The following is a 112,909-nucleotide window of genomic DNA, read 5'->3' as shown; positions in this document are numbered from 1 at the left end:
TGATCCGCGCGCCCTTCAAGGGCTGCGCCGCGCCGAACTCCTCGCGCAGGCTCATCAGCCCAGGCATCTCGGTCTCGGCGATTTCGATTTCCTTGCGGCCGAAAGCGGCGAGTTCGATGTCGGCTACTACATAGTCGGTCTTGTCCAGCACAGTGGCCATGGATCTATTCCTTGAAAAAATGGGGGTTCAGGCGGCCAGGGCGGCCTTGAGATCGTCGACCAGGTCGATCCGCTCCCAAGGGAAGAAATCGCCCTCGGGGTCGCGGCCGAAATGGCCATAAGCCGCAGTGCGCGCATAGATCGGCTTGTTGAGACCAAGATGCGTGCGGATGCCGCGCGGAGTCATCCTGCCCAGCTTCTCGATGCGCTGGATCGCCGCCTCGATCTTGTCGTCGCCGACCACGCCGGTGCCGTGGGTATCGACATAGAGGGACAGCGGTTCGGCGACGCCGATCGCATAAGACAGCTGGATCGTGCACTTGGTGGCGAGCTTCGCCGCGACGATGTTCTTGGCGAGATAGCGCGTGATGTACGCCGCCGAGCGGTCGACCTTGGTCGGGTCCTTGCCGCTGAATGCCCCGCCGCCATGCGGCGCGGCGCCGCCATAGGTGTCGACGATGATCTTGCGGCCGGTCAGGCCGGCATCGCCGTCAGGGCCGCCGATCTCGAAGCTGCCGGTCGGGTTGATATGGTAGACCGTCTCGTCCGAAAGCAGTTCGGCGGGCAGCAGATCGGCAACCACCTTCTTCACATAGGCATGGAGTTCGTCCTGCTTGGCACCCGCGTCATAGCCCGTGGCGTGCTGGGTCGAGACGACGATGGCAGTCGCCGCGACCGGCTTGCCGTTTTCGAAGCGTAAGGTGACTTGGCTCTTGGCATCGGGCTCGAGGAAAGGCGCCGCGCCAGAGTGACGATCCGCGGCCATGCGATGAAGGATGCGGTGCGAGTAATGGAGCGTCGCCGGCATCAGGTCGGGCGTTTCGTCGCACGCGAAGCCGAACATCATGCCCTGATCGCCGGCGCCTTCGTCCTTGTCGTCGGATGCGTCGACGCCCTGGGCGATATGCGCCGATTGCGGATGCAGATTGTTCTCGAAACGCAGGGTCTCCCAATGGAAGCCGTCCTGCTCGTAGCCGATGCGCTTGACGGTATCGCGGACGGTCTTCTCGACTTCTTCCCGCACCCCCGGCGCCCAATTGCCCGATTCGTCCATGATGCCCTTGCCGCGGATTTCGCCGGCGAGGACGACGAGCTGGGTCGTGGTGAGCGTCTCGCAGCCGATCCGCGCCTCGGGGTCCTTGGCGAGAAACAGATCGACGATCGCGTCGGAAATCTGGTCGGAAACCTTGTCGGGATGGCCTTCTGAGACCGATTCAGACGTGAATAGATGATTGTCGCGGGCCATGGGGCTCCCTCTCTGTCGATGGATTTGGCGGGTCAGGCCGCGCTGGAATTGCGGCTGATCACGTAGCTTTCGTCGTTGAACCAAAGCTCGCCATTCTTGCGGAGCACCTTGCGGGTCGCCTCGAGATAAGCGGGATTGGTCATCGCTCCGCCGAGCCGTTCGTCGTCGATCTGCGCGACATAGGTCGCGGCATTCCAGGCGGCGAGCAGGGTCGAGGTGCCGATCGTCGCGCGCTCGCTGTCGAGCTCGTCCGGCAGGGTGTGCATCTCGTAGCGGAACAACGCCTCCGAACTGGGCAGCGCATCGAAGTGGAAATCGGCGGCTTCGTCGCCCATCGCCTGCCTGGTCGCTTCGAGCAGGGCATGGCGCGACGTGGTGAACGGATCTTCGCCCGGCCACACGATCTGGACGATCTCGAGCCCCGGATCATTGCCGGCCGAATGGATGCCGAGCAGCCGGCCGTCCGGGCGCAGCGACCGCGCCAGCGGCGCCAGTACGCGTTTTGCCTTGAACTCGGTCGCCGCGCTCAGCCGAAACGGCTGGCTGGCGATGACCAGGTCGTAATCCGCTACCGGCGCGCCTTTTTGCGGGATGACATCGGCCAGCATGAACGCGCAATCCTCGCGATAGAGGATCAAGGTCGTCGGCGTTTCGGGAACAAGGCTGCCGGTCTTCTCGGAAACCCTCGTCCGCCAGTTCTGCGCGAGGAACGGCTGCAGCTCGAGGATCTGGCGCTCGAACTCGGCGGTGGTCGTGCCCTTCAGCGGCACCGCCTTCCACGTCATCCTCGCCCGCGCTTCGGGCTTCGCCGGCATCAGACTGGGCGCTTCGGCATAGGAGATGTTGGTCAGCGCCAGTACTGTCTCCGGGTGCTCGAAGAAGCGGTCGGGCATCTTGTCGAGCGTCAGGCGGACGTCTTCGAGGCTGATCTCCTTGCCCGCGATCAGGAATGGGAAGCGCGGATAGGCCTCATGCATCGAGCGCATAACGCGGGCCAGCACCGTGCCATCGCCCATGCCGGCGTCGAAGAAGCGCACTGCGGGCGGCACCGGCTTGAGCTTCTTGAGCTCACGGGCCACCCGCTCCGCGACCACCCATTTTTCGGAACAGGTGTTGACGAACATCAGATATTTTTGGCGATTGTCGTAGAATCTGAAATTCTGTTCGGAGCTCTGACCTTCGGGCTCCGGCGACACGATTGTATCCGCGTCGCGTTTCGCGCTGACTGTCGCCATTGAGGATCCTCTTCATTTTCCTGGGCGTCTCCGGCGATATGCCGGTGCGCTCCTTGGGGCGGTGTTGTTCCGAGCGAGAGCGTCGATAAACCACAATCGCTCCCACGCTTGGGGGTGGGCAGCTTCCCACTTTTGCGGCCGCGCATGGGGTCTCCGCCGCCTTGTCGCGCCGCATCGCGCTTCCCGCGCCGCCTCGCACACGAAAGGAGGGCGGCAATGACACAATCCAACACACCGCCTTTTTTGGCACAGCTCTCGCTTGCAAATTTCTCCATAAGAAAATAGTTTCCAATATAGCAATTGCTGCTAGACATGGCTCGGCATCAAATGCTCGAGGGGACATCGAATGGCGGCACCGCATCTCGCGCTCTGGACCGATAGCGGATCGCTGGTCTTCCTGTCCGGCCAGCTCCCCTTCGACGAGAACCGGGTGATATCGGCACCCGATATCGAGGGGCAGACGGCCCAGACGATGCGCAACATCGCGCAGGTGCTGGCACAGGCCGGACTCACCCTCGACCAGGTCGTCAAGGCGACGGTGTGGCTGAAGGATGCGGCGGACTTTGCCGGCTTCAACCAGGCCTATGCCGATGCGTTCGGCAACCATGCGCCGGCGCGGTCAACGGTGGTGAGCGATCTCATCCTGCCGCAGGCTTTGGTCGAGATCGAGGTCGTCGCGCAGCGCCCGGCGCAGTGAGGCGGATGATGCACGCGCTGCTCCGCACTTCGCGCACATTGCTGGCCAGCCTGGCTTTGTGTCTGGCGACGTCGACGCCCGTGATCGCCCAGCAGGCCTCGCCGCTCGCCCGAAACGGCCAGATTGGCGACTATGTCGGCGAAACCGTCAGCATCCCGATGCGCGATGGGGCGAAGATGCACGCCCAGGTGTGGCGGCCCAGGGCGCGGACCGGCCTTCTGCCGATCCTGCTCCAGGTTTCGCCCTACGGCTTCGATCCCGAACATGTCCTCAAGCTGTTTGGCGGCGCATTCAGCGATCTCGCCAAGGATGGCTTCATCTTCGTGCTCGAGGATGTCCGCGGCCGTTTCGGCTCCGAGGGCAATTTCGTCATGCTCCAGCCCAAGGCCAGTTCGCCGAAAGAGATCGATCAATCGACCGACATTTACGACAGCATCGACTGGCTGACCAAGAAGCTACCGCGCAACAACGGCGCGGTCGGGATGTTCGGCGTCTCCTATCCGGGGTGGACGACGGCAATGTCGACCGTCGACCCCCACCCCGCGCTCAAGGCGATTTCGGTGCAGGCGTCGCCCGAGGACATGTTCGTCAATGACGATTTCCATCACAATGGTGCGTTCCGGCTGCAATATGGCTGGGAATTCGCGACTTTCCTGGAAGCCGAGAAGGGTGGTCTGACCACTTTCGACTTCAAGGAAGACCCGTACAGCTGGTTCCTCAAACAGGGACAATTGTCGTCGCTGGATACCAAGGTGTTCGGGAAGCCGCTGCCCACCTGGCAGAATTTTGCCGAGCACCCCGACTACGACGCCTTCTGGAAGAGCAACGTCACCTCGCGCCGGATGCCCGCCAAGGTCGCGGTGCCGAACCTGATCGTCGCCGGATGGTGGGACCAGGAAGATTTTTACGGCGCGATGACGATCTACAGGAACCAGGAAAAGGGCGACGCCAAGGGTCGCAATTTCCTCGTCGTCGGCCCGTGGAACCATGGCGGCTGGACGCGGCCGAGCTGGGATCGCTTCGGTCCCTTCGACCTCGGCAGCGACACCGCGACGCACTATCGCCAGAAGATCGAGACGCCGTGGTTCCGGCACTGGCTGAAGGGCGACGCACCGCTCGGCCAGCCGGAGGCGATGATCTTCGAGACCGGCAGCAACCAGTGGCGCAGCTACAAGTCCTGGCCATCCAGGGAAGGCGTCTCGAAACGGGCGCTCTATTTCCACGCCAACGGCCGGCTGTCGTTTGATCCGCCCGCCGCCAGCGAAGCGCCGTCCGCGCAGTTCGTGTCAGATCCCGCCAATCCAATTCCCTATCGGCAGCGGCCGATCGCCGGAGTGATCTCGGGCAATGCCGAGTGGGCGACCTGGCTTTCCGACGATCAGGCGCCGTTCGCCAAGCGCGACGACGTCCTCGTCTGGCAGACCGATATCCTGAGCGAGGACATTACCGTGCGCGGCGATATCCTCGCCAAGCTTTTCGCGAGCACAACCGGCAGCGATGCCGATTGGGTAGTCAAGCTGATCGACGTCTTCCCGAGCGACGCGGCCACCCCGGCCGAGGTGCGCGGGCGCCAGTGGATGATCGCCAACGACGTATTCCGCGGCCGTTATCGCCAGGGCTTCGAAAGGCCGCAGGCGATCGTGCCCAACCAGGTGCTCGATTATGCGATCGACCTGCATTCCGCTTCGCACCTCTTCAAGAAGGGCCATCGCATCGCCGTGCAGGTCCAAAGCAGCTGGTTCCCGCTGATCGACCGCAACCCGCAGGCCTTCCAACCCAATATCTACAGGGCCGCGCCCGAGACCTTCAAGGCGCAGACCCACAAGGTCTTCCACACGCCCAGGCAGCCTTCGGCGATCTGGCTGGACCTGGCCGCCGCCGATTTGCCGAGGCGCTGATGTCCACCGATGCAATCTGCCTCGAGAACCGCTACCGACTCGATGCCGGCCGCGTCCTGATCAGCGGCGCGCAGGCGCTGGTGCGCCTGCCGATCGTGCAGCGCGCGCTCGACCGCCGCCAGGGCCTCAACACCGCCGGCTATATCAGCGGCTATCGCGGGTCGCCGCTCGGCGGCTATGACGACGCGTTGTGGAAAGCCGCAGACGCACTGGCGGAAAGCGGGATCGTCTTCCATCCCGGCGTCAACGAGGATCTGGCGCTCACGGCGGTCGCCGGCACGCAGCAGATCGATTTCATCCCCGGCAAGAGGGTCGATGGCGTCTTCGCGCTCTGGTATGGCAAGGGGCCGGGGGTCGATCGCTCGGGCGACGCGATCAAGCACGCGAATCTCCACGGCGTCTCGCCCCAGGGCGGCGTCGTCCTGATCTATGGCGACGACCATACCGGCAAGTCCTCGACCACCGCGCATCAGAGCGACCTGACGCTGGCCAGTTGGGGCGTTCCGACGCTCTATCCCAGCAATGTCACCGAGATTCTGCAGATGGGGCTCGCCGCGATCGCCATGTCTCGCCATTCGGGGCTTTTAGTGGGGCTCAAGCTCGTGAACGAGACCGCGGAGGCCACCGAGGCGGTCGATCTCCTGCCGCCGCCGGACTTCGTCCTGCCCGAGGCGTCCGAAGTCGAGGGCGGCGTCCACATCCGCCCGGAAGTGATGGCGACGCAGCGACAAGATGCACGGCTGGTGCGGCACAAGCTGCCGATGGCGGCCGCCTTTGCCCGAGCCAATCGGCTCGATCGCATCGCTCTCGGCGCCGAACAGCCCGAATTCCTGATCGGGACCGCGGGCAAGGCCTATCCCGACGTGATCGCGGCACTGGACCTGCTCGGCATCGACGACGCCGCGGCTCGGCGGCTCGGCATCGGCGTCTACAAGATTGCGTTGCTCTACCCGCTCGATCCCGCCGGATTGCAGGACGCCGCGGCCCAGGCGCGCGAAATCTGTTTCGTCGAGGAGAAGCGCCCGCACGCCGAGACCCAGGCCATGGCCCAGCTCTATGCGCTCGAGCGCCGGCCGCGGATCACCGGCAAGCGCAAGCCCGATGGCAGCGCGCTGCTGCCGGAGGACATGCCGCTCGACGCGACGATCGTCGCGCTGGCTTTGGCCGAACGACTCGATGCGAACTTTCCGGGCATCGCCAAGCAGGTTCCCGCATTTGCCGAGGCCGCCGGCACGCTGCGCGCACGTTTTGCCGACGTTCGACCGCAACTGCCCGTCGCCGCGCGACGGCCGGCCTTCTGCCCCGGCTGCCCCCACAATCTCTCGACCAAGGTGCCGCACGGCTCGTTCGGCGCGACCGGGATCGGCTGTCATTCGATGGCGCTGTTCCACCCCGAGCGCAATCCGATCCCGATGGGCCATATGGGCGCCGAGGGCGCAAACTGGATCGGCCTGTCCGCCTTTACCGATACGCAGCACATCTTCCAGAATTTGGGCGACGGCACCTATAATCATTCGGGATCGCTGGCGATCCGCGCCGCAGTGCGTGCCGGCACCACGATCACCTACAAGATCCTGTTCAACGACGCCGTGGCGATGACCGGCGGGCAGCCGGTCGAAGGCGATCTCACCGTCGCGCGCATCGTCGAGCAGGTGCGGGCCGAGGGTGTCGAGCGCATCGTCGTGCTGTCGGAAGACCCGGATCGATTTGCCGAAGAACCGCTGCCGCGCGGCACCGAGCTCCGCCACCGCGACGAGCTTGCGCTCGCCCAGAAAGCGCTGCGCGAAGTGCCCGGCGTCACCGTCCTGATCTACGATCAGGTCTGCGCCGCGGAGAAGCGCCGCCGGCGCAAGATCGGCGCCTTTCCCGATCCCGACCGGCGCACCTTCATCAACGCGCTCGTCTGCGAAGGATGCGGCGACTGCTCGACCGTGTCGAACTGCCTGGCGATCCAGCCGCTCGAGACCGAACTAGGCCGCAAGCGCAGGATCGACCAGTCGGCGTGCAACAAGGATTTTTCGTGCGTAGCCGGCTTCTGCCCATCCTTCGTGACGGTCGAAGGCGGAAAACCCCGCAAGGCACCGCGCGAAACCGCGGGCGCGGACGCCGCTTTGCCCGATCCGATCTTCCGCGTCGCCGCCGACCATTTCGACATGATGATCGCCGGCATCGGCGGCACCGGCGTGGTGACGATCGGCGCGGTGCTGGGGATGGCCGCGCAGATCGACGGCCTCCACGCCAATCTGTTCGACATGACCGGCCTCAGCCAGAAGGGCGGGGCGGTGTTCAGCCATGTCCGCCTGCGCCGCGATCCCGCGGCAGTGGTCTCGGCCAAGATCGGCACACGCGAGGCCGATCTGGTGCTCGGCTGCGACCTCATCGCCGCAGTGCACCCCGAAGTGCTGTCGACGATCGCCGAGGGCAGTCTGGTGATCGGCAATAGCGATACCAGCGCCACCGCCACCTTCCAGACGAACCGCGACGCGGCGATCGATCCGGCGGCGTTGCTCGCCCCGCTGACTGCCGCTGCCGGCGAACCGCCCGCGACGCTGCATGCCAGCCAGCTAGCGACGAGGCTGTTCGGCGATTCGATCGGCGCCAACATGATCCTGCTCGGCTTCGCCTGGCAGCGCGGTGGCGTCCCGCTGTCGCGCGCGGCGATCGTCAAGGCGATCGAGCTCAACAAGCGCGCGGTGGCAAGCAACCTCGCGGCGTTCGAAGCCGGCCGCCGCGCCGCGCTCGAAGTGCCCGAACCCGAAGTGGCAGCGGAAACGCTGGATGCCTTCCTCCAGCGCCGCAGCGAAGACCTGACGCAATATTGGAACGCGCGCTACGCCCGCCGCTTCGACGATCTCATGGCCAGGATCCGCACCGCGAGCGACACGGTCCCCGGCGGCGAGGATTTCGCCTGGGCTACCGCCCGCTCCGCCTTCAAGCTGATGGCGTACAAGGACGAATATGAAGTCGGCCGCCTCTACACCGACGGCCGCTTCCGCGCCGCGCTCGAGGGCGAGTTCGAAGGAACGCGCGCGCTCAAGGTCCACCTCGCGCCGCCGATCCTTTCCCGCATCGATCCGCGCACCGGCCATCCGCGCAAGCGCAGTTTCGGCGCGTGGATCTTCCCGTTGCTGTCGCTGCTCGCCGCGCTCAAGCCGCTGCGCGAGACCCTATTCGATCCGTTCGGCCGCACCGCCGAACGCCGGCTCGAACGCGATCTCCGCGATGCCTATCTGGCCCGGGTCGAGGCGCTGTGCGCGGCGCTGGCGCCTGACACCCTCGCCGATGCCGTTCGTATCGCCCGGGCGCCGCTCGCGGTGCGCGGCTTCGGTCACGTCAAGGCGCCGGCGGCCGAGGCGCTGCTTGCCGAACTTAGGGGCTAAGCGCCCTGTCCGGCGTTGGCGAGCCGCTTGGTGCGCGCGGCGACGTTGCTGACATGCTCTGCCTCGGCGACGTTCGCGTGCGCCTCGACCATATGCGCCTCCGACGTCGCGCAGATCGACAATATCCGGCACGGCGCGTCGCCCACCGCGATATAGGCGTGGCCCATCTGGCTGTCGAAATAGACCGAATCGCCCTTTTCCAGCCGCGCGGGGGTGTAGAGTTCGGTATGCAGTTCGAGCGTGCCTTCGAGGACATAGACATATTCCTCGCCGGCGTGGCGCATCAGCTCGCCATATTCGGCGATGTCGCGGGCGAAGACATCGCCGATGATCGGGGTGATCCGCTTGTTGAGCAGCTCCGAAGCCACATAGAGATAATTGCCGCGCGGCATTTCGATCGCACGGCCCTCGCCGGCGCGGGTGATGCTGCGGCGGGTCGCGCCCTCCAATTTGGGCGCATCCTTCGGTCCCGGCCCGAACAATTCGGTCATGTCGACGCCGAGCCCGTCGCTGATGCGCAGCAGCTTGTCGAGCGTCAGCGCGACCTTGCCGTTCTCGATCTTCGACAGCGTCGAGACGTTCATGCCGGTCAGGCCGCTCACATCGGCAAGCGTCAGCCCGCGCTCCGAACGCAATGCCTTCAACGCCGCACCGGGCCTCGCCTGGATCCTGCCCTTGGAAAAATCGCCAGCCATCAAATCTCCTGTCCGGAGAAACTAGCGCGCCCGGCACTGCCGACCAAGGTGATTTTCGATTTCGACCGAAAAGAGACGCCCAACCCGAATGAGTGCTGTTATATTTCTATCTAAGAAATATATTTCCATAATGTAATTATAGTTGCGTAATTCGTCATTCTTGCGCATTCAATCGTCGGCCCTGTCGACGCCAGATAAGGGCGGACGGTGCCCTGCGGCCGGCCGGGCTGCGGCGGCGTGGCCGGGAGCACGACAAAAGGGGGAAGCGACATGCGGAACGCAAAACTGACTTTCGTAGCCAGCGTAATCGCCCTGGCGAGCGCCATGCCGGCGGCAGCCCAATCCACTGATGCGGCGGTCGACCAGTCGGCAGCCGACGACCATGAAGGCGATATCGTCGTCACCGCGCGCCACCGCGAGGAAACCGCGCAGAGCATCCCCTCGACGCTCAACGTCTTCTCTGCTCAGGCATTGCAACGCTCGGGCATCACCAGCGCGTTCGACATCCAGAGCAAGACACCCAATCTCTCGATCGCGATCACCGATCGCGAAGTGAACGTCGCGATCCGTGGCATCGGCAACAACATCCGCAGTATCGGCGCCGACCCGTCGAACGCCGCCAGTCTCAACGGCGTCTATCTGCCGCGTGCCGGCAGCGTGCTCGGCCAGCTTTATGACATCGCCCGCGTCGAAGTGCTGAAAGGGCCGCAAGGCACGCTGTATGGGCGCAACGCCACGGGCGGTGCGATCAACGTCATCAGCGCCGAGCCGATCAGCGGCTTTGTGGCCGAAGGCTATGTCGGCGGCGGTTCGTTCGGGATGCGCCGCGCCCAGGCCGCGGTATCGGCCGGCAACGATCTCATCGCCGTTCGTATCGCCGGCGTGTACGCCCGGGACGACGGCTACACGCATAATCTGATCGACGGAAAGCGCCTCGACGATACCAATTATCGCGGTTTCCGCGCCACCGCCGTGCTGACCCCGTCTGCTGATATCAAGGCGATGCTGTTCTGGCAGCATTCCTACGACAAGAGCGGCCTCGGCTATGGCGGTTCGCTCGATCCGAGCATCGGATCGGACCCGGACGACAGTTATGCCGTGCTGGTCCCGCCGGAATATCAGCGCGTCGATCCCCGCCATATCCGAGTCGATTATCCGACGCACTCGCTGCGCAAGGGCGATGTCGTCGGGCTCAATCTCGACTGGGCTCTTGGCGCGGTCGGCCTGCGCTCGATCACCGGCTACACCTTCTATGGAGACCGCGACAGCCAGGACACCGACGGCACCGGGCTGCCGATCGAACGGCAGATCACCAGCCAAGTCTATCGTTCCTATTCGCAGGAATTGCAGCTGTTCAGCAAAGGTGCGTCGCAGCTCGAATGGCTCGCCGGCCTGTTCCTTTATGGTGACGAGGGCCGCGAGTTCCTCGATTACGGCTTCAACCTCGCAGCGATCCCCGCGGTCGATTATCAGTCCGCGGCATTGCTCCGTACCACCGCCAAATCGCGCTCGGTGGCCGGTTTTGGCCAGCTGACCTATCATCTGGGCGACCAGGTCTCGCTGATCGCCGGCGCGCGCTATTCGCACGACTGGAAGCGCGGAACCCGGGCGCCCGCCCAGACCTTCGCGCTGACCATCACCCCGCTCGACATCGCCACCTCGGGCGACAAGTTCACCCCGAGCCTCCAGCTGCAATGGAAGCCGGACGCGAATGTCATGGTCTATGTCGGCGCTACGCAAGGCTATAAGAATGGCGGCATCAACAGCCAGGACACGATCGGCCGCCCGGTGTTCGGCCCCGAGGACATCTGGTCCTACGAGGCCGGCGTGAAGAGCCAGTTCCTCGACCGCCGCATCACGCTCAACCTGTCTGCCTTCTACATGGATTATCGCGGCATCCAGTTGCGCACTGCGATCGTGCAGTTGAACAGCGTCGTCGTCGGCGTGACCAACGACGCCCGCGCCAAGATCAAGGGTGCCGAATTGTTCGTCGATGCCCAATTGGGGAGCGGCCTGTCGCTCGACTTCAACGGCGCCTATCTCGATACCGACGTCAGCAATCATGTGTCACCGACCACCGGCTTGCCGGTGTCGAACCGTCCCTTGCCGCTCGCGCCGAAATGGAGCGGGACCGCAGGGGTGAACTACACCGGTTCGGTCCCCGGCATCGGCGCGATCAGCGGCCGGGCGGAGTATAATTTCCGCAGCACCACGATCTTCCCCTATACCTATGACACGACTTACAATTTCGATCCCCCGGACGGCATCGTCAATGCAACGCTACGCTGGACCGCGCCGAACGGCGCTTTCTATGTCGAGGGAGTCGGTCGCAATCTGACCGACCTGCTCTACCGCATCAATCGCGGCGACAATCTGCCGGCCGGCGTTGCCGAAGCCTTCGCGTCGCCGCGCACGATCGAAGCGCGGGTGGGTTTCAAGTTCTGATGGGAATGGGGACGGGGGGTAACGCCCGTCCCCATGCCGCCGCGGGCGGACGACTGCGAGAAAGCCTCCCCCGAAGGGGAGGGCTGAAGTGCTACAGCTTCACGTCCAGCGTGATCCCGATCGTCCGCGGGCGCACGATATACTGCTGGATCGGCGGCACGACCGCGCTCGTCGCGATGCCGCGCTTGTCGCCGATATTCTCGATGAACACCGTCGCGCCGAACGGGCCGAAATTCACCCCCGCGCGTGCGTCGAACAGACTATAGCCGCCCTGGCTGGTCGTTCCCTCGAGCTGGCTCGGCGAACGCGACACATAGCGGTGTGCGAGCACGAAAGACGGCGCCAGCGCGGCGTCGGCCAGATCGTAGCTGAGGGTGTTGGACACCTGCCACTTGGCCGCGCCCGGCAAACGCGTCCCCTTGGGGAAGATCGTATCGCTCGGATCGCTCGGATCGGGATCGAAGGTCTTGCTGAGCTTGGCGTCGAGATAGGTGAGATTGGTCGACAGGTTGAGCCAGCGGGTCGGGCGCAGCGTCACGCTTGCTTCCACCCCGAAGATCCGCGCATCGCCGGCATTGTCTGCATAATCGATTCCCGCGGCCTTGCGCTTGAGCTGGATGTTGCTCCAGTCGATATAGAAGCCGGTCAGGTCGAGCAGCAGCTTGCGATCGAGGAAATCGGCGCGCGTGCCGATCTCGTAATTCCACAGCGAATCGCTGTCATAGGAAGCGGGGACCCCTGGAAAAGTGATCAGGTTCGAGCCGCCGAAGCGATAACCCTTCGAGGCCAGCGCATAGACCATCAGGTCTTCGCCGGGCGTCCAGGTGAGCGACGCCTTGGGGCTGAATCCACTGAACCTGCGCGTATCCGAAGTCGTCTGAGTGTAGCTGCCCTGAGTGAGCAACACGAAGGTGCCATAGGCATCCGATGCGTTGGTCAGCCGCTGCTCGAACAGCCGGCCGCCCAGCGTTACCTTCCATTGGTCGCCGAGGCGGTAGCTGCCCTCGCCGAACAGCGCCAGTTCGCGTGCGGTCGCCGGGAATTGGGCGTTGACGAGTAGATCGCCCGGGGCGAGCTGCTGGCCCGCGCCGGCGGGCAGGCCGAGGCCGGGACCGGCGACATCGAGCAGGTCGGCAAGGCCGGCAGCATAGATATTCTGTCCCTGCTTCATCGCCGTGCGATCGTACATCGCGCCGAACAGATATTCGAAGCTGCCGCCGGGCGCCGAGGCAAGGCGGATCTCGAAGGTCTCGCCCTTGCTGGTGCCGGCACCGAAATTCGAAACCGGGGCGAGACCGAACAAGGCCGGGCTAAGCGCCTCGGTCATGTCGCTCGTGTAGCTGAAGCTTTTCTTGTGGCGCGTCGCAGTCGCGGTGAGCGTCGCGAAGGATAAATCCTGGTCGAGGCGCAACTGGTGGATCAGCGTGCTGTAGCTGGCCGGTTCGGGCAGGCTCGAGCTCTTGCGCAGTTCGCCCAGGCCCGGCAGCTGATAGCCGACATCGTCGGTATCCTGGCGCTGCTCGAGATAGAGATAGTTGAAGGTGGTGGACTCGCCGGCCCGCCATGTCGCGAGGATGCGGCCGCTATATGTGCGGGTCCGGCCCACGTCGCTCCGGCCGGTGCCGAGATTGTCGAAATAGCCGGCATCCCGGCGATAGACGAAAACGCCCCGAACGCCCAATTTTCCCTCGACGATCGGCGCGTTGAGCATGACCTTGCCGGCCCCGCCGGTGGCGCCCTGCCGGGTGTCGCGCAACGTGGCCTGGCCGCGTGCGCCGATGCGATCGAGATCGGGTTTGGCAGCCTGGTAATTGACCGCGCCGCCTAGGGAAGACGATCCGAACAAGGTGCCCTGGGGACCGCGCAGCACCGCGACATTGTCGACGTCGAAGGTGTCGATATCGGGCGTGCCGATCGAGAAGGCCGGATCGGTCAGCGGCACGTCGTTGATGAAGATGCCGGTGGTGGCCTGGCCGCTCTCCTGTCCGGTGGTGGTGGAAACGCCTCGAATGGTGACATTGCCGCCGCCGGGCGTCGAGGGGTTGAACACCACGCCGGGGGTGCGGGTGAGATAGTCTGCCATGCTGTCGGCACCGAGCTTCTCGAGCTGCTCGCCGGTGTGCGCAGTGACCGAACCCGAAATGTCGCGAACCGCCTCCGGCCGCTTGGTGGCGGTCACGACGATTTCCTTGTCGTCGCGATCCTGCGCATTCGCAGGCGCGGCCGCGCTCTGCGCACAGGCCTGACCCGACACGAGGGCGATGGCGGCGGCGCTCAGCAGGAGGGCACCCCTCGGTGAAACTCGCGTCATCCTTCTTCCCCCGATATTAAGTGTATTTTCTTAAAACGAATGTAATTTCTCATATGGAAATAATCTCTTGTCAAGCATTCGCATAAAGCCCGCAAGCATGAGCTGTGCTGCCCTCCGCGATGCTCCTACGGAGAAGCGGAGTGCGAGTGTTTCCCAAAGAGCGTAATTTTCGAAATTAGAAATTCGTTGCGCGGTAGAGGCCGCGATGGCATCCTCGCGCGATGCTTTTCCATCCTGTGGGGGACGATATGACCATGGCCACCGCTTCCCCGCAGACCCGATCGAGCTGGTTCCAGCGGTTTCTGCTTCCCGGCTTTGCCTTCAAGGCCGTGGTGATCGGCGGCGGCTATGCCACCGGCCGCGAGCTGGTCGAGTTCTTCATGCCCAGCGGCCCGTGGGGCGGCATCGCCGCGATGGTGCTGGCGATGGCGATCTGGAGCGTGGTGTGCGCGATCACCTTCGCTTTCGCGCGCGCCAGCGGCGCCTATGATTATCGCAGCTTCTTCGAGCGGCTGCTCGGGCCGGCCTGGATTGTCTTCGAGATCGCCTATGTGCTGTTCGTGATCCTGATCCTCGCCGTGTTCGGCGCGGCAGCGGGGGCTATCGGCACCGCGGTGCTGGGAATGCCGGCGATCGTCGGCACGCTGGCGCTGGCCATGGCGATCGCGCTGGTCGCGACTTTCGGCAACAGCTCGGTCGAGCGGCTGTTCAAATATGTCTCGTTCCTGCTGTACGGCGTCTATGCGCTGTTCGTCGTGCTGGCGCTGAGCAGGTTCGGCGGCCCGATCTCGGAGAAATTGGCGCTGAGCGTTCCGGCCGATGGATGGGCGATCGGTGGCCTAACCTATGCGAGCTACAATGTCGTTGGCGCAGTGGTCATCCTGCCGATGCTCCGCCACCTGACCAGCCGGCGCGACGCCGTGGTTTCCGGGCTCATCGCCGGCCCCTTGGCGATGCTGCCGGCTTTGCTGTTCTTCGTCTGCATGAGCGCCTTCTACCCGGAGATCGCCCACGAGACGCTGCCTTCGGACTATATGCTGCAGCAGCTAGATATCCCGATCTTTCACTTGCTGTTCCAGTTGATGATCTTCGCGGCCTTGCTCGAAAGCGGGACCGGATCGGTGCATGCGATCAACGAGCGCATCGCGACGGTGTGGCGCACGCGGCGCGGCGCGGATCTGTCGCGCCGCGCCCGGGCGATCATTGCCTCGGTCCTGCTGGTCGGCTGCATCTTTGCCGCGGACCGGTTCGGCCTGATCGCGCTGATCGCCAGCGGATACCGGGTGCTCGCTTACACCATCCTCGCCGTCTACATCCTGCCGCTGCTTACGATCGGGCTGTACCGCCTTCTTAGCGGCGGGCCCGAAACACCCGCCGCCTGATCAGGGGCAGGTGCCGGCCGGCGGCGTCTTGCGCAGGGCCCGGCCGGACAGCAGTCCGGTGGGCTTGCCGCCCTCGACCTCGACGCCGCCATTGACGATGACATCGATCACCCCCGCCGACAGCAGTTGCGGCTCCGTATAAGTGGCGCTGGCACGGTAAGCGGCCGGATCGATGACTGCGATGTCGGCGAAATAGCCAAGACGGATATAGCCGCGCGCGGTCAGGCCGAACGTATCGGCTTCGAATCCCGTCGAGCGATGGACGAACTGGACCGGCGTCAGCACCCTCTGCGCGACCACATAATTCTGCCACAGCCGCGGGTAGCTCGCATAGCCGCGCGGATGGCCGCCATCGGCACCGTCGCTCGAGCTCATCACCCAGGGCCTGGTCATCGCCCGGACGATATCGGCCTCGTTCATGACGAACACCACGATCTCGGCATCGTCCCCCTTGAGCACGCGGATTGCGGCATCGATCGGCTCGACGCCCCAATTGGCGGCTAGTTCCGAAAGGCGCTTGCCGACGATCGCCGGCTGATGGGGGGCGCCACTGATCATGATCGCCCGGGCGAGCACCGGCGTCAGCCCGCTATCGGCGCGAATCTTCGCCAGGGCGGCGGGATCCTCGAAGCGCTCGAGCATCGCCGCCCGACCACCGTCCTGCGCCCAGCGCGGCATGATCGCGGCATCGAGCGCGGTGTTGGCGGCGGTCCAGGGATATTGGTCGGCGGTTACCTTCTGGCCCTTGGCCCGCGCCGCCTCGATCCGATCGACCAAGTCGCCCATCGGATGCGGCCCGCCCGAGACCTTGATGTGCGCGAGGTGTAGCGGCGCCCCGCTCTCGCGGCTGATGCGCAGCGCCTCTTCGAGCGAGGGCATCACGCCGACCGAGCTGTCACCCTCGTCGCGCTGGTGGGTGTCGTAAAGGCCGCCGCGCTTGCCGGCTTCGCGGGCGACGGCGATCACCTCCTCGGTCGAGGCGAAGCTCTGCGGCGCGTAGAACAGGCCGGCCGACAGGCCGATCGCGCCTTCGCACATGCCCTTGGCAGCCAGCGCCTGCATCGCCTGGAGTTCGGCGGGGGTCGGCGCGCGCGCGTCGTTGCGGAGTACGCGTTCGCGGATCGCGCCGAAGCCGACATAAGCGGCGACGTTCTGGCCGATGCCGGCCTGCTCCATCCTGTCGAACGCGGCCTTGATATCGGGTGTGCCGTCGCCGTCGACGCCGACGATGCTGGTAGTGACGCCCTGCATGACCTGCCGCGCGACCAGGCGCTTCGCGGAATCGGGCGAGGCCAACTCTTCATCGGCATGCGTATGGGCATCGATCAGGCCAGGCATGACCATCAGCCCCTTCGCGTCGAGCGTCTTCCTGGCTTGAATGCCGGCTTTTGCGGAGTCGCCGACGAAGACGATCCTGTCGCCGACGATGCCGATATCGGTGACCGTCGGCCGATTGCCGTCCCCGGCATAGACCGTGCCGTGGGCGATCAGCAGGTCCACATCGCGCTTCGGCTGGCTGCGTCCGTTTCCGGCGCCAACGAGGCAGGTGATCGCCGCGGCAGCGACGCTGGTCTTGAGCAGAGTGCGAAGCACGTGCGCGATCCTTTCAGCTAAAATGGATTGGGTGGAACATCAGAAGCGGGAACTTAGCCCGAGGAGATGGAAGCTCGCGGCCACCCACAGGATGATCAGCGCCGCGGCGACGAGCAGGATGCTGAATGCCTTGTCAGGCCATGGCGAACCGCGCTGCCACGTCCGCACCGCGTTCCATGCCGCGGCGATCGGCAGCCCGACAAAGGCAATGTCGCCGAGGATCCGGCTCGCCCAGATCGGCCAGTCGGCGGTGCCCAGCGCCTCTACCACCAGGCTGAGCACCAATGCCCAGGCGAGGAACGAGGCGAGGGCAAGCCAGGACAGCAACAGCGCCAGGCGGCGCGCGGTGCGGTCGCGCCGGGGCAGCGCCAAGGGCGCACCGTAGCGGCGCCGCGTGATCGCGCCGGCGGGCCAGGACAATGCGGCAATGGCAGTGATCGCGAGCGATACGAGGAGCAACGGCATCAGCCAGGCCGCGTCGCGATGCCAGGGCACGCGATCGAACACCATGAACGGCGAGATCTGGTTGACGCTCCAGCGCACGATCCTGCCGTTCTCGGCCACCGCGCCGAGCCGGGCATGACCATGCGCGTCCTGCCACACGAACGGCGCGACTTCGATCCATTTGCGCGGCGGCCCACCCGATATATCGGGAACCAGCGGGCGCCCATCCTGGTCGAGCCCGATCCGATACTGGCCGAGGAAGTTGCCGATATCGAGGAAGGTGGTGAATTCGGCGCGGCTGTTGAAATAGCTGCCGGCCAGCATCGCGGCGTGCACCTTGGCGGTGGGGAGTTCCACCGGCGCCGCATCGTTCGCCTTGGGGAAATAGCGGTCGGCGAACTGCTCGAACAAGGCTGCGCGGATCGATGCCGTGGCGCCGTCCTTGCCGGCGCTGTTCATCTCGATCATCAGCCCGACATTGTGCTCCGGAAATAGCCACAGATCGCCGTGGAAGTTGATCAGGTCGCCGCCATGGCCGATCGAATACGTGTCGTTGACGCGCTGTTCGTAGAAGCCCAGCGCCATACGGTTGAGGCCGGGGATCGCGCCATTGGCCGGCGTGTGCATCAACGCCGCCGTCGCCGGCCGGAGCAGGCCCGCTGCCCGATTGAGATGGGAGATCATGAACCTGGCGCCGTCCGCGCCCGTCATCGACAGTGAGCCGGCCGGGGGGACCGAGATCAGCTCGAACGGCTTGGGCTCGCCCGATGCCAAGGGATAACCCGTCGCCATCAGCGGCCTGAGCGCGGGGGGCAGCGGCTGGCGGAAGCTCGAATGACTCATGCCGAGCGGCCGAAAGATGTTGCGCTCGATATAGGTCTCGAACGGAACCCCCGATACGCGCTCGACGATATAGCCGGCCAGCGCCGTGCCATAGTTGGAATAAGCGGGCGTGGTGCCGGGTGCGAAGACGCGTTCGGGCAGCAATTGCTTGACCACGCTGCCAAGCGGCGTGACCGTGCCGCTATAGCTGAACCCGCCTTTGTACACTTCCTCGAAGCCCGGCGTGTGGGTGAGCAGATGGCGCATCGTGATCGGCTGGCCGCGGAATTCGGGAATGCGGAAATCGATATAGCGATTGACGTCGGCATCGAGGTCGATCTTGCCGCGCTCGACCAACTGCATCACCGCGGTCCAGGTGAACAGTTTCGAGGTCGAGCCGACCCGGAACAGGGTGGTCTCGGGATCGACCTTCCGGCGCGAGGCGATATCGGCATAGCCATAGCCGCGCCGGGTCAGCACCTGGCCATCCTTGACGATCACCACGACCGCGCCGGCAATGTCGTCGCGCCCGAGCATATAGGGCACGAAGCCGTCGAGCCAGGCATCCGCATCCGTCTTAGTCAGCGCGCCGGTTCCGGCGGGGACGGCCGCCGGCGCGACCCCGCGCGGCAACACCGCCGGCGAGGTCAGGCTCTGCGGCGGTGCGGGGGCATTGGCATGCGCGCCGACCGCGGCCAGGGCTCCCAGAAGCATCATGGTCATCCAGTTGCGCACGCCTGTCCCCTTTATGCGGCCAAGGCCTTGGCCAGCTTATACCGAAATCTAGCTTGAATATCTATATGTGCAATCTTTTTCTAAAACGGAAATTTATTATTGATATTTGCCCGATAGCGAGGAACAAGCGCAGGCGAGGCTATGACGACGTGTGGCCTGGGGGAGTGTGATGACTTTTCAACCGGATATTGCCGTGATCGGTGCGGGCATCGCCGGCTCGTCGATCGCCTCGCATCTCGCGGCACACCGCAAGGTCCAATTGTTCGAGATGGAGGCCCAGCCGGGCTATCATTCGACTGGTCGCTCGGCGGCGATCTTTTCGGAAGCCTATGGCAATGAGACGATCCGCGCGTTCACCCGCGCCAGCCGCGATTTCTTCTACGCGCCGCCGGCGGGATTCGCTTCCGCGCCTCTGGTGACGCCCCGCCACGTGCTGGTCACCGCGCGGGATGGCCAGGAGGATGCGCTCGATCACTTCACCGAACTTGCGCGCGCCGCCGGTCATGTCGAGCCTGTCTCGATCGACGCGGCACTGGCGCTGTGCCCTATCCTGCGACGTGAGGTCCTGTCCGCCGCGGTGCTGAGCACCAGTCCGGCCGATATCGATGTCAACGAGCTCCAGCAGGGTTACCTGCGCCTGTTTCGCCAGCACGGCGGGGTCGCCACCATGGCATCGGAGATCGTCGGGCTGGAGCGCGACGCACAGGGCTGGCGGATTCTAACGGCGAACGGCGAATTCCGCGCGCCGATCATCGTCAACGCCGCTGGCGCCTGGGCCGGGGAGATCGGCATGCTCGCCGGCGCGACCGATATCGGGCTGCAGCCGCTCAAGCGCACGGCATGCCTGATCGACCCTCCTGTCGGGCACGACATCTCCGCCTGGCCGATGCTGCTCGACGTCGAGGAGGAATTCTACCTCAAACCCGATGCAGGCATGCTGCTATTGTCGCCCGCGGACGAGTCCGTCGCCGAACCTTGTGACGCGCAGCCAGACGAACTCGACATCGCAATCGCGGTCGATCGCCTCGAGCGGGCCACCACCCTCAAGGTGCGCCGCATTGCCAGTAAATGGGCCGGCCTGCGCTCGTTCGTTGCCGACAGGTCGCCAGTCATTGGTTTCGATCGCCAGGCGCAGGACTTCTTCTGGTTCGCGGCGCTGGGTGGCTACGGAATCCAGACCGCGCCCGCCTCGAGCCGGATCGCGGCGGGACTGATCCTCGGGAATGCAGGCGAGCGTGATCTCGATGACTTCGGCATCGAGCGCTCGGTGATGAGCCCAGACCGGCTCGTATCGGAAGCTGCGATCCGCACGTGATTGGTTTTGCGCTGATTGACGATCTCGACGCCTGTGCTTGCGGACGCGCGGATCATTCAGATCGGAACGCACCATCGGGTTGTCTTCCGCGTGCGGGTGCGATAGTTGCGACTCGTTCGCATTAACCTATGTTCGGTCATGCGCACGCGAAGCGGGGAGGAGCCATCCCGCAGAACGGAATGGCAGCGAGGCGTGACCAAGAAGGCGAACTCCCTCGAACAATTCCTCTCCTACCGGACCGAGTTGCTGCGATACGCGACGCGCCTCGTCGGCGACCGTGGTGAGGCCGAAGACGTGGTGCAGGAAGCGTGGCTGCGTTTCTCCGAGACTGCATCGAGCCAACCGATCGATGAACCACGCGGCTATCTGCACAGGATCGTGAGGAACCTCGCATATGACGGACGGCGCAGCCAGGCGCTCAGGGCGCGCTACTTCATCGAGAACGCCGATGCCGAGGCCGCGGCGGTCTCACTCGATCAGCCAAGCGCCGAATCGCGCCTCATCTCGAGCGAAGAACTCCGTATTGTGCTGGAAGCGCTGGAGGCCATGCCCGAGAGGATGCGCATCGCCGTGGAGATGCACCGTTTCGCAGGCGCCAAACTCAAGCACATCGCAGCGCGCCTCGACGTATCGGTCACGACTGCACATCATTTGGTGGCCGATGGGATCGAGCGATGCCGGGCGCGGCTGAGACGGCGACCTCCCGAATGACTACTGCGGGCATTGTCCGAAAATATCCTACTCCCATTCGTCTAAAAGATAAGGGTCCGTGACCAGTAGGGTGATCGACGGGGGGAAAGAAAAGCGATGACCGGATCGGCCGACGCGGCTGGCAAGGGAGGCTTCGGCGCCGATCGCGAACGGGCCGACAGGGAGGCGACCGATTGGCTGATCCTGCTGCAGGACGATCCGCGCAACCGCGAACTGCGCGCGCGTTTCGAAGCCTGGTTGCACGCCGCGCCGGACAATGCCGCCGCATGGGCCGAGACGCGTCATGTCTCCAGTGCGATCGTAGCGACGCCGCCGGTGCATCGCGCCGAATGGGCCGATCTGGCGCGCGCGCAATCGGAGAATCTCGTCGATAGCCAAACCGCTAGACTGCGGCGCGGTACACGACAGGCGGCACGGCGCTGGGGCCTCGGCGTCTCGGCAGCTGCCGCAGCATGTGTCGCTATCGTAGCCGGCCCCGAATTGCTACTGGTGCTGAGTGCCGACGCGACCGCGCGGGCCGGCGAGATCAGAACCGTCCATTTGGACGACGGCAGTACGGTCCGGCTTGCCGCTGGCGGAGCCCTCAAGGTCGATTTTGCGGGGGGGCGCCGGCATGTCCAGCTCCTGCGCGGCAATGCCTTTTTCGATGTGGCGCATGATGCCGCTCATCCGTTCCGTGTGAGCACCGGGGATGCAGCGGTCACGGTCCTTGGCACTGCCTTCGAAGTCCGAGCCGAGGGAGACGGCGCTGCCGTTGCCGTGCGGCGCGGGCAAGTGAAGGTCGATTGCAGTCCCGGGCAGCGCACTGCCGAGTTTCTCACCGCCGGACAGGCAGTGAAGCTCGACTGTAAGAGCACCCCCAGGCGAAGCAGCATCCGGCCGGTCCGCATTGCCGCCTGGACCCAGGGGCAGTTCATCGCGGACGATCGCTCGATGCGCGAGACCATCGACGCCATCCGGCCGTGGTATCGCGGCCTCATCATTGCGCGGGGGGCGGAGCTCGATCGGCGGCGGGTTACCGGCATCTACGATCTTCGGCATCCCGACCAGGCGCTCGGCGCCCTTGCACAGGCGCACCAGGCAAGCGTTACCCGCGTCATGCCCTGGATCACGATATTCTCGACCAACTGAGCCAGCTCGGCTCTCCCGCTTTTCGCATCCCTCCGCAAAAACTTCCGAAAAACTCGCGGCACCATCCGTCGAATAGATAGGGATACATGCGAATGATTCGCATTTGCATGTTGAGCAACCTTGAAATTGAGACGGATGGGGGAAAGTGTGCGTTTGGGGGTAAGGTATTCTGCGGTTCCGGCCAGGCGCGGATCGACGCTGGCATTCATGTTTCTCGCAACCACGGCAATGAGCGGATTTGTCGGAGCGCGTGCGGTCCATGCGCAAGTCGCCCCTCAGGCCGGCTTTAGCATCCCGCCGCAGGCATTGGGCGATGCGCTCGCCGACTTCGGCCAGCAATCGGGCTTGCAGATCAGCGCCGATGCCGAACTGGTCCGAGGCATCGATTCTCCCGGCGCCTCAGGACAAATGTCGCCCGCCCAGGCCTTGGCTCGGCTCCTCGCCGGCTCGGGCCTGACCTACCGGATCAACGAGAGGGTCGTGACCCTCGTACGCGCGTCCCAAGTCCTAGGCGCTGACGACCAGCAGACGATCGTGACCGAGGCGTTGCGCGTCGAGGGTGCGGCCGGCGCGCGAGAAACCGGCGACGAGCGCGACGGCAATCGGCGCGACGACGTCTATGCGCTCGATTCCTCGACGAGCTTCGCCGGCAGGGCGGAAGTCGAGCGCTATCGCGGCGTCAGCCCCTCAGACATGTTGAAGGGCCTCGTCAACGTCTTCAGCGGCGATGCGCGCAACAGCGGCGCGCTCGATCCCAGTATCCGCGGCATCCAGGGGCCTGGGCGCGTGCCCGTCATCATCGACGGCAGCGAGCAGGCGCTCACCGTCTGGCGCGGCTATAACGGCGCCAGCAATCGCAGCTATATCGACCCCAGCCTGATCGCGGGCGTCCAGGTGCTTGCCGGGCCAGTCTCGGATCGTGGCGTTCGTGCCTCGATCGGCGGCGCAGTGGTGGTGAACACCCTCGACGCCGACGACATCCTGAAGTCCGGCCAGACATTCGGCGTCGAACTCCATCTGGAAGGCGGCAACAACTCGACCGATCCGCGGCTGCCGACGTTGCTCACCGGCCAGGACTATCGGACGGTGCCCGGTTTTCCGGGTTCGCCCGGCACGCCCGGTCTGCCGACTACGCCGCTCACCGATCCCTCGCTGCGCATCACGCCGGGTCCGAAGAGCGACAATGATTTCCTCTCGCTGGGCGATCGCGCGGCGCGGATCGCGGTTGCCGGGCGGGTAGGGGATTTCGATCTCTTCGGCGCCTATGCCTATCGCGAGCGCGGCAATTATTTCGCGGGGACAGGCGCCGCCGGCTATTACTCGCAAGAGGGCCTCGGCACTCGGCCGGACACGTTGCTTCGGCAGCTTGCGCTGGAGTTCGAGCCTGGCACCGAGGTGCCGAACACCTCCAGCAAGCTCGAATCCGTGTTGCTCAAGGGCACGTGGCGGATCGCCGACGACCAGTATCTGCAGCTCGGCTTCCGCGACAGCAGCTCGACCTATGGCGAGATCATGCCCTCGCGGATCAGTCTCGCGACCGGGGTGGGCAACGTCCAATGGCCGCTCAGCCATGTCGATACGCGAGCCTATACCGCCGAGTATAAATGGCAGCCGGAGAGCCGATGGATCGACCTCAAGGCCAATCTCTGGGCGACGGATACCGCGAGCCATACCTATACCGCCGGCGGCTTCCCCAATTTCGCCTCGTTCGACGATCCGATCCTGCGCAATACCGCGATCAACAATTCGCAGAACGACCGGTACGGCTTCACCGCCAGCAACAAGTTCGGGTTGTCGTCGCGTCTCGATCTCACGCTTGCCGGCGACTGGCAGCATGAGAAGCTGACCTCGAGCGATCCCTATACCGGCAAGTTCGACGGCTGGCGCCAGTTTCCGCGGGCCGGCCGGCGCGAGGAGTACAGCATCCGGCTCGACACCGAGTGGCGGCCGACGAGCTTCCTCAAATTCAATGCGAGCGTGGTGCACTCGGGATATTGGGCGGTCGACGATTTCCTGAGCAGGCAGATCGCCGCCGGGAATTCCAGCCAGTTCACTGCCTTCGGCGTGACCCGCTACGAATCGACCTATCGCACCGAGCAATTCGGCGCGGATGCCTATGAGGCCATTCTCCGGGAGCAGTTCGCCGAACTGGCCGAGTTCGAGCCGGAGCTCGTCGAGTTCCTCATTGCCGACGGGCTCGCGCAATATAATGCGAACCCCTTTCCGATCATCACCGATCACAAGGGGCCGGACTGGACCCCGGACGCCAACGGCAAATTCCACCGGGCCGACAATGTCTGCCTGAACGGGACCATCGCCGCGATTCCCGGATATAGCGGTTTCTGCGCACTCGGCGGTGTCACCGAGCCCTTCACTGCCGAGGCCAGGCGCAACAGGGGGTCGGCATGGGCCCCGTCCTTCTCCGCGACTGCCTATTTCAGCGGGAGCAGCCGGGCCTATCTTCGCTATGCCGAAGCCTATCGCTTCCCGAGCCTGTTCGAGAGCACGATCGGCTTCTCGGCATCCTGGAATCCGCTGGCGGACCTGAAGCCCGAGCACAGCCATTATTATGAAGCCGCGTTCATCCAGGATCTGCGCGACCTTTTCGGGCTGCGACAAAACGACCAGCGGGCCGATCTCAAGCTGACCTATTACAACAACCGCACGACCGACGTGATCGAGCGATCGACCCAGCTCCAGTTCACCAATATCGACAAACAGGTCATCGCCGGGTTCGAGTTGCAGGCCCGATACGACAGCGGCCGCTTCTTCACCGAGCTCAGCGCCGCGCACATGACGACCAACAAGGTGTGCGACGAGAGCGTGGCGATCACGCGCGATGCCCTGCAGGGCCGCGTGCCCGACTGCGTCAAATACGGGTTCGGCGGCGGTTACCTGCTCACCCAGGCGACGCCCGAAGACTCGGTAAACTGGACGGTCGGCGGGCGCTTCCTGGAGAAGCGGCTCGAGATAGGCGGGCGGCTGATCTGGTACAGCGGCTACGACAACCCCCAGCTCGACACCTTCCTCAACGGCGGCGAGGACGTCGCGATCCCGGGCTATGCGCTCAACATCCCCTATACCTGGGGCGAGATCCTGACCTTCGACGCCTATGCGCGCTTCCGGCTCAACGACCGCTTCAGCGCCGAGCTGGTCGGGACCAACCTCAACAACCGCTTCTATGTAGACCCGCTGACCCGGACGCTCAATCCAGCGCCCGGCCGCACGGTCAGGCTCAGCCTGACGGGTCGGTTCTAGTGAAGGAGATTCAGGGTCGCCGCCGATCCACATCGTCCCGGAAAAGACACGGGAGCGGCGACGGACCCTGGATGATCGCGCCCGAATGGTCGGGCGCGCCAACAGCAGGAGCATTATCATGAACATGTCACGTCTCAAGCTGATTTCCATGGCCGGGCTTGCCGCACTCGCCTGGAGCGGGGCCGCCCATGCGCAGATCGCGGGTGGAACGAGCGACGGCACCAAGGTCAACGTCGGTCCGAGCACCGTGATGGGGGGGCCGCATGTCCCCAATCGCCCGGGGATCGGCGTGCCGAACACCAACCTCACCACCCGGGTCGACTTCCAGGGCCTGCAGGCTTCGGTGGGCTCGGATCCCGTCACCGGCGTCAGCACCGTTTCGGCCGTCACCGGCACCATCACCGATCATAGCCAGTTCGGCCGGTTCGATTTCGCCAAGGTCGGCACTGCCAACCTTTATTTCGGCGAATGGACACAGACGGGCAGCGCCACGGCCGGCGACCACACGGTCTATTATGTCGGTGACGATGGCGGCACCACCACCCGCCCGAGCCCGGGCACGGCCACTTATTCGGTCAAGGGCATCAGCGATTATGCCACGAAGGGCATTCTGAGCGGCACCTTCACCGCCAATTTCATCGGCACCAATTCCGGGACGTTGACCGGCAGCGTCACCAACGGAAGCCATACGGTGAACATCGGAACGGCCGTCATTTCCGGGATCAACTTCTCCGGAAGCGGCGCGTCGGTGACGCCGTCGAGCGGTCCGTCGGTGTCCGGTGGTTCGGTCAGCGGTCGCTTCTATGGAGCAGGCGCACCGGCCCTCGCCGGCATCGCGACCTTTGCTGGCAATCGTCAGTACGACACTGCCTTCGGCGGCACGAAGAACTGATCCTCTGCGCAATGCCAAAACGGAACAGAGGGTCCTCGGACCCTCTGTTTTCGGCCCGTCCCGCTGTACAATATTGCGGAGCATTTCTTTTCCGTGACCACCGGCTTCCTTGCCATTCGGCGCCGCCTACTGGGCATGCTGTTCCTAGCCGGGGCTGCGGCCGTCTGCGCGCCCGCGGACGCGCAGACCGTTGGCGGCCAGGACACTCGCCTGCGCCTCGACCAGGGCATCGACCGGCGCTCCGCCGATCGCGAGGCCCGGCTGCTCGACGATGCCGACGACCTGAGTGCCCCGCCAACATCGATCGAGATCAACGGCACGACCTATACCGTGAGCAATGACGTGAACGAGATGGGGCAGGCACTTTATGTCTCGGTGATGCGGCGGGTATGGCCTGACGTGCGCCGCTTCCTGAAGGCATATCTGGCACTCGAGGCGCACGATCCGATGCTGGTGCTCTATGCCAAGGGGGCGCTCGCAAGACAGGCAGGGGATCTGCGCGCGGCGGAGGGACATTATCGTGCGATCGTCGATATCCGGGCCGACTTCGTGCCCGGGCAGCTCGAACTGGCGCGCATTCTCTTCGAGAACCGCAAGGACCGCGACGCGCTGCGCGCGTTCCGGCAAACCCGCGCGGTTCTCGCGGCGCAGGGCGATCAGGCGGCGGGGGTGGTGCGGACGGTCGACGACTTCCTTCGCGCGCTGGAGCAGCGCCGCGGGTGGCAGGGCTATTTCGCCATCGGGCCGGGCTATAGCAGCAATCTCAACCAGTCGTCGGCGGGCTATGCGTGCCTTCTCGCTGCCGATGACGGGACCTGCCTGATCGATCGCACCATGCCCGCGCCGATCAAGTCTGCGGGCATCAATTTCGAGGGCACGATCAACCGCCGGGTGCCGCTGGGCGGCAACTCGGGGATATCGGGCCGCGCGCTGGTCTTCGGCGACATCTATCCCGGGAATGGCGATTTCAGCCAGGCAACGCTCACGACGCAGCTCGGCTATGACTATCGCACCGCCAAAGCGAGCCTGACGCTGTCGCCGACCTTCGATCTCGGCACATTCGGACCCGAGGTGCTTTATGGCGCAACAGGGTTCCGGGCCGAAGCCATGTACACCCTGTCGCGGGCGCTGGCCGTTCGTATCGAAGCCAGTCGCAAGACGCTCCGGTATCGGCAGGCTGCCTATGCGGTGCACGATGGCGGATTGACCGAGGCCTATCTCACCGGCTGGTACGCGCTTCCGAAGGGATGGACCCTGTTCGGCGGGCCGGACTTTCTCGACAAGAACGCCGATGATCCGGCCGATGGCTACCGGCAGTACGGCGCTCGCGTCGGCCTCAACAAGCAGTTCGGCGCGGCCATCAATGTTCTGCTCATCGCCTCGTATCGCGTCCGCGACCAAGATGCCTATAGCGCGCTTCTCGAGGCGAAGCGCCGGGATCGGGAGCAGAACTATACTGCGATCCTCAAAATCCCCGCGCTCAAGTTCGCGAAGCTGATGCCGAGCCTGCTGGTCCAGCACAATCGCGTGAACAGCAATGTCGGCTGGCTCTATTCGTACCGGCGGACGACCGCGAGCATGAGGCTGGAATATGCCTTCTAGCGCTGTCCTTAACCGGCGCATGACGCTGTCCCCGGCGCGGCCCGGCGACACGCCGTCGCGAGCTATTCCGCGCCCATGCGACGCAGTTCGGGCTCCGAATTCGGGTGGCTATCGGCCCCCGCGATCCTCCAGGGCTTTCGGCTTGGGCGGAACCCTGCTGCTGTTCAGCGTGGCGCTGTATGGATTTTTGCTGGTCTTGCAATCTCCCCTGGTGCGCGTCTCGCCCGCTTCACGTCAGGCGGTCGCGTTCGAGCTTGCTTCCATACCGGTCGCGCCACCCGCGCCCCCCGTCGAACAACCGCCCGGGGCAGTGCAGCACCAACAGGAAGCTTCCAGCGCCCAGCCGAAATCCCGGCTGCAGCCGCTTGAAGCCGTGTTGCCGGCCCCAATGTCGCAACCTGCGGATATTGCCGCCGACGGACAGGCATCCGATCCTTCGTCCAGCGATGCCCGGGCCGTGGAGCAGAGCACCGCGCCACCGGCAGTCGCCAAGGTCGGCACGACCGTTGCCGCGCGGAGCAACGCGGCCGCTGCCGAACAGGCGGCGGCGGCAAATTGGCAGAGCGCGTTGCTGGGGCACCTGAAAGGTTTCCTGCGCTATCCGCGCCAGGCGCAGAGCGCCAGGCAGGAAGGGGTCACTCTCGTGTCGGTCACCGTCGATCGGCAGGGCAAGCTTCTGTCCGCCCGCGTCGTGCGCGGCAGCGGCTACCCGATTCTCGACGGCGAAGCGCTCGCGACCGTGCGGCGCGGCTCGCCGGTCCCGCCGCCCACATCGGAGATTCGTGGCGATCCCGTCACGGTCTCCATCCCCATCCAGTTTTCGCTTCGGCGATGACATTTGCCATTTTCGACCAGACCGGGAAGGAAAACTCCATGACCACGACCACCACGCTCGATGCGCCGAACGCGGCAGAGGCGAGCCGGGCAAAGCGGCTGAAGGCGAACACCCAGGCCGTACACCAACGGCTCGACAACCGGATCATGGCGGGCGAGCCCTTCCGCGATCGGGATCGCTACGGCCTGTTTCTCGAGGTCCAGTACCTGTTCCACCGCGATATCGAAGCACTCTATCGGCATCCTGCGCTTCGGGCGGTGTTACCCGACCTGGAGGGACGCCGCCGTCTCGCTCCGATTCGTCAGGATCTCGCCGATCTGGGGCGGGGAGTACCCGATGCGGATCGCGCGCCGGCGTTCGGCGGCGGGGACGTGGATCTGCCGACGGCCTTCGGCTGGCTCTACGTGGCGGAGGGCTCGAACCTGGGCGCGGCTTTCCTCTACAAAGCGGCCGCAGCGATTGGCCTCGACGCGGGCTTCGGAGCGCGTCATCTTGCCGGGCATCCCGATGGACGCGCGCAGCATTGGCGGGAATTCACTGCGGCGCTCGATGCGCTCGGCCTTACGCCCGAAGAGGATGCACGTGTGATTGCCGGTGCCGAAGCTGCCTTTGTCCGCGTGCATGGCCTGGTCGATGCCGCATTCGCCTGATCCGTCGCCGATGGGCCCGCTAGGGCATCTGTCCCGGGCTGCCTGGCTGGTGCTGGGGTTCGTGTTCGTTGCGCTCGGGTTGATCGGCGCTTTGCTGCCGCTCATGCCGACGACGATCTTCCTCATCCTCGCCGCGGGCTGCTTTGCGCGCTCCTCGCCTCGGCTTGAAGCATGGTTGCTCGATCATCCGCGCTTCGGACCGACGCTCCGCGCCTGGCGCGAGGACGGTGCGATCGGTCCGCGGGCGAAAATCATGGCCTGTTCGGGCATCGCGCTGGGGTATGCGCTATTCTGGTGGGGCGCGCGACCGAGCGTCGCGATCGATCTGATCGTCGGCGTGGTGATGGCTGGCTGCGCCGCTTTCATTGTCAGCCGGCCTTCGCCCCGTCTCGCAGACAGTAATAGGTCTGAGGAAGGAAGTATCTAAAGCATCCCGGAGGGCAGTGGCTTAACGGGCAAAAACCTTGTTCATGAAGGTCGCCCCGCGATCGATGCGGTGACGCAAGACATGGGAGCGTTCTCGACGACAACTCACGATTCTTGTTCGGCTCAACCGAGGCCGGCGTGGCGCTCCAAGCCCGCATCAGCACCGCGTTGGCGTGGCTGAAGGCGCCGAGTTGCCCCTGCAGGTCATATGCCCACTTCTCGCCATGGAAGGTTGTTCCGGAACCGCCAGATTAAAGCTGACGGCTCGGACGCGGACGGTAACGGCATTCTCTTGCGCGCAGACCTTCACAAACTTTTCGATGCCGACCTGCTCGCGATCGATCCGGCGGATGGTGCGGTGTGGCTGCACTCATCCTGCCGAGAGGAGTACGAAGAGCTTCGGGGATGCCCGCTACGATGCGGCGAGCGGGGTGGCACTCGAGGCCTTCGCGGAGCGATGGTCAACGCGCTTCCAAGGCTAAATTCGCGGCCTACCAACCTCGCCAGTTTAAACGAATGGTGGTCACGTGAATGAAAGGCTGTTTCGGGAAGTCGCGCTAGGACGTTGAATGTCTGACTCTGAGCCTTCGGACCTCGCAAACTTCCTGAACGAATGTCCGCTTCGCTGCGCAGCACTCCCAGTACATGCCAGGCGACTCCTCCGCTTGCAGCGCAAGCGGAGGAGGGTGTATTCAAGATCAGTAGTGCCGATCTCAACCTCAGCGCGTCAGAAGCCGTGAGCGAGGTCGGTCGACGTCACATGGTCTAGCGTGCCGGAGAGCACGCCGCTGGCGTCGAGTAGTCCGGCCAGCGGCGACAAGTGGCCCGTATAGGAATTGCCGGCGACGATATTGACCTGACTGGCGTTGCTTACCCCGAGCAGTGCGACCGATCCTCCGAAGCTGAGCTTGAGGACGAGGTCGTTGACGCCATCATTGTTGACGTCCTGGATCTTGCTGCTGCTCAGGGTCACACCATGGTCGAGCACGATCTGGTCCTCAGTGGTGTTGAAATCGTACACAGTGTTCTGGCCGTCGAGCCAGCTGAAGTGGAAGCTGTCGGCGCCTGCGCCGCCCCACAATTTATCTTTGCCCAGCCCGCCGAACAACGCGTCGTTGCCGTTGCCGCCGCGCAACTCGTCATTGCCCAGGCCGCCGTACAGTTTGTCATTGCCGTCACCGCCGTCGAGCTTGTCGTCGCCAAGGCTGCCGTCGAGCAGATCGTGCCCTCCAAGGCCGACGAGCTTGTCGTTGCCGAGTCCGCCCCACAACGTGTCCTCGCCTCCGGTGCCGTTGAGCGTGTCGTTATGGGAGGTGCCGATGCGCGTCACGCCATCGGCGATCCCGGTCACGGTGACGTTCACCGTCGCGGTGCTGGTGAGCCCGCCCGCGTCGGTCACCGTATAGGTGAAGCTGTCGGTCGCGGTCGCGCCGGGTGCAAGTGCATCGAACGCATCGGCTTCGGCGACATATCGCAGCGTCTGATGCGCCGCGTCGAACACGACATGGCCGAGCGTGCCTGAAGCGTTCACCGCGCTGATCGACAGCGGTTGCCCCTCGGGATCGCTGTCGTTTCCGAGCAGCGTCGTCCAGAGGTTCGCCGTGGTCGCATCCTCGTTGACCGCAATTGCATCACCGTGCGCTGCCGGCGCCTGGTTGGGGTGATCGTCGTTGAGGATGGTGCCGGTAGCGGTGTCGTCGTCGACGACGAGGTCGCCGCTGAGCGGATAGAGCCGGACCGAGAGCACCTCATTGGCCTCGATCACGGTATCGCCCTTGACCGCGACGGTGATCGTCTTGCTGGTCTCGCCGTCGGCGAAGTCGATCGTCCCGGCGAGCACTGCGTCGTCGGCGAGGTCGCCGAGCGAGGCGGTGCCGTCGAGGTCGACGCCATATTCGACGCTGGCCGCACCGGTGGTGCCGCCGGTGCGGGTCACGGTGAAGACGAGATTGCGGATGCCGCCATCGCCCTCGACGACGCTGGCGTCGCCGATGCTGAGATGGCCGGGCAGCACGTCGTCGTTGAGGATGGTGCCGGTAGCGGTGTCGTCATCGACGACGAGGTCGCCACTGAGCGGATAGAGCCGGACCGAGAGCACCTCATTGGCCTCGACCACGGTGTCGCCCTTGACGGCGACGGTGATCGTCTTGCTGGTCTCGCCGTCGGCGAAGTCGATCGTTCCGGCGAGCACCGCGTCGTCGGCGAGGTCGCCAAGCGAGGCGGTGCCGTCGAGGTCGACGCCATATTCGACGCTGGCCGCGCCGGGGGTGCCGCCGGTACGGGTCACGGTGAAGACTAGATTGCGGGTCCCGCCGTCGCCCTCGACGACGCTGGCGTCGCCGATGCTGAGATGGCCCGGCAGCACGTCGTCGTTGAGGATGGTGCCGGTGGCGGTGTCGTCATCGACGACGAGATCGCCGCTGAGCGGATAGAGCCGGACCGAGAGCACCTCATTGGCCTCGATCACGGTATCGCCCTTGACGGCGACGGTGATCGTCTTGCTGGTCTCGCCATCGGCGAAGTCGATCGTTCCGGCGAGCACCGCGTCGTCGGCGAGGTCGCCAAGCGAGGCGGTGCCGTCGAGGTCGACGCCATATTCGACGCTGGCCGCGCCGGTGGTGCCGCCGGTACGGGTCACGGTGAAGACTAGATTGCGGGTCCCGCCGTCGCCCTCGACGACGCTGGCGTCGCCGATGCTGAGATGGCCGACGGTGTCGGCAAGATAGACGTCATCGGAGATCAAAATCTCTTTCATGGCTGCAATTCCTTTAAGTAATCGCGCAAGCGCGAAATGGAATGGATACGCGAATCACAAGCTAGATCGTGGATTCGGCTACAGCCGGAGTATGACATCCTTGTTTCTGGTATTGTTGGTTGCTGTTGTTCGCTTTTGTATATTAATGGCGTATTTTGTACATTATTGATATATTTTGTCTTTTATTGGGTTTTTCTTGTACATTGTTGAGGGGTTTTGTGCGATCTTGGCGCCGGCTCCGATCAATCCCAAAAGTCAGCGTCCTGGCGCGCCGCGCCGCAGTCGATACACGGAGGAGGCGCTTCCGCGAGTGTCGTCCGCTCTTCAGAATCCGGATGGCCGCTTTTTACCCGCGGTGCTTGGGTATTCCCGGCAGTCCTTGCCGACGCGCGGCGCACAATGTTTCCGGTGGAGCGCTCCACGATACGGGGGCGTGCGCGACGCATGGAGCGGCCTCGTGATTCCCCTAGGTGAGCGAATCACAAGACCATTCATGTCACACTAACGTCCCAGACGAGTGGTCTAAGCGAGCAGTGCTTCGACTCAATGCGAGTGTTCATGCCTGGTCCCAACCGGATCAATTTCCTGAGCCTCATCTGCTCGTGTGTCGGCCATGCCGTCATAGTGGGCGGCATCATCTATGGTCTGTCCGACCAGCCCCCGGAGAAGCCTGGATTGAAGGACATGCGCTCCCCGCTGGTCGTGGAACTCATCCCGCTCGGCCCAGCGGAAGGCGCGCTGCATAATCCGATCAGGAGCGAGCGTCCCAGAACGCCTGCTGCAGCGCCGTTGGAGGGCAGACGCCGAGCCGCGCAGCCGGTGCGTCTCATCGCTTTCGTGGCGCCCCCGTCCAAATCTGCCGGCGAGGGGATCGCAGTGGCGACGTCTAGCGAAACAGCGGGCTATCGCGGGGGACCGAGTCCGTCCGACTTCAGCGACTATCAGCGGCGGCTCTATCAAGCCCTCGCGGCGGTCAGTCGCTATCCGGCGGAAGCGCGCCGCCTCAGCCTCTCCGGCGTCACGCGGCTCGCCTTCAAGATTGACCGCCCGGGCAAAGTCCTCGACAGCTGGATCCAGGACAGTTCGGGTTCGGAACTGCTCGACAATGCGGCGCTCGAGGCGCTCGAGCGAGCACAGCCGCTGCCTCCCATTCCCGCCAGCCTCCCATCCCGGATGGATTTCGTGATCGAGATCGACCTCTCGGTCATGCAGCGCAATGCAAGCTGGTCGGCCGGGCCGAAGTGACTCATTCCGAAGCGGGCGCGCTCAGTCCATCCGATCGGAGCGCCGTGGCGAATTCCGGTCCGCGTGATACCCTGATCGGGTTGCTCGTCTCGACCTATCCGGATCTCAAGCGGCAGCTCACCAGCCGGCTCGGATCCGCGGATGCGGCCAACGAAGCACTGCAGGACACGTATGTGCGACTGCTGCGCACCGAAATCCAGGGAGAATTGCGCAATCCGCGCTCGTACCTGATCAGCATGGCCCTCAATATCGCCAGCAATCGCAGGCGATCGGAGGCGCGGCATTTGTCCGCGGCGGACATAGCGGAACTCCTCGAGATCGCGGACGACGATCCCGGGCCGCTCCGCATCGCCGAAGCGCGGTCCGACCTGGCTGCGGTGGAGCGTGCGTTGCAGGCCCTGCCGCCTCGCCGCCGCGCGATGTTCCGCTGTTTCTGGGTCGAGAACGCCGACTATCAGAGAATCGCATTGAATTTCAACGTGTCGGAGAGGACTGTTCGTCACGAGCTGCTGCTCGCGACGCGCTATCTCCATGGAGCGACGGAAGAAACTTTCGTTGCAGACTTGCAAAAACGCTTGCTTCAAGTGTCCCCTCAATAGGGACTTCACGATGAGCACGCGCGGCGCGCTCCCCCAGGAGCTATTGGACGGCTATTGAGAATGACGCAACGGAGCGGCTGGACGGATTCTGAGCTCGCGCGCTTACGCCTCGAGGGCCTGGATCACCTCAATCGCCTCCATTCCGGCGAGGCGACCGACCACGACGCCGCCGCATTCGTAGCGTGGCGCAGTCAGAGCCGTGCTCATGAGGAAGCCTTTCGCGCGGCGCTGCGCCTGCGCGGACTCGTGCGCGTCGTCGAGACACAGGCGGTCGCGATGCCGGACGATGCGAAAATCGTCGCCTTCGCCGCGCCGGCGCGACCGCATCTCAATCTCGGGCGCCGGCATTTCTTCGGCGGTGCGATCGCGGCTTCGGTGGCGGGGGGCGCGTTGCTGTTCGGGCGGACGCTCGATCTGCTGCCGAGTGCGGGCGAGGCGATGGCCGACTATCGCACCGGCCCCGGCCAACGTCGTGTCGTCGCACTGGCGGGCGGTGCGAGCGTCGATCTCAACACGCGCACCGCCATCGACATGTATGCAGGCCTAGGCATGCCGGCGATCGAGCTGATCTCGGGCGAAGCGGTGCTGTCGAGCGGCAGGGCGGGGCCCGCCGCACTCGTCGCAGGCGATGGGGTCAGCGTCGTCCGCGGCGGTCGTTTCAACGCGCGACGCGACGGCGGCGACGTCTGCATCACCTGCCTCGAAGGCCAGGTCGAAGTCGCATGGGCTGGGGAGAAGCGCATGCTTCGCGCCGCCGCCGAGGTTCGTTACGACGGGTCAGGGATCGGCCCGGTCAAGCCGGGAGCAGACGCCGCGGTGCTCACCGCATGGCAATCCGGCACGCTCATCTTCCGCAACATGCCGATGCGTCAGGTCGTCGCCGAGATCAATCGCTATCGCCCGGGCAGGGTGTTTCTCGCCAATGCCGATCTGGCCGCGCGATCGCTGAGCGGAACCTATTATGTCGATCGGCTCGACGATTTCTTCAGTCAGGCCGAACTAGCGCTGGGTATCAACGTCGCACGCCTGCCGGGAAACGTCGTCGTACTGAGTTGAAGCCATTCGACGCAATAGCTGGAGACTGCAAACTGTCTCTGAAATGTAACAAAAATTTCCTGCCAGAATGCTTTGGTCGAGGTGTCCTTCAGTTGGGATCACTGCGGGGGAAGCACCAATGCTTGCGAGCCGGGCCACATCTGAAGAGCGTGTGCAGGATGGTGGAAATACCGGCGCCGTGGCCGCGCAACCGGCGCCCGCCGTGGTGGCCGAAATTCAGAACGGATTGCCGCGCCTCGATCTCTGTATGTCCGCGCTCGATCTCCGCGGCTGGCTTCTCAAATATGCGCGAAGCCTTGGCTTTTACGGCGCGCGCTACATCCAGCTCGGCCGACCGTGCTGGGGTCTCGAGGAAAGCGAGCCAGGGTGCGCGATCCGCTATCTGTCGACCTCCAGCCAGGCGGACCGGGAGGACGAGCACTGGATAGCGAGCGACCCCGCGATCGGGCGGATTCGCGGCGCGTACGAGCCTTTTTCTTGGTCGACGCGGACCGGAGCATCGCTCACGCCCCACCAGCGCGGCTGGCTGGATGGCGAGCGTGCGCGGGGCGTCGATGCCGGGCTCGTCCTCCCGGTCCAGGACAGCGCCGGTTGCCCAGCCTATCTGAGCCTGTTCGGCTTCGACGAATCGTCCATCCAGAGCCTCATAGAAAAGCGCGCGCCCGAAATGGCTTTCCTCGCCGGCCAGTTCCACGCGCTGGCCAAGAGGCTCGTGCCGATCGCCGAATGGGTCGGGCGCGCGCCGCGGCTGTCCAATCGCGAGCTCGAATGCCTTCGCCTGGCGGCGCTGGGACAGACGGTGGACGAGAGCGGCCAGACCCTTGGCATCTCGGGTCGTACGGTCGAGTTCCATCTGCGCAATTCGCTGGAGAAGCTCGGCGCGTCCAGCAAGCTGCGCGCTGTCGTGCTGGCATTCGGAGCGGGGGCCGCGGTCGCCGTTTAGCGTCCTGCTAGAGAAAGAACGGATCGCCGTCGTGCGCCTGCTTGACGAGGTGGTCGAGCGCCAGCAGACGGGCGAGCAGCGGCTCCAGCCGCGCGAGCGGCCAGGCGTTGGGCCCGTCGGACAGAGCCCGATCGGGATCGGGATGCGTCTCGAGAAACAGTCCCGCGACGCCGGCGGCGACTGCTGCCCGGCTGAGCAGCGGCACGAACCGCCTGTCGCCGCCCGAACGATCGCCGTTCCCGCCGGGAAGCTGGACCGAATGCGTCGCATCGAACACGATCGGTGCGCCCGTGGCCGCCATGACGGCGAGGCCGCGCATGTCGTTGACCAGATTGTTGTAGCCGAAGCTGGTGCCGCGTTCGCAAAGCAGGAAGCGATCGGCGTCCAGGCCCGCGGCGCCGGCCGCCCGCACGGCTTTGTCCAGAACCTGCGCCATATCGTGCGGCGCCATGAACTGCGCCTTCTTGATGTTCACTGGTCGACCCGATCGCCCGACCGCCTCGATGAGATCGCTCTGGCGGGCGAGGAAGGCGGGCGTCTGCAGCATGTCGACCATTTGTGCCACGGGGGGCACTTGCCACGCCTCGTGGACGTCGGTGAGGACGGGGAGCCCGGTCTCGGCGCGAACCTTGGCGAGGATCGCCAGTCCGGCGTCGAGCCCGGGGCCGCGGAAAGAAGCCCGTGAGGTGCGATTGGCCTTGTCGAACGACGCCTTGAAGATGACGAGGATGCCGAGCCGTTCGGCGATCGCCGCCAGCGCGGTCGCGACGTCGAGCGCCAGCCGCTCGGATTCGAGGACGCACGGGCCGGCGATGACGAACAGACGCCGGTTGTTGCCGATGTTATGACCGAGAAGCTGCATTTGCTAGACGAGGCGACGCTCGGCGAGCGCTGCCTCGACGACGACGACGTCGGAGGGATTGTTGACTTCCCAGAGGCCGCCCGGCGGATCGGAGATCTCCACCATCCGCACCGGGACGCCGCAATGGAGGAAGCGAAGCTGCTCCAGCCCCTCGACCAGTTCGAGCGGGGAAGGCGCGGCTTTGGCATATTCGGCGAGCGCGGCGCGCGTATAGGCGTATACGCCGAGATGGAAATAGATCGGTGCGTCGCTGCAGCGCTCGGGTGTGTGCGGAATCACGCGCTTCGAGAAGTAGAGCGCGTCGCCGACGCCGTCGAACACCACAGTCGTGCCGCCCGTTCGACCAAGCCGCGCTTCAGCGGTCAGACGATCGATCTGGAGGGGCGAACAGCGGATCATAGGCGTCACGACTGCGACGCGCGGCTCCGCCGCCAAGGTCTCGATGAGCAATTCGACTGCGAGCGGAGGCGTCAGAGGGGAGTCTCCCTGAAAATTGACGATGACGTCGGCGTCGATCCCCGCTTCGCAAATCGCCGACCAGCAGCGCTCGGTGCCGTTGGCACAATCGGCGGAGGTCCGGACCACCTGCGCGCCGAAGCGCCGCGCTGTATCGGCGATGCGGTCGTCGTCGGTCGCTATCCAGATCTCGGCGACGCCGCCCACGGCGCGGGCGGCTTCCCAGCTACGCTGGAGGAGGCTCTTGGCCGCGCCTTCGGCGCCATGCAGCGGCACGAGCGGCTTGCCGGGGAAACGCGACGAGGCGAAGCGCGCCGGGATGATGATCGCCGCCCGCGCAGCCCGCACGATACCGGTTCCGCCGACGAGCTTGAGCATCAGCCGATCCCGAGCCGCAGTAGATCGTGGATATGGACCAGTCCGCGAATTCGTCCGGCGAGCGTGTCGTTGACGACGAAGACCGACGTGATACGCGCTTCCGACATGATGGTCAGCGCATCGCGTGCCATCGCGCCGCCGACGAGCGTCCGCGGGCGTCTGGTCATCACCTGCCCGGCCGAACGCGATCCGAGATCCACGCCGCAGCGGCGAATGTCGCCATCGGTGATCACCCCGAGCAGCCGCTGGTGCGCGTCGACCACGCCGGCGATGCCGAAATTCCGCGCGCTGATCAGATCGAGCACCTCGCCCATCGGCGTTTCGGGACTAGCGAGCGGCAACGCGTCGCCGTGGTGCATGAAACTTTCAACCGCGACGAGATCGAGCCCGAGCCGACCGCCCGGGTGCAGCGCCAGAAGATCGGCCGCCTTGGCGCCGCGCAGCTGCATCATCGTAACCGCGAGCGCGTCGCCGAGCGCCAGCATCATCGCGGTCGAAGTTGTCGGTGATCGGCCGTAGGGACAGGCCTCGGGGCTCGGCGGAAGCAGCAGACTGATCGTCGCGCCGCTCGCCACAGGTGCATCGGGGCTGGAGGTGATCGCGACGATAGGGACGGCGAGCGCCTCCGCCCGGCGTATGATGACGCCGAATTCGCGGGTGTCGCCCGAATTGGACAGGATGACGAGCGTGTCCCCCGTGACCAGCGTCCCCAGTTCGCCATGAACGGCGTCGCCTGCGTGCAGGAAAATGCCCGGGGTTCCAGTCGAGGCGAAGGTTGCCGCGATCTTGCGGCCGATCTGGCCGGACTTGCCGAGCCCGCATAGGACCACGCGGCCCGGCGTGGTCATGAGCAGCGTCACTGCGTCGGCAAAGCCGGAGCCGAGCTCATGTGCGAGTGTCCACAGGGCCTCGGCCTCGATCGCGATGGCCCGTCGCCCCATCGCGATGATCGCGCCGGTATCCACGGCTCCGTCGGCGACCGCGTCCATTCCGCGACTTGGGCTCCCTGTGCGCAGCGAAGACGGCGCTGTCGCGGTGCTAGTTGAGGCGACCGGATGCATCGCTGGGGAAAACCACAGGTCGCGGCTCAATCGCCGGCGCGTCGTCTACCCTTCAGCGCGACGAGCAAGGGTTGCGCAATCCCCTCGGGCGGGGTGGAGACCTTCCTCCCGGCGAGAACCTCGGCGACGAGGCGATCCGCGAGCGGGTCGCCGCTGCTCCGATCGATGCGGATTCGCTCGAGCGCGCCGCCGGTGCCGATGCGGATCGAGGCGCGCATGTCGAACGTCAGGCGATGCGTGCGCCGGTCGTCGCGAAGATAAGCGTGGAGTTCGTGGGCGAGACGGCCGTAAAATTCGATGCGCTGGATCGTCGTAGGCCGGGATATCGTGATCTGCTCCCGCACGACCACGCGTCCCAGGGGGATCAGGGGGGTCGCGTCTCTCGCTTCGGGCGCGGTGATGATCGCTGCGTTCGTGCGGCTGTAGCGGGCGACCAGTCCGGTTCCGCGGAGCAGCAGACGCATCGCCTCGCGCGGGGTGTAATTGCCCCGCACCGTGCTCGACCGACGTCCCGTGGCGAGCGCGCTGTCGTAGAGCAGCTGCACGCCGGTCACCCGGAAATACTGCGCCAGCGCCGCGTCGAGCGGCTGGGCGGGAATGTCGAAGGCGGCCCGCTGGTCGGCACCGATCGTCTGCGCATGCGCAAACGTGGTCGCGAATGGCGGCATGCTGATCGCAGCAACGGCCAGACATACCGGATATTTGCCGAAAAGGGTCAGCGCGGCCATCGCCGATCAGGATAGGGCCACGAACGCCGGTTTGCGAGTTGCGGCGTGCATTGCGGGCTTGGACGGTGTTCGGTGAAACCTGAATTCCTTCAGAGCGCGGGCAAGTCAGTCGACCGGCGAGGCTGGGAGCCATGACACTGGTTGCGGGCGACGTGCAAATATAAACGCCCGTTCCTTTGGTTCAATGAAACTAATATAAAATAACTATTAGAAAAACAATTTCAATTCAAAAGTTCGTTGTCGACGATGTGAAAACTGTTCTTGAAATGGTCCAAATATCGCGTCGGTATTGTTCAGGAAAATATCAAATATTTATTTGAAATTTGGCTTCCCGGCGAAATTGTAATTAATTTGCAACAAAAAACTTTTGCCAAAATGGTTCTTCCCCGGTGTCCATCTGGTGAGGCTGGTGGTTCGGCGGGGATTGAGAGATGTTTGCGAGCAGCGCCTTTGCGCGCCACGTGAGTCGTGTTGCAGAGGATTCGGTCATGCCTGCCGATCGGGTCGGGCTGACCGCCGCGGCATCGCTGTCTTCGCTGGTCGGCGATCTGTCGCAATGCATGACAGCGACGCAGCTCCGGCAATGGCTCGCCGAATATGCGAGGCAGCGCGGCTTTCGCGGCGCGCGCTACATGCATCTCGGACACCTCCATCTGGGGCAGCGTGGGCAGCATTGGAAGCTGCTGCGATTCTTGTCGACCCACGAAGATCGTGCCGATCTCTGGATGACCGACAAAGCTGGCCTTGAGGCGATGTTGATCACTTTCCTGCCCTTCGCCTGGTCGAACCGCGAGGGTGACGCGTTCACTCCGGCGCAGCGCGAATGGTATGCGTCGCAGCAGCTTCACGACTGGCCGGCGGGCGTCACCGCTCCGGTTCAGGATCACCCCGCCGGGCCTGCCTGCCTCATCCTGTTCGGCGGCGCCGAGCAGGAGGCGGTGCATCTCATCGACACGCAGATGCCGTCGCTGGCGATGCAGGCGCTTGCTTTCCATCTTCTCGCCAAGGCGATCCTTTCGGCGAGCAATGCACTGGGACCGGCGCTCTCCGACCGCGAAATCGCCTGCCTGCGGCTCGCTGCGCTCGGCGACACGCTCGCCGATGCCTCGGCCAAGCTCGGGGTTTCCGTCCGCACCGTCGAGCTCCACGTCGCGCGTGCGAGCAAGAAGCTCAGCGCAGCCAACAAGATTCACGCCGTCGCAATCGCGGTCGGTGCCGGTCTGATCCAGGTCTGAGATGCGAGCGCCTCCCGCCATGCTGGTATTCGCCGCGCCGCGCTTCGGCGCTGCCCTGGCGCTGGCCGCAGGCAGCGCCGGCGCGGCGCTCGCGCAGGACGCTCCGGCGCAGCAGGAACCGGCTCCGGCGGCGGACGACGCAACCCCGCGCGAGGCACCCGCCAAATTCATGATCGTGGCGATCGACGTCTCGGGCGCGACGAAGCTGAGCGGTGCGGAGATCGAACGCCTCGTCTATCCCCATCTCGGCCCGGATCGCACCACCGACGACGTCACTGCCGCGCAAAAGGCGCTGCAGCAGGCCTATGCCGCAAAAGGTTATGAGGCGGTAGAGGTCGAGATCCCGATCCAGCCCGACGAGTTGTTCAGACAGGGCATCGTCCAGATCGCGGTGCGCGAAGCCCCGCTGGGACGCGTCCAAGTCGTCGAGGCGCGGCATCATTCGGCCGAGGTCGCGCGGGCGCAGGTGCCGTCGCTCGTCGAAGGGCAGCCGATCAACATCGCCGCGCTCCAGCGCGACATCGCCGCGGCCAATCGCTTTCCCGATCGTGCGATCAGTCCGCGGTTTAAGGCGGGCGCCACGCCGGGAACGGTCGACGTGGACCTCGAGGTCGAGGACAGCGCGCCGATCCATGCCAGCATCGAGCTCAACAACGACAGCAGCCCCAATACGCGGCCGCTGCGCCTCAGCGGCACGCTGCGGCACACCAATTTGTGGGGGCAGGGGCATACGCTGTCGATCACCAGCTCGCTCACACCGCAGGACATCGATCAGAGCGCGGTGCTCTCGGCCTCGTACAATGCGCCGCTGATCGGCACGCCCTGGTCGTTTCTGTTCTACGGCTACAAATCGAACAGCAACGTCGCCGCTTTGGGCGGAACCAACGTGCTCGGCAACGGCTATCAGATCGGCGCGCGGGTCACCTATCGGCTGCCGGGCGATAAATTGTTCCAGCAGATCAGCTTCGGGCCCGACGTCAAGGTGTTCGAGGAGAACATCTCGCTGAACGGATTGGCGCTGCAGCCGACGCAGATCCGCTATCTTCCGCTCGTCGGCGAATATTCGATGGGCGGATCGGACGAGACGACGAGTTTCGGCCTCACGTTCGCGGCCACCGCCGGGCTCCGCGTCGTCAAGCGCGACGCCTGTTTCGACAGCCCCTTCGACACCCCGCAACCGCCCCCCGGCATCATCACCTGCGCGCGCGGCAATGGCGAGATCGGGGTGGTCGCGGACCAGTTCACTGGACGTGCGATCGACGCGAGCGAGAACTTCGTCCATTTCAATCTCGACCTCAACTACACGCGTAGCCTGATCGAGGACTTCCAGCTCGCGCTGCGCTTCTCCGGGCAGCTCGCCGATTCGAGCCTCGTCACCAACGAGCAATTCTCGATCGGCGGCATGTCGAGCGTGCGCGGCTATTACGTCTCCGAAGCGGTCGGTGACGACGGTTTCGTCTCGTCGATCGAGATGCGCACGCCGAGCCTCGCGCCGTCGCTGGGATCCTTCGTCGACGAGTTTCGCCTCTTCACCTTCCTCGACGCCGGTCTCGCACGCCTGCGTGCACCTGCTACCGGACAGGCCGACGATTTCCGCATCGCGGGGATCGGCGGCGGCTTCCGACTGCAGGTCTTCAAGCTGCTCACCGGCGAGTTGGTGGTCGGAGTGCCGCTGCGCGCCGGCCCGGCCACCGAGCGGGGGGAGCCGCGATACAGTTTCTCGCTGAAGGGCGAATTCTAACCTGGGCAGAATGGGGATCGAACGTGGGCCGCAACTTTCTAGCATGGCTGATCGCGTTGCTCGCGATCGCCACTCCTGCCTTCGCGCAGACGGACGCTGGCTGGTGGAACAAGGATTGGCCGTACCGGCGGATGGTCACGGTCGACACGTCGCCGACCGGCGGCAATCTGAGTGGGACGATCGGTCGTGCGGTGCTGCTGGTACGGCTCCACGATGGCAATTTCACCTTTGGCGACGCGCTTGAGAACGGCGCGGACCTTCGCATCGTCGACAGCGACGGCAAGACGCCGGTGCCTTTCCACATCGAGCGATATGACGCGGCCAACAGCATCGCGACCTTGTGGGTGTCGGTGCCGAGCCTCAACGGCGGCGAGAAGCGCCAGCTGTGGATCTATTTCGGCAACAAGAACGCGCCGGCAGGAAGCGATGTCGCGCGAACGTACGATCCGGATACGATCGCTGCCTATCACTTCAGCGAGGCTGGCGGAAAGCCCGCGGCCGATCTGACGGCCAATGGCAATAATGCACAGAATGCGGTGCCGGCAACCGACGACAACGGCGTCATCGCGCGCGCCGCGCGATTCCAGGGGCAGGGCGAGCTCGTCGTTCCCGCAACGCCGTCGCTGACGATGCCGGCAGGCGCACCGTTCACATTGACTGCCTGGGTGCGGGCCGATCAGCCGGCAGGCGAGCAGGCTGTCTTCGCGCGCGGACCGCTGATCGTCGGCCTCGCAAACGGGGCGCCCTTCGCGCTGGTTGGCGCACAGCGCATCCAGGCGGGCGCGGCGCTCAAGGCTGGCGAATGGACACATCTCGGCTTCGTCGCTGATGGCCAGAATATGCGCCTCTACGTCAACGGCATCGAGGCTGGAACGGGGCCGGGCGCGCTCCCGGCGCTCGAGGGGCCGATCGCGCTCGGCGGTGCTGCGGGGCGGCCATTCGTGGGCGAGCTCGACGAGGTTCGCCTGGCGAAGACCGCGCGGCCCGCGGCGATGCTCCTCGCGAGCGCGCAAGCCGAAGGTCCGAACAACAAGCTGATCGCAGTTGCCGGCACCGCCGAACGGCAGAGCGCGGGCGGCGGCTCCTTCGTCTATGTACTGGGCAAGGTGGAGATGATCGACGCGTTCATCATCGGGCTGTGCCTGGTGATCCTCGCGCTGGCGCTCGTCGTGATCGTCTTCAAGGTCAGCTACATCAACCGGTCAGTCCGCGCCAACGGCGTGTTCCTGAAGCGCTTCCGGGCGCTGCACGAGCATCTCGTCAGCATGAAGCAGGTCGACGGCATCGGCCCGCGCGAGCTCGCGGTGATCGGGCAGTCGCCGCTGGGGCGGCTCTACGAGACGGGGGTGGACGAGCTCGATGTGCGGCGCGCGGTGCGCGGGCATCGCCCGCTCTCGGGAGAGAGCGTCGAGGCGATGCGCGCCGCGGTCGACGCAGTCGTGGTCGAGGAGAATCAGAAGCTCGACCGCTGGCTGGTGTTGCTCACCATCGCGATCTCGGGCGGCCCGTTCATCGGGCTGCTAGGCACCGTGCTCGGCGTCATGAACACCTTCGCCGGCGTCGCGCTGGCCGGGGACGTCAACGTCAACGCGATCGCCCCCGGCATCGCCGCGGCGCTGATGGCGACGATCGCGGGACTCGCCTGCGCGATCCCGTCGCTGTTCGGATACAATTATCTGAACAGCCGGATCTCGGCGCTCTCGGATGAGATGCGCGTCTTCGTCGATCGACTGATCACCCGCCTCGCCGAGATGCAGACCGAAGGAACGCCGGCGCCCGCCGCCGCGCTCCAGGCGGCCGAGTGAGCGCGGAAAGGGGAGAGCCGCCATGCAGATCAACAAGGGCCGCAAGGCTTATGACGACATCAACATCACCCCGATGCTCGACCTCGCTTACGTGCTGCTCGTCATCTTCATCCTAATGGCGACCGCGTCGGTGCAGGGGATCAAGGTCGACCTGCCCAAGGCGAGCGCGGCGCAGAGCCTGGTCCAGCCCAAGACGATTGCGATCACGGTCACCAATGACGGGCAAATCTTCATGGACGCCTTCCCGGTGACGCTCGCCGATCTCGAGACCCGGCTGCGCAGCGCCAAGGCGAGCAATCCCGACGTGCCGATCGTGCTCAAGGGCGATCAGACCGCGCAGTACGGCAAGGTGACGCAGGTTCTGGACCTGTGCCGCCAGCTCGATCTGAACAAGGTGGGCCTGGTCACCGGCAAGCCCGCCGGCGCGTCCTGAATTCGCATGACCACGATGCAGCCCGAGCGCTACGAAGCATTCGAGGATCGGTCGCCGGTCCGCGAGGTGCTGCCCTACGGCGTCGGCCTGCTGCTGCTCGGACTGCTCGCCTGGTTCGTCTACACCCAGCTCACCGCAGTGAGCGGTGTGCGGGTCACCGAGGATTCGAAGTCGGTCATCGACGTCGTCCCGCTGCCCCCCCCACCACCGCCGCCGCCGCCACCACCGGAGCTCAAGGAAAAGCGCCCCGAGCCGACCGAGCAGCCGCAGCCTTCCCCGGTGGAGGCGCCCAAGGCACCGCAGCCGCAGCCGCAGGCGGCGCCGGTTTCGATCAACGCTCCCGCCGAGGCGGGGAACGACGCTTTCGGCCTGAGCGCCGGCTCCGGCGGCGGGATCGGCGCGCCTTCGAGCGGGGGGACCTGCCTCGGGACCCATTGCGGTGCGAAGGTCGGTGGCGGCGGCATGGGGCTGGGCGTCTATCGCAGCTATCTGAGCAGCGCGCTGCAACGGCGTGTCTCCGGGGACGACCGGCTCAATCGGCTCGTCTTCTCCGCCGATTTGCTGCTGACGGTCAATGCGCAAGGGCAGGTGAGCGGGGCGCGGCTGATAGAGTCGCGTGGACGCGACGACGAGGCGACGTTGCAGCGGCTGGTGGAAGTCCTGCGCGCGGCGCGGCTCGACCCGCCGCCGCCGGCAATGTCCTTTCCATACAAGATCACGGTTCGGGGTCGGCGTGCGCTCTGAGCGACGCCGCGAGCAAAAGGGATTGGGAATGTCAGGGCATCGAAACTTTGACCGATTGGTTCGCAGCTGGCGATGCGGCGCGGCGGCTTTCGCCATGCTGGCGGCGACGCCCGCGCTGGCACAGGAGGCGCAGCCGTCTGACAGCGCGATGGTGAACCTCGTTCGGCTGCTGATCGAGCAAGGCGTGCTGACGCCGGAAAAGGGTAGGGCGTTGCTGGATCAGGCACAGGCCGAAGCCGCGCAGGCCCGTGCAGAGCTGGCGCGGACTGCACCGGCGTCTAACCAGCAGGCGGCTGCGGATTTGCCCCCGCCGCCGCCTGGCACCGTGCGCGTCCCCTATGTTCCCGAGACGGTTCGCGCGCAGATCAAGGACGAATTGCGCACCGAAGTGATGGCGCAGGCCAAAGCCGAAGGCTGGGCTGCGCCCGACAAGGCTGCGCCCGACTGGGTCGACAATATCCGGATCCACGGCGACTTCCGCTTCCGCTCGGCATCCGCTTTCTATGCGGCGGACAATTCGCCGGACTATATCGACGTACCCGAATTCAATGAGATCGGGCCGATCGACCTCACGCGGCAGCTCGCACCACGGATCAACACCACGCGCGACAAGCGCAACAACATGCAGATCCGCGCGCGGATCGGAGTCGAGGCGACGATCGCCGAGCGCTTCCAGCTCGGCTTCCAGCTCGCGACCGGCGACGATCCCGGGCCGATCTCGACCAATGCAACGCTCACCGGTGGTTTTCGCAAGCGCGATCTCTGGCTCCAGAATGCCTATGTGAAGGGCGAGCTCGTGCCGGGGCTGACGGCAATGCTCGGCCGGTTCGACAATCCCTTCCGCACTACCGATCTGATGTTCGATCCCGACCTTGCGCTCGACGGGCTCTACGGTGAGGCCAACCTCGCCAAATTGTTGGGCGAGGATGACTTCACCGTAGCAGTGCGCGGCGGTGCATTCCCGATCATGTTCGAGGATGCCGACTATCCCTCGACTTCTTCGGACAAGCGCAATTTCCGCGATCGCTATATGTTCAGCGGCCAGTTCGAGCTCCGCAAGAAGTTCGGGAGCGGCATCGAGGGACATCTCGCGGCGGCGTATCACAATTTCACTTATTTGCGCGGCCATGTCTCGGCACCGTGCGACATCTATTCGGTCGAAAATGTCGAATGCTCGACCGACGCGCTACGCCCGCTCTACGCGACCAAGGGGAATACGCTGATGTTCCTGAGGCGGTTCGACACCACCGCCAACCCCGATCCCAACGATCCGCGTCAGCCGCAATATCTGGGGCTCAAATTCGCCTATCGCGTGCTCGATGTGAACGGTTCGGTGAGCGTGCCGATATCCGAAAACGTCGTCGCCAGGCTGAGCGGCAACTATCTCTACAATTTCGGATTCGACCCGAAGAACATCTGTGCCGAGGGTCCCGATGGCGCGCCGCTCAACAACGTCCTGCTCTCGGATCCGGCCAATGATCCGCTTCAGGGCGCCTGCGACGCAACCGATGCGGCGCGTTTCGTCGGCGGGAACCAGGGCTATGGCGCCTATCTCTCGATCGGCGATCCCAATCTGTTCAGCGTCAATCCGCGCCGCGCGCACAAAGGCGCCTGGGCGGTCAATATGGCCTACAAATATCTCGAGAGCGACGCCGTTCCCGACAGCTTCACTGATTCCGACTTCCATCTCGGCGGCACCAACGCGCAGGGCTTCGTTATCGGAGGCGCATGGGCGCCGTTCGACGGAATCGCGCTCGGCGCGCGCTGGCTGAGCGCCAACGAGATCGTCGATGCACCGCTCGCGATCGACGTGCTGCACGTCGACCTCGGCGTGGCCTTCTGATGGCCTGCCGTCGCGTCGCGCCGCGTCCACGCGATCCGGCCGATGGCGGCCGGCGCGGCGACGGCGGGCCGTCGATTCTGTCCCTGTTGCTCATCGATTCCCGGCCTGGAGTTTTGCAATGATCCCTCGTCGCGTCCCGTCGTCCGGCCGTGCTCGCCGCCGCCTGCTGCTGCTCGGCGCGAGCGTGGCGACTTTGGCCTGCAGCCTCGGCAGCACCCCGGCCGGGGCCCAGACCATGGGCGCGATGCTGCGGCAACAGGCGGGCGCGCCGCGGCCCCAGGCACAACAGCCCGGTGCGGTGCCGCTGCGCTCGCCGACGATGCAGGCCGCGCTGGCGCGCCAGCGCTCGACCCAGTCCCGGATCGCGCAGATCCGTACTTATGCGAGTTCCTTGCGCCAGGCGGTCACGCGCACCGGCGTGACCGACGGCCTATCTTCCGACGGCCTCGATCCGACCGAGGCGATCCGCCAGGCGATCGCGGCGACCAAGGCCGGCGACGCCGCGCGCGCGAACCAGTTGCTGGTCAGCGCCGGCGCTGCCGCCGACATGACGGGGCTCAAGACGTGGGAAGGGGCGGGACTGCCGAGCCAGACCGTGGTCGACGGCCGTACCGTGGTGACGATCGATCAAACCAAAGAGCGGGCTTTGCTTTCGTGGAACAAGTTCAACGTCGGCGCGAACACGACGCTCCAGTTCAATCAGAAGGAGAACGGCGTCGCGCGCCCGGGCTGGGTTGCGGTCAACCGCGTTACCAACGCCACCGATCCGAGCCTGATCCTCGGCAATCTCAAGGCGGACGGTACCATCGTCGTGCTCAACCGCGCCGGCATCATCTTCGGCAAGAACAGCCAGGTGAACACCCATTCGCTGCTCGCGAGCACGCTCGAGCTCGGCAATGCGGCGGTCCAGGTGCAAGGAATCAACCACCGCGTCGCGACGGTGAAGGATCGTAACGACTATTATCTCGACAATGGTCTTTTCGCCCTCGGCAATCGCACGGCGGACGTCACGCTGGAGAACGCGAATGGCGCGGCTTTGCTGGTGTCGGGCCTCGGCGAGCAGAACGGCACCGTCGTCCGGTTCGGGAACGACGTCGAAGGTGCCGTCCTCGTCGACGCAGGGGCGCAGTTGAGCACCGGCACCGGCGGATTCCTCATCCTCGCCGCCCCCGAAATCGAAAGCGCGGGCACGCTGCGCGCAGTCGAGGGACAAGTCAGCCTGCAGGCCGGTCGCGCGGTGAGCTTCATCGAGTCCACCGGCACGGCGACCAGCGCCGACCCCAATGTCCGCGGATACAAGCTCAACAGCTTCGTCTATGGTGGAAGCGGGGACCAGCTGCCGCGCGATCCGATCCCGGGCGACGGCCGGATCCTGATAACCGGCATCATCGAGTCGCGGCGCGGCTATCTGTCGCTCGGCACCTGGGAGTTCGGCTCGATCGAGTCGCGCGGGCTGCTCTCGACCACCACCAGCGTCTCGCGCAACGGCAAGATCTCGATCACCGCGGCCGAGATCCTCCTCGGCGGCAGCGCCGATCCCGCGAAAGCGAGCGGGATCGAAATGATCGCGGACGACAATAACGAGACCATTCCGCAAGGCTCGGCGAACCAACCTGCCACTTTCAAGACGTCGCAGCTCGAGATCGGCATGCAGGTCCAGCTGCGCGACGCGCCTGTCGGCGCCTTGCGCTCGACCAATTTCACCATGGGTCAGAACGCGCTGATTTATGCGCCCGGAGCGAATGTGTCGGTGGGCGCGACGACGCCCGGCGTGAATTTTGGCGCCGTGGTGAACCTGCCGCGCGGGCGGATCGAGATCGGCAGCGGCGCGACGATCGACGTCAGCGGCTACAAGGACGTGCAGCTCGCCGCCTCGCGCAATTCGATCGAGATCACTCCCGTCAAGCGCAACGAACTGCGCGACACCCCCAATTATCGCGAAGTGGCGCTCGATGGCAATTTCACGCTCAACGGCGCGACGCTCTACGTCGATCCACGGCTCTCGGGCGTGCGCGCGGACGGCGTCGCATGGGTCGGCTCGCCGTTGATCGAGGCGGGCAGCCTCGCCAGCCAGATCGGCGTCACTGCCCAGGAATTCATGACCAGGAGCGGCAGCGTCAGCTTGCTGACCTCGGAGCCGCTCATCCGCGACAATCTCTCCGCCGCGACTGCACCCAGCGTCCATATCGCGCGCGACGCGACGATCGATTTCTCCGGCGGCTGGACCAGCTATGCCCCGGGAACGGTGCGGACGAGCCGGCTGATCGCCAGTGACGGGCGGATCGTCGACATCGGCAAGGCCGATCCGAACGATGTCTATGTCGGCGTGGTCGACGGCTTCACCGAGGTCCAGCCCCGCTTCGGCGTGCTGCGCACCTATCTCAGCGCGTCGGGCCAGGGACAACGGCTCGATGCCGCCTATGACGAGGGACGCGATGCGGGCACGCTGACGATCGACGCGGCGGCAGTGGCGGTGGACGGCACCTTTTATGGCAATGCCTTTGCCGGCTCGCACCAGACCGCCATGGGAGATCGCCCGAGCCTGGCGAGCAAGCTTGCCGGCGACGTCAGGCGCCTCCAGCGCTCGCCGTACGAACTGCCTTCGGGCGGCGGCGTGTCGATCAAAAGCTTCGGCGACATGCTGGTCTATCATGGCGAGCGCGGAGCGGCGGAATCCGATTGGGCCGAACTGTTGCTGAGCGATTCGATGCTGAGCGGCTCCGGATTGTCTTCGCTGTCGCTCGACGCGAAGGGATCGGTCACTTTCGCGGGCGCTGTGCCGTTCACCCTGCAGACGCCCGATCAGCTGCGGATCACGGGCGTGTCGAACCTCGCGCTGGCGCCGGGGGGGGCGCTCACCGTCACCGCGGGACGCACGATCCGGTTCGATGGGCTCGTCACGGCCAACTCGGGATCAATCGACGCCCGTACGCTGACCTATGCCTCGCTCGATCAACGGTCGAACCCCAATGGATCGGCATTCCGCACCGGGCTCTACGGCATTGGCGCGGGCGACGATCTTGAGCGGCTGTACGACGCGGATCCCGGAGCGCTCAATCCGTTCGACGTGATCGTCACCGGAGCGCTGTCGACCGCCGGACTCTGGGTCAACGACTATCTCGAGCAGGGCGCGCCGCGCGGCGGCGCCTTCCGCGACGGCGGCAGCATCAGCCTGACCGCGGCACCGAACTTCTTTTCGGCAATCGGCACCAGCCTCGATACCGCCACCCGGGCGATCGACCTGAGCGGAAGCGTGCGCGTCAGCGGAACGCTCAACGTGATGTCCGGCGGCTATGCGACGACGACGGGAAGTCTCCTCCTCGACGGCAAGGGCGGCGATGTTTCGCTCGCCGCCGCCACCGTCTATGCGGCAACGTCGTTGACCGACAGCGGCCGCCTGACGGGAGAGACCACGCATTCGGACAAGCCGCTCGGCGGCGGCGACAGCCAGTCGGTCGACTTCACGCCGCTTCCGGTCAGCCTCCCGTTCGGCGGGGCGGTCCTGCCCAGCCTGGTGCCCGACCCGCGCGCCACGGTCGACATAGCCAATGCTTCGATTCTCGGTTTCGGTTTCGCCGGCGGCGGAACCTTCTCCCTGGTCGCGCCCGACATCAGCTTCGGCTCCGACAATCGCGCAGGCGCGACGCATATCGGCCTGGACTTCTTCCGGAAGACCGGGTTCGGGACGCTCGACGTCAGCAGCTATCGCTCGCGAATCGTCGACGACATCTTCACGAACGCCCGCGCCGGCAAGTCTGCGTTCCTCGAGACGACGCGGTTCGAAGTGCGTGCGGGCGAGACGTTCGACCTTACCCAGTGGCTGCTGCCCTCGGTGCTGACCGCCGACCAGGCGCTCGGGCTCCGCGGGCTCGCCACCGACGCGGACTTGCGGGCACAGTCGCTTCTCACGCCGACCAGAATGGATGCAGCGTGGGACCGGAAAGCGGCGCACCTCGTTCTCGGCGGACTTACCGAGCTCGACATTCTCGCCGGCGGCACGATCACCGGCGCCCCCGAGGCGAGCCTGACCGTCGGCAAACTCTACAATGGCGGCACCATCACGCTCCGTGGCGGCAAGATCATGCAACGCAACGATCTTCCCAACGATCTCGTGATCGGCGGCCTTGGGGTACGTACCGCCGATCTGGGCGGCAACGGACTGGCGGACGCATTCGGCGGCGGGACCGACGCGCTCGGTCGTTTCGACGAGAATGCGCTCAACGCCGCCGGCGTCACCGATCCCGCAGCCGCAGGGCGCGTGATCACCAACCGCGAACTCGTCTCGCGCGATGGCGCCGATCGGTTGATCCATTTCCTCGGGCGGCTCGATGCCTCCCAGGGCATCGTCCTCGACGACGGCAGCGTCACCGATTTGTCCGGCGTCGCGGTCTTCAATCCGCGCGCGCCGTTCCAGCCGGGCGGTGTCCAGATCCGGGCGGGGCGTGTGCTCGACGGCGGGAGCGTCCAGCTGCGTGCCGGACTTGCAGTCAGCCGCACGACATTGTTCGGCGCAAGCACGACCGCGCTGGACTCGAAGAGCTTCACGCGACGGGACGGCGCGGCGCTCGACATCAGCGGCACCAGCGCCTTTCTCGATCAGACCACCGGACTCGGCAACTTCGCTCCCTATCTCGAATGGAGCAAGGCGGGCACGATCTCGGCGCTGGGCGGGGGATCGCTCGGCACCACGGCGCTCGACGCGCGTGGCGGCGTGGCGCAGGCGCAGGGCGGCACGCTCGAATGGCTGCGGCCGACATTGGGCTCGGATGCGAGCGGCGGCACCGACTATCTCTCTGCCGGCACGATCGCCGCGAGCGGCTTTGACAGTCTGATCGCGCGCAACGCGCTGACGCTCGATGGCGACTTCTCGCTGTCGCTGCGCAAATCCTTGATGGTTCTCTCGCAGGATCCCGCGACGGACAATCTGTTCGGTCCCGACGCCGAGGTCCATGTCTCGGCGACGGCAGGCACGCATGCGTCGGTCGGCGCGTCCTATGTACGCCTGGCGAGCCGGTTGGGCTCGGTCCAGATCCCGCAGGTCGCAGTCGGCGATGCTTCGGTCGAGTTCATCGCGGGCGGGCAGGGGATCGATCTGGCCGGCGGCGTCGGCTTCGACCGCTCGATCGCCTCGGTTGCGCTCCGCACCTCCGGGGATATGCGTCTCATCGGCGTTAACGATGGCGACGCCGGAGAGGTCGCCTATGACGGCCGGCTCATCGCCAATGGCGACCTGCTGATCGACGCCCGCCGGACCTATGCCACCACCGGCACGGGCAATCTGCAGGCCCTGCTGGAAGGTCGCCCCGCGAACGTGTCGCAGCCCTTCGACATCGTGGCGGCGGGCAATCACAGCATCACCTTCGGCAACACCTGGCTCGATGCGGGCGCGCCGGTGCCGCTTTCGGCCGGAACGCACATTCGCGTCCTTGCCTCGCGCATCGCGCAGAACGGCTATCTGGCAGCGCCGCTCGGACTGATCGAGCTCGGATCGAACGGCGTGGTGACGGGTCCCGACAACATCGTGATCTCCAACGATCCCACGCAGTCCCTGACCTTCGGGGCGGGCAGCGTCACGACCGTCTCGGGTGCGGGCCTCAACATCCCCTACGGCAGCACCACCGACCTCATCGAATATTATTTCCCCACCATACCGACGCCGATCACTCGGCTGCCGACCGGCCAGCTCAATCTCTCGGCCGCCTCGATCGTCGAAGAGACCGGCGCCCGGGTCGACGGGCGCGGCGGCGGCGACGTCTTCGCCTATGAGTTCCAGTCCGGCGTGGGCGGCTCGCGCGACGTGCTCGACCGGATCAACCGCGATCCGTTCAGCGGCAACGATTTCGATTCGATCACCGGCAACGGCTATCAATATGCCGACCACCGCCAGGTCTTCGCGCTGGTGCCGGTGAGCCAGGCGAACAAGATCGCGTTCTACGACCCGCTTTATTCGGCGGACTATGGCAGCGCGGGTCCAGTCGATCTTTATGGCGCGAATGCCGGCATGACGGTCAAGCTCGACGGCGCGCCGGGCGTGCCCGCGGGCGAATATCTGCTCATCCCGGCCAAATATGCGGTGGCGATCCCAGGCGCACTGCGCCTCGTCGAGAATAGCGGCACGGGCGCGCCGCTGCCGGGGCAGAGCGCCACGATGCTCGACGGCAGCATCGTCGTCGGCGGCAGCTATGGTTATGCAGGCACCGGCATCGCCGAATCGTCGCGTCGCGGATTTACCGTGCAGAGCCGCGACAGCTTCCTCAAATATTCGAACATCGTCACCACGAGCGGATCCGAAACGCTGGTGAAGACAGCTGCGGGCAAGGGCATCGCGCGACCGCGGCTGCCGCTCGATGCGGCGCGGGTGATCCTGAGTCCGCTCACCGAGCTTCGCATCGCGGGCCTCTTCGACACGCGTGCCGCCGAAGGCGGACAGGGCGGGCAGTTCGACCTGCTCGGCGCGAACGTCGTCATCGCTGCGGATGACAGCCGGCAGACGCCCGGTGCGCTGACGGTCAGCGCACCGACCCTGGCAGCGTTGGGCGCGACCAGCCTGTTGATCGGCGGCCAGCGCCGCGACGCCGCCGACGGCACCACTGCGATCAATGCGAGCGCGCACTCGATCCTGTTCAAGGACGGCGTGACGCTCGACACGCCCGAGCTGCTGCTCGCGGTGGGCGGCGCCGGCTCGACGCTGACCATCGAGGACGGCGTGACGCTCAGGGCCAGCGGCGCGCTCGGCGCACAACCGGCAACCGACTATACAGCGTTGACCGCGGGCTCGCTGCTACGGCTTGCCAATGGCGCCGAACGCCTCGTTTCGCGGTCCGCGACGGGCGCGTCGACGATCCAGATCGGCGCGGCGAGCATCAGCGGCACTTCGCTGGCGCTGGACACCAGCGGGATCTTCGCCGTCGCCGACGAGGCCGCGATCGCCGCCGACCGGATTGCGATCAGCGGCGGCGCGATCCAGTTCGACTCGAGCGGGCAGGCAGCGGGGCAGGCCGGCGTCATCGGCGCGGGTCTCGAGGCGAAGCTCGCCGCCGCCCGCCAGCTTACCGTGCGTTCGCCGGGCGCGATCCGTTTCTCGGCGGGCACGCATCGCTTCAAGGGTCTGGTCCTCGATACCGCGACGCTCGCCGGCGTCGCCGGCATCGCCGCCGATGGCGCAGTGGCGATCGATGCGGGCGATGTTCGCCTGCGCAACGCGGCGGGCAGCGCCGATGGCTGCGGCACGGCCGGCTTCTGCGGCGAGGCGAGCAGCCTCACGCTCAATGCCGCGACGCTCAGCTTCGGCGCCAACGCAGTGCGGGCCTCCGGCTTCGCGGACTCTGTGACGCTCGCCGCGAGCGGCGGCATGTATGTCGAGGGCAAGGGATCCTTCTCGGCCGGAAACGCCGCGCTCGCGCTGCGTGCGCCATTCCTCGCCGATCGCGCATTGCTCGCCGATCCGCGCGCGCAGAAAGTGCGGCCCGAATATAGTTTCCTCACCAACGCGGCTTTCACGCTGACCGCGCCGGGAGGGGCCTCCGTCCCGGTGCCGACGGGCGACGCCGCGCCCGGCGCCAGCATCAATATCGGCACGAAGGATGCGCCCGTGCTCTCCGCGGCGATCGTCGGGAGCCTGATCCGCGCCTCCGCGGGCATCATCGACGTCGAAGCGAAGGGCGACATCACACTATCGGGCGCGACGCTGTCGACGCCGGGTTATGAGAAGACCTTCGGCGACAGCGTGGATGCCGTGACCGTGTCCGCGGGCGGCGGAACGATCAACCTTCTGTCGAAGAGCGGCAACCTGACCGCCGACGCGGCGAGCACGTTGATCGTCGACAGCGGCACCGGATCGGCGGGAGCGCTCAATCTCCTCGCCGGCAACGGCGCGATCAGGCTCGACGCGACGCTCAACCCCGGGGTGCAGGGCAATCGCCAGAGCTCGTTCGCCTATGATTCGGGCCGTGCGAGTTTCGATCTGAGCGGCTTCGTGACGCGGTACGGCCGGTTGTTCGGCGGCGATCTGGCGGTGCGGAGCGGCGTGGGCGATCTCGCGCTCGCGGCGGGCCAGACGCTCGATGCGAAGCGCGTCAGCCTGACTGCGGACGGCGGGCGGATCGTGATCGCCGGGACGATCGACACCTCGGGCGTGAACGTGGCGGGGATGACCGCGGACCAGGCGCGCAACGCCGCGGTCGACGGCGGCGACATCGCGCTTTGGGGACGCAATGGCGTGGCGCTCGCCGCGACCGCGAAGCTCGACACGCATACCAGCGGCTATGCCGACACGGACAGCCGGGTCGCCTCCGCCGGCGACGTGACGATCGGGATCGAATCCGCCGATGCGGCGATCGACATCGCGAACGGCGCGATCATCGATGTCGGCGCGCGTCGCACCCAGACGGCTCGGGGCGCGGGCGAAACCGGCGCGCGGCTGGTCCCGCAGGTGATCACCGATCCGGCGACCGGCAATTCGGTCACGGTATATCGCTATGCGGCGGCCGATGCCGGCGGGATTGTCCGTCTGCGCGCGCCGGTTCTCGGGGCGGGCGAGGACAAGGTCGCGGTCAGCCCGCGCGGTTCGATCCAGGGCGCGAGCACGGTCCAGCTCGAAGCCTTCAAGCGCTACGACCTCGACGCGCTGGCGAGCAGCGGACTCTATTCCGGGATCAGCCGCGACGCGAACGGCACACTGCTGCTCGACATGGCGGCGAGCAGTGCGGCCGGCGGCAAGTTCAATCCGTTCACCGAGAATTTCGCGCTTGCCGATGGCGGTTCGTCGGTGGTGCGCTTCATCCAGGATTTCGGCGTCACCACGCTCGACGGCAGCAGCCTCGACGGCGTGCGCCTGCGCCCAGGCATCGAGCTGGCGTCCGACGGCAGCATCAAGACGACGACGCAGTGGAATCTCGCTGCGGCAAGCTTCTCGCCCGCACAGCTCGATGCGGCGCTGAGTGCCGGCGTGATCGAGGTCATTCCCGAGCTGAGCACCGGCGGCCAGACCCAGTATCGCGTGGTTCCGGGGCAAGAAGGCGCGCTGCTCGATCGCTTCGCGACCTTCCTCTACCGCACCGGTGGCACGGCGCGGGGCGAGGCGCCAGTGGTGACGCTGCGGGCAGGCGGCGACCTGATCGTCAACCGCAGCATCAGCGACGGCTTCTTCAGCTTCCGCGACAAATCGAACGCCGGCTATATCAACTGGCAGCTCGGCGGCGGCGACCGCAGCTATTCGCCCGCGCTCCAATTCTCGTGCGGCGGTGCCACCGGCTCCTGCGGTGACATCCCCGGCTATTCAACGGGCAACCCCGGGGGAACCCGCACGCTGACGATCTCGCTCAGCGCGCAGGCCGGGCAAGGGACGCTCCTCGGCGCCGATCGCTTCGTCAATTCGCCGCTCGCGCTGGCGAGCAACGGTGCGGCGGGCGGCGGCGAGACGGGCGACTCGCTGGGCTTTGCCGAGCTTTTCCCGCTGCTCGACGGCGACGTCGCGATGCATTCGTCCGATCTGCGGCTCGTCGCCGGCGCGGGCAACGCCTTGTCCGCGAACCCGCTATATGTCGATCGGGCGCTGGACGCCGACATGATCGTGGCGGGCGAATATGGCTATCGGCTTACCGCGACGGGGACGGTCCGCTTCGACGATCCGCTCCAGTTCCGGCTCCAGCGCCCGGCGGGCACCACCCCGATCGACTTCAACATCGGCGACACGCTCGACCTCAGCGACCCGACCGCGCAACTCGATCAGCTGCGCAGCGATGCCTATACCCAGCTCAACTGGGGCAACTCGACGGGGTTGGGCGCCGATGCGCGTGCAGCTGCGTTGCTTTACTTCGCGGGCAAGGGCTACGGCTTTAGCGGGTCGCCTGCCCAGCCGACCGGGATCACCGCGCCGCTTTCGGAGATCATCGGCTTCCTGCAATCGTTCGAGCCGACCTATGTCGCCGGCCTCGCGAGCGGGCGGACGGGCTATGCGGCGAACCGGACGCCGCCAATCACCAGCTACGGTAGCGCCGATCAGGCCTATGTCCGTTCCTATGTGCGAACCGGTGACGGCGCAATCGACGTTGCGGCGGCGCGCGACATCGACCTGCGCGGCGCCGCGGACCTCACCAATCGCGACGCGACGGTCTATCGCCGGCCGGACGGAACCGCCACCGCGGCGCCGAACTATAGTTTCGGCTCCCCCGCCATCCCTTCGTCCAATGCGTCGGCGGATTTCTCCGCGGCGGCGATCTACACCGCGGGCGCGCGGGTGGCGAAGGCCGATGTCAGCGCGCGGATTGCCGGAGGCGGACTGGTCTCGATCCGCCCAGACAGCCCCTATTTGGATCCCGCGACCGAGAAGCGCGACTTCATCCCCACGCCGAGAGGATTGTCGGACACCCAGCCGGTACTGGCCTGGGGCGGCGGCGACATCGCCCTGGCTGCCGGAAGAGACGTGCTCGGCACCCGTGACGTCTGGAGCGAACGCTTTCTGGCTGCCGGCGCGACGAACGGCCAGATCAGCCAGCGGTGGCGTACCGGCGGCGTCGGCCTCGATACCGAGATCGGCATCGCTCCACGCTATTTCACTTCGGGAGTCGGCGCGCTCGCCGGCGGCGACGTGACGATCGAGGCAGGGCGCGACGTGGTCGAGCTCACCGTCGCGCTCGACAACGGCGTCACCACCGCGCCGACCGCCGCGGGCGCGGCCATGCTGTCGTTTGGCAACGGCAATCTCGCACTGACCGCGGGGCGCGACATCCTGGCGGGCCGGTTCGACGTTGCCTCGGGCACCGGCAGCATTCATGCCGAGCGCAGCATCGGCGCCTTCGGCCTCGAGCCGATCGGAGTCGGTGTCGGCGACGTGATCCCGCGTCAATATGCGCGGATCCGTCTTGCCGATGCAGTGGTCGGCGTTTCGGCGAAGGGTGCGGTGACGCTGGCCAGCGCGTCTGCGCTGGGTGTGGATAGCGCGGCGCAGCAGGACTATAATTCTGCCGGATTCTTTAGCCCGGCCGCGGCGATCGGCATCTCGGCCAACGAGAAGCTTGAAATGGCGCCACCCTTGCTTCTCGGCAATTGGGACTATGGCGTACAGCCTCGATTAGCCGGCGGAGTCGGCGGGCCACCTCCCGCCTTTATCCAGGTTCTCCCGCCGACCGTGTCGCTCACCTCGCTGTCGAGCAATGTCGTGCTGCCCGCGGAGCCGCAGCAGCTGCTTTATCCTTCTTCGATCGGCCAGCTTCGTCTGTTCAGCGACGGCGACCTCCAGGATCTGGCGATTGCGATGAGCGACGTGGATCCGGGGCTGCTCGCCGGGGCGTTCACCAGCACCGTCTCCGGCACGCCTTATCAATTCCCCTATGTCGTCGCGACCACGACCGACGCGCAGCTTCGCGCCCAGCACAACCGGCGCATTACGCATTCGGGCGACGCCGAGCCGGTGCGGATCTACAGCAACGGCGACATCGTCAATTCGGCGATCTTCCTGCCCAAGCAGGCGCGGATCACCGCCGGCGGCGACATAGTCGACATGTTCTTCAACGGACAGAATCTGACTGCGGACGATGTAACCCGCATCCGGGCAGGCGGCGACATCTTCGGCACCATCGGCTCAACTTCGGATCTGCGGCCCTTTGTGCGGTCGAACAACTTCATCCTCGGTGGGCCGGGGAGCTTCATCCTCGAGGCGGGTGGCGACGTCGGGCCGTTCGCCAGCTCCGTCGATATCGAAGCCGGCCCGCAGATCTACAGCTTCGCCGGTGGCGTTCGCACGATCGGCAACGAGTATAATCCGTGGCTGACTGACCAGGGGGCAGACCTTCAGGTCCGGTTCGGTATGGCGGCGGGCGCCGATTACGCGGCGCTGCGCGAAACTTATCTCGATCCCGAAAACTTCGCGAAGCTCGACGGCGACCTCTTCGCGCAGATCACCGACGCCTTCGGCAATCAGCGGCCCGACCGCAGCAAGCCGATCTATGCGCCGTTGCTCGCCGAATGGCTCCGCGACCATGCCCCCGAGGCCTTCGCCGCCATTTTTGGCGACGCGGGCTTCGCAAGCGGCGCTGCGCTCGCCGAGGCCGCCTATGGCCGCGCCGAGGCGCTCTATCGGGCGTTCGTCGGGATCGACTTGCTGCGTCAGCAGGATTTCCTGATCAACCGCCTGTATTTCAACGAGATCGCCGAGGTCGGCAATCGAAGCGGAGCGTCGTTCCAGCAATATATCCGCGGTTATCGCGCCATCCAGACGCTGTTCCCCGCAAGCCTGGGCTATACCGACAATCTCGCGCCCTACACGCTCGATCCCTCGACGGTCTCCGCCGATCATCCGCTTGGCGAGCCGGTACGCAACGTCGTCGACGGCCAGCCGCAAAAGGCCGACCGGATCGCGACCGGCAGCGTCGACCTCCGTCTCGCAACGATCCAGACGGCGCGCGGCGGAAACATCACCATACTCGGTCCGGGCGGCGACATGATCGCCGGTTCGATTGTCCGCACTGCAGAACAGGCTGCACGGCGAGCGTCTGCGTTCGGGCCGGTGCTGGCCGGGTTGCCGCCAGCGCTCGAGTCGGGACGAGTCCAGTCGATTAGCGGAACCCAGTTCCTCTCCATACCTCTGGGCTATGAGGGGTTGTTGACCTTGCGCGGCGGCGAACTGCGCGCGTTCACCGACGGCAATTTCATCCTTAACCAAAGCCGCGCCTTCACCCAGCAGGGCGGCGACATCGTCATGTGGTCGTCCAACGGCGATCTCAACGCTGGTCAGGGACCCAAGAGCGCGTCGAACTTCCCGCCGATCGCCTTGCGGTTCGACGAGAACGGTCTGTCGGAGATCAACAGCGCGGGCAGCGTTTCCGGCGCGGGCATCGGCACGTTCAAGCGCACGCCTGAAGACCTGGCCTCGGACGTGATCCTGATCGCGCCGGTGGGCGAGGTCGATGCCGGCGACGCCGGCGTCCGCGCCTCCGGCAATGTGGTCGTGGCGGCGGCGCGCGTTGCCAACGCCGATAATTTCAAGGCGGCGGGCGACCTCTCCGGCGTGCCGAGTCAGGGCATCACCAACGTCGCCGTGACGCCCAACGGCGCCAACGAAGTGCAGGCGCAGCTTCGCGATGTGACCCGCGCGGCGCAGCCGCCCGCTGATGGTCGCTCGATCATCACGGTCGACGTGCTCGGACCGGTGACCGACGGCCGTTGCGAGGATCGCAATCGAAGCGACGATCCGGACTGCGTGCCGGGGCAGAGCATTCAGCAGTGATCGTATAAGTTCGCGAGTTACAATTCTTTGATTGGAGACCTGAAATGGCCGGCGATCCTAATAACCCATTTAATGGCAAGCTATCACAACTGAACGGTGTGATTTTTGACTCAGGGGATCTTGGAGCGGCGAGCTTCTCCGATATTTCTCGGGTCGGAGATAAAATCCAGGCATACGGAATAAATCAAGTATACGATCCCGGGCAGCTGACCGTAGACAGCTATACCTACACAGCTGGATACAGCAACGGCGCTGATTATATTCCGCCAATATTCGGAACCATATCGTTCGCCAACCAGATTAATCCTATCTATGGCGGTCCGCAACAATATGCGATCATCGGATTTTCCCCGGACGGTATTTTGCTTTACCGTATGCTATTTCCGGACATGCGTTACTTTACGGTCGACCAGATGGACAGCGGCTATGGCGCCGCCGTCTTGAGCGAAGATGGTTTCTCCGCGGGTGCTTTCACTTTCCCCGTGACGTTCGGCTATGATCCGAGCGTCTATCCGATCTGCTTCGCGGAGGGGACGCAAATCCTCACCCCCTCAGGTGGACGCGCGGTGGAGCAGCTCGCCGTCGGCGACGCGGTGCTGACCGCGGCGGGGCAGGAGCGCGCGATCAGATGGGTCGGCTGGATGACCGCGTTTCCCGCGCGCTATCCGCGCCCGGGCGAAGTGAATCCGGTTCGCGTCAAGGCGCATGCTTTCGCGCCGAGCGTTCCCGAGCGCGACGTGCGGCTGTCACCCGGGCATGCGGTCCATGTCGAAGGGGTGCTCGTGCCCGTCGGCCATCTCGTCAACGGCGCGACGATCATTCAGGAAAGCGTGGAATCGATCCGCTACTTCCATATCGAGCTCGACACGCACGATGTGCTGCTCGCCGAGGGGCTTCCTTGCGAAAGCTATCTCGACGATGGCAACCGCGCGAGCTTCGCCAATTCGGGCGAAGCCGTTGCGCTGCACGGCCGGCTCGACCCCAAGAGCTGGGACGATGCCTGCGCACCGATGGTCGCGGCGGGGCCGCAGCTGGTCGAGATCCAGCAGCGGCTCCATGCGCGCGCGGAGGGGCTCGGCTGGGTGCGGACCGAGGAGGCGAGCCTTTCGATCGTCGTCGACGGGATCGAAATCGCATCGCTCCACGCGGCGGCGAACCGGCATTGGTTCGCGATCCCCACGGCGTCGGAGGTGACGCTGCGCTCGACCTGGGGCGTGCTGGCGCAACTGGTTCCCGGCCTCACTGACCACCGCCGGCTCGGCGTGGCGGTGTCGCAGTTGCGGGTGGACGGCGAGACGATCGCGCTCGATGCCGAAGCCTTCGGCAACGGCTTCCATCCTCTCGAGCAGCACGAGCAGCTTGGTTGGCGCTGGACCGACGGCGCGGCGACGCTCAAGCTCGACCGGGCCGGACCGGCCATGCTCGAGGTGGAGCTCGCGATGGTCGCCCCGTCGTGGACCAGGACATTGCCGACGCTCCGTATCGTGGCGTGACATCCTGGCGAAGGCCTAGTCGCTGCCCGGGCCTTCGCCGGCGAGGAGTTCTCCTTTGCTCGATGTGATCGAAAAGCAGATTATCGCCGGTTCGGCATGTCCGTGCGCATCGGGGCTCGGCCGGCACCATTGTTGCGAGCTCGATCTCGCACAAGTCCAGATAGTTCCCCCCGAGCGGCACGCGGAGGCGCTGGCGGCCTTGACGCGCGCTTATCATGGCGGCGCTCGCGAAACGGCGCGGCGCCTCGCGCTCGAAATACTGGAAATGTCACCCGGCCAGCGCGAGGCGCTCGGCGCGTTGTTCAATCTGCTGCGCGACGCCGGGCAGGCGCAAGCGGCCACATCTGCGATCGTGCGTCTCGCGCGGCTGTTTCCCAACGATGCCGCCATACGATCAGTCGCCGCAGGATTCTTCCTCCAACGCCACGATCTGCCGCAAGCCTATGCCCATGGCCGGATGCTGGTGCGGTTGGCACCGGAGGAGTCGGTGGCGCATTTCCTGATGGGCCGCATCTTTCTGGCACGCGGCAAGGCGCAGGCGGCCGAGTTCCATCTCCAATCGGCCGAGCAACTCGCCGAGCCTGGCAAGCGGGATGCCCCCGATCTCCAGGCGGCGCGGGCGGTCGCGCTGCGCGAACAGAGCAAGTTCGGCGAGGCCCGGGCGATCTACGAGCGGATCTCGGCGGCGGAGCAGCTCTCCGTCCAGATGCTGCTCGATTGGGCGGCGCTCGAGGAGGCGGCCCGCGACTTCGCCGCTGCGTTCGCGTTGCTCGATCGGGCCGAGGCGACGCGGTCGGGAGATCCGCGCGTGGCGGTGATGCGCGCGGGCCTGCATCGCCGCGTGCAGGAGCCAGAACGCGCGCTCGACGCGATCGACACGTCGGTGACCGAGGGGCAGCCCGCGACACTGCTGTCGAAAGGGCAGATCCTCGATTCGCTCGGCCGCTATGACGAGGCGTTCGCCTGCTTCGACCTGTACAAGGCACGGCTTCGCGAAGGGGGCGCGCGTTACCTCGCCGACGAGGCGAACCAGCTCGTCACGGCCCTTACGGACTTCTTCACCGAAGGACGGGCACGGTTGCTGCCGCGCGCCGCGGTTCGCCAGGAAAGCGCGCAGCCGATCTTCATCGTCGGTTTTCCGCGCTCCGGAACCACCCTGGTCGAGCAGACGCTCAGCTCGCATCCGCAGATATCGGCTGGCGACGAATTGCCGATCATCGGTTCGATCGCGCAGCGCGCCCAGCTCTTGCTTGGCAGCCCCGGCGGCTATCCCTCGGCGCTCAGCGAATTATGGCTCGGCGACCGGCGGGGGCATGTCGACACGCTGCGCGACCTGTATCTCAACGAGGCGCACGAGATGGGCGTGGTCGTCGCGGGCAAGCGCTGGTTCACCGACAAGATGCCGCTCAACGAAACGCATCTGGGGCTGATCAGCCTTTTGTTTCCGCAATCGCCGATCATCCACCTCGTCCGCCATCCGCTCGACGTGGTGCTCTCGGTATTCTCAAACGCGCTCACCCACGGCTTCTATTGTGCTTCCGCGCTTGAGAGCGCCGCGACGCATTATGCGCGCATCGCCGATCTGATCGCGCATTATCGTTCGGTGATGCCGCTGCGCTATCACGCGGTGCGCTACGAGGATCTGGTGACCGATCAGGAGCGCGAGGTGCGCGCGATGCTCGACGGGATCGGCGAGCCGTTCGATCCGGCGATGCTGGCCTTCCATCATAATGCGCGGCACGCCAGGACGGCCAGCTATGCGCAGGTGACCGAGAAGCTCTATACCCGCTCGCGCTTCCGCTACCGCAATTATCTGAAGCATCTCGAGCCGGTGATCCCGATCCTGCAGCCTGCGATCGAGCGGCTGGGCTATTCAATCGAGTCCTAGCGGAACCCCTTTCAAGAAGACGGCCCCGGATTTCTCCAGGGCCGCCGACTTTGTGGCTATGCCTGGCGATTAGATGCCGGCACGGCTGGTGCAGGTGGTGTTGGCGGTGCCCGCACCGCGGAACCCGTTGGCGTCGTCGACGTACAGGTTGTAGCCGCCCAGCGTTCCATTGACGCTCGAGGTTTCGCTCGACTTCGTCAGGAAGGTCTGGCGTACGGCGTGCTTCCACGCGTCCGGAAGCGCGCCGATGTTCGAGCGTGCGAGCAGGCCCGCATTGGCGAACGTCGCGGCAGTGCGCGTGAAGATGCCGGTGCGGGTGGCGCCGGCGCCGTCGAGCGTCGCGATATAGTCGGTGTTGAAGTTGAGGAAGTTGACGATCGACCGCGCGTTCGAACCGTTGGCGTCGACCTTGTAGCAGGTGTAGCCGAAATACTGGGTCGAGCCTGCGATCGGATAGCCGTTGGTGGGATTTGCCAGCGTCGAGCTGGGATCCGAGTAGATCACGTCATACCAGGCGAGTGGGTTGGTGCGCGCGGCATTGCCCGGGACGCCGGTGCCGCCCTGATAGGTCGGAATGCGGACCTGACGCGTATCGGCGACGCTGTCGTTGAGCGTGCCGTCGCTGGCCGATTGCGGCGGCAGGATCGTGCCGAAGGCGAGCGTGGCATTCGCCGCGCTCGGCATGTACCAGCTTGCCGACGAGCCGCCCTTCAGAGCTGCCGCCTTCAAGCCGCCCGGCGCGCTCGGCGAGCCGTCGATGAAATCGGCGCCGATATAGCCGACCTTGCCGTTGAGCTTGACGTTCGAAGCCGTGGGCGAGGCATAATCCGGCGCGAACTTGATCGCGCTGGCGACACGGCCGCTGCCGTCGGCAACGAGGAACCGGCCGCTGCCGTTGGCGCCGGTCGGGAACGAAGTGGCAGCCTTGCCGGCATTTTCAGTCGGCCGGACGATGGCGGTACCGCTGAAATACTCGGAGCCGACCAACGTCGCGCCGCCGAGGCCCGCTTCCGGCTGGGTGCTCGAGGTCTGCAGGCCGGTGTCCGCGCGAACCGTACCGAAGGTCGGGCGGGTGGTTGCCGATTCGCTGCGATTGTAGGGCAGCGTTTCGGCATTCAGTTTGTACTTGTTGCTTGCCCCGCTGCCGCACTGCGCGGCGAGCGCGCGGGTGAAGATGTCGGTCGTGCCCGAACGGTCGAGACGGCCGACGAGACGGACGGGAACGCCGTCCGACGCCCAGCGGCCGGGCGCTTCGGCGGCATCATCAGCATCCATCAGGCTCGTACCGCCATTGTCGGTGGTGAAGCTGGCGTTGTTGAAGTTGAGGATGGTGCCGTTGAACACGCCGCAATAGGTCGCCTGGCTCATGCGCAGGCCGCCGGCAGCGTTGCCGAGGATGTTCTGCGCGAACCCAATGTTGAAGGTGTAGTCCGAGCCGGTCGTGTCATTGTGGCCATAGGTCGGGCTATAAGCGAGCGCCACCGGGAGCACGTACTTGGGGAACATGATCGGCGCGCCGCCATTGGTCAGCGCGGCACCGCCGGTGTAGGTGGTGAGATCGCCATCGGTGACCGACGAGTCGCCGAAAGCAAACTGGACGCGGTTCCAGGTGCCGAAGGGATTCGGGTTGGCCGTACCGATCGCGAAAGGCGAGTTGGTGAACGTGGTGAGCGTGCCCGGATTGATGAACGCGCTACGGCCGGCGCCAGAACCGGAGGCGATGTAGCGGCCGAGGAAGCCCGTGTTGAGGTCGGTAGTGGCGCAGTTGAAGGTCCCCGACGGGCTGGGCAGGTTGGTCGGCTCGACGACCGTCGAGGAGGTGCCGGCGGTCGAAGAGGTGCCGATCACGCCGAGATTCGAATAGCTGCCGTTGCAGTTGAGTTCTTGCACGAGCACGCCCTGGATCGAGCTGGCGCCGGTGCCGTGCACCGCGGTCTCGCCGTCATTGCTCGCCGGGGTCTGCGCCTGGGCGAAGGAAGAGGCGAGGGCGCTGGAGGCGACGGTCGCCAGGAACAGCGCGTTCTTGAAACGCTTCATGGGTCTTCTCCTGTTTGAAACATGCCTTAAGAAATGTCGGTTCCTCCGAGTCACAGTTTCGCCTTCCCAGAAAACAAGTTTGGGGTGAGCGATTTCTGTTCTTAAGGTCACGCAAAGTCTGAGTTGCCATTCAAGAGAATGGCTTCAGGCCCTCGTTCTTCGCCGAGACACAATTGCGCTTATCGAATATCGATTTGCGCGTGTATCTGTCTATCGTGGTCGTAATCGTATACGACTCGATATTGAACCGACAAAGAGATTGCTACATCGGTATGATGACATATTTGTTATAATGTTTTGTATGATATCGCGCCGAAGTTGCGTTAGCAAAGTTTGAATTAACTAAGCGAACTTATGGGTGCTGATGCGGTATCTGTATAAATGCAATTTTATTGTAGCATTTACTGAATAAGATCTACCTCTAGGGTGTCGAATTCATGATCCGGCGCCGGTCGAATGCGTGCGGGGACCCGAAGGTGGTACATGATCGACAATAGCACGGTGCCCCGGACAAATATTGAAGGTTCCTGTGACATATTGCCCGGGCCGGAGGATGCGCGCGGCCTCGCGTCGATGCTCCGGGACGGGAGGTTGCTCCCCGAGGAAGCCCTGCACCGCGCTCTATTGATCGAACGCGAGTCCGGCGAGCGCCTCGAAGCCGTCGTAACTCGCCTCGGGATGATTTCAGAGGACCGGCTCGTCGCCGAACTGGCTCGCTTTTCCGGCCTCACCGCGGTCGGTGCCGAAGCCTTTGCGGCGACTCCGGTGGAAGGGCCGGAACTCTCGCTCGCCTTTCTCCGCGACATTCGGGCGGTGCCGGTCGGGCTCACCGGCGAAGCGGTTCGCGTGGCCGTGGCCAACCCGTTCGATCCATTCGTGGTGCAGGCCTTCGCCTTCATGTTCCAGCGAAGGGTCGAACGCGTGGTCGGTCGTGCAAGCGATATCGATGCGGCAATCGAGCGGCTCTACCATGGCTCGCAAGCGAGCGATGCCGCCGTGGACGATGCGGTCGACGACGAGGATCTCGAGCGGCTGAAGGATCTCGTCAGCGACGCGCCGGTGATCCGGGCGGTCAACCGCCTGATCGCGAACGCCGTCGATCAGCGAGCCTCCGACATCCACATCGAGCCGGGCGACGACGGGCTGGCGATCCGTTTCCGGATCGACGGGATGCTGCGGGACGCGGGCCGGCTGCCGGTCGCGATGCGCGCGCCGCTGGTTTCCCGCATCAAGGTCATGGCGCGGCTCAACATCGCCGAGCGGCGTCTCCCGCAGGACGGGCGGATGCGCATCTCGGTGCGTGGCCACGAGATCGACCTGCGGATCGCCACTGCGCCTTCGATCCACGGCGAGAGCGTCGTCATGCGGATCCTCGACCGCTCGAAGCTCGCGCTCGACTTCGCCGCGCTCGGCTTCGATGCCGTGCTGACGGGACGGCTGCGGGAGGCGATCACGCGCCCGCACGGCATCGTCCTGGTCACCGGACCGACGGGCAGCGGCAAGACCACTACGCTCTACGCGGCGTTGGCCGAACTCAACGCGCCCGAGCGCAAACTGCTCACGGTCGAGGACCCGATCGAATATCGCCTCGACGGAGTCATCCAGACGCAGGTCAACCCCGCGATCGGCTTCACCTTCGGGTCGGCGCTGCGCTCGTTTTTGCGCCAGGATCCCGACGTGATGATGGTGGGCGAGATCCGCGATACCGAGACTGCGCAGATCGCGGTCCAGGCGGCGCTCACCGGTCACATGATCCTGTCGACGCTGCACACCAACACCGCGGCTGGCGCGGTGTCGCGACTGCTCGACATGGGTGTCGAGCCATTCCTGCTCGGATCGGTGCTGACCGGCGTGCTCGCGCAGCGGCTCGTGCGCCGGCTCTGCGCCGACTGCCGGATACCATTCGATCCGCGCGAGGGCGCTCCCGAGGCACTGCGGCCGCTCCTCGAGGCGCAAGGAATCCGTTGCCTCTACCATCCTGCCGGCTGTGCGCGGTGCGGCGGCAGCGGCTATTCGGGACGCATCGCCATCCTCGAGTTCCTGCGAGTCGACGACGCGGTGTCGCGGCTCGTCCTTCGGCGCGCGGATACCCGCGAGCTCCTCGCCGCCGCCGAGCAGGGCGGCATGCGCAGTCTCGCCGCGGACGGCGTCGCCAAGGCGGGCGAAGGGCTCACGACGATGGAGGAAGTCCTGCGCGTCGCAAGCGGGGAGAGCTGATGGCGACCTGGCGCTATCGTGCCGTCCGCTCCGACGGGTCGGCGCTGACCGGGCAAATGGACGCATCGGATCGCGACGACGCCGTGGCGAGCCTGCGGCGAAGCGGCGCGATGCCGCTCGAGCTCGTCGTCATTCCGCCGCGCGCGCCGGGGCGGCCGCGGCGCGCCGGGGCGAAGGCGCGGGCGGCGGCGTGCACGTGCATCGGCGAGCTCGCGGTGCTGATCGATGCCGGGCTTCAGCTCGATCGCGCACTCGCGTTGGCCATCGAGAACGTCGACGACAAGAGCGTCGCTGGCCATTTGGCCGACATATTGCGCGACGTGCGCGAGGGGGCGCCCTTGTCGCACGCGATGTCCCGGAAGCCCGATCTCTTCTCGCCCACGGCGATCGCGATGACGGAGGCGGGTGAGGCCAATGGTCGGCTCGGCGAGGCATTGTCGCGGCTCGCTGCGACGCTCGAGCAGGACGCCGAGCTGCGTCGCCTGATCGGCTCGTCGATGATCTATCCGATCGCATTGCTGGTCATCGCGGTCGGCGTGGTGCTGCTCATGCTGCTGTTCGTCGTGCCGCAGTTCGAGAGCATGTTCGCGAGCGCCGCCGACAGGCTCCCCACCGCCACCGTCGTGGTGATGACGGCCAGCCGCGGGCTGCGCGATTATGGCCTGGCGATGCTGCTCGGAGGCGGGGTTGCCGGGTTCGGGGCTGCGATCGCGCTTCGCCGCCCGGCAGTCCGGCGCGCGCGCGACCGCCTGATCCTGTTGCTGCCGCTGCTCGGCGAGCTCGTCCGTCGGATCGACACCGCGCGGTTCGCCCGGACGCTCGGCGCGCTGATCGAGGGCGAGGTGGCCTTGCCTGCCGCGCTGGCATTGGCGCGCCGGACGATTTCCAATCAGATTCTCGGCGAAACCATCGCGCGCGTCGCCGAAGGCGTAAAGGAAGGCGGGGGACTGACCGCGCCACTCGCCGCATCGGGCGCGCTGCCGCGGCTCGCGATCGGCTTCCTACGCACCGGGGAGGAGACCTCGCAGCTCGGCATGATGCTGGGCCGCCTCGCCGACGTGCTCGATCGCGACATCCGGACGCGCATCGAACGACTGATCGGCATCCTGACCCCCGTAATTACCGTGGTGCTGGGAACGACGGTCGCCGCGATCATCGCCTCGATCATGTCGGCGATTCTCGGATTCAACGATCTCGCGCTGACGTCATGAGCAGGGGTGGAAGACCATGAAGAACAGGCACGGACGCGAAGCGGGTTTCACCTTGCTCGAGCTGCTGGTGGTGCTCGCGATCCTCGGATTGCTCGCGGCGATCGTTGGCCCACAGGTGATCAAGTATCTCGACAGCTCGAAGTCGCAATCGGCGCGTGTGCAGGCGAAGAACGTCGCCGCGGCGCTGAGCCTCTTCAAGCTCGACGCATCGCGCTATCCGACGCAGGAGGAAGGCGTCGCGGCGCTCGTCAAGCAGCCGCCCAACGTGCCCAACTGGAACGGCCCCTATCTCGCCGAACAATCGGCGATTGTCGATCCGTGGGGCCGCACCTATCGGCTGCGGATCCCGGGGGAGCATGGCGAGATCGACGTCTATTCGCTGGGCGCCGACGGACAGCCTGGCGGGACCGGCGAGGCCCGCGATGTCGGCAATTATTGAGCTCCGCCGCCGCGGCATCGGCGCTGCGACCTGCGGATTCACGCTGGTCGAGGTCCTCGTGATCCTCGCTATCCTCTCGCTCATGGCAGGGATCGTCTTTCCATCGGTTGAGAAGACGATGCGGCGTCAGAGTTTCGTCGATTCGGCGCGACGGGTGGAGCTCGGTCTCCGCTCGGCGCGCGCCATCGCGGTGGCGCGTGGCACGGCCATCCGCTTTCTCACGGCGCGTGACGGTCATGGCTTCAGCTATGGCGGGCACGATGACCGCTTGCCCGAGACCGTGACGGTCGCGCTGCCGGAACGGGGCATTCGCTTCTTCGCCGACGGAAGTGCGATCGGCGGGGATGTCGAGGTCTCGGATGGACGTTTCAGGCAGCGCCTTTCCGTCAACGAGGCTCTCGGCACGGTAGCGCGTGCGCAATGAGGGGCGAGGCGTCCTCGGGGTTCAGCCTGGTCGAGACCCTGGTCGCACTCGCGGTGATCGCGGCGATGTCGGCGCTGTTGTTCGACACGGTGAGCACCAACGCGCACTTCGCGCAAACGGTTGCCAAGCGACGCGAGGCCGTGCTGCTCGCGCAATCGCTGCTCGCCGCGACGACGGTATCGCGCGATTCCCACACCGTCGCCGATACCGGCAACAGCCACGGCCTCAACTGGCGCATCACGCGCGTCGCGCGCGGCGGTGGAGCGCGCGACAGTGGCGTGCCGCTCGAGGAGGTTCGCATCAGCGTTGCAGACAGCGCGACGGGGCGCGGCCTGACCAGCGTTCGTACACTGCGGCTCGCGCGCTGATCCCATGCATGCGCCGGCTTCCGCATTGAGCCGACCGGGTGCATCGGGCTTCACGCTGATCGAATTACTCGTTGCGCTCGCGCTGATGGGCCTAGCCGCGTCGCTATTGCTGGCGGGCCTTCGCATGGCCGGCCTTATTGCGCTGCACGAGCGGACGCGCGCGTCGGGGCTGGACGAGATTATCGCCGCACAGCGCACCCTTCGCACCGCGATAGAGCGGCTTCGACCTGCGGTGCGCGTCGATACCGCCAGGCCAGTGATCGAGTTCCGTGGCAGCGACGCGGTGCTGAGCTACGTCGCGCCACCGCCCGATCGCGATGCGCCTGACGCGCTCGCCCGTTTCCGGCTCGCACGCGCCGCCGCCGGCGATCTGGTCCTCTACGCGGCGAGCACGCGCAAGGCACGGATCGATACGCGCGGATATGATCTCACCGGCTGGACGCCGACAACATTGCTGCGCGGCACGGCCAGCCTTTCGATCAGCTATCGTGGTGCGCCTCCCGCGGGTGGGGAGCGCGCCTGGCTCAATCGGTGGTGGGACCGGACCAGTCCTCCCGAACTGATCCGTATCCGCGTCGAATTCCCGGCGGGCGACCGGCGCCAATGGCCCGACCTGCTGATCCGCCCGCATGCGACGACCGGCACCTGCCTCGCCGATCCGGTCACCAGTGGGTGTGGAGCGGGGCAGTGACCCCCGGTCTGCTTCTCGATGCCGACATGCAGACGATCGGGCAATGGCTGCTTGGGGGCTTGCGCTGGTGGATCGATGAGATCCGCGCGCTGGTGCCCGCCCGGTCGCGACGGCCGCCCGCTGGTGGCCTGCCGCGGTTCGCGGTCGAACGGGGGGCGCTGGTTTCGCTCGCGTTCGGCACCCGTCGCGCGGTGCCGATCCCAAAGGCGAGGACGTGGGTCACGATCGTCATACCGGCCGGTGATTGCCTGATACGGGTGATCACGCGCCCCGCGCTGAACGAACGCGATCTGCAGCGGATGATCACGTTCGAGGCTGACACGCTGTTGCCGATCCCCGCCGGTTCCGCGCTCATCGCCGCACGCAATTTGGGCGCCGCAGATGAGGCGGGCAAAATCCGGATCGAAGTCGCAGGACTGCCGGTCGACAAAGCGCGCGAGCTCGCCGACGTCGCGGCCGCTACCGGGCTGGTTCCAGTGTCGATCGTGCTGTCGGAGGCGCATCGCCAGGCGCCTCCGCTCGATTTCGCACCGGCGATGCGCGGGGCAGGGCTGCTCGCGCATCGCCGGAGCGCGACTCCGCTGCTCTGGGCGTTCGTCGCGATCCTGATGACGCTCAATGTCGCGATTTGGATCTGGCGCGACGCGGCGCGCGTCGCGGGGTTCGAGCGGCTCGTCGCGGAACAGCAGCCCGCGATGAACGTCGCGCAGACCGTCGCGCGACGTGGCGAGCAGGACCGGCGGCTGATCGCGCGGTCGCTGGGACTGCGGCGCAGCCGCGATCCGCTGAATGTATTCGCCGCGGTGAGCGGCGCGTTGCCTCCTGGCGTCTGGCTCCAGCGGCTTGCCTGGGACGGCGAGTCGGTTCGTCTGGTCGGCTATCGTCCCGAAAAGGCCGATGTCGCCACGGCGCTGCGACGCTCCGGACGCTTCGCCGCGGTTCGCGCGGCGGAGGGCGAAATCCAAACGGTGATGCCGACCGGCGAGCCCTTCGACATCACCGCCAGGGTCACGCGCTGATGCGCCCCACCTCCGCGCGGGAGCGGCGCCTGATCGCGCTGCTGATCCTCACCGCGCTGGTCGCGGCACTCTATTTTCTCGTCGTAGCGCCGATCGTCGCCGGCTTCGAGTCGCGCGCCGACCGGCTCGATCGGCTCGCGCTGACCTATACGCGCAATCTCCGGACGATCGCCGCAATCCCGCGGCTGCGTCGGCACGCCGAGAGCCAGCGGGCAGCCGCGGCTTCCTTCGCCGCCGCCGTGCCCAATGCCGAGGCAGGGCGCGAATGGCTCAGGGACCGGTTGCAGCGCGCGGTAGAGGGTGCCGGGGGGGAGTTCCGCGAGGGCGACGATGTCGAGGCAAGCCCGGGCTGGGTGCGAGCAAGCGCCGAGGCGCGCATGACGCTGACGCAGCTCATCGCTGCGCTGGCGCACCTGCAGAACCAGCCGCCCTGGCTCATCGTCGAAACCGTCAGCGTCACCGGCGGCAACGCAATCGCACCCGGCCAATCCCCGGTACTGGAGGTGGAAATTGAAGCTACGATCCCGCTTCGCCCTGCCGCCGCTCGATAGGTCGTCGATGTTGCCGCTGGCACTTGCAGCTTTGCTCTGCGCCGCGGTGGCGTTCCAGGCGCTCATCGGCAGCGCGCTCGACCTGCCGGCCGTCGGGCCGGTGCGAGGAGCTTCGCCTGCACGCCTCGTTGCGGATCGACCGCCGGTGGCGATCGCCGTCCCTGCCACGAATGTGCGATCGATATTCACGCCGATCCTGTCGCCGCCGAAGGAAGCCGCGGCAGGAAGCCAGGCGCCGCTCGGCGGCTATTCGGTGCTCGGCGTTATCCAGATCGGCCGTGCGACTTTCGCCGTGGTGCGGGGCCCCGGCGAGCGGACTCTCCGCGCGGGGCCCGGGCAGAGGATCGGCGAATGGCGAGTCCATCGCGTGACGCGCGACGAGGTTCGGTTGGTACGAGGCGGCGAGCGCATGACCGTCCGCTTCGGCCCGTCGGGGCCGGTCACCACAGCAGCCGGCAAAGGGGTATAGTGATGGGCGCACGTCTGGAGCTTCGAACGGGCGTGGCGGCACTGGCGCTGGCGGGCGCCGGGTGCACCGGCAATCCGCCTCCGCGACCGATCGCGGTGCCCGAGGCGCCGGCGATCGTGGCCGAGGCGGAGCGCGGCGCGCCGCAGGTCCGCTCGACGATCGTCGCCGGCGAGAGCGCACCGCCGGGTCCGCCCGCGATACGGCCGCAGGCCGCCAGACCCGGCAATATCAGCGTGAACCTGCCCGGGGCAGACGTGCGCACGGTCGCGGCCTCCGTCCAGGAAGTCACCGGGATCGCAGTCGAGGTCGATCCCACCGCCAGCGGACAGGTTTCGCTCGTCACGCCGGGGAGTGTCGCGCGATCGGAGATCATTCCGCTGTTCGAGGGGGCGCTCCGCTCTGCGAACCTCGCATTGGTCCCGGTCGGCAAGGGCTACATCGTGCGGACGGTGACGGCGGCGCAGGCACCCGTCGCGCCTGACGCAATCGGCTTCGGCACCGAAGTGATTGCGCTCGGCTTCATCAACGCCGAGGAGCTCAAGAAGGTGCTCGACGGCGCGCTGCCCGGGGTCGTCAGTGCAATCGACGCAGCGGGAAACCGCATCACGATCGCGGGAACGACCGGCCAGCGCGCCAGCGCGCGCGATCTCGTCAAGCAGTTCGATGTCAACTGGCTGCGCAACATGAGCTTCGCGCTCTTCGTCCCCGAGCGCACCGACGCGCGGCTGATCGTCCCCGAACTCGACAAGCTCATCAATGCCTCCGACGCGCCTACGCGCGGTCTCGTCCGGCTGATCACGATGGAGCGATTGAACGGCATCCTCGCGGTCAGTACCCAGCGCCAATATCTCGACGACATCCGCCGCTGGATCGAGGTGCTCGACCGCGAAGGCGAGAATGCCGAGCGCCGGATCTTCGTCTATCGCGTCCAGAACGGCCGCGCCCGCGATCTCGCGCGGACGCTCAATCGCGCCTTTGGCACTGGCGGCGACGAGGAAGCGGGCGACGACGATCCCTTCTCCGCCAATGATCAGGCTGGCGGCCGCGCCGCGTCGTCGGCACCGAAGCCGCCGCCCGGCGCAAGTGCCGCTGCACAACCGGGCAGCGGCGCCGCGCAGCCCGCCACAGACATGCGCGAGACGGGCGCCGCAGGCGGAAAGATCACCGCCGACGACGTCAACAATGCGATTGTCGTCTACGGCACGCCGCGCGACTACGCGACGATCGAGGACGCGCTCCGCAAGCTCGATGTGCCGCCGGTCCAGGTGATGATCGAAGCGGCGATCACCGAAGTGACGCTGACCGATACGTTGCGCTACGGCGTCCAGTGGAACTGGCTCAGCGGCGACAGCAATTTCCGCGTAACCGACGGCGCCGGCATGCCGACCGGCCCCACACAGGCAGGCTTTTCCTATTTTCTCGCCGGCAACAGCATCTCGGTCGCGCTCAACGCGCTAGAGCAGCGCACCAACATCAAGGTGGTGTCGGCGCCCAAGCTGGTCACGCTCAACAACCAGACCGCAGCGCTGCAGGTCGGCGACCAGGTACCGGTCTCGTCCGGGAGCGCGGTCAGCGTCGAAAACCCCGACGCGCCGATCGTCAATTCGATCACCTATCGCGACACCGGCGTGATCCTCAAGGTCACCCCGCGGGTCAATGCGGGCGGGCTCGTCCTGCTCGACATTTCGCAGGAAGTGAGCGATGTCAACGTCAACGCTCCCAATGCGAGCGGTGACAGGTCGCCGTCCTCGCCGACCATCTCGACCCGGCGCATCTCGACTTCGGTCGCGGTGCAGGACGGCCAGGTCATCGCGCTGGGCGGGCTGTTCCGCGATTCGAAGAGCCTCGGCAAGAACGGCATCCCGATCCTGTCGCGCATCCCGATCATCGGCGGGCTGTTCGGGAGCCACAACAATCTGCAGAATCGCACCGAGCTGATCGTGCTGCTCAAGCCGCACGTCATCCGCACCCCCGACGACGGCCGCGCGGTCACCGAGGAACTGCGCACCAAGCTGCGCACGCTGGAGCCTTTCCGCACCGAAGGCCGGATCCCGTGAGCCGTCGCGGCGAGGAGGGCTATGCCCTGGTCGCGGCCGTGGCGAGCATTGCCGTGTTCGCGACGATGGCGCTGACGGTGCTCACTGCGACGCGCATGGGAATCGAGGACGCCGGGGCCGAACAGGCGCAGATGCAGGCCGCCGCCGCCGCCGATGCGGGCATTGCGTTTGGCCTCAGTCGCATCCTCGCCGACGACGTCACCCAGCGCTGGGCAGCGGACGGCCAAGTCCACGCAATGGATTTCGCAGGCGCCCGCCTGCGGATCGCCATTCGCGACGAGCGCGGCAAGGTTCCGCTGGGCCTGCTCGACGAGGCACAGGCCACCAGTCTGCTCGAACAGGCGGGGCTCGGCGGCGAGTCGCTGCTGATCGCGCGCGACTCACTCCTCGACTGGATCGACGATGACGAGATCAAACGGCCTTTCGGTGCCGAGGAACCCTACTATCGCGCCGCCGGCCTGTCGCCTCCCGGAGGCCAGCTCGCATCGATCGACGAACTCGCGCGGGTCCGCGGGCTGGACGCTGCGACGGTCGCGCGCATCCGCCCCTATGTCACGACCTGGACGCTGCGCAGCGGTTTCGACGCGCAATATGCCGATCCGCGTGCGCTCGCGGTGATGGATGCGGGTGAGGAGGGCGGGGTAAAGGTGATCGATCGGGCGCGTGAGCTCGCCGGCCAACGCACGGCGCTCGCCTTCGCCGACGCGCCTCTGCTCGTCGATCGCCCGATCTCGATCGAGGCGGTCGCCACCCTCCCCGGCGGTGGGCGCGCGTCGCGTACTCTCGTGGTCGAGCTCACCGGCGTCACCGATCGACCCTATGTCGTGCGGGCATATGAATAGGATCTCCGCCACCGGCTTGCCGAACAACGGGCCTCGCGGTGTCAAGATAGTGGAGCTCGGGTCGCACGGAGGAGCGAAACTGTCTGACCCCGCAGGGAGTTGAAGCAATGGCGAGTGCAAATTCCCTGGTGAAGCCCCAACACCCGCAAGTGCGGGCGCTGCTGGAGCGCGGCGCGAGGTTCCTCGACAAGGGCAAGCCCGCCAACGCGTTGCGCGCATTCGAGGAAGCGATCGCCATCGACCCCGCTGACGCCGGGGCATTTTGTCAGCGCGGCAACGCGCTCGCCGATCTCGCCCAACTGCCGGCAGCGATCGCGAGCTACGATCGTGCGATCGTGCTCGATCCGCGGCTGGCCGAAGCGCACGACTTCAAGGGCGCCGCCCTGGCTGCCGCCGGGGCGTTCGAGCAGGCTCTGCAGAGCGTCGAGCGCGCGCTGCTGATCGCACCGGACAATTTCAACGCGCTCAACAATCGCGCCAATCTCCTTCGGGAGGTTGGACGCTTCGACGAATCGCTGGCCCTGTTCGACCGCGTGGTCGCGCGCGAGCCCGGCATGGCTACGGGCCATAGTATGCGCGCGCGGACTCTTGCCGCGCTGAGCCGTCATGCGGAGGCGCTGCATGGCTTCGAGCAGGTGCTCGCGCTCGATCCGCGCAACGTCGAGGCGCTGTGCAATCGGGGAACCGCACTCAATTTCCTCGATCGTCCGCAACACGCGATCGAAGCGTTCGGGCAGGCCCTGGCGATCGATCCCGGACATGCCGAGATATTGGCCAACCTCGGCGCGGCGCTCACCCGCGTCGGGCGGCTCGACGAGGCGGAGAGCTGCTTTCGCCGCTGTCTCGAGCGCGAACCCGGCCATGTCGACGCGCTGCAGCAGCTTGCCTCCCTGCTCTCGCGGCAGCGCCGCTTCGACGAGGCGGGGCGTTGCCATCAGCGCGTCCTCGCGATCGACGTCAACAACGTCGTCGCGCTGCGCGGCCTCGCTTTGGCGCTGGAGGAACTTGGGCAGTATCGCAGCGCGCTGGTCTGCTACGATCATCTTCTGTCGGTCGCGCCGAACAATGCGTTGGCGCACCAGAAGCGCGGCTTCCTTTTGATCACGCGCACCGAGCATGCCGAGGCGCTCGCTTCTTTCGACCGCGCGAAGGCGCTCGATCCCACGCTGGAGCATTCGGCGGTGCGGCTGCACGCCGCGATGCACCTTTCGCAATGGGACGATTTCGACGGCCAGCTTGAGGCCGTCCGGCGCGCAGCGGAGGCGGGCAATCCAGGCGCCATGCCTTTTCCGGTGCTGGCACTCGCCGACGATCCGGCGCTCCAGCTGCGATGCGCGCAGATCGTCGCGGACAGTCATCCGCGCGTTCCGGCGGTGCCGTTGGCCAATGGGTATCTCCGGCACGACCGGATCAGGCTCGGCTATTTCTCGGCTGACTTTCACCACCATGCGACGATGCAGCTGTTCCGCGAAACGCTCGAGGCGCACGATCGCGACCAGTTCGAACTCACGGCATTCTGGTTCGGCGAGGACAGGGGCGACGACTGGCGGTCGCGGGCGCGGAGTGCATTCGACGCGTTCGTCGACGTCCGGCTTACGGACGACGCGGCAGTCGCGCAGGTCGCACGCGAGAGGGAGATCGACATCGCCGTCGACCTCAAGGGCTATACCCAGAATTGCCGCTTCGGCATCTTCGCGGAGCGCGCGGCGCCGATCCAGGTGAGCTATCTCGGCTATCCCGGAACGTCGGGCGCAGCTGCGATCGACTATCTCATCGCCGACGAGATGCTGGTCCGTCCGGGCGCACGCGGTGCCATATCCGAGAAGATCGCCTATCTCCCATTGTCTTATCAGGCCAACGCCACGCTGAAGCCGGTTTCGCGGCTCGCGACGCGGAATGCGGTCGGGCTGCCGGAGCGCGGCTTCGTGTTCTGCTGCTTCAACCAGAACTACAAGATCACTCCCGACATCTTCGCGCGCTGGATGTCGATCCTGCGGCGGGTGGATTCGAGCGTGCTATGGCTGTGGGTCAATCACGAGACCGCCCGCCGCAATCTCGCGCGCAACGCAGCCGGATTGGGTATAGATCCGGCGCGGATCGTGTACGCAGCGAGCGAGCCGACCGAGCGCCACCTCGACCGGTTGCAGCTTGCCGATCTCTTCCTCGACACATTGCCCTGCAACGCCCACACCACCGCCAGCGACGCGCTGCGCGTCGGCCTTCCGATTCTGACCTGCCCGGGGAGGAGTTTCGCGTCGCGCGTGGCCGCCAGCTTGCTTGAAACACTCGACCTGCGCGAGCTCATCGCGGACGATCTCGCCCAATATGAGGCGCGCGCCGTGGCGTTCGCCCATGACCCCGCGCGACTCGCGGCGATCCGCATGCGCTTGATCGAAAACCGCTCGCATTCGACGCTCTTCGAACCGCGGGAAATGGCGCGCAAGCTCGAAGCCGCGTACGCGGCGATGTACGAGCGTCACCATGCGGGCGATGCTCCCGAGGACATCCACATCGTGGCGTGACGGCGTCAGGGTCCCTCAATATGCGTTGTGGCTTCGGAAGCCTGCGGCACCAGGCCCCAAGGCGCGAAGGCAGGTGCGGACGAAGCGCTTGCCGCGGACGCCAGGGTCGGGCCGGCCGACGTCGCGACGTCGGGGACCGAAACCGCGACAGTCCCGGCCGCCGCTGCGCCTCGGCGGCGATAGAAGATGTGCGCTCCGATCTTCGCCACGCGCTCGAGGCTCGGCGCCCAATAAGGCGAAACATAATCGGCGTGGTAATGGAGCGCGTCGCCGACCATCGACGGGAGCCGACCGTCGAGCACCTTCGCGGCGATGTCGCGCGACCGGGCGAAGACCGTCTCGGGCAGGCGGCGGCGCATCGATCCGTCGCAGGTGAAGGTGAACTGGCAGCCCGTCTTCAGCGCCGAGCCGGCGAAGACGACCCCACACACCGATTTCGGGAAGGCGCGATGCCGGACGCGGTTCAGAACGACCTCGGCGACTGCCTGCTGACCTTCGGGGCTCTCGAATCCGGCCTCATAAGCGATGGCCAACGTCAGGCACTCGATCGCCTGAGCGCGGTCCTCGACCAGTGGCAACACCACGGATTGTGCATGCGCATGCGGAGCTGCCAAAGGGCTGGCAGCGATAAAGACCGCGCCAATCGTGCGTCCGATCGATCCGAGGCGATTCGCTCCCCTCGTCTCGAAGCGCGCCTCGCGCAGGAAGGACTGGAATGGACCTTTGCGACGAACGCCGCTCCCTCCCGGATGCCGGGCGAGGCTACCGGCAAAATGCGCAATCCCCACCGGCTGACGGCAATCGAACACCTGAACTTCTCGAGAGGCGATCCGGCGAGAAATCTTGGCCGCTCTCACGCTATATTCCCTGTTACCAATAATAAAGGCGAACATGACCGCGTAACATAGTCGCGTCTGAACAAAAAATTGATAATAGTCCGGATATTCGGTTTGTAACCCAAGTGTAAAATTTCGATGCCACGTTGTATTTGACGAATATCTACAAAAGAGGTTGTTGCGTCGAATCATCTCTCCTGAAAAATTGTCAATTCCTGACACAAAATACGGAGTCCGGGCGCTGGAATTCGCTACCTCGTTGCTTGCTCGTGGAGACGCTGAGATGATTGCCAAGTTCGCCGTCGCCGGCCTGGTTTCTGCACTGGGTCTGTCCACGCTGTTCTGGCTTCAGCCAGCCGGAACGCAGGCGACAGCGCCGCCGCCGGCAGCGCCATCCTCGCCGGTGGCTGCGACGCCATCGCAAGCCACGTCGGCGGCTGTGATGCTTCCGGCGCGCCTGCTCGAGTGCCGGCTCGGCAGGATCACGAACTTTGATCCATCGCGCGAACAAAAGCCGTCCGAATTCAAATACGAAGGCAGCCATCCTTTCGTACTGTTTCTGCCGCCCATCCCGGTACGCACGGCCGAACCTCCGCGCTCGACCCTGCCTCCCGAGCCGGTCGATCCGCGCACACGCATCGTTGCGGATCCGGACGGGATCTCGGCCGGCGCCGCGGGGCGGCCGTTCGAGCGTGTCGTCGACTATTGGCCGGAGCGCGTCGAAATGACCACGCCAGCGGGGGGCGGGGCCGTAAATATGATCATCCTGCAGCAATCGGAAGCCATGCCGGGGCTGATCGATATGTTCATGACCAGGGCGACCGACGCCGTCACCTGGGACCAGGCGCACTTGTATTCCGGACAATGCAAGTTGGCGCCGAATGGGGCCGCGCCCGCGCTCTGACGTCATTCGTGGGTCCCGGCGCAACCAGGGCCGGCAGGGCTGTCGATCGCGCTTCCCGCAGCAGAGTGTGGATCGCGCCGAGAGGTACCCCGCGGACACATATTGCACCTGCTCCAACGCGCAAATGTTGTAATTGCGCAAATTTTCGGATTTCAGTAATTACTATAGGAAATTCGGCAATCTGTTTGCATATTCGACATTATGTTTCGTATAGGCCGGTCTTTTATTGCTAAGCATTTGGGTCATTTCGACCTGCTTTCAGGATAATTTCTGATCAGCCACAAAGAATTTTCGGTGCCTTTGCCAAAGTAGCGCAGCGAATGTGTCTACCAAGTGGGGAAAGCGTTTCTGGCCCGCACGAGATCGGGCGCCAGGGAGCTACCGGCGATGCGTTCGCGCGCGTGGCCCATGCTTTCACCCGAGTCCCCTATGCCAGGGAGATAGCGGTGGACGAGTATATGCCGATCGCAGACCCCGCCATCGTCGGTCAGGGGCATCCTTCAGGGTTGTTCGAGCACCGCAATCTCATCGTGGAGAGGCGGCCGGAACGGGCGCCGCCCCGGCGTTCGCGGACTTGCGCCCATTTGGCGCCCTGGCAGGCCAAGCTCGCCCGCGACATGATGCTTACGCAGATGGGGGGCGGCCTGGCGCTGGAGGACGTTGCCTGCCGGCTCAACATGTCGGTCAGTCACTTCATCAAGGCCTTTCGGGGGACCGAAGGGGTAGCGCCCTATCATTGGTACATGCAGCGCAGGATCGACCAGGCGATCATCTTGCTTCGTGATGACAGGATGCCTTTGTCCAAGGTCGCCGATGAATGCGGCTTTGCGGACCAGAGCCATTTTACCAAGGCGTTCACGCGGCTTCTCGGCGTCTCGCCCGGTCGCTGGCGCCGCAGCATGCGAAGCGGCCCCCCGAACACCGATGGTTGATGGGGTTCCGCCACTTCCGGGATGCATGGAGCGTGCGCCGACTCGTCAATAATCCCGTTCTCCCTGTGGAAACGACTAGGGTGGGGATGCATGCGATCCGGATAGAGCGGCAAGGCGGGGAGACGACGCGGATTTCGCGCTGCCACCTCGAACCACAGCCGTGTCCCGGCTCAGTTCTGTCGAGAGAATGCGAGCACCAGATTTCAGCGCGTTGCCGGACGCCGGCTCAGGACGACGCGATGACTGGTCGCGGCATCGGCGTGATCGGCGTCTGGGCCAAAAATGAGCATGCGCCCTTCAAGCATCGAGCGAATGCGTCAGCTCTATGATCCTAACTATGTTCGAAGGGTCGATACGCTGGACCACGCCCTGGTGCAGGTCTGTGTCGAGAGTCGAATGCTGGCAGAAACCTTCGGGACCGGTGTCGCGACGTATGCACGGACATTGGGGGCATGTCTGCCCGCCGCGGGAGCCTCGCCGCTGGTGCTCGGCGACAGCGCCTCGGGCGACCCGCCGCGAAAGGCGCGGCTCGGCCGCTGGATCGCGGCGGCGCGGCCGAGCGCACGTATCGCAGCCAGGGAGGAGGCCGGCGACGAGGACGCGCCAGCGCATTGGGTAGTCCACGACATCTTCCGCGAGGCGCATGTCTTCTTCAATCTGCACGGCCGCTTGCTGCCCGTCGAATTCGGGCGTCCACCGCAGGTCATGCATTGGACCTATCCACTGCCGCTCTATGTCCGCGGGGCGAGGAATCTCTATACCGTCCACGACCTCATCCCGTTGACGGATCCTGAGCTCACGCGCGTCGGTCCGGCGCGGCATGCCGCTGTTTTGCGCGAAATCACCCAGCACGCGCACGGGCTGGTCACCGTTTCCGAAACCGTCCGCCGCGAGGTCATCGACCGATTGGGCATGCCCGAAGACAGGGTGACAAACACCTTGCAGGCGATCGACGCGCCGCTCCAGACCGACCCGATCCTTCCCTCCGGCTTGCGCTCGGGGCGCTATTTCTTCTTCTGCGGACGGGTCGAGCCTCGCAAAAATCTCGAGCGGCTTGCCCGCGCGCACGCCGCGAGCGAGACCGCACTGCCGCTGGTGATCGTCGGCCCGCACGTGCCGGGGGAGGAGCAGCTCGAGGCGCAGCTCCATACGTTCTCGGGGGTAATCCGGCTGCCTTGGGTGCCGCGTCGCGAACTGCTTGGCATGATGCGCCGCGCACGCGCGCTGCTGTTTCCCTCGCTTGCCGAAGGCTTCGGCCTCCCCATCGCCGAGGCGATGGCGCTCGGCTGCCCGGTGGTTGCGTCCAGCACGGGAGCCTCGGCCGAAATCGCCGGAGACGCCGCGCTGTTGGTCGATCCCCGACAGACTTCGCAGATCGAAGCGGCGATCCGCAGGCTGGACAAGGACCAGGCGCTCTGTGCCCGGCTGCGCGCTGCAGGTTTTGTCCGCGGCCTGAGGTTCACGCGCGAGCATTATGCGCGCCGGCTTCGGGCCCTGTACGCCGACGCAGTTTCCGCCGCGCCGCGGAACGAGTGCGCGTAGATGCTGAGGTTCCCTATCCTGCTTCGGCGCGCCGGCCACCGGATGACCCAGGAGCGCCGCTGGCCGCTGGGCCATTTGCGGACACGCCCCCGCGCCGCCAACGAAATCGCCATCCGCAAGATGTGCATCAACGCCTATCTTGGCGACGGCCGGGCTCTGGTGCGCGTGCTCGGACGCTACAAGATGTTCGTCGACACCCGCGACGTGGATGTGTGTGCACATCTCCTGCTCGATGGTTTCTGGGAGATGTGGGTCACCGAGCTTCTGGAGTGTCTTGTCCGCCCGGGCATGGTGTGCGTCGATGTCGGTGCGCATGTCGGCTATTTCACCATGCTGATGGCTGATCTCGCCGGCCCGACAGGCGCGGTCCATGCCTTTGAGCCCAACTCGCGGCTGCGCCGGATGCTCGACGATTCGGTGCGCGTGAACGGCTTCGCGGCGCGGGTGCAATCCTACGCAGAGCCGCTGTACGACGCGACCGGACTGGCTGCCGAACTCGTCGTTCCCGAAGCGCAGCCCAGCGCAGGGCATCTGCGCATCCTGAGCGAAGGGGAGCCGGCAACCATGCTGCGGACACGGCGGCTGGACGGGATCGCAGGGCTCGAGCGCTGCGACTGCATCAAGATCGACGCGGAGGCGTCCGAGGAAGCGATCTGGCGCGGCATGCGCGGGCTGCTCGATCGGGCGCAGCCGATGACGATCCTGCTCGAATTCTGTGCGATACGTTATGCCGATCCGGGTCGCTTCCTCGCGGCGATCGTCGCCGAGGGCTTCGCGCTACATCGTGTCGATCCCGCCGCGGGACTGCATCGCATGAGCACCGCGGGGATATTGGACACGCCTCCGACCAGCGACCAGATGCTGGTGCTGATCCGATGAAGAGAGCGCCCTTCCGGATCGGCGTCGACGGCCTGAACCTCGCGCTCCATCGCGGTACCGGGGTCGCCACCTATTCGCGTACGCTCGCACGAACGGTTGCCGAGATGGGCCGCGCTCCGGATCTCATCTTCGGGCTGCCCGTTCATCCGCGCTCGCCGCGCGACCTGCGGGAAACGCTGTTCTTCGCCGAACTCGGCCGCGACGACCCGGCCGACATGGCAGCCGGCGGCAGCCCGATCAAGCGCGAACGGCTGTTCGTCGCGCCCTGGGCGCGGCGGTTGATCGACGTGCCGGTCGAGGGGCGCGTTCATGCCGAGGCCTTCGCCGAGCGCCTGCCATGTTTTTCGAGGGTGTACAGCTTCGGGTCGCTCTGGTCGGTCGCGACGCGGCATTTCAAACGTTATCGCCGGTTCCTTACGGTCACGATGCCCGATCCGCCCGAGATCATGCATTGGACTTATCCGCTGCCGATCCATCTGGCGGGCGCGGTCAACATCTACACGATCCACGATCTGGTGCCGCTCCGGCTTCCCCATACCAGCCTCGAAAATAAGCGCTTGCATGACCGGCTGCTGCGCAGCTGCATCCGCCGCGGCGCCCGGATTTGCACTGTTTCCGAGGCGTCGCGGCGTGACATTGTCGATTTCCTCGGCGCCGATGCCGGGCGAGTGGTCAATTGCTATCAATCGATCGATCCGGTGCCGGCGATCGCTGACGACGAGCTAGGCGGGCGGCTGCGCGCCCTGTTCGACCTCGAGCCACAGGGCTATTTCCTCTATTTCGGCGCGATCGAGCCCAAGAAGAATGTGGGCCGTCTGATCGAGGCTTATCTGGCGAGCGAAGTGGCGACGCCGCTCGTCATTGTCGGCGGTCGCGCCTGGCGCTCGGAGAACGAGCTGCGCCTGCTGGGCAGTCCCGGGTCGCAGAGCATTTCGGGCGCATCGCGGGTCCGCAAGCTCGACTATCTCCCGCGACGGATGCTCGACGTGCTGATCGCCGGCGCGCGCGGCGTGCTCTTCCCGTCGCTCTACGAGGGGTTCGGCCTGCCGGTGGTGGAGGCGCTCGCGCGCGGCGTACCGGTCATGACCTCGACCGGCGGATCGCTGCCTGAGATAACCGGGAACGCCGCGCTGCTGGTCGACCCCTATGACGTCGGCGCGATGGCGGCCGCCATCCGCAGGCTCGACGGCGATGCTGCGCTGCGCCACACGCTTGCCGCGATGGCGCCGATACAGGCCGAGCGCTTCACGCCGGCGCGGTTTAAGACGCGCTTGTCCGCGCTCTACCAATCGCTCGTCCCCGAACAGGGCGTGGCGCCTGCGCAATCAGTGACTTTCGGGACGGCAACCGCATGACATCACTCCCGTTCCTGAGCTTTGCGCGCGTCCGGGCCGCGATGCTGGCGCTTCCCCTGCTTGCGGGCGGCTGCGCCACCCTGCCGTCGAGCGGCCCGACCGCGCCCGAAGTGATCGCGGCGTCGCGTCCGGCCTCCCGGTTGCCGGCGATATTGGTCGAGCTCAATACCGATACCCTGTCGCGCATCAACAGCGTGCCGGAGGCCACGGGATCGCTTGCGGACCTGACCGCCGAGGGCGAGATCGACCGGATCGGTCCTGGCGACGTCCTGCAAATCTCGGTGTTCGAGATCGGCGCGACGCTCTTCGCGGGGCCCGCGTCGGCCGGGGCGCAGCCCGCTGCCGCCGGGAGCGCGCTTCCGCCGATCGTGATTGCGCGCGATGGTACGATCAACGTGCCCTATGCCGGACGCATCGATGCCGCCGGCCAGACAGTCCAGTCGCTTTCGCGAAGCATCGAGTCGGCACTGATCGGTTATTCGGCGCATGCGCAGGTCAATGTCGTGGTGCGCGAGAACCTCGCCAATAGCGTCTTCGTGCTCGGCGGCGTGAAGACGCCCGGGCGTATTCCGCTGTCGCTGACGCGCGAGCATGTGCTCGATGCCATCGCGCTGGCTGGCGGCGTGGTCTCTGCGGCGCAGGATATGATGGTTCGCGTCACGCGCAGCGGACGCAGTGCCGAGATCGGACTCGACGAACTGCTCGCAGGATCGCCGGACGATCTGGTGCTGCTCCCCGGAGATCGTATCGAACTCCTTCGCGGCCTGCAGAGCTTCACCGTCTTTGGCGCCAGCGACAAGGTCTCCGAGATCCCGTTCGAGATGCGCAGGCTCACGCTCGCTCAGGCAGTTGCGCGCGCCGGTGGGCCGTCGGACCGTCAGGCGGACGCGAGCGCGGTGTTCGTCTTCCGCTGGGCCGCACCGGACACCCCCACGGGTGCGCTTATTCCCGTGATCTATCGGCTCAACATGCTGCGACCCGAAAGTTACTTCGTCTCGCAGCGTTTCACGATGCGTAATGGCGACGTGATCTACATCGCCAATGCCCGCTCGAACCAGGCGACCAAGCTGGTTCAAATCATCAACCAGCTCTTCTCGCCCTTTTACGGGGTTCGCGAGCTGACCCGATGATGCGGGCGCCGAGGGTCAGTCGCTCAGGCGGCCAGCCGCTGCTGCGCGTGATGCACTTCGATCGCCTCGTCGATCGTCGGATAGAAATTGAGCTGCCCCTCGTGCAGTACAGCGCCCGTGGTGCAATATTGCTGCAGCGTCGCTGGGCTGTGCGAAACCATGACGAGCGTCCGCGCCGAGCGGCGATGCGCGAGCGCGGCATGGCAGCGTTCCGCAAAGCGCTGGTCACCGGCGCCGGTGACTTCGTCGACGAGATAGCAGTCGAAATCGATGGCCAAACTCACGCCAAATGCGAGACGCGCCATCATGCCGGCCGAGTAGGTTTTGACCGGCTGGTTGAAATACTCGCCAAGTTCCGCGAATTCCTCGACAAAAGCGAGCAGTCGATCGACGGGTTGGCGGTAGATACGCGCGATGAACCGGGTGTTGTCCGCCCCGGTCAGGCTGCCCTGGAAGCAGTGCGAATAGCCGATGGGCCATGAGACGGTCATCCCGCGGCGAATGACGCCGCTACTCGGGTGCTCGACGCCGGCGATCAGCCGAAGCAGCGTCGACTTGCCGGCGCCGTTCGCACCACAAATCCCCAGCGCCTGCCCCGGGCGGATCGCAAAGCTCGCGTCGTGCAGCACATGGCGCGTGAGATTGCGGCCATGATAGGTCTTGCTGACTCGGTCGAAGGTGATCATGCGCTGGTCCCCCCTGTCCATCTCCGATTGGCGGCAATGACGGGGGGAGGTCAAGCGAATCCGTATGCCTTTCGGGGTGGTCGCGCGGCATGATCGGTGGGGGCGAAACTTCGCTCTTTCAGGCGGGGCCAACCGGCTGCGAGGCGCTGGTTGTCGCCTTTTCGAGCTTGGGCGTGGACAGCGTCGCCAAGCCGTTCGAGTTTCGCGGTCTACTGAACCGCTCCGATTGCGCCGTGTTGCTGCTGCGCGATCCGGACACGAGCTGTATCATAGGATGCGCGATTTCCCGACCGGTCCTTCGGTTGTGGCGGACGCGATTGCCGAACGCGCTCGCGGATTCCGGCGGGTCGTTTGCATCGGATACAGCATGGGGGGCTATGCCGCCTTGCTCTTCGGCCGCTTGATCGGCGTGGACACGATCATCGCGCTGGCGCCGCAGACCGACCTTTCGCGTCATGCCCTTGGCGCTTGGGGCGACCATCGATGGGACGCGCAGATCGCGCGGGTTCACCAGCGCGGCGATTCCAGGTTTTTTGATCTCGCACCGCTCTATCATGACACGCACCACCTCCTGCCCGATCAGGCGGTGACCCTTTGCCTCGGCGCCGGCGGCGAGCCGCTGGACGTGCATCACGCCCTTCACCTCGAGCGATATGCCGCCATTCACTCTGTGGGAACGGAGCCGTTGGCGCACGAGGCGCTGGTAGTCGCGCTGCGGGAGTCGGGACTGATGCGTACCATGATCGACGCCGCGATAGCAGGAAGGCGAACGCAAATACCGCTGTCCGAGTGCTTCGCGCGTTGGATGGCGAAGAACCAGCACAGTCTCGCAATCGATCCGGCAGCGACCCTGATAGTGGATTCGAGGCTGCACGTGTCGGGTACTGTGGTGATGCATTCGGCTTCGCGGATCGCGCGCGACCCAACCTCAAAGCATCCCGTGCGGCTGGGTGTCCGCTTGTGGCCCGAGGGACGGTTCGGTGGAGACCGGCGCGAGGCGCGCTTCGATTTTCCCGCGCCCGACCTCCTTTCTGGAAGCATGCACCGCTTCGCCACGGTCATCGACATCGGGGGGTTGCCACCGGGGCGGCACGACATCGTGACGGCGCTCGTCCGCGAGGGGCGATTCTGGTTCGACGACCTGGGCTTCAGGGCCATTCGTATCGGGCTTGTCGTGGACGGGGCGGGCGCCCCACGATTGGTAGAAGGAGCCGTCGTTTGACGATTCAGATCGCCGCGATCGTGCTCGCCTTCAACGAGGCGAAAATGCTGTCGCTCACGCTGCCGGCGATAAAGGCGCTCGTCGATCAGGTCATCGTCGTCGATATGGGCTCGACCGACGGAAGCGCTTCCCTCTACGCCCGCCTGCTTTCCGGCAACGATCAGGTCGTCAGCTATGCGCAGTGCAACCTCTCGCAGTTCGGCTTTGCCCATGCGCGCAATCACGGCGCCAAATTCACCACAGCGCCATGGCTGTTCTCGATCGATTCGGACGAGTGGATCGATCCGGGGCAGGCATTCGCGCTTCGCCGCGAAATCGCGGCGGAGAGATGCGACGTGCTCCACGTCCTGCGCCGGAACTACGCCGGCGAGCCGGGCGCCGACATCGAAATCGATCAGCTGCGCGCCACCGGACGCTTCGAGGAAGAGACACAACGCCGAATCTACCGGAACCGCCATGACGTCCGCTGGGAAGGCCTGATCCACGAAGAGATATGTGATCGCGATGGCAACACCTGGCAGCGCGCCAGCCGCAGCGATCTCGTCCTTCATCATCTCGCGCAGTTCAAGTCCCACTCCCTTGCGGAGGAAAAGAACCGTCTCTACGCCTATATGGTGCTGCGCGCGGCCATCGTGCCCGGGTATCGCTACGGAACGAATCCCTTTTGGCATTCGACATTCATCCGCGAAAATGTCGATTATCTGATTGGCCAGGCCAACGCCTATGCATACGGGCACAGGCTGCCGCCGTACGATCGCAGCGCAGTCGAGCGCGCGATCGCCTGATCAAGGTTTGACGAGGTAGCATTTTCCTCCGTCCGCTTCGATGTCGCGCGTCTGGAAGAAGCTCTGAAAGGCTTCGCGCACTGCCGGCCAGACGTCGCCGCTGACGTGGTAGTCGTCGCCGACCAGGACGCCGCCCGAACGCAACAGCGGCCACCACAGGCGCAAGTCGTTCGTCACGGCGTCGTAATCATGACCGGCGTCGATATGCACGACGTCCGGGCGCACGTTGCGTGCCTTGAGAACTACGGCCGCGTTCACCGAATCGAGCGGCAACGGAACGACATGCTCGGTGAGTTCACGCTCGATGATGTTCGCCGCGAAAGTCTGGAACAATGTGGGATATCCGGCTTCGAATTTCAGATGCTCGAACCAGATCGGTTGTAGCCAATGGTCCCAGGCGCCTAGCCAGGTATCCACTGCCACCACCGCGGCGTCCATTCCGCGGTCGCGCAAATGCGCCGCCATGGTCATTACCGAGCCGCCCTTCCACGCGCCCACTTCGATCACCGTACGCGCACCGGTCTCGTCGATAGCCCGGGTAAGGAAGGGGTGGTCGGAGGCCCAGCCTTGGAAGTCGACACGCCCACGGAAGCAACTGCGCTCCCAAAAAGGATCCTTGCCGGCCCAAAGCAGCTCGAGCAATTCGGTGCGGCGCGTCGTCATCTGGTCTGGTCCTCGTGAACCTGGATTTGGCGAAGTGCGTCGAAGCGCGCGATTGCCTCAGGGGCGGAGACAAAGGCCAGGACAAGCTTGTCGACTGTCATGCCGGCCTGAACGAGCCGAGCGTAATAGGCGAATCCGTCCGCATCAGGCGTGCGGCCAAGTATCAGGCGGTAGCAGCTTGATAGATCGTCGAGCGTCGCCGGATCCGGCATAACGCGATCCGGGTCGCACGCATTCGGCGCGCCATCGGACCGGCAGGACGCGGGGGGACCGTCCCCATGCTCCGATGACCGAGCGATACCAAGGCGAAGCGCCGGGAATGCAAGATCCGAATACCAGAAGGATCCTTCGGACACGAGGGACAGCTCGATCTCGATGTCACGCGCGTCGGTCGTCGGCCCGGCAAGTCCGATCACGAACCTGGCTGAATCCCCTGGTTCGAGCTCGGGACGGGCCGGCAGCGCGCGCGCTTCGTTCGTCCATGCCGCGCAGGTCTCGCTCCGGATACGCGCGCCGATCATCAGGCGATCGCGTTCGGCGCGCCCGAACACGAGCGCCGCTTCGCCAGTGTTGACGATCCGGCCGGGCACGCGCACTTCGCCCGTGGCGGAGCATTGGACGGGCCCGGCAAGCTCGATCCGGTGCGCGTTTCGCCGACGCCAGTCGGCGACCAGTCCCGACAGATCGGGCAGCGGCTCGCCACGAATCATCGCAGTCAGGATTCCCGGCATCGCGCCGGATTGACGTAGCGCAACCGCCAAGGCCGCGTTCGGCAACGGCAGACGCTGCTCGTCAATCTTCGAGTCTTCGAGCCAATCGTTCGTGCGCTGCATTCCTGTGACGACGCTGATCGAAACGCTCGAGGAAGAAGGCCGTGATACTTCGGAAATATCGCCATCGTCTGACCAGGCAGGCGCGACCAGAAGAGCCGTGTCGGCCGCTATCTCCTCCGCCAGTGCGATCGCGCTACGCGCTCCGGTGGCATGGCCTATCACCAGCGTCCGCGACGGATCGGGCACCTGTGATCGAAGGATGTCCGCCATGTCCGCGGAATCCAATGCGATCAGGTCGGACGCGACGGTTGCAACGCGGCATTCCGGGCGGTCGGCGAGATCGTCAGCGACCGGGCCGGCGAATCCGGCCTGATAGTCCGCATCGGCAATCACGATCGCGAACACCATCGCGACGGCCCCGCTCATCTGGCATGCTCGCCGCCTTCATACCCCGAAGGCGGGCCGCCGAACGCCAGGTCCGCCAGCGTTCCGAGGGTCAAGGCCTCCATGAAGTCGAGCCGTGCCTGACCATCGTCCGCCCGGCAGAGGAAGAAGCCCGCTACGCCGACCGACACTAACCGCGGATCGTCTCCATCAGTAACCTCGGCCAGATCGATGCTCATGTTGCCATTGATCGCCAGCCGGATGGCTCCCGCCGGATCCGGCACCAGTGTCATCGTGACCCATTTGTACTCGCCGGGCTTCAAAACGCCTGCGACGCTGGTCGCGGGATCAGACGTGTCGACCGTGAAGTGCACCTGTCGATTGGGAATCCCGTGCAATTGCAAACACAGCCGTATTGCCATTCCGGGAACGCCGGTCCCGATTTCGAGCCGGCCTCCGCACGGCTTGGTCCAGCATCCCCAATTGTCCGGACCATACCAGCCGTCACCCACCCGGAATACTTCTGCGGAACGCATGCCGCGCCAGATGGCGGTGGCGTAGTTACGCGTGAGAGGATGCCAGGCTCCGAGTTGGGCGATTGACACGTTGGCTGGCAGGTCGGGATCGTGCGCGCGCCAGCGCATTGCCGCTTCGCCTATATCGGTGGCGATTTCACTCCATGTGCGCGGCCTGAACTCCGCGTAAATGCGCTGTTGCAGCGCTTCGCGATAGCCCCCATCACGGATCAGCCGCTCGAGCGCCGTGGTGAACGCGTCGACATCGCCTGAGCGAAAGTAGACGGCATAGTCACCACCGGCTTCGGGTAAGGACGCTGCGTCCGAGATCAACGCAACTTTTCCGTGGCAGAGCGCCTCGGTCACCGGCAGACCCCAACCCTCATATCTGCTCGGATAGATCGTGAAGAGGCAGGCCCGGTACAGCAGCTCAAGCTCGGCGTCGGATAGGCCCGACAGCATGACGACGCGTTCGCGCAGGCCCTCATGGCTGGCGAGGCGCGCATACACCGCATCGTTGAGCCAGCCACGATTGCCGACGCACACCAGCTTTGGGACTGCGTGCGCGCCATGGCGCTTCAGCAGCGTGATCCATGCTTCGAACGCGGCGAGGTGGTTCTTGCGCGACTCAATCGTCGAGACGAACAAGATGAATCCGTTCGGCCTCAGCCCCCAGCGCCACAGCTGTCGGGGATGGGCAGAGACAAGGTCCGGCTTCCGGCAATCTGCATCGAGACGGATCACCGCGATATCGACCGGATCGATTTCGTGGCCAAGGATTGAGGCCACGTGCAACAGATCGCGTTTCGTCGATTCCGAGTTCACGAGGAAATGATCGGCATGCTCGAACGCGCCGATCGCCCAGCTCACGAAGTCCTGGGTGAGTTCCTTTACGCAATGCTCCCCCGCCATGACCGGAATCAGGTCGTGGACGAACGGCACATAGCGCACGCCCCGCAATGCCTTCGCCCGCCGCACGAAGAGAAAATAGTTCTGCAGCCACCACGAAGTGCCCAGATTGATCAGATATGCGCCACGCGCCATCTCGATCGGTTCCGACGTGGCGAGCCGCAATTGCAATCTGGCGAGCGCGCCGATCCATTCGGGCGCGCCACGATCACCGCTGGCGAGGCTGAGCTGTGCGAGCGCGAGGAAGGTTGGCGCGGGGATCTCCAGCCAGTCGTCGCGCGACTCGATGAAGGCGCAGATCTGCACACCGAAGCTGTTGAGGCGAAGCGCATTGCCGATCGTCTCGATTTGCACGCGCTGAATGCCGGTTGGAAGCCGCGCGTTGCGGAAATAGGAGATCAGGTCCGAAACGTCGAAGATCAGGGCCAGCCGATCGCCGAAGTCCGGTTGAGGCTCTGCCGATCGCGCGGCGCCGACGAGATCGGACAGCGCCTCCATTTGCCACCGCGCAGCGGCGCGGCTTTCTTCCGGCAGCCCGGGAAGGAGCGCTTCGATATGCCGCATCGCGTCGACCGCGTCACCGGCAGTTGGCGTGGCGTCGAATGCCGGTGCCTCTGCTGCATCCTGGTCAAGTAGCGCGAGTAGCTCGCGCATCTGCGCGTTGTCTCCGATGCCCAGGAAATGCGCCATCTCCTGCAGTACGTCGGGATTGGCGGGTTCGTGCTTGAGCGCGAGCATATAACTTCGGTTCGCGGCCACGCGATCACCGCACCGCTTGTGAAGATGGCCGAGATGCAGCCATGGCTCGGCCGCTATGGGCGAGGATTCTGCGGCGGTAAGATAGGCCGTCTCTGCCGCGGCGAAATCCTCTTGTTCCTTGAGCGCATGGCCGAGCTGAACCCAGATATGGGTCAGCGACGGATCAACCTCGAGCGCGGCGCGATACGCTGTTGCGGCGGCAGGCCAGTCCCTGCCGTCGCGCGCCTGATTCCCCAGCGTGATCGCGTGGTGCACTTGCGGCGTGACCGCCACGCCACCCGAACGGCGAAGCTTGAGCGGGATGTTCATCAGCAGATCGGTCATGAGGCGGCATGCTCCCGAATGCCCGCGAGGATCAGCCAGCCGATCGCATAGACCAGCAGCAGCGCGAAAAAGACCGTGGCGATCAGTTTGAGCCGCTTCGGGTAGAGCGCCTTGCCCGGAAGATTGGGCTCCACGACACGGACCAGGAATAGTTGCTGGCGCACAGCCTGTTCGCGCGCAGCGTCGAGCGCGGCTGCCGCAGTCTCGAAACGTTTGGCGGAGAACTCCTGTTTGAGACGCAGGTTTTCAAATTGCCCCAGCCCGGCCGCGGTCGCCTGGCGTGAGCCCGTAAGGCTGCTCTCCGCCGCCCCAACCTGCTGCTCGAGCGCGCGGACTCGCGCCGCCATCGTGACATATTGCGGGCTGTCGCGGCGGATCGCGCCCGCCATGCTGTTCAACTGCGCACGTGCTTGCGCGAGCTCGGCCTGCATTTGCGTCACCATCGTGATACGTGCGGCGCTGGTGCGCTCGGGATCGATATCGCGGCCGGATTGGCGAAAGCCGGTTAGTGCAGCCTGGCTTTCGTCCACGCCCCGCTCGGCAGTCTCCAGCGACTCGCGCGCAGCGGCGAGGCGATTCTCCAAAAGCCGTTGGTTGAATGCATTGACGCGCTGCTCGCCGATCCGGAGCAATTCCTGCGCGACGCGCTCGGCATCCGCCGGCCGGAACGCGCGTACGGCGACGCGGGTGATGCCGGACTCGGGTCCGACATCGATATGCACCATCTCGCGATAATAGCGTAGCACCGCCTCCGGCGGAGCGCTTTCCCGGAGCCGCGAGAAGGGATCCGCTTCCGGCCGGCGGAAAATCCTTGCCAGTCCGACAATTCGCTCAAGGCGCGCGACAGCATCGTGTGAAAGGAGATAATCGATCACGGTCTGGTTGTCGGCTGCGGCTGGATTGGCTTCGAGTCCGAGCAATTGTCCAAGGCCGGAGCTGGCGGATCCGCTCGAACCCGACGTCCTGACGACGAAATGCGTCTCCGATTCATATTGATCGGCGACGACGCAATATTGAAACAGCGCGACCAGCACCGTCGGCAACAGCACGACCAGGCCGAAATTCCGGCACCAGCCGAACCGGCTGCCACCCGACGCGCGAACGCCCGGAGGTTGCTGCTCCAGTCGATGCGGATTGGGCGCGTTCTCCTTTCGCTCGCGTGCAAGGACTTCTTCGGGCGCCGGTTGGGCCGGAATCTCGACGAAACCGGTCTCGCGCTCGAGCGGATGAAGCGGGAAGGTGACCATCAGTTCAACTCAGATGAACATGTTTGCGGACGATGCGAAGCGAGACGAGGCCCAGAAACGTGAGGCCGAGACACCAGAAGGTGATGTACATCACGTCGAAATAAGGGCTCCGGACCGATGTGAATTGCCCGGTGTGGAACATCTCGAAGATCTGATTGAGCGGAAACCAGTAGAGGAGCCCGCGATAAGGTTCCGGTATCCATGCGAGCAGGAAGAAGGTGCCCGAGATCGGCATGGCGATATATGTCAACGGGTGGACGAACTTGCCTACGGCCTTGCTGAAATAGGATGCAGCGCAGACCGGCATCGACAGTGCGAAGGAGAACCACACCATATAGCTGAAGCCGGCGAGCATCAGGAGCGGAGACGCCGGCGCGCCGCCATAGCCCAGCACCCATGACAGGCCGAGAAGCAGGACGAGCGCGAGCAGCGTCGACGCTGCTTCGAGCAGCGTGCGGGCGACCAGCATGTCGAAGATGGTCACCATGCGGTGAAAGAGCAGCGGCTTGTTGGCTTCGAGCGTCGACTCCGCACGTCCGATCACCGTTCGGAAGACCATGAACATGCAATAGCCGCCCAGTGCGAACGGGATGGGCAACAGGTCTTCTCCGCCGTGCGCGCGCGCGTTCCCGTGGAGCGCCGCCACCGAGGTGGCGAGCAGCATCGGTTCGACGATCAGCCATGCATAGCCGATATTCTCGCGTCCGTAGCGCGTATGCAGCTCGCGCATGATCAACGCACCCACCACCGAGCGCTGGACGTCGAAGCCATCCAGATAGCGCGCGATGCCGGAGGCGCTCCGCGCGATCATGACGCGGCAACCTCCCCGATGAATGCCAGCGCGCGATCGATGTGATCCTCCCATGTCGGCAGCTCGGCGCCGCTCAGGCGCGCGAGCTGCGCCTCGCGCCGGGGCGAGGCGGGCGCGGCGTAATCGAGGATCGCCTGGCGCCAGCCCGGCCGGTCCAGAGAATCGAGATAGTCGGGAACGCCACGGCCGGCCTCGCGATGCGCCGGTATGTCGCTCGCGATCACGGGTGTTCCTGCGGCGAGGGATTCTGCGACTGGTAATCCAAACCCCTCGGCGAAGGATGGCATCAGCAGCGCGGATGCGCCGGCGATCCAGGCCGCCAGCACCCGATCGGGGACCCGCCCCAGCTCCACGACGTGCGGACGAAGCGGCTCCGAGCGATCGAGCAAATCGAACACGCTCTGGTTCTCCCAGCCGCGCCGCCCGATGAGGACGAGCTTCGGAATCTCGCGGCCATCCGCGCTTTCCGAGAGCTGGCGCCACAAATGAAGCAGCAGGAGATGGTTCTTGCGCGGCTCGATCGTGCCTAGACACAGGAAATAGGGCTGGTCGATGGGTGGCGCGCCCCGAGCCCGGGCCGGAGCAGCAGCACCGAGCGGCGCAACCGCGAGCTTCGGCACGGGCTCGCCGGCGGCGTTCAGCCAGCCGGTGAACGCACTGGCGGTGGCGCTGGAATTCGCAATCACACCGTGCGCGTGGCGCGCGACGCTGATCATCCGGCGGGCGTGGCGGCGCGGGCCGTCGGCGCGCGCGAAACTCGGATGAGTGAGCGGAATCAGGTCGTGCACCAGGCATATCAGGCGGGCATTCTCGCGCCGCAGCCGCTTCGCGACGCTGCGTCGGTCTTCGAGCGCGCTCGGCGAAACATGCAGCAGGATGCGCCCCCGGGTCGCCGGTACCACCCTGCGCGGCCACAGGCTGGCGAGCGATGCCAAAAGATGCCGATGTGCCGCGCCCGCGCGCTCGTCTCCCCCGATAACATTCCAGCGCCGTTCGGTTGCGTCGAGGAAGCGCAGAACCGCGGCGGACGGGAGCCGGCCGTAGGACCCGAGCGGATGCGTTGCGGCGAATTGCAGCCTTTCCGGCGCCCGGGCGAGCAGCGTGCGGGCATAAAGAAGCTCGACACGATCGACGCCGGTCGGCGTCGGGTGTCGCACGCGCGACAAAAGGCGAGTCAGGTCGAGCACGATTTCGGGCGTTGCCGGCACCCGGGGCGGCGTCTCTGGCACATACGCCGCCGCATCGCCGGGGAGGCGCTCGGGCTTCATGCACTTGCCTTCAGCGGTGGCCCGGCCTCGGCGGCCGAACCGGCGGCGAGCATGCGCGTCACCGCCGGCTCGATCAGCAGCGTGCGGCCCTCGCGGCTGCTGAACCCGCCGCGCAGCAGGCAGCGATGCGCGAGCACCCGGCGGAAGGCGTCGAACAGCTCGACCTGAGGACGTCCAGGCGTCTGCCAGAAGTTTTCGAGCGCGCCCTGATGCGTGATGCCCGGGACATCATAGACGGCGCGCCCCAGCACCTTGACCGGGACCCCTGCGGCGAGCGCCAGCGTACCGGTGGTGCTGTTCACGGTCACTACGCCGTGCGCATGCGCGACGAGCGTGGCGATGTCGGCGCATTCGAGGTAGCGGACCCGATCGGATATCCCGAGCGCCGACGCCTCAATTTCGATCAGCCTGCGCCAGTTGCGCAGGCCGTTGTCCAGCGGGTGCCCCTTGAACAGCAGCAGCGGTCCCGCATGCGCGTGCGCGGCGAACGAGGCAAGGATTGCCCGGATGGCATTTTCCATACCGCCGAAGGGCGAATGGATGCGCAATTGATAATCGGCGTCGAGCTGCAACGGCACGACAAAGTAAGGCGACGCCATCGCGCAGCGCACCGCCCTGCTTCGCCGTGCGGCAAAGGGATGCCGCCCGAGCCGGCGCAGCCATCCGGCCGCCTCCGCGGTTCGCGAGAACGGACGGTGCGATCGGTAATGTCTGAACCACGGCGTCAGCAGCGCGCCTGCACCATAATAAGCCATTGCTTCGCGCGCGCGCCGGACGAAGCTCGCCGGGACCTGGGGCAGGTTGGGAACCGGAGCGAGGCCCGCGGCAATCCGGCAATAATATTCGGGATCCGGCGGGAGAGACGAATGTCCGTTCACACCGTTCTGCTCGAGCGTGACCCAATCCGGACGGACATAGCCTTCTTCGAAGACATGCACGGTGACTCGCCACGCATGTGCCGTGGATATCGCCGCATGGTGAAGCGGCCGACAGTCGCCGAACAACACGATATCCGTGACGCGATGGCGCTCGATGATCGCCCCCAGCGCCGCGGGCCAGGCCTCCGCGACTCCGCGAAAATCGATCGCCCGCGCGCCCCAGTCGAGGCAATCGCCGCCATGAAAATTGACACGGAGGACCCGGCCCCCTGCGCAGCGCAATGCCTCGCCGAGCTGCCGGAAGAAGGGGCCTGGGGGCCCCTGAAGAAAAAGGAAGGTGCGCGTCATGCCACCTGGCGCAGCGTGCGACGGATCATGCCCTCGAGCCTTCGCAGCCGGTTCACGAGCGAAGGACGCGGGGCCGCGTCGACGAGGCATGCGACGAGCCGCTCGGCCGAGCAGGGAAGGCCGGTGCCCGGATCGAGATAGAGCGGATACAGGAGCAGCGCTCCCGCAACCAGCTCGTCCACCGTCAGCCGGCGCTTGCGGCGCGGCACCGCCACCAGATCACGGGTAAGGCCCCACCCGGCATAGAAGGGCGCGCCGTGACACACCACGGTACATCCGCGCAGCAACGCCTCGAACCCGGCCAGCGAGGTCAGGACATGGATCTCGTCGACGCCGGTCAGCAGCGGGGCCAGTCCGTACGGCTTCTCGAGGATATGGTCCGCGAGGAGACGCGCTGTATGGCTCAGTCGATCGTGCCGATGGCCGGCGAGCACGTCCGGGTGCGGTTTGTAGAGAATGAAGGCGTCGGGGGCGAGCGCACGGGCGCGCTCGAGCAGTCCCGAATTACCGCTTTGCGCGGGATCCCCTTTCAAGACCGACTGATCGTCTGCGACCTGGCCGGTCACCAGGATGCGGCGCTTGCCAGGCGGCGAGCCGATCGACGGCAGCGCGCGAGCGTGGCCATATTTGCCGAGGCCGGCGGAGACGATGACGGCGCGAAGCGCGGCGGCGCGGCGCACCAGCTCGGGTGGGAACGGGTGATCGGCAAGCAGTGATTCGAGGTCGCTAGAGCGTGCGGGATCATAGTGGATCCCCTGGCGATCGATTGCTATCGATTGCGGCGGCACGAGATGAACACCGAGGCCGAGCGACCGCAGAAATCCGTCTTCGATCCGTACGACCGGCACGCCCCTGGTCGCAGCGTGTGCCTCGAAGGCGGACGGAACCCGGGACGGCCATATCGCGATGGCAGCCTGCGTCGTTCCCGCCCCGTCCAGCGCAGCTTCCGTCGTGCGCACGTGCCGTGGCACGCCTGTCACGCCGGTCAGAAAGCGATCGATCTGCGGACGCTTCCAACCACGTATCCCGAACTGCACGCCGATTCCGGCGATGGCTTCGAGATGCCGTCTCCATTCGCCGAGCAAATCCACGGCGGCTTCGGCGGATATCGCCGATCCGGTGAAAGGTTCGCGATAGGTCAATGCGTGGATCAACACTTCCCATGCGAGCGAATGGCGCGCGTCCATATCGATTGCCAGCGAAGCGCCGGTGGACGCATCGACGGTAGGGCGGCCGATCAGTCTCGCGAGGATCGCGAGAGCATCATCGCAAGGCGCGATCACTTGCACGGCGTGGTCGAGCACATGCCAGGGATCGAGTTCGCCGCTCACGATATCCGGCAATTGCGCGGACGCCCAGGAAGGCGCTTCTCGGTCGGACCATAGGACGACTGGGCCAGTGGCGACCGAGCGAAAGGTCGCGACATCGCCGGGGTGGCACTTCAACACGGTGCAGCCTTTGGCCAAGACCGGTCGCGCGCTCCAGAAGCTGCCGCCGACGCGCGCCGTTTGCAGGCGCCGGATCAACTGTTCCGCGCGTTCGCTTGCAGCGCTCGTCAGTGGCATCGGCTTCGGGGCCGAGGTTTCGCGGGTCACGAGCGCCGCCCGGGATCGTCTGGCGAGGAATCCGGGTGCGCTCAAAAGCGGCGAATCGATGCCGGACGAGCCAGCCTGCAGGGCACCGATCGCACTGCGGCGCATCGGTGGCACGAAGGCGAAACGCTCCCTCACCGCAGTCGCTGGCGCGGACGCGCCAGCATGCAGCCAAATTTCGCTTCGGGGCGCGTTGAAACGGCAGAAACGGTCATGGCTGTTGGCAAATCTGCGATCGCGATGCTCGCTGTTGCTATCGCAGCCGTCGCGAGGAGCGGGGCTGGGGATTTCCCGAGCCGGGCAGAAAAATCGACAAGGCGCGAAAGCGCCACCGCCCTGACAGTAACGCAGAGACCAACTCGCGCGACGCCGTCGTCGCCGACGATTCGACACGCTCGATTTCGGCGCGAAGTTTCGCGCGCCATTATACGATGGCCGGGCAACCCCTGCTCCGCGAGTGGCGCGGTGCGCGAGGCGGCCTACCGCCTGCAGTTGCGCAGTCCCAGGACAGGAAGGCAGATGAAGCGGCGGCTTTTTTGGGCCACCCGGAAATCCAATGGCCGACGGGAAGGCGCGCTTATTGGCTGCTGTGCTTCTTCCCCCAATTCAACGCCTTGACGAAAGAATTGCATCGATCCTGCCGCCAATGACAGCCAGTAACCCGCACCGTCATCTATCAACTAAGGGACTTTCCGGCGTTGAAGCGCCTCGCACCGTCATATCTTCTTCGTCATCGCGACCCAGAAGGCTCGTGAGCCGCCGCGTTTAGAGGGTGTATTATGGCAGTGATTTCGGGAACCTCAGGTGATGACTACCTGGTTGGCCCGTCGGGCGTCGATACCCTGATCGGGGGCGCGGGCAACGACCGCCTTCTCGGTGGAGCAGGCGCGGACGTTCTAAACGGCGGCGACGGCTTCGACTAGGCGAGCTATGGCAATTCGACAGTCGGGATCACGCTCGACCTCTATGACGGTAGCCGCACAACCGGTGATGCGGTGGGCGACACGTTCATCGGTATCGAAAGCTATGTCGGCAGCACCTATGACGATGTGTTCATCGCAGGCGCGACAGCCACGACCTTTGACGGCGGTGGCGGCATCGACGTGGTGGATTATTCGCTTTCCGTGGCCGGAATCACGCTGAACCTGACGCGGTATTGCGGCGTGATCTACGGTCCGGGTTCGGGCGGCCTCGCCGAAGGTGATACTATCTACAACATCGACCGGATCATCGGTACGAACTTCAACGACCTGTACATCCTGAACGGCAACGCCGTCATGGTCTTCACCGAAGCGGCGAACGGCGGCATCGACGAAGTGCGCACCGATGGGGCGAGCTTCGGGCTCGGCGCCAATGTCGAAAACCTCACCTATACCGGCACCGCGGACTTCTCGGGCTATGGCAATGCCAGCGACAACATGATCACTGGCGGCAGCATCGCCGATCGGCTGGAAGGCCAGGGCGGCAACGACACGCTGATCGGCGGTGCGGGCGGCGACACGTTGATCGGCGGCGACGGCTTCGATCTCGCCAGCTATGTGTCGGCTTCGGGCGACGTACTGGTCGATCTCGTCAATATGGCGGTGAATACCGGCCATGCCGCACGCGATTTCTATGCGGGCATCGAAGGCGTGGTGGGTTCGGCTTTCGCCGACACGCTGCGCGGCGCGACGTCGGCTGACTATCTCGACGGTGCAGGCGGAAACGACACCATCTCCGGATATAATGGCGACGATGTGCTCATCGGCGGCGGCGGGAGCGACACACTCGACGGTGGTGACGGTACCGACACACTCGACGGTGGTGACGGTACCGACACCGCGAGCTATGCGACCGCGGGCGCGTCGGTGCGTCTGGATTTGAAGAACTCGACTTCGACCGGCGACGCGGCGGGGGACGTCTTCGTCAGCATCGAGCGCTATGTTGGGTCCAGTTACAACGACAGCTTCGTGAGCGGGCTTTCGGCGCACACGCTGGACGGCGGCAACGGAACCGACACGATCGACTATTCAGGTTCGGGCGCGGCGGTGACCGTGGACTTGACCGGCGGTACGGGCAGCGGGGGAGATGCCGCGGGCGACGTGCTCATTTCGATCGAGAAGGTGATCGGCTCGAGCGTCGGCGACACGCTGTCGTCGTCGACGAGCGGCAATGTGCTTCAGGGCGGCGCGGGAGACGACGTCTACCTCGTCGACGGCACGGGCGTGACGATCAGCGAAGCCGCTGGCGGCGGAGCCGATGAGGTGCGCACTGCTCTGGCGAGCATGAGCATCGCCAGTTTCGCCAATGTCGAGAGCCTCGTCTTCACTGGCATCGGCGTCTTTAACGGTGTCGGCAACAACGCCAACAACATCATGACCGGCGGATCGGCAGGCGACGTGCTCGATGGCCGTGCCGGCGACGATACGCTGATCGGCGGCGCGGGCGACGACCGTCTTATCGGCGGCGCGGGTGCGGACATACTCTCCGGCGGGGACGGTCACGATGCTGCCGATTATTCATCTTCGGCCTCGGCGGTCAGCGTGGATCTGACGACGGGCACCGTGAGCGGCGGCGATGCCAATGGCGACGCGGTTGCCTCGATCGAACGGGTGATCGGCTCGAATCTGGGCGACACGCTGGTGTCGTCGACAAGCGGCCACACGCTCCAGGGCGGCGGCGGAAACGACATCTACCTCGTCGGCGATGCCGGCGTCGTGATCGTCGAATCCGGCGGCGGCGGTACGGATGAGGTTCGCACCGCACTGGCAAGCTTTACGATCGCCAGCGCCGCCAACGTCGAGAATCTCGTTTTCACCGGAAACGGCGACTTCGTCGGTACGGGGAACAGCGGCAACAACCGCATCGTCGGCGGGGCAGGCAACGATGTGTTGAATGGCGGCGACGGAAACGACGTGCTGGCCGGTGGCAGCGGGGCCGACACGCTGGCGGGCGGCAACGGGACGGACACCGCCGACTATTCGGGTTCGAGCGCGGCCGTGGCGATTGATCTGACCGCAGGCACGGCCAGCGGCGGAGATGCCGATGGCGATGTGCTCACGTCGATCGAAAAGGTAATTGGCTCGAACTTCGCGGACACGCTGGCGTCGTCGACAAGCGGCCACACGCTCCAGGGTGGTGCCGGAGACGACATCTATCTCGTCGGCAGCGCCGGTGTGACGACCGGCGAGGCGAGCGGGGGCGGTATGGATGAGGTGCGCACCGCTCTGGCAAGCCTCACGATCGCCAATGCCGCCAACGTGGAGTAATCTCACCTTCACCGGAGTCGGCGCCTTCGCCGGCACCGGCAACAGCGGAAATAACGTCGTCACCGGTGGTTCGGGGGGCGACGTGCTCGATGGACGGGCCGGCGACGACATGTTGATCGGTGGCGATGGCAACGACAGGTTGACCGGCGGAGCGGGTGCGGACGTCCTCTCTGGCGGAGCTGGTGACGACATTGCCGACTATTCGGCTTCGGCCGTGGCGGTCACAGTCGATCTAACCACCGGGATCGTCAGCGGCGGAGATGCCGCCGGAGACACGCTGATCTCGATCGAAAAGGTCATTGGCTCGAACCTCGCCGACAATTTGTCATCCGCGACGAGCGGTCATGTGCTTCAGGGTGGTGCCGGGAACGATGTCTACATGATTGGCGATGTCGGCGTGTCGATCACGGAATTCGGCGGTGAGGGCACCGATGAGGTTCGCACCGACCTGGCGAGCTTCGCTCTCGCTGACGCGGCCAATGTCGAAAATCTCGTGTTCACGGGAACTGGCGATTTTGCCGGTACGGGAAATGGCGGGAACAACTTCATTGTCGGCGGGTCGGGCGATGATACGATCGATGGTCAGGCAGGTGACGACATCCTGACGGGCGGCATCGGCAATGATTTCCTGTTTGGCGGAGACGGAGATGACATGCTCTCGTTCGCTGGCACTGGATTCGCCTTTGGCGGGGAAGGGAGCGACGTCTATGATATCGCCGCCGCCAGCGGGATCGTCTACGTGAACGAGACGGGCCTCTACGGCATCGACACGGTGTTGCTGAACGCGCAGGATGCCTCGGACGTAGAGTTTTTCCGCGTCGGCGATGATCTCCATTTCACCAATAAGGCGGACATGTCCGACGGCGTGCAAAATGCCGGAGTGGTGCTTACAGACTGGTTCGACGGCGCCGCGAACGTGGAGACGTTTGTGACCGCGGATGGGCTGCATTTCTTGATCTAGCATCATGCGGGCGAGGTTTCGCACGCTGAAGGTATAGACGAGGCGGGGTTATGCCCCGCCTCATCGATCACCCCCTGCCGCTAGGTCGCTGCTTTCGGGCACCGTGGTGCGTGGACTGGCGCTGCCGTGCTTCGTGTTTACGTACCGCCCGCTGGGAGCTGCCGCCGCCTCTGTTCTTGCCCATCTCATTCTCCATCCTCGCTGCGACTCGATGTGGCCGCTGAGGATGGGTATGACGATGCCGGACGACACATCCTGTCGTCCGACAGGGTTGGGTCATTCCTGAACCGCTACGCTTGCGACAAAAGCCGACACCGCCTCTCGATCTGCTGCGCTGGTCGCGCGATCGAATACTGGCTTGAGGTAATACAGAAGTAGGGAAAGTCAGCTTTGGGCTGAAGTTGGGGCAGCATATCATCAAGCACTCTTAGCAAGCCTCTGACGCCCAGGAGCTTTGCGAACACTCGGTAGGGGTGGTCCAAGGCGTGGGGAGCCCTTGCCCGCCATGCAGCGTTCGCCCGAGGGCAGCGCTGGATGGTTGATCGACATGATCGCCCGCGCATCGGCGATGCCCCGCTGTAGCGCGCCGACATCCGGGACCGCTTCGCTGCCCACCCGAAAATCGACGAAGCGGCGCGGGTCGGAGATGTTGACATGTCCGCCAAAGGTAGTGATCTCGATCCCTGGGATCAGCAGCAGCTTGTCGAACCACGGCTGGAACTCGCGCAGGCCGCCGAAATGTGCGGTATTGTTGTGGTCGGTCGCTGCGATGAAATCGAGCCCCGCCGCCGCGGGCGCGTCGACGATCCGCGGCTCGGCTATCGCTGCACTGGCCTCAAGACGATCGCGCTGGTCGAACCGGACGGTGACGCGGTACGCCGCACGGCTATCGCAGCGTGCGTTGGGAATGCCGAGCATCACCCGCCATTCGCCTGCGGGCAGCGCCCCGGCAGGTAGTCCGGTGTCGCATCGCTCGCGCTCAGCGTGAACTGGCTGCGGGTGCCCCGCTCCAGCCTCGAAACCGCTCGGGATGCCACAGCCCGAGGTCAATGACGGTCTTGTTAGCCTTGTCATAGTCGAGCGTCACGGTGATCCGCTCGACGCCCCTGGGAACGTCGAACGGCAGCGGTTTGTATTGCTCGTGATCGGCGTCGGTAATGTTGCCGGTAAGGGCGATGTCCGGCGCACGCTCCTGCGCCGCCGCCGCGGGAGCCGATGCGGCGAGCAGCGCGGTCGCGAGCCGGTGCGTCAGAACTTCAAGTCCACCGCGAAGCGGAAGTTGCGGCCGAGGATCAGCCGGCCGATGAACAGAAGGTCGTTGGCCTGGCCGCTGGTCAGCTCGCCCGCGCGCGGATTACCTTCGGTGAGGTCGATCGTGTTGGTCAGATTGTCGCCATAGGTCCAAAGGCTGAGCCGGTCAGTCACGCCCAGCCGCAAGCTGGCGTTGAGCACGGTATAGGCGGGCAATTCCGACGTGTTCGCCGCGTCGGCATAGCGTTTGGTGTAGTGCTCGACGTCGAGCTGCGCGCGGAGCCGGCCGTCGAACAGATTGAATGCTGGCGTCGCGTGCAGCGCCAGCTTGGGGACGCGGAGCAACTGGTTGCCCGAATAGTCGCGCGGGATCAGCGTGGTGCCCGAAAGCTCGTTGTATTTCAGGTTGCGGAAAGTCGGCTTCTGCCAGGTCGCGTTGAGGGTGAAGTCGAAGAATACCGCTGGGCGGATCGTGCCTTCGAACTCGACGCCGTACGCGCGCGCGTCGGTATATACGGTCTGCTGGATATAGCCGTTGGTCGCGGTGTTGAAGAACGTATTGCCGATCGAATAGGAGTCGAAGTCGGTCAGGAATCCGGTCGCGTATAAGCTGACAGCGGCGAGGCGCATTTTACGCCCGCTTCCCACCTCTCGATCCCCTGGATCACCGGCTGCGCGGTGGCGCTCGTGATGAAGCTCCCCACGCTGGGCAGGCGGAAGGCCGAGGTTTAGCGGGCGAACATGCCCGCGCGCTCGACGAACCGCCAGTCGGTGCCCAGCGGCCAGCCGACGAAGGTGCGGCTATACGGCACGAACACGCCGTTGCTGGTCAGTGCCCTATCGTCGGCCAAGGTCAGCGGATTGCCGAGGTTGATCGAACGACTATTCTCCTGCGCGCCGCGCGCTATCACCTGCTCGAAGCGCGCGCCGCCGTCGATGCGGAAGCCCGGCGCGATCTGCCATTCGTCCGAGGCATAGAGCGCCACGGTACTCTGCGTGCCCTAGCCATTGGCGAATTCCGAACCATAGCGGGCGACACCGCCCTCGGTCAGCGCGCCGACGACTGCGCCAGCGTTGTTCAGAGCGACCAGATCGAGCAGCCGGGAGTTGCCCGACACGTCCTGGATCGTCGAGGCCGAATAGCGAGTGCAGGTTTCCTTGACCGTCACCGGGCGCGCCTGGTTGATGAAGACGTCGTCATTGCCGTTCTGGATGCGTTGGACCATTCCGCCGACCGCTTGACCGTCGCGGGCGTGCATGCGGCACCGGACCGCGGGCGACTCCGCGCATCTGCTCGCGTCGCGCCCGATTCCGGGCCAGGATGCGACGAGCCGATAGTCATTGCCTTAATGTGGAAACAGTGCGGAGGTAGCCCATCACGACATTCCCGAAACGGGAAGTCGCGGGAGCTGTTTGGGCAGGGGATGACGCAGAAAGGACCCCGCGATGCGCCTCGCGCACGCCTCGCCGCATGCTTCGGCACTGATTGACGGAGTGCGCTTCTGGCGCCTGGCCCGTGATAGCGGCACGCCTGTCCAGCCCTTGCTGGCATCCGCTTACTCCATCGCAGGCGACGCATTGCTGGCGCCGGTCATCGATGGACTGTTGAAACTCTACGAAGCGGGGTTCCGTCGCCGATTCGATGCGGGCGACCCATCCGACGGCGACCTCACGTGCGATGAAGAGCGGCTGCTTGCTTTGCTCGACCTTGACGACGAACTGCCGCCCGACGTTCGCCCCAATCTCGTCGGCGCATTGCGCGCGGCGCTCCGCTCGACCCGAATCGTGCTTCGTATGGTGCTAGCAGCGCGGACCGGATCGGCCTGATCAAGGTCCGCCGAGGTTGGACAAAAGCGTATGCGCACCGCTCGCCTGCGGAGGGCTTATCGGTACAGGCGCGGGAAACGTAGTCGTCGAGGTTGATGGCCTGCTCCTTCAGCCGGAGCCGAACAAAAACAGCTTCACGCGGATCCCATTCGCTCCCGGAATCGCACGTCGCCGTGTCCGACGCGTATCAGCGTATAGTTGCCGGGAAGAACGATGCCGTTTTGTCTCACGGCGCCGGGGTGGATCTCATGGGTCGCCAGATCCGCGATGTCATCGACGGCCTGCGCAACGCAATTGCGAGCCATGACGCGCTGGGCCGGCCTGGTCCACTGGGACGACACCCAACCCGACGGAACCCGCGCGGCGGCCGCGGACTATGAGTAAGATGCGTCCGGCAATATCCGCCGGCCCAAGTCAACAATCACGGCGCGATCGACCGCGGCATCATAGGCCTCCTCATCACCTGTGACGAAGCCGGCCGGCGGGCCACCATGCTGGAATCCACGATCGTCACGACCCGGGTTGGTGGTCGCGTCACCTCGCCGCCGACCCTGACCTATAAGAGCGGCTCCCATACGAACCATCCTTTGCGTATTCTTCGGATTCCGACTGATGCACCGTCGGGAGCTCCAGCGCGGCGGCGTCGGTTGGACAACGGCGCGTTGGTGAACCCTATGTGCGCGGAGAGGTGCTGCTCGAGCAGTTCACCGCAATGCTCGACCGGATCGAATTGAGTGAAAGCATGTACGGCTGGCTTGTCCGAGCCCTGAAAGAGAATTTTGGCGAGTTGCACCGCGACCACGACGCTGCCGTGTCGCGTCTCCAGAGCGAGCGGGCGCGCTGCGCGAGCGCATGAAGCAGATCTAGATCGACAATCTGGACGGTCGCATCGAGACCACGATCTTAAACGCGCTCACCGCACAGTTTCGAGACCGAACGCTCTCGGTGACCTACAGCAAGCCCTTTGATATCCTGCTGAAAAGTCCGTCAAGAGCCGCCCCCGCGAACAAGGGCTCAGCGGGCAAAAACGCGAAAAGTGCGAAATGGCAGACCTTCGTGGATGATATTCGAACTTGTCTCTGGGAAGAGGCAGATGACGTCGCTGCTCGGGTGCTTAGCCTGCGATTAATTGGCGCGTTGCCTCCCTCAAATGATCGATCGCGCATCCCCGCGCCCAAGGCAGCGAAAAGCAGCAGTAGCTGAGGTCTCGGGGCAAAGGTTACGGGCGAGCTTCTCCCGACCCTTCGAGGCAAGGCTGCCACCCGGTGTTGGGGAACGGCAGCTACTCGCCCAAGAATCTGTCATTCCGCATCACCGGGGCCGCCGCCCGAAAGCCTCCGCTCGCTGGCTTGACGGCGAATGCCAGCAAGCAATTTCGGACGCTCGCTTGTTGTCGTCAAGTAGGCTAGGGCGACGCTGACATTGTTGCTAGGCCAATGACGCTGTTCTCGCTTGAAGGGTGTTGCAGAAACATGATTCTGTTCGCGTTTGGTAATGTCAATCCTGCCTCGATTGCGAAAGCATTTGAGCGTTTCAGCGCTTGGATTGGTTGCAACGGCACTCAAGCGCGCCAATGAGCCGTCGAGGTTTCGAGGGCGCAGGCATTTTCTGCGTGGAGGATCTGCGCCGGCGCGCCCGCAAGAAGCTTCCGCGGTTCGTGTTCGATTTTGTCGAAGGTGCAGCAGGGAATGAGAGCACGTTGCAGCGAAACCTTGATGCCTTTGGGCAAGTCACTATCACCCCCAGGCTTGGCGGTTGTGTTGGAGTCTCGACGCGCTGCAAATTGCTCGGACAGGATTATGACGCGCCGTTTGGGATTGCGCCATTGGGCTTGGCGGACCTGATTGGCCCCGAGGCAGATGTGATCCTGGCTCACGCTGCTGCGAGCGCCAACATTCCATATATTTGCAGTGCCGCAGCGGGAACCGGCGTCGAAGAAGTCATCCGGCGCACCGGGAGAGTTCCTTGGTTCCAACTTTACTGTCCCCGGGACGAAGCTGTCACGAACGCAATCCTATCGCGCCTTGAGATCGCGGGTGTGGACGTCTTGGTTATTACGGTCGACGTGCCTGTTCCAGGGAGGCGGATACGGGATCTTCGAAACGGGTTAGCCTTGCCGTTGCGGCCCGGAGCGCGCCTTATCGCAGATTGCATGCTTTCACCTCAGTGGACGATGCGGCGCCTGATCGGCCGAAAAATCTCTTTTCCGAACTTCGAGCGGCATATGCCGCGGGCGAGTATGCCCTTCAATGAGGTGATGGGGCTTCAGACCGGCGGCTTGCTTGATTGGCAACGGCTTCAACGGCTGCGCGAGCAGTGGCCGCGCAAACTCGTGATCAAGGGCGTGCTTTGTGCAGACGATGCCGTGCGTGCCGCCAAAATCGGTGCCGACGGAGTTATTGTCTCAAACCATGGCGGGAGGCAGTTTGACGCCGCACCGGCCGCGATACGGTGCCTCCCGTCCGTGAAAAAGGCGGTGCCGGAATCAGCCGTGATGCTGGATTCCGGTATCCGCAGCGGAACGGACGTGGCCCGAGCGATCGGGTTGGGGGCAGAGATCGCTTGGATTGGTCGTCCGTTTCTCTATGCGCTTGCAGCATTTGGCGAAGCGGGACCGAGCGAGCTCATCCGCATGCTCATCACGGATTTTAGAAACGTCTTGGCAGTCGCCGGGCGCGCAGATACGAACGAGCTATCTTCGCAACTGCTTGATTGAAGCGTCTTAGGTCCATTCCGGGCATGTCCGGCCGCAACTAATCTCGTCCACTGGCAATCGGACGCTCGATGGAACCTATACGAGACCTATGGGAGGTGGGGGGGACCGCCGATTTTCGAGATGGTCACTCGAACAGCCATTTTAATCGGCGATCGCCAGAGCCCGCAAAGAAAGGGCGCAAGTCGAGCTTCTGGTTGCTCAGGAGCCCGACCTTCGGTTTCGGGCGGGAGAGCGAGCCGCGGAATGGTTAATCCTTGGTCCTGCTTCAGGACGGGCGCCGCAGCCGCATCAAGCTCGGTGTGGCCTGTCATGGCGCTGTTGGACGCTCGAGGCGCCGCGAGGGGATTTCGATTTACAATCGAGCGCGGAGTCGATCCGAACGGCGAACGGCGAACGGCGAAGCTGCACAGCGCGCGGCAACTGTGGCGCGGTCGCAGAAGACCTTGGGCGGAGCTGCTAGATCTCTATGCGTGCGTTTTTTCGCCCAACATAGATCAGGTACCGCAACCCGCCGCGCGCTCGGGGAGCAGTGATTGCGCAGACCCCATTCTGACCGATCGCCAGCGTGACTGCGTCCTCTGGACAGCGTGCGGCAAGACCGATCGGCAGATTCCGGTAGTCCTGGCCACAGAACAATAATCGCTAAACCGAGAGCAGCGCTAGAGACATGCTCTTAGCCAGATATGCTACATTCGGATCGCTTAACATCGTATTATGCGTGCCTGGAACCTCTACTACTTTTATGCAGGAAGGTGATACGATCTCCTCCCATCCTAAAGTTGGCTCCAGCTCGACATTGTGGTAAATTTTAGGCTTAGGGCTGGATGACACAAATAAGTACATATCCATGTTGTCCATTTTAACAGCAGGCGCTGCATATTGTAAAACAGCCTCGTTGAAGGCAATACTTTGTTGGAATCTCAATATAATGTCAAGTAAATGTTCATCTTCGCGTTCGTTAAAGCGTGACAGGCACCTTTCTATGATTTCATCTTCATCCAGGCCGCTTATCCTTCTTTTGAATTCCTTGTTATCGGGAAGGACGTAGGAGATATATGCGACAAGGTCCTTAATTTTACCATCGCTGTGAACTGTAATGGAAGGAGATATTACGTCTATCAGAGCTAAAAATGATACAGACTCGCCCATGTCCAAGAGACGATCTGTAATTGCATACGCCAAGATTCCGCCCGAGGAGTATCCAGAAAGATAATATGGACCGCGAGGTTGGACCTGCTTTATCATTTCTATCATCCATACGGCCATAGATTCAATTGTGTTGAATTGCTTGTCGCTATGGTGCGGCCAAGGTAGCGCATAGATAGAAGTATTTGTGTCCATGTTGATTGCTAGTTCAAAAATGTATGAATAGTATCCAAGGCCGTCGGGAACAAAAAATATGGATGCTTGTGTAGCGGAACTGCGGATAGAAACGGCTGCCGGAGGGGTACGTGTAGCACGGAAGGAACAGTGTTCAGCAAGCGATTTTAGGTCTGATGTTTGAAATGCCTTCGAAATTTCGAAATTTATGTCCCGGTCAAGGCGGCGGCTAAACATGTGGACCACGAGCAGCGAGTGTCCGCCGAGTTCGAAGAAGTTGTCGTGACGGCTGATCCGCTCGACGCCGAGCAGCTCGGACCAGATCGCGGCAAGCGCCTGCTCGACCGGCCCTTGCGGTGCCTCATAGGCCTGGCGGGCGAAGGCGTCGCCATCAGGCGCCGGCAGCACGCCTCGGTCGAGCTTGCCGTTGGGGGTCAGCGGCAGCGCGTCCAGCAGCACATAGGCGGCAGGAACCATATAGTCGGGCAGCACTCCCGCCAGATGCGCGCGCAGGGCCGCGATCCACGCGCTGCGGCTCTGCTCATCTCCTGGTGAGTGTCCAGCCGGCACAACATACGCGACCAGCCGCTTGTCTCCGGCCTCATCGTGACGGGCGAGAACCGCTGCGGCAGCTACGTCGGCATGCTCGGCAAGCCTGGCCTCGATCTCGCCAAGCTCGATCCGGAACCCGCGGATCTTCACCTGATGGTCGTTGCGGCCCAGGAACTCGATATTGCCGTCGGGCAGATAACGCGCAAGGTCACCCGTCCTGTAGAGCCGGTCGCCCGCCACGAACGGACTCGCCACAAACCGCTCCGCGGTCAGCTCGGGCCGGTTCAGATAGCCGCGCGCCACACCCGCGCCGCCAATGTAGATCTCTCCCACCGCACCCAACGGCACAGGACACATCGCGCCGTCCAGCAGATAGATGCGCGTGTTCGATAGCGGTCGGCCAATCGAGGTGCGCGAACTTGTCTCGCCCAGTTCGCAGGCGGTGCAGATCATCACGGCTTCGGTCGGGCCGTAAAGCTCCTTCACCTGTGCATGCGGGAAGAGCGACGACAGGCGCTGCAGCAAGGCCAACGGAACGGCCTCCCCACCGACCAGCAGGAGTCTTAGATGCGGATAAAGACTGTCCGCCTCGGTGCCGAGGCGTTCACACCAAGTCTGCATCAGGCTCGGGACCGCGTGGAAGACCGTAGCCGAGCCGGTCCGGCGGATGAGCGTCTCCACATCCCTGCTATCGCCGCTCGCGACAAGCTGGCTGCGCCCGCCGGCCGCCAGTGGCAGAAGAAGCTCAAGCAGGGAGATGTCGAATGCTGGCGATGCCAGGTTCGGCATGACATCACCGGCCACGGGGCCAAGGCACGCCTGGGAGCCGAGCAACCTCGCTGCCATGCCTTTATGCTCGACCAAGACGCCTTTGGGGGTACCGGTGGAGCCTGAGGTGTAGATTATATAGGCAAGGTTGCGGCTGGTGAGGCCGAGGCTTGCGGGATCGGGGCTGGTCGAGGGTTGCTCGGTCCATGGGGCGGTCTCGTTCAGGTCGAGTACCGTTGGGGCGGGGGCGAGGCCGGCGCGTGCCGCATCCAGCGCCTCGCGTGCCGCTTCATGGGTCAGGATTGCGCGCGGCCCGGCGTCGGCC

The 112,909-nt window shown here is 65.2% G+C and carries 84 protein-coding genes; 56 read left to right on the top strand and 28 right to left on the bottom strand.

The features are described from left to right. The 3 genes from E5A73_RS20840 to E5A73_RS20830 all read right to left on the bottom strand — a co-directional run. Positions 1-160: adenosylhomocysteinase (locus tag E5A73_RS20840; protein WP_135965786.1), on the bottom strand; the 160-nt coding region annotated here is incomplete at its 3' end. A 27-nt stretch (positions 161-187) separates the two neighbouring features. Then, the gene (metK, locus tag E5A73_RS20835) at positions 188-1,405 is read right to left on the bottom strand and encodes a methionine adenosyltransferase (RefSeq protein ID WP_135965785.1); all 1,218 of its coding nucleotides are present in this window, start codon (positions 1,403-1,405) and stop codon (positions 188-190) included. 32 nt (positions 1,406-1,437) lie between these two features. After that, positions 1,438-2,640: a hypothetical protein gene (locus tag E5A73_RS20830; RefSeq protein ID WP_135965784.1), complete on the bottom strand. Its 1,203-nt coding sequence runs from the start codon at positions 2,638-2,640 to the stop codon at positions 1,438-1,440. Positions 2,641-2,986: 346 nt separating this feature from the next. Between E5A73_RS20830 and E5A73_RS20825 the strand changes: the two genes are divergently transcribed. The 3 genes from E5A73_RS20825 to E5A73_RS20815 are packed head-to-tail and all read left to right on the top strand — an operon-like array spanning position 2,987 to position 8,615. After that, positions 2,987-3,337 carry a RidA family protein gene (locus E5A73_RS20825; RefSeq protein WP_135965783.1) on the top strand — a complete coding sequence of 117 codons (351 nt, stop codon included), beginning with the start codon at positions 2,987-2,989 and terminating at the stop codon, positions 3,335-3,337. An 8-nt stretch (positions 3,338-3,345) separates the two neighbouring features. Next, entirely contained in the window at positions 3,346-5,235 is a 1,890-nt protein-coding gene (locus tag E5A73_RS20820; protein WP_168356045.1) for a CocE/NonD family hydrolase, read from the top strand. Then, positions 5,235-8,615, top strand: a complete 3,381-nt coding sequence (locus E5A73_RS20815) for an indolepyruvate ferredoxin oxidoreductase family protein (RefSeq protein ID WP_135965781.1) — start codon at positions 5,235-5,237, stop codon at positions 8,613-8,615. The genes E5A73_RS20820 and E5A73_RS20815 overlap by 1 nt, the downstream gene beginning before the upstream one ends. Here E5A73_RS20815 and E5A73_RS20810 read toward each other — a convergent pair. After that, on the bottom strand, positions 8,612-9,310 hold the full coding sequence (locus E5A73_RS20810) for a helix-turn-helix domain-containing protein (protein WP_135965780.1): 699 nt from the start codon (positions 9,308-9,310) through the stop codon (positions 8,612-8,614). The two genes, E5A73_RS20815 and E5A73_RS20810, sit on opposite strands and share 4 nt — an antisense overlap. Before the next feature lie 270 nt (positions 9,311-9,580). On the opposite strand from E5A73_RS20810, the gene E5A73_RS20805 reads away from it, so the two are divergent. Then, positions 9,581-11,755: a TonB-dependent receptor gene (locus tag E5A73_RS20805; protein ID WP_135965779.1), complete on the top strand. Its 2,175-nt coding sequence runs from the start codon at positions 9,581-9,583 to the stop codon at positions 11,753-11,755. Positions 11,756-11,846: 91 nt separating this feature from the next. On the opposite strand, the gene E5A73_RS20800 is transcribed toward E5A73_RS20805, so the two are convergent. Next, positions 11,847-14,066: a TonB-dependent receptor gene (locus E5A73_RS20800; protein WP_135965778.1), complete on the bottom strand. Its 2,220-nt coding sequence runs from the start codon at positions 14,064-14,066 to the stop codon at positions 11,847-11,849. Positions 14,067-14,314: 248 nt separating this feature from the next. Here E5A73_RS20800 and E5A73_RS20795 point away from each other — a divergent pair, with 248 nt between their 5' ends. Beyond that, positions 14,315-15,448, top strand: a complete 1,134-nt coding sequence (locus E5A73_RS20795; protein ID WP_240700318.1) for a YkvI family membrane protein — start codon at positions 14,315-14,317, stop codon at positions 15,446-15,448. Here the strand turns inward: E5A73_RS20795 and E5A73_RS20790 are convergent, their stop codons facing one another. Beyond that, positions 15,449-17,041 carry an N-acyl-D-amino-acid deacylase family protein gene (locus tag E5A73_RS20790; protein ID WP_240700317.1) on the bottom strand — a complete coding sequence of 531 codons (1,593 nt, stop codon included), beginning with the start codon at positions 17,039-17,041 and terminating at the stop codon, positions 15,449-15,451. Between the two features lie 39 nt (positions 17,042-17,080). After that, a complete protein-coding gene (locus E5A73_RS20785; protein WP_135965776.1) occupies positions 17,081-19,030 on the bottom strand; it encodes a serine hydrolase domain-containing protein in 1,950 nt (649 codons plus the stop codon). A 181-nt stretch (positions 19,031-19,211) separates the two neighbouring features. On the opposite strand from E5A73_RS20785, the gene E5A73_RS20780 reads away from it, so the two are divergent. The 10 genes from E5A73_RS20780 (at position 19,212) to E5A73_RS22040 (ending at position 30,397) form a co-directional block, all read left to right on the top strand. Further along, positions 19,212-20,357 carry an NAD(P)/FAD-dependent oxidoreductase gene (locus E5A73_RS20780; RefSeq protein ID WP_135965775.1) on the top strand — a complete coding sequence of 382 codons (1,146 nt, stop codon included), beginning with the start codon at positions 19,212-19,214 and terminating at the stop codon, positions 20,355-20,357. A 192-nt stretch (positions 20,358-20,549) separates the two neighbouring features. Then, positions 20,550-21,068 carry a sigma-70 family RNA polymerase sigma factor gene (locus E5A73_RS20775; protein WP_206366567.1) on the top strand — a complete coding sequence of 173 codons (519 nt, stop codon included), beginning with the start codon at positions 20,550-20,552 and terminating at the stop codon, positions 21,066-21,068. A gap of 96 nt (positions 21,069-21,164) precedes the next feature. After that, positions 21,165-22,199 carry a FecR family protein gene (locus E5A73_RS20770; RefSeq protein WP_135965773.1) on the top strand — a complete coding sequence of 345 codons (1,035 nt, stop codon included), beginning with the start codon at positions 21,165-21,167 and terminating at the stop codon, positions 22,197-22,199. A 228-nt stretch (positions 22,200-22,427) separates the two neighbouring features. Then, positions 22,428-25,457: a TonB-dependent receptor gene (locus E5A73_RS20765; RefSeq protein ID WP_206366566.1), complete on the top strand. Its 3,030-nt coding sequence runs from the start codon at positions 22,428-22,430 to the stop codon at positions 25,455-25,457. 118 nt (positions 25,458-25,575) lie between these two features. After that, positions 25,576-26,349 carry a Slam-dependent surface lipoprotein gene (locus E5A73_RS20760; RefSeq protein ID WP_135965771.1) on the top strand — a complete coding sequence of 258 codons (774 nt, stop codon included), beginning with the start codon at positions 25,576-25,578 and terminating at the stop codon, positions 26,347-26,349. A 93-nt stretch (positions 26,350-26,442) separates the two neighbouring features. Next, positions 26,443-27,951, top strand: coding sequence for a surface lipoprotein assembly modifier (locus E5A73_RS20755; RefSeq protein ID WP_240700316.1), 1,509 nt, complete (start codon positions 26,443-26,445; stop codon positions 27,949-27,951). A gap of 142 nt (positions 27,952-28,093) precedes the next feature. Next, positions 28,094-28,786 carry an energy transducer TonB gene (locus E5A73_RS20750; protein ID WP_168356043.1) on the top strand — a complete coding sequence of 231 codons (693 nt, stop codon included), beginning with the start codon at positions 28,094-28,096 and terminating at the stop codon, positions 28,784-28,786. A gap of 38 nt (positions 28,787-28,824) precedes the next feature. After that, positions 28,825-29,436 carry a biliverdin-producing heme oxygenase gene (locus tag E5A73_RS20745; RefSeq protein ID WP_135965769.1) on the top strand — a complete coding sequence of 204 codons (612 nt, stop codon included), beginning with the start codon at positions 28,825-28,827 and terminating at the stop codon, positions 29,434-29,436. Next, a complete protein-coding gene (locus tag E5A73_RS20740; protein WP_240700315.1) occupies positions 29,408-29,863 on the top strand; it encodes a YbaN family protein in 456 nt (151 codons plus the stop codon). The genes E5A73_RS20745 and E5A73_RS20740 overlap by 29 nt, the downstream gene beginning before the upstream one ends. A gap of 207 nt (positions 29,864-30,070) precedes the next feature. After that, on the top strand, positions 30,071-30,397 hold the full coding sequence (locus tag E5A73_RS22040) for an HNH endonuclease (RefSeq protein WP_135965768.1): 327 nt from the start codon (positions 30,071-30,073) through the stop codon (positions 30,395-30,397). A 192-nt stretch (positions 30,398-30,589) separates the two neighbouring features. Here E5A73_RS22040 and E5A73_RS20730 read toward each other — a convergent pair whose 3' ends face one another. After that, positions 30,590-32,617 (bottom strand): calcium-binding protein, encoded by a 2,028-nt coding sequence (locus E5A73_RS20730; protein WP_135965767.1) that lies wholly within the window; start codon positions 32,615-32,617, stop codon positions 30,590-30,592. A 546-nt stretch (positions 32,618-33,163) separates the two neighbouring features. Here E5A73_RS20730 and E5A73_RS20725 point away from each other — a divergent pair. From E5A73_RS20725 to E5A73_RS20710, 4 genes are all read left to right on the top strand, one after another. Then, positions 33,164-33,862, top strand: coding sequence for an energy transducer TonB family protein (locus tag E5A73_RS20725; protein WP_240700314.1), 699 nt, complete (start codon positions 33,164-33,166; stop codon positions 33,860-33,862). Then, positions 33,859-34,461 carry an RNA polymerase sigma factor gene (locus tag E5A73_RS20720; RefSeq protein WP_240700313.1) on the top strand — a complete coding sequence of 201 codons (603 nt, stop codon included), beginning with the start codon at positions 33,859-33,861 and terminating at the stop codon, positions 34,459-34,461. Before E5A73_RS20725 ends, E5A73_RS20720 begins: the two co-directional genes overlap by 4 nt. 60 nt (positions 34,462-34,521) lie before the next feature. Next, positions 34,522-35,517, top strand: a complete 996-nt coding sequence (locus tag E5A73_RS20715) for a FecR family protein (RefSeq protein ID WP_135965765.1) — start codon at positions 34,522-34,524, stop codon at positions 35,515-35,517. A 247-nt stretch (positions 35,518-35,764) separates the two neighbouring features. Next, on the top strand, positions 35,765-36,460 hold the full coding sequence (locus tag E5A73_RS20710) for a helix-turn-helix transcriptional regulator (protein WP_240700312.1): 696 nt from the start codon (positions 35,765-35,767) through the stop codon (positions 36,458-36,460). 7 nt (positions 36,461-36,467) lie between these two features. Here the strand turns inward: E5A73_RS20710 and kdsA are convergent, their stop codons facing one another. The 4 genes from kdsA to E5A73_RS20690 all read right to left on the bottom strand — a co-directional run bounded on the left by kdsA (position 36,468) and on the right by E5A73_RS20690 (position 39,945). Continuing rightward, entirely contained in the window at positions 36,468-37,322 is an 855-nt protein-coding gene (gene kdsA, locus E5A73_RS20705; RefSeq protein ID WP_135965763.1) for a 3-deoxy-8-phosphooctulonate synthase, read from the bottom strand. A 3-nt stretch (positions 37,323-37,325) separates the two neighbouring features. Further along, positions 37,326-38,156, bottom strand: a complete 831-nt coding sequence (locus E5A73_RS20700; RefSeq protein ID WP_135965762.1) for a 3-deoxy-manno-octulosonate cytidylyltransferase — start codon at positions 38,154-38,156, stop codon at positions 37,326-37,328. Continuing rightward, positions 38,156-39,145 carry a KpsF/GutQ family sugar-phosphate isomerase gene (locus E5A73_RS20695; RefSeq protein WP_240700311.1) on the bottom strand — a complete coding sequence of 330 codons (990 nt, stop codon included), beginning with the start codon at positions 39,143-39,145 and terminating at the stop codon, positions 38,156-38,158. The genes E5A73_RS20700 and E5A73_RS20695 overlap by 1 nt, the downstream gene beginning before the upstream one ends. A 98-nt stretch (positions 39,146-39,243) precedes the next feature. Further along, positions 39,244-39,945, bottom strand: a complete 702-nt coding sequence (locus E5A73_RS20690) for an STN domain-containing protein (RefSeq protein ID WP_135965761.1) — start codon at positions 39,943-39,945, stop codon at positions 39,244-39,246. 261 nt (positions 39,946-40,206) lie between these two features. On the opposite strand from E5A73_RS20690, the gene E5A73_RS21535 reads away from it, so the two are divergent. The 10 genes from E5A73_RS21535 to E5A73_RS20645 all read left to right on the top strand — a co-directional run bounded on the left by E5A73_RS21535 (position 40,207) and on the right by E5A73_RS20645 (position 64,352). Beyond that, positions 40,207-40,410 carry a hypothetical protein gene (locus E5A73_RS21535; protein ID WP_168356042.1) on the top strand — a complete coding sequence of 68 codons (204 nt, stop codon included), beginning with the start codon at positions 40,207-40,209 and terminating at the stop codon, positions 40,408-40,410. Between the two features lie 23 nt (positions 40,411-40,433). After that, entirely contained in the window at positions 40,434-41,180 is a 747-nt protein-coding gene (locus E5A73_RS20685) for a helix-turn-helix transcriptional regulator (RefSeq protein ID WP_168356041.1), read from the top strand. 19 nt (positions 41,181-41,199) lie between these two features. Further along, positions 41,200-42,921 carry a ShlB/FhaC/HecB family hemolysin secretion/activation protein gene (locus E5A73_RS20680; RefSeq protein WP_135965759.1) on the top strand — a complete coding sequence of 574 codons (1,722 nt, stop codon included), beginning with the start codon at positions 41,200-41,202 and terminating at the stop codon, positions 42,919-42,921. Between the two features lie 23 nt (positions 42,922-42,944). After that, a complete protein-coding gene (locus E5A73_RS20675; protein ID WP_135965758.1) occupies positions 42,945-44,726 on the top strand; it encodes a MotA/TolQ/ExbB proton channel family protein in 1,782 nt (593 codons plus the stop codon). Positions 44,727-44,748: 22 nt separating this feature from the next. Next, entirely contained in the window at positions 44,749-45,159 is a 411-nt protein-coding gene (locus E5A73_RS20670) for an ExbD/TolR family protein (RefSeq protein ID WP_135965757.1), read from the top strand. A 6-nt stretch (positions 45,160-45,165) separates the two neighbouring features. Beyond that, positions 45,166-45,903, top strand: a complete 738-nt coding sequence (locus tag E5A73_RS20665; RefSeq protein WP_135965756.1) for an energy transducer TonB — start codon at positions 45,166-45,168, stop codon at positions 45,901-45,903. A 94-nt stretch (positions 45,904-45,997) separates the two neighbouring features. Next, positions 45,998-47,746, top strand: coding sequence for a putative porin (locus tag E5A73_RS20660; protein ID WP_168356040.1), 1,749 nt, complete (start codon positions 45,998-46,000; stop codon positions 47,744-47,746). Between the two features lie 118 nt (positions 47,747-47,864). Then, positions 47,865-60,971, top strand: a complete 13,107-nt coding sequence (locus E5A73_RS20655) for a filamentous haemagglutinin family protein (protein WP_168356039.1) — start codon at positions 47,865-47,867, stop codon at positions 60,969-60,971. 389 nt (positions 60,972-61,360) lie between these two features. Beyond that, positions 61,361-62,464, top strand: a complete 1,104-nt coding sequence (locus tag E5A73_RS20650; protein WP_168356038.1) for a Hint domain-containing protein — start codon at positions 61,361-61,363, stop codon at positions 62,462-62,464. Positions 62,465-62,528: 64 nt separating this feature from the next. Then, positions 62,529-64,352 carry a tetratricopeptide repeat-containing sulfotransferase family protein gene (locus E5A73_RS20645; protein ID WP_240700319.1) on the top strand — a complete coding sequence of 608 codons (1,824 nt, stop codon included), beginning with the start codon at positions 62,529-62,531 and terminating at the stop codon, positions 64,350-64,352. 69 nt (positions 64,353-64,421) lie between these two features. On the opposite strand, the gene E5A73_RS20640 is transcribed toward E5A73_RS20645, so the two are convergent. Beyond that, the gene (locus E5A73_RS20640) at positions 64,422-66,389 is read right to left on the bottom strand and encodes a type 2 periplasmic-binding domain-containing protein (RefSeq protein ID WP_135965751.1); all 1,968 of its coding nucleotides are present in this window, start codon (positions 66,387-66,389) and stop codon (positions 64,422-64,424) included. Positions 66,390-66,962: 573 nt separating this feature from the next. On the opposite strand from E5A73_RS20640, the gene E5A73_RS20635 reads away from it, so the two are divergent. The 12 genes from E5A73_RS20635 (at position 66,963) to E5A73_RS20580 (ending at position 79,199) form a co-directional block, all read left to right on the top strand. Beyond that, positions 66,963-68,606 (top strand): GspE/PulE family protein, encoded by a 1,644-nt coding sequence (locus E5A73_RS20635; RefSeq protein ID WP_240700310.1) that lies wholly within the window; start codon positions 66,963-66,965, stop codon positions 68,604-68,606. Further along, complete coding sequence (locus tag E5A73_RS20630; RefSeq protein ID WP_135965749.1) at positions 68,606-69,817, top strand: type II secretion system F family protein; 1,212 nt, start codon at positions 68,606-68,608, stop codon at positions 69,815-69,817. Before E5A73_RS20635 ends, E5A73_RS20630 begins: the two co-directional genes overlap by 1 nt. 16 nt (positions 69,818-69,833) lie before the next feature. Further along, on the top strand, positions 69,834-70,256 hold the full coding sequence (gene gspG / locus E5A73_RS20625; protein ID WP_135965748.1) for a type II secretion system major pseudopilin GspG: 423 nt from the start codon (positions 69,834-69,836) through the stop codon (positions 70,254-70,256). Then, positions 70,174-70,680, top strand: coding sequence for a prepilin-type N-terminal cleavage/methylation domain-containing protein (locus E5A73_RS20620; RefSeq protein WP_135965747.1), 507 nt, complete (start codon positions 70,174-70,176; stop codon positions 70,678-70,680). The genes gspG and E5A73_RS20620 overlap by 83 nt, the downstream gene beginning before the upstream one ends. Continuing rightward, complete coding sequence (locus E5A73_RS20615) at positions 70,677-71,048, top strand: type II secretion system protein (RefSeq protein ID WP_135965746.1); 372 nt, start codon at positions 70,677-70,679, stop codon at positions 71,046-71,048. Before E5A73_RS20620 ends, E5A73_RS20615 begins: the two co-directional genes overlap by 4 nt. Before the next feature lie 25 nt (positions 71,049-71,073). After that, on the top strand, positions 71,074-71,739 hold the full coding sequence (locus E5A73_RS20610; protein WP_168356036.1) for a prepilin-type N-terminal cleavage/methylation domain-containing protein: 666 nt from the start codon (positions 71,074-71,076) through the stop codon (positions 71,737-71,739). Further along, positions 71,736-72,758, top strand: coding sequence for a PilN domain-containing protein (locus E5A73_RS20605; RefSeq protein WP_135965744.1), 1,023 nt, complete (start codon positions 71,736-71,738; stop codon positions 72,756-72,758). The genes E5A73_RS20610 and E5A73_RS20605 overlap by 4 nt, the downstream gene beginning before the upstream one ends. Beyond that, positions 72,758-73,309: a type II secretion system protein GspM gene (gspM, locus tag E5A73_RS20600; protein WP_135965743.1), complete on the top strand. Its 552-nt coding sequence runs from the start codon at positions 72,758-72,760 to the stop codon at positions 73,307-73,309. The genes E5A73_RS20605 and gspM overlap by 1 nt, the downstream gene beginning before the upstream one ends. Then, positions 73,269-73,778: a hypothetical protein gene (locus E5A73_RS20595; protein ID WP_135965742.1), complete on the top strand. Its 510-nt coding sequence runs from the start codon at positions 73,269-73,271 to the stop codon at positions 73,776-73,778. The genes gspM and E5A73_RS20595 overlap by 41 nt, the downstream gene beginning before the upstream one ends. A gap of 2 nt (positions 73,779-73,780) precedes the next feature. Continuing rightward, on the top strand, positions 73,781-75,835 hold the full coding sequence (gene gspD, locus E5A73_RS20590; RefSeq protein ID WP_168356035.1) for a type II secretion system secretin GspD: 2,055 nt from the start codon (positions 73,781-73,783) through the stop codon (positions 75,833-75,835). Continuing rightward, a complete protein-coding gene (locus tag E5A73_RS20585; protein WP_135965740.1) occupies positions 75,832-76,677 on the top strand; it encodes a type II secretion system minor pseudopilin in 846 nt (281 codons plus the stop codon). Before gspD ends, E5A73_RS20585 begins: the two co-directional genes overlap by 4 nt. A 107-nt stretch (positions 76,678-76,784) precedes the next feature. Next, the gene (locus E5A73_RS20580; RefSeq protein ID WP_135965739.1) at positions 76,785-79,199 is read left to right on the top strand and encodes a tetratricopeptide repeat protein; all 2,415 of its coding nucleotides are present in this window, start codon (positions 76,785-76,787) and stop codon (positions 79,197-79,199) included. Positions 79,200-79,204: 5 nt separating this feature from the next. On the opposite strand, the gene E5A73_RS20575 is transcribed toward E5A73_RS20580, so the two are convergent. Continuing rightward, positions 79,205-80,227, bottom strand: a complete 1,023-nt coding sequence (locus tag E5A73_RS20575; RefSeq protein ID WP_135965738.1) for a cell wall hydrolase — start codon at positions 80,225-80,227, stop codon at positions 79,205-79,207. Positions 80,228-80,318: 91 nt separating this feature from the next. On the opposite strand from E5A73_RS20575, the gene E5A73_RS20570 reads away from it, so the two are divergent. The 6 genes from E5A73_RS20570 to E5A73_RS20545 all read left to right on the top strand — a co-directional run bounded on the left by E5A73_RS20570 (position 80,319) and on the right by E5A73_RS20545 (position 86,777). Beyond that, positions 80,319-80,939 (top strand): hypothetical protein, encoded by a 621-nt coding sequence (locus E5A73_RS20570; RefSeq protein WP_135965737.1) that lies wholly within the window; start codon positions 80,319-80,321, stop codon positions 80,937-80,939. A gap of 446 nt (positions 80,940-81,385) precedes the next feature. Next, positions 81,386-81,871: a helix-turn-helix domain-containing protein gene (locus E5A73_RS20565; protein WP_168356033.1), complete on the top strand. Its 486-nt coding sequence runs from the start codon at positions 81,386-81,388 to the stop codon at positions 81,869-81,871. Positions 81,872-82,267: 396 nt separating this feature from the next. Further along, positions 82,268-83,413: a glycosyltransferase family 4 protein gene (locus tag E5A73_RS20560; protein WP_168356032.1), complete on the top strand. Its 1,146-nt coding sequence runs from the start codon at positions 82,268-82,270 to the stop codon at positions 83,411-83,413. Then, complete coding sequence (locus E5A73_RS20555; RefSeq protein WP_206366565.1) at positions 83,414-84,292, top strand: FkbM family methyltransferase; 879 nt, start codon at positions 83,414-83,416, stop codon at positions 84,290-84,292. Next, complete coding sequence (locus tag E5A73_RS20550; protein WP_135965734.1) at positions 84,289-85,647, top strand: glycosyltransferase family 4 protein; 1,359 nt, start codon at positions 84,289-84,291, stop codon at positions 85,645-85,647. The genes E5A73_RS20555 and E5A73_RS20550 overlap by 4 nt, the downstream gene beginning before the upstream one ends. Further along, entirely contained in the window at positions 85,644-86,777 is a 1,134-nt protein-coding gene (locus E5A73_RS20545) for a polysaccharide biosynthesis/export family protein (RefSeq protein WP_135965733.1), read from the top strand. Before E5A73_RS20550 ends, E5A73_RS20545 begins: the two co-directional genes overlap by 4 nt. 23 nt (positions 86,778-86,800) lie before the next feature. Here E5A73_RS20545 and E5A73_RS20540 read toward each other — a convergent pair whose 3' ends face one another. Next, complete coding sequence (locus E5A73_RS20540) at positions 86,801-87,463, bottom strand: ABC transporter ATP-binding protein (protein ID WP_135965732.1); 663 nt, start codon at positions 87,461-87,463, stop codon at positions 86,801-86,803. A 274-nt stretch (positions 87,464-87,737) separates the two neighbouring features. Between E5A73_RS20540 and E5A73_RS20535 the strand changes: the two genes are divergently transcribed. Beyond that, positions 87,738-88,685 (top strand): hypothetical protein, encoded by a 948-nt coding sequence (locus E5A73_RS20535; RefSeq protein ID WP_135965731.1) that lies wholly within the window; start codon positions 87,738-87,740, stop codon positions 88,683-88,685. Beyond that, positions 88,682-89,470 (top strand): glycosyltransferase, encoded by a 789-nt coding sequence (locus E5A73_RS20530; RefSeq protein ID WP_135965730.1) that lies wholly within the window; start codon positions 88,682-88,684, stop codon positions 89,468-89,470. Before E5A73_RS20535 ends, E5A73_RS20530 begins: the two co-directional genes overlap by 4 nt. Here E5A73_RS20530 and E5A73_RS20525 read toward each other — a convergent pair whose 3' ends face one another. The 8 genes from E5A73_RS20525 to E5A73_RS20490 form a co-directional block, all read right to left on the bottom strand. After that, a complete protein-coding gene (locus tag E5A73_RS20525) occupies positions 89,471-90,133 on the bottom strand; it encodes a class I SAM-dependent methyltransferase (protein WP_135965729.1) in 663 nt (220 codons plus the stop codon). Continuing rightward, positions 90,130-91,332: a DUF4214 domain-containing protein gene (locus tag E5A73_RS20520; protein ID WP_135965728.1), complete on the bottom strand. Its 1,203-nt coding sequence runs from the start codon at positions 91,330-91,332 to the stop codon at positions 90,130-90,132. The genes E5A73_RS20525 and E5A73_RS20520 overlap by 4 nt, the downstream gene beginning before the upstream one ends. Beyond that, positions 91,329-93,797, bottom strand: a complete 2,469-nt coding sequence (locus E5A73_RS20515) for a glycosyltransferase (protein ID WP_240700308.1) — start codon at positions 93,795-93,797, stop codon at positions 91,329-91,331. The genes E5A73_RS20520 and E5A73_RS20515 overlap by 4 nt, the downstream gene beginning before the upstream one ends. Further along, the gene (locus tag E5A73_RS20510) at positions 93,794-95,044 is read right to left on the bottom strand and encodes a KpsE/RkpR family capsule polysaccharide export protein (protein WP_135965727.1); all 1,251 of its coding nucleotides are present in this window, start codon (positions 95,042-95,044) and stop codon (positions 93,794-93,796) included. Before E5A73_RS20510 ends, E5A73_RS20515 begins: the two co-directional genes overlap by 4 nt. A gap of 4 nt (positions 95,045-95,048) precedes the next feature. Further along, positions 95,049-95,855: an ABC transporter permease gene (locus E5A73_RS20505; protein WP_135965726.1), complete on the bottom strand. Its 807-nt coding sequence runs from the start codon at positions 95,853-95,855 to the stop codon at positions 95,049-95,051. Then, on the bottom strand, positions 95,852-97,042 hold the full coding sequence (locus E5A73_RS20500) for a glycosyltransferase family 4 protein (RefSeq protein WP_240700307.1): 1,191 nt from the start codon (positions 97,040-97,042) through the stop codon (positions 95,852-95,854). Before E5A73_RS20500 ends, E5A73_RS20505 begins: the two co-directional genes overlap by 4 nt. Before the next feature lie 77 nt (positions 97,043-97,119). After that, the gene (locus E5A73_RS20495) at positions 97,120-98,349 is read right to left on the bottom strand and encodes a capsule biosynthesis protein (RefSeq protein WP_135965724.1); all 1,230 of its coding nucleotides are present in this window, start codon (positions 98,347-98,349) and stop codon (positions 97,120-97,122) included. After that, a complete protein-coding gene (locus E5A73_RS20490; RefSeq protein WP_135965723.1) occupies positions 98,346-100,049 on the bottom strand; it encodes a capsular polysaccharide export protein, LipB/KpsS family in 1,704 nt (567 codons plus the stop codon). Before E5A73_RS20490 ends, E5A73_RS20495 begins: the two co-directional genes overlap by 4 nt. Positions 100,050-100,720: 671 nt before the next feature. Here E5A73_RS20490 and E5A73_RS22035 point away from each other — a divergent pair. From E5A73_RS22035 to E5A73_RS20475, 3 genes are all read left to right on the top strand, one after another. After that, positions 100,721-100,864, top strand: a complete 144-nt coding sequence (locus E5A73_RS22035) for a hypothetical protein (RefSeq protein ID WP_135965722.1) — start codon at positions 100,721-100,723, stop codon at positions 100,862-100,864. A 72-nt stretch (positions 100,865-100,936) separates the two neighbouring features. Next, the gene (locus E5A73_RS20480; RefSeq protein WP_135965721.1) at positions 100,937-103,189 is read left to right on the top strand and encodes a beta strand repeat-containing protein; all 2,253 of its coding nucleotides are present in this window, start codon (positions 100,937-100,939) and stop codon (positions 103,187-103,189) included. Beyond that, positions 103,170-104,150, top strand: coding sequence for a calcium-binding protein (locus E5A73_RS20475; RefSeq protein WP_168356031.1), 981 nt, complete (start codon positions 103,170-103,172; stop codon positions 104,148-104,150). The genes E5A73_RS20480 and E5A73_RS20475 overlap by 20 nt, the downstream gene beginning before the upstream one ends. 417 nt (positions 104,151-104,567) lie before the next feature. On the opposite strand, the gene E5A73_RS20470 is transcribed toward E5A73_RS20475, so the two are convergent. The 4 genes from E5A73_RS20470 to E5A73_RS20455 form a co-directional block, all read right to left on the bottom strand. Further along, on the bottom strand, positions 104,568-105,068 hold the full coding sequence (locus E5A73_RS20470; protein WP_135965719.1) for a CehA/McbA family metallohydrolase domain-containing protein: 501 nt from the start codon (positions 105,066-105,068) through the stop codon (positions 104,568-104,570). Between the two features lie 330 nt (positions 105,069-105,398). Further along, positions 105,399-106,031: a TonB-dependent receptor domain-containing protein gene (locus E5A73_RS20465; RefSeq protein ID WP_135965718.1), complete on the bottom strand. Its 633-nt coding sequence runs from the start codon at positions 106,029-106,031 to the stop codon at positions 105,399-105,401. A gap of 98 nt (positions 106,032-106,129) precedes the next feature. After that, positions 106,130-106,387, bottom strand: a complete 258-nt coding sequence (locus E5A73_RS20460; protein WP_135965717.1) for a hypothetical protein — start codon at positions 106,385-106,387, stop codon at positions 106,130-106,132. A 15-nt stretch (positions 106,388-106,402) separates the two neighbouring features. Beyond that, entirely contained in the window at positions 106,403-106,627 is a 225-nt protein-coding gene (locus E5A73_RS20455; RefSeq protein WP_135965716.1) for a hypothetical protein, read from the bottom strand. Between the two features lie 220 nt (positions 106,628-106,847). Between E5A73_RS20455 and E5A73_RS20450 the strand changes: the two genes are divergently transcribed. The 4 genes from E5A73_RS20450 to E5A73_RS20445 all read left to right on the top strand — a co-directional run bounded on the left by E5A73_RS20450 (position 106,848) and on the right by E5A73_RS20445 (position 109,944). Then, on the top strand, positions 106,848-107,228 hold the full coding sequence (locus E5A73_RS20450; protein WP_135965715.1) for a hypothetical protein: 381 nt from the start codon (positions 106,848-106,850) through the stop codon (positions 107,226-107,228). 688 nt (positions 107,229-107,916) lie between these two features. Then, positions 107,917-108,084, top strand: coding sequence for a hypothetical protein (locus E5A73_RS21530; protein ID WP_168356029.1), 168 nt, complete (start codon positions 107,917-107,919; stop codon positions 108,082-108,084). Between the two features lie 580 nt (positions 108,085-108,664). Further along, complete coding sequence (locus tag E5A73_RS21525; protein ID WP_168356028.1) at positions 108,665-108,805, top strand: hypothetical protein; 141 nt, start codon at positions 108,665-108,667, stop codon at positions 108,803-108,805. Then, positions 108,802-109,944 (top strand): alpha-hydroxy acid oxidase, encoded by a 1,143-nt coding sequence (locus tag E5A73_RS20445; RefSeq protein WP_135965714.1) that lies wholly within the window; start codon positions 108,802-108,804, stop codon positions 109,942-109,944. Before E5A73_RS21525 ends, E5A73_RS20445 begins: the two co-directional genes overlap by 4 nt. 642 nt (positions 109,945-110,586) lie before the next feature. Here E5A73_RS20445 and E5A73_RS20440 read toward each other — a convergent pair. Then, positions 110,587-112,909, bottom strand: a 2,323-nt coding sequence (locus E5A73_RS20440) for an amino acid adenylation domain-containing protein (RefSeq protein WP_135965713.1), incomplete at its 5' end; no start/stop codon positions are given.

It is taken from the genome of Sphingomonas gei (assembly GCF_004792685.1).
GTDB classification, from domain to species: domain Bacteria; phylum Pseudomonadota; class Alphaproteobacteria; order Sphingomonadales; family Sphingomonadaceae; genus Sphingomonas; species Sphingomonas gei.
This window is presented reverse-complemented; position numbering and strand designations above follow the sequence as displayed.

Bases quoted from the DNA above. Each gene is read 5' to 3' on its own strand.
- E5A73_RS20620 (WP_135965747.1), top strand. From the start codon at position 70,174: ATGGCGAGATCGACGTCTATTCGCTGGGCGCCGACGGACAGCCTGGCG.
- E5A73_RS22035 (WP_135965722.1), top strand. From the start codon at position 100,721: ATGGCAGTGATTTCGGGAACCTCAGGTGATGACTACCTGGTTGGCCCG.
- E5A73_RS20815 (WP_135965781.1), top strand. From the start codon at position 5,235: ATGTCCACCGATGCAATCTGCCTCGAGAACCGCTACCGACTCGATGCC.
- E5A73_RS20455 (WP_135965716.1), bottom strand. From the start codon at position 106,627: ATGGTCCAACGCATCCAGAACGGCAATGACGACGTCTTCATCAACCAG.
- gspD (WP_168356035.1), top strand. From the start codon at position 73,781: ATGGGCGCACGTCTGGAGCTTCGAACGGGCGTGGCGGCACTGGCGCTG.
- E5A73_RS20650 (WP_168356038.1), top strand. From the start codon at position 61,361: ATGCGTTACTTTACGGTCGACCAGATGGACAGCGGCTATGGCGCCGCC.
- E5A73_RS20520 (WP_135965728.1), bottom strand. From the start codon at position 91,332: ATGAGCGGGGCCGTCGCGATGGTGTTCGCGATCGTGATTGCCGATGCG.
- E5A73_RS20690 (WP_135965761.1), bottom strand. From the start codon at position 39,945: ATGGCCGCGCTGACCCTTTTCGGCAAATATCCGGTATGTCTGGCCGTT.
- gspG (WP_135965748.1), top strand. From the start codon at position 69,834: ATGAAGAACAGGCACGGACGCGAAGCGGGTTTCACCTTGCTCGAGCTG.
- E5A73_RS20560 (WP_168356032.1), top strand. From the start codon at position 82,268: ATGCTGGCAGAAACCTTCGGGACCGGTGTCGCGACGTATGCACGGACA.
- E5A73_RS20770 (WP_135965773.1), top strand. From the start codon at position 21,165: ATGACCGGATCGGCCGACGCGGCTGGCAAGGGAGGCTTCGGCGCCGAT.
- E5A73_RS20725 (WP_240700314.1), top strand. From the start codon at position 33,164: ATGCGAGTGTTCATGCCTGGTCCCAACCGGATCAATTTCCTGAGCCTC.
- E5A73_RS20830 (WP_135965784.1), bottom strand. From the start codon at position 2,640: ATGGCGACAGTCAGCGCGAAACGCGACGCGGATACAATCGTGTCGCCG.
- E5A73_RS20505 (WP_135965726.1), bottom strand. From the start codon at position 95,855: ATGATCGCGCGGAGCGCCTCCGGCATCGCGCGCTATCTGGATGGCTTC.
- E5A73_RS20795 (WP_240700318.1), top strand. From the start codon at position 14,315: ATGACCATGGCCACCGCTTCCCCGCAGACCCGATCGAGCTGGTTCCAG.
- E5A73_RS20780 (WP_135965775.1), top strand. From the start codon at position 19,212: ATGACTTTTCAACCGGATATTGCCGTGATCGGTGCGGGCATCGCCGGC.
- E5A73_RS20820 (WP_168356045.1), top strand. From the start codon at position 3,346: ATGCACGCGCTGCTCCGCACTTCGCGCACATTGCTGGCCAGCCTGGCT.
- E5A73_RS20715 (WP_135965765.1), top strand. From the start codon at position 34,522: ATGACGCAACGGAGCGGCTGGACGGATTCTGAGCTCGCGCGCTTACGC.
- E5A73_RS20635 (WP_240700310.1), top strand. From the start codon at position 66,963: ATGCTCCGGGACGGGAGGTTGCTCCCCGAGGAAGCCCTGCACCGCGCT.
- E5A73_RS20680 (WP_135965759.1), top strand. From the start codon at position 41,200: ATGCTGGTATTCGCCGCGCCGCGCTTCGGCGCTGCCCTGGCGCTGGCC.
- E5A73_RS20765 (WP_206366566.1), top strand. From the start codon at position 22,428: ATGAGCGGATTTGTCGGAGCGCGTGCGGTCCATGCGCAAGTCGCCCCT.
- E5A73_RS20465 (WP_135965718.1), bottom strand. From the start codon at position 106,031: ATGCGCCTCGCCGCTGTCAGCTTATACGCGACCGGATTCCTGACCGAC.
- E5A73_RS20525 (WP_135965729.1), bottom strand. From the start codon at position 90,133: ATGACGACGCGCCGCACCGAATTGCTCGAGCTGCTTTGGGCCGGCAAG.
- E5A73_RS20630 (WP_135965749.1), top strand. From the start codon at position 68,606: ATGGCGACCTGGCGCTATCGTGCCGTCCGCTCCGACGGGTCGGCGCTG.
- E5A73_RS20825 (WP_135965783.1), top strand. From the start codon at position 2,987: ATGGCGGCACCGCATCTCGCGCTCTGGACCGATAGCGGATCGCTGGTC.
- E5A73_RS20570 (WP_135965737.1), top strand. From the start codon at position 80,319: ATGATTGCCAAGTTCGCCGTCGCCGGCCTGGTTTCTGCACTGGGTCTG.
- E5A73_RS20545 (WP_135965733.1), top strand. From the start codon at position 85,644: ATGACATCACTCCCGTTCCTGAGCTTTGCGCGCGTCCGGGCCGCGATG.
- E5A73_RS22040 (WP_135965768.1), top strand. From the start codon at position 30,071: ATGCCCACTTCTCGCCATGGAAGGTTGTTCCGGAACCGCCAGATTAAA.
- E5A73_RS20740 (WP_240700315.1), top strand. From the start codon at position 29,408: ATGGCCTGGTCGATGCCGCATTCGCCTGATCCGTCGCCGATGGGCCCG.
- E5A73_RS20695 (WP_240700311.1), bottom strand. From the start codon at position 39,145: ATGGACGCGGTCGCCGACGGAGCCGTGGATACCGGCGCGATCATCGCG.
- E5A73_RS20710 (WP_240700312.1), top strand. From the start codon at position 35,765: ATGTCCGCGCTCGATCTCCGCGGCTGGCTTCTCAAATATGCGCGAAGC.
- E5A73_RS20470 (WP_135965719.1), bottom strand. From the start codon at position 105,068: ATGCTCGGCATTCCCAACGCACGCTGCGATAGCCGTGCGGCGTACCGC.
- E5A73_RS20760 (WP_135965771.1), top strand. From the start codon at position 25,576: ATGAACATGTCACGTCTCAAGCTGATTTCCATGGCCGGGCTTGCCGCA.
- E5A73_RS20555 (WP_206366565.1), top strand. From the start codon at position 83,414: ATGCTGAGGTTCCCTATCCTGCTTCGGCGCGCCGGCCACCGGATGACC.
- E5A73_RS20745 (WP_135965769.1), top strand. From the start codon at position 28,825: ATGACCACGACCACCACGCTCGATGCGCCGAACGCGGCAGAGGCGAGC.
- kdsA (WP_135965763.1), bottom strand. From the start codon at position 37,322: ATGCAGCTTCTCGGTCATAACATCGGCAACAACCGGCGTCTGTTCGTC.
- E5A73_RS20640 (WP_135965751.1), bottom strand. From the start codon at position 66,389: ATGAAGCGTTTCAAGAACGCGCTGTTCCTGGCGACCGTCGCCTCCAGC.
- E5A73_RS20515 (WP_240700308.1), bottom strand. From the start codon at position 93,797: ATGACCGATCTGCTGATGAACATCCCGCTCAAGCTTCGCCGTTCGGGT.
- E5A73_RS20805 (WP_135965779.1), top strand. From the start codon at position 9,581: ATGCGGAACGCAAAACTGACTTTCGTAGCCAGCGTAATCGCCCTGGCG.
- E5A73_RS20800 (WP_135965778.1), bottom strand. From the start codon at position 14,066: ATGACGCGAGTTTCACCGAGGGGTGCCCTCCTGCTGAGCGCCGCCGCC.
- E5A73_RS20445 (WP_135965714.1), top strand. From the start codon at position 108,802: ATGAGCCGTCGAGGTTTCGAGGGCGCAGGCATTTTCTGCGTGGAGGAT.
- metK (WP_135965785.1), bottom strand. From the start codon at position 1,405: ATGGCCCGCGACAATCATCTATTCACGTCTGAATCGGTCTCAGAAGGC.
- E5A73_RS20535 (WP_135965731.1), top strand. From the start codon at position 87,738: ATGCGCGATTTCCCGACCGGTCCTTCGGTTGTGGCGGACGCGATTGCC.
- E5A73_RS20490 (WP_135965723.1), bottom strand. From the start codon at position 100,049: ATGCGCCGCAGTGCGATCGGTGCCCTGCAGGCTGGCTCGTCCGGCATC.
- E5A73_RS20685 (WP_168356041.1), top strand. From the start codon at position 40,434: ATGCCTGCCGATCGGGTCGGGCTGACCGCCGCGGCATCGCTGTCTTCG.
- E5A73_RS20810 (WP_135965780.1), bottom strand. From the start codon at position 9,310: ATGGCTGGCGATTTTTCCAAGGGCAGGATCCAGGCGAGGCCCGGTGCG.
- E5A73_RS20580 (WP_135965739.1), top strand. From the start codon at position 76,785: ATGGCGAGTGCAAATTCCCTGGTGAAGCCCCAACACCCGCAAGTGCGG.
- E5A73_RS20495 (WP_135965724.1), bottom strand. From the start codon at position 98,349: ATGACGCGCACCTTCCTTTTTCTTCAGGGGCCCCCAGGCCCCTTCTTC.
- gspM (WP_135965743.1), top strand. From the start codon at position 72,758: ATGCGCCCCACCTCCGCGCGGGAGCGGCGCCTGATCGCGCTGCTGATC.
- E5A73_RS20550 (WP_135965734.1), top strand. From the start codon at position 84,289: ATGAAGAGAGCGCCCTTCCGGATCGGCGTCGACGGCCTGAACCTCGCG.
- E5A73_RS20475 (WP_168356031.1), top strand. From the start codon at position 103,170: ATGCCGCCAACGTGGAGTAATCTCACCTTCACCGGAGTCGGCGCCTTC.
- E5A73_RS21525 (WP_168356028.1), top strand. From the start codon at position 108,665: ATGACGCTGTTCTCGCTTGAAGGGTGTTGCAGAAACATGATTCTGTTC.
- E5A73_RS20575 (WP_135965738.1), bottom strand. From the start codon at position 80,227: ATGATTCGACGCAACAACCTCTTTTGTAGATATTCGTCAAATACAACG.
- E5A73_RS20510 (WP_135965727.1), bottom strand. From the start codon at position 95,044: ATGGTCACCTTCCCGCTTCATCCGCTCGAGCGCGAGACCGGTTTCGTC.
- E5A73_RS20785 (WP_135965776.1), bottom strand. From the start codon at position 19,030: ATGACCATGATGCTTCTGGGAGCCCTGGCCGCGGTCGGCGCGCATGCC.
- E5A73_RS20730 (WP_135965767.1), bottom strand. From the start codon at position 32,617: ATGAAAGAGATTTTGATCTCCGATGACGTCTATCTTGCCGACACCGTC.
- E5A73_RS20615 (WP_135965746.1), top strand. From the start codon at position 70,677: ATGAGGGGCGAGGCGTCCTCGGGGTTCAGCCTGGTCGAGACCCTGGTC.
- E5A73_RS20540 (WP_135965732.1), bottom strand. From the start codon at position 87,463: ATGATCACCTTCGACCGAGTCAGCAAGACCTATCATGGCCGCAATCTC.
- E5A73_RS20655 (WP_168356039.1), top strand. From the start codon at position 47,865: ATGATCCCTCGTCGCGTCCCGTCGTCCGGCCGTGCTCGCCGCCGCCTG.
- E5A73_RS20700 (WP_135965762.1), bottom strand. From the start codon at position 38,156: ATGCTCAAGCTCGTCGGCGGAACCGGTATCGTGCGGGCTGCGCGGGCG.
- E5A73_RS20450 (WP_135965715.1), top strand. From the start codon at position 106,848: ATGCGCCTCGCGCACGCCTCGCCGCATGCTTCGGCACTGATTGACGGA.
- E5A73_RS20665 (WP_135965756.1), top strand. From the start codon at position 45,166: ATGACCACGATGCAGCCCGAGCGCTACGAAGCATTCGAGGATCGGTCG.
- E5A73_RS20670 (WP_135965757.1), top strand. From the start codon at position 44,749: ATGCAGATCAACAAGGGCCGCAAGGCTTATGACGACATCAACATCACC.
- E5A73_RS20660 (WP_168356040.1), top strand. From the start codon at position 45,998: ATGCTGGCGGCGACGCCCGCGCTGGCACAGGAGGCGCAGCCGTCTGAC.